This window comes from Streptomyces sp. SP18BB07, from assembly GCF_036322545.1.
GTDB classification, from domain to species: Bacteria; Actinomycetota; Actinomycetes; order Streptomycetales; family Streptomycetaceae; genus Streptomyces; species Streptomyces deccanensis.
Window position 1 is genome coordinate 287,032 of sequence record NZ_JAQYWT010000367.1, and the last position, 115,343, is coordinate 402,374.

Annotated in this window: 92 protein-coding genes and 4 tRNA genes (2 of these 96 only partly in view); 74 read left to right on the plus strand and 22 right to left on the minus strand. The window is 70.9% G+C overall.

What is annotated here, in order from left to right:
- Both PUR53_RS44815 and PUR53_RS44820 read left to right on the plus strand, forming a co-directional pair.
- Positions 1-1,024 carry the 3' portion of a PP2C family protein-serine/threonine phosphatase gene (locus PUR53_RS44815; RefSeq protein WP_329899523.1) on the plus strand. Its footprint begins 149 nt before the window's first position, so 1,024 of the gene's 1,173 nt are visible here — the last part of the coding sequence; its start codon lies off the left edge, out of view; its stop codon occupies positions 1,022-1,024.
- A gap of 220 nt (positions 1,025-1,244) precedes the next feature.
- On the plus strand, positions 1,245-1,721 hold the full coding sequence (locus PUR53_RS44820; protein ID WP_329912320.1) for an HD domain-containing protein: 477 nt from the start codon (positions 1,245-1,247) through the stop codon (positions 1,719-1,721).
- Positions 1,722-1,793: 72 nt separating this feature from the next.
- Here the strand turns inward: PUR53_RS44820 and PUR53_RS44825 are convergent, their stop codons facing one another.
- Positions 1,794-2,999 carry an acyltransferase family protein gene (locus tag PUR53_RS44825; RefSeq protein ID WP_329912321.1) on the minus strand — a complete coding sequence of 402 codons (1,206 nt, stop codon included), beginning with the start codon at positions 2,997-2,999 and terminating at the stop codon, positions 1,794-1,796.
- A gap of 579 nt (positions 3,000-3,578) precedes the next feature.
- Here PUR53_RS44825 and PUR53_RS44830 point away from each other — a divergent pair.
- Positions 3,579-3,773 (plus strand): hypothetical protein, encoded by a 195-nt coding sequence (locus tag PUR53_RS44830; RefSeq protein ID WP_033526477.1) that lies wholly within the window; start codon positions 3,579-3,581, stop codon positions 3,771-3,773.
- 100 nt (positions 3,774-3,873) lie between these two features.
- Here PUR53_RS44830 and PUR53_RS44835 read toward each other — a convergent pair.
- A tRNA-Gly gene (locus PUR53_RS44835) sits at positions 3,874-3,947 on the minus strand.
- 189 nt (positions 3,948-4,136) lie between these two features.
- Here PUR53_RS44835 and PUR53_RS44840 point away from each other — a divergent pair.
- The 5 genes from PUR53_RS44840 (at position 4,137) to clpX (ending at position 9,075) form a co-directional block, all read left to right on the plus strand.
- Positions 4,137-4,213, plus strand: a tRNA-Pro gene (locus PUR53_RS44840).
- 201 nt (positions 4,214-4,414) lie between these two features.
- Positions 4,415-5,806, plus strand: a complete 1,392-nt coding sequence (gene tig, locus PUR53_RS44845; protein ID WP_329912322.1) for a trigger factor — start codon at positions 4,415-4,417, stop codon at positions 5,804-5,806.
- A 404-nt stretch (positions 5,807-6,210) separates the two neighbouring features.
- Positions 6,211-6,825 carry an ATP-dependent Clp protease proteolytic subunit gene (locus PUR53_RS44850; RefSeq protein WP_086762708.1) on the plus strand — a complete coding sequence of 205 codons (615 nt, stop codon included), beginning with the start codon at positions 6,211-6,213 and terminating at the stop codon, positions 6,823-6,825.
- A gap of 79 nt (positions 6,826-6,904) precedes the next feature.
- A complete protein-coding gene (locus PUR53_RS44855; protein ID WP_086799069.1) occupies positions 6,905-7,585 on the plus strand; it encodes an ATP-dependent Clp protease proteolytic subunit in 681 nt (226 codons plus the stop codon).
- 203 nt (positions 7,586-7,788) lie between these two features.
- Positions 7,789-9,075 carry an ATP-dependent Clp protease ATP-binding subunit ClpX gene (gene clpX / locus PUR53_RS44860; protein ID WP_329899527.1) on the plus strand — a complete coding sequence of 429 codons (1,287 nt, stop codon included), beginning with the start codon at positions 7,789-7,791 and terminating at the stop codon, positions 9,073-9,075.
- A gap of 66 nt (positions 9,076-9,141) precedes the next feature.
- Here the strand turns inward: clpX and PUR53_RS44865 are convergent, their stop codons facing one another.
- Positions 9,142-10,092: a hypothetical protein gene (locus tag PUR53_RS44865; protein ID WP_329899528.1), complete on the minus strand. Its 951-nt coding sequence runs from the start codon at positions 10,090-10,092 to the stop codon at positions 9,142-9,144.
- A 137-nt stretch (positions 10,093-10,229) separates the two neighbouring features.
- Between PUR53_RS44865 and PUR53_RS44870 the strand changes: the two genes are divergently transcribed.
- The 11 genes from PUR53_RS44870 (at position 10,230) to PUR53_RS44920 (ending at position 26,197) form a co-directional block, all read left to right on the plus strand.
- Entirely contained in the window at positions 10,230-12,860 is a 2,631-nt protein-coding gene (locus PUR53_RS44870; protein ID WP_329912323.1) for a valine--tRNA ligase, read from the plus strand.
- 273 nt (positions 12,861-13,133) lie between these two features.
- Positions 13,134-14,651 (plus strand): bifunctional tetrahydrofolate synthase/dihydrofolate synthase, encoded by a 1,518-nt coding sequence (gene folC / locus PUR53_RS44875; protein ID WP_329912324.1) that lies wholly within the window; start codon positions 13,134-13,136, stop codon positions 14,649-14,651.
- Positions 14,652-14,661: 10 nt separating this feature from the next.
- A complete protein-coding gene (locus tag PUR53_RS44880; RefSeq protein ID WP_329912325.1) occupies positions 14,662-15,015 on the plus strand; it encodes a DUF4233 domain-containing protein in 354 nt (117 codons plus the stop codon).
- A gap of 76 nt (positions 15,016-15,091) precedes the next feature.
- Positions 15,092-15,505: a nucleoside-diphosphate kinase gene (gene ndk, locus PUR53_RS44885; RefSeq protein ID WP_045557536.1), complete on the plus strand. Its 414-nt coding sequence runs from the start codon at positions 15,092-15,094 to the stop codon at positions 15,503-15,505.
- Between the two features lie 416 nt (positions 15,506-15,921).
- On the plus strand, positions 15,922-16,941 hold the full coding sequence (locus tag PUR53_RS44890) for a rod shape-determining protein (RefSeq protein WP_005479350.1): 1,020 nt from the start codon (positions 15,922-15,924) through the stop codon (positions 16,939-16,941).
- Positions 16,942-17,115: 174 nt separating this feature from the next.
- Positions 17,116-18,069 carry a rod shape-determining protein MreC gene (gene mreC / locus PUR53_RS44895; RefSeq protein WP_239754280.1) on the plus strand — a complete coding sequence of 318 codons (954 nt, stop codon included), beginning with the start codon at positions 17,116-17,118 and terminating at the stop codon, positions 18,067-18,069.
- A gap of 28 nt (positions 18,070-18,097) precedes the next feature.
- Positions 18,098-18,769, plus strand: coding sequence for a rod shape-determining protein MreD (gene mreD, locus PUR53_RS44900; RefSeq protein ID WP_192333981.1), 672 nt, complete (start codon positions 18,098-18,100; stop codon positions 18,767-18,769).
- A 172-nt stretch (positions 18,770-18,941) separates the two neighbouring features.
- Entirely contained in the window at positions 18,942-21,320 is a 2,379-nt protein-coding gene (gene mrdA, locus PUR53_RS44905) for a penicillin-binding protein 2 (RefSeq protein ID WP_329912326.1), read from the plus strand.
- Entirely contained in the window at positions 21,317-22,513 is a 1,197-nt protein-coding gene (gene rodA, locus PUR53_RS44910) for a rod shape-determining protein RodA (RefSeq protein WP_329899533.1), read from the plus strand. Before mrdA ends, rodA begins: the two co-directional genes overlap by 4 nt.
- Positions 22,514-22,601: 88 nt before the next feature.
- Complete coding sequence (locus tag PUR53_RS44915; RefSeq protein WP_329899534.1) at positions 22,602-24,131, plus strand: CYTH and CHAD domain-containing protein; 1,530 nt, start codon at positions 22,602-22,604, stop codon at positions 24,129-24,131.
- A 107-nt stretch (positions 24,132-24,238) separates the two neighbouring features.
- Positions 24,239-26,197 (plus strand): TIGR03960 family B12-binding radical SAM protein, encoded by a 1,959-nt coding sequence (locus tag PUR53_RS44920; RefSeq protein WP_329899535.1) that lies wholly within the window; start codon positions 24,239-24,241, stop codon positions 26,195-26,197.
- Positions 26,198-26,273: 76 nt separating this feature from the next.
- Here PUR53_RS44920 and PUR53_RS44925 read toward each other — a convergent pair whose 3' ends face one another.
- Positions 26,274-27,842 (minus strand): collagen-like protein, encoded by a 1,569-nt coding sequence (locus PUR53_RS44925; RefSeq protein ID WP_329912327.1) that lies wholly within the window; start codon positions 27,840-27,842, stop codon positions 26,274-26,276.
- Positions 27,843-28,082: 240 nt separating this feature from the next.
- Here PUR53_RS44925 and PUR53_RS44930 point away from each other — a divergent pair, with 240 nt between their 5' ends.
- The 8 genes from PUR53_RS44930 to obgE all read left to right on the plus strand — a co-directional run bounded on the left by PUR53_RS44930 (position 28,083) and on the right by obgE (position 39,782).
- Positions 28,083-29,264, plus strand: coding sequence for a glycosyltransferase (locus PUR53_RS44930; protein WP_329899537.1), 1,182 nt, complete (start codon positions 28,083-28,085; stop codon positions 29,262-29,264).
- Positions 29,265-29,375: 111 nt separating this feature from the next.
- Positions 29,376-30,494: a hypothetical protein gene (locus PUR53_RS44935; RefSeq protein ID WP_329899586.1), complete on the plus strand. Its 1,119-nt coding sequence runs from the start codon at positions 29,376-29,378 to the stop codon at positions 30,492-30,494.
- A 48-nt stretch (positions 30,495-30,542) separates the two neighbouring features.
- Positions 30,543-31,400: a TIGR03936 family radical SAM-associated protein gene (locus PUR53_RS44940; protein WP_329912328.1), complete on the plus strand. Its 858-nt coding sequence runs from the start codon at positions 30,543-30,545 to the stop codon at positions 31,398-31,400.
- A gap of 245 nt (positions 31,401-31,645) precedes the next feature.
- Entirely contained in the window at positions 31,646-35,824 is a 4,179-nt protein-coding gene (locus PUR53_RS44945; protein ID WP_329912329.1) for an Rne/Rng family ribonuclease, read from the plus strand.
- A 276-nt stretch (positions 35,825-36,100) separates the two neighbouring features.
- A complete protein-coding gene (locus PUR53_RS44950; protein WP_329912330.1) occupies positions 36,101-37,402 on the plus strand; it encodes a phospholipase D-like domain-containing protein in 1,302 nt (433 codons plus the stop codon).
- Between the two features lie 218 nt (positions 37,403-37,620).
- Positions 37,621-37,941 (plus strand): 50S ribosomal protein L21, encoded by a 321-nt coding sequence (gene rplU, locus PUR53_RS44955; protein WP_033525816.1) that lies wholly within the window; start codon positions 37,621-37,623, stop codon positions 37,939-37,941.
- 14 nt (positions 37,942-37,955) lie between these two features.
- The gene (gene rpmA / locus PUR53_RS44960) at positions 37,956-38,210 is read left to right on the plus strand and encodes a 50S ribosomal protein L27 (RefSeq protein WP_045557526.1); all 255 of its coding nucleotides are present in this window, start codon (positions 37,956-37,958) and stop codon (positions 38,208-38,210) included.
- 135 nt (positions 38,211-38,345) lie between these two features.
- Positions 38,346-39,782 carry a GTPase ObgE gene (obgE, locus tag PUR53_RS44965; RefSeq protein WP_329899541.1) on the plus strand — a complete coding sequence of 479 codons (1,437 nt, stop codon included), beginning with the start codon at positions 38,346-38,348 and terminating at the stop codon, positions 39,780-39,782.
- A gap of 343 nt (positions 39,783-40,125) precedes the next feature.
- Here obgE and PUR53_RS44970 read toward each other — a convergent pair whose 3' ends face one another.
- On the minus strand, positions 40,126-42,195 hold the full coding sequence (locus PUR53_RS44970) for a hypothetical protein (protein WP_329899542.1): 2,070 nt from the start codon (positions 42,193-42,195) through the stop codon (positions 40,126-40,128).
- A gap of 345 nt (positions 42,196-42,540) precedes the next feature.
- Here PUR53_RS44970 and proB point away from each other — a divergent pair, with 345 nt between their 5' ends.
- The 5 genes from proB (at position 42,541) to PUR53_RS44995 (ending at position 47,656) form a co-directional block, all read left to right on the plus strand.
- Positions 42,541-43,647, plus strand: coding sequence for a glutamate 5-kinase (gene proB, locus PUR53_RS44975; RefSeq protein ID WP_329912375.1), 1,107 nt, complete (start codon positions 42,541-42,543; stop codon positions 43,645-43,647).
- A gap of 208 nt (positions 43,648-43,855) precedes the next feature.
- A complete protein-coding gene (locus tag PUR53_RS44980) occupies positions 43,856-44,323 on the plus strand; it encodes a hypothetical protein (RefSeq protein ID WP_329899588.1) in 468 nt (155 codons plus the stop codon).
- 111 nt (positions 44,324-44,434) lie between these two features.
- Positions 44,435-45,721 carry a glutamate-5-semialdehyde dehydrogenase gene (locus PUR53_RS44985; protein WP_329899543.1) on the plus strand — a complete coding sequence of 429 codons (1,287 nt, stop codon included), beginning with the start codon at positions 44,435-44,437 and terminating at the stop codon, positions 45,719-45,721.
- 121 nt (positions 45,722-45,842) lie between these two features.
- Positions 45,843-46,442, plus strand: coding sequence for an SCO2584 family spore wall biosynthesis protein (locus PUR53_RS44990; RefSeq protein ID WP_329899544.1), 600 nt, complete (start codon positions 45,843-45,845; stop codon positions 46,440-46,442).
- A 143-nt stretch (positions 46,443-46,585) separates the two neighbouring features.
- On the plus strand, positions 46,586-47,656 hold the full coding sequence (locus tag PUR53_RS44995; protein ID WP_329899545.1) for an SCO2583 family membrane protein: 1,071 nt from the start codon (positions 46,586-46,588) through the stop codon (positions 47,654-47,656).
- Positions 47,657-47,828: 172 nt separating this feature from the next.
- Here the strand turns inward: PUR53_RS44995 and PUR53_RS45000 are convergent, their stop codons facing one another.
- Positions 47,829-48,905 (minus strand): M48 family metallopeptidase, encoded by a 1,077-nt coding sequence (locus PUR53_RS45000; RefSeq protein WP_329899546.1) that lies wholly within the window; start codon positions 48,903-48,905, stop codon positions 47,829-47,831.
- Positions 48,906-49,003: 98 nt separating this feature from the next.
- Between PUR53_RS45000 and PUR53_RS45005 the strand changes: the two genes are divergently transcribed.
- The 10 genes from PUR53_RS45005 to PUR53_RS45050 all read left to right on the plus strand — a co-directional run bounded on the left by PUR53_RS45005 (position 49,004) and on the right by PUR53_RS45050 (position 54,551).
- Positions 49,004-49,174, plus strand: a complete 171-nt coding sequence (locus PUR53_RS45005; protein WP_184894148.1) for a hypothetical protein — start codon at positions 49,004-49,006, stop codon at positions 49,172-49,174.
- A 177-nt stretch (positions 49,175-49,351) separates the two neighbouring features.
- Positions 49,352-49,519 carry a hypothetical protein gene (locus PUR53_RS45010; RefSeq protein WP_045557516.1) on the plus strand — a complete coding sequence of 56 codons (168 nt, stop codon included), beginning with the start codon at positions 49,352-49,354 and terminating at the stop codon, positions 49,517-49,519.
- A 58-nt stretch (positions 49,520-49,577) separates the two neighbouring features.
- Positions 49,578-50,288: a nicotinate-nucleotide adenylyltransferase gene (gene nadD / locus PUR53_RS45015; RefSeq protein WP_329899547.1), complete on the plus strand. Its 711-nt coding sequence runs from the start codon at positions 49,578-49,580 to the stop codon at positions 50,286-50,288.
- A 16-nt stretch (positions 50,289-50,304) separates the two neighbouring features.
- Positions 50,305-52,119, plus strand: a complete 1,815-nt coding sequence (locus tag PUR53_RS45020) for an LCP family protein (protein ID WP_329912331.1) — start codon at positions 50,305-50,307, stop codon at positions 52,117-52,119.
- A gap of 163 nt (positions 52,120-52,282) precedes the next feature.
- Complete coding sequence (gene rsfS, locus PUR53_RS45025; protein ID WP_045557513.1) at positions 52,283-52,729, plus strand: ribosome silencing factor; 447 nt, start codon at positions 52,283-52,285, stop codon at positions 52,727-52,729.
- Positions 52,726-53,394 carry a histidine phosphatase family protein gene (locus PUR53_RS45030; RefSeq protein ID WP_329899549.1) on the plus strand — a complete coding sequence of 223 codons (669 nt, stop codon included), beginning with the start codon at positions 52,726-52,728 and terminating at the stop codon, positions 53,392-53,394. The genes rsfS and PUR53_RS45030 overlap by 4 nt, the downstream gene beginning before the upstream one ends.
- A gap of 132 nt (positions 53,395-53,526) precedes the next feature.
- Positions 53,527-53,599, plus strand: a tRNA-Ala gene (locus PUR53_RS45035).
- 225 nt (positions 53,600-53,824) lie between these two features.
- The gene (locus PUR53_RS45040; protein WP_329899550.1) at positions 53,825-53,995 is read left to right on the plus strand and encodes a hypothetical protein; all 171 of its coding nucleotides are present in this window, start codon (positions 53,825-53,827) and stop codon (positions 53,993-53,995) included.
- Positions 53,996-53,998: 3 nt separating this feature from the next.
- Positions 53,999-54,232 carry a hypothetical protein gene (locus PUR53_RS45045; protein WP_005479297.1) on the plus strand — a complete coding sequence of 78 codons (234 nt, stop codon included), beginning with the start codon at positions 53,999-54,001 and terminating at the stop codon, positions 54,230-54,232.
- Positions 54,233-54,478: 246 nt separating this feature from the next.
- Positions 54,479-54,551, plus strand: a tRNA-Ala gene (locus PUR53_RS45050).
- A 118-nt stretch (positions 54,552-54,669) separates the two neighbouring features.
- Here PUR53_RS45050 and PUR53_RS45055 read toward each other — a convergent pair.
- Together PUR53_RS45055 and PUR53_RS45060 are read right to left on the minus strand one after the other, a co-directional pair.
- On the minus strand, positions 54,670-56,286 hold the full coding sequence (locus PUR53_RS45055; protein ID WP_329912332.1) for an NADH-ubiquinone oxidoreductase-F iron-sulfur binding region domain-containing protein: 1,617 nt from the start codon (positions 56,284-56,286) through the stop codon (positions 54,670-54,672).
- Positions 56,283-57,695, minus strand: a complete 1,413-nt coding sequence (locus PUR53_RS45060; RefSeq protein ID WP_329912333.1) for a cytochrome b/b6 domain-containing protein — start codon at positions 57,693-57,695, stop codon at positions 56,283-56,285. The genes PUR53_RS45055 and PUR53_RS45060 overlap by 4 nt, the downstream gene beginning before the upstream one ends.
- A gap of 404 nt (positions 57,696-58,099) precedes the next feature.
- Between PUR53_RS45060 and leuS the strand changes: the two genes are divergently transcribed.
- The 8 genes from leuS to holA all read left to right on the plus strand — a co-directional run bounded on the left by leuS (position 58,100) and on the right by holA (position 69,142).
- The gene (gene leuS, locus PUR53_RS45065) at positions 58,100-60,961 is read left to right on the plus strand and encodes a leucine--tRNA ligase (protein WP_329912334.1); all 2,862 of its coding nucleotides are present in this window, start codon (positions 58,100-58,102) and stop codon (positions 60,959-60,961) included.
- A gap of 273 nt (positions 60,962-61,234) precedes the next feature.
- A complete protein-coding gene (locus PUR53_RS45070; protein WP_329899554.1) occupies positions 61,235-61,966 on the plus strand; it encodes a hypothetical protein in 732 nt (243 codons plus the stop codon).
- A gap of 90 nt (positions 61,967-62,056) precedes the next feature.
- A complete protein-coding gene (locus tag PUR53_RS45075) occupies positions 62,057-62,902 on the plus strand; it encodes a DegV family protein (RefSeq protein WP_329899555.1) in 846 nt (281 codons plus the stop codon).
- Positions 62,903-63,097: 195 nt separating this feature from the next.
- Positions 63,098-64,267: a ComEA family DNA-binding protein gene (locus PUR53_RS45080; protein WP_329912335.1), complete on the plus strand. Its 1,170-nt coding sequence runs from the start codon at positions 63,098-63,100 to the stop codon at positions 64,265-64,267.
- An 86-nt stretch (positions 64,268-64,353) separates the two neighbouring features.
- Positions 64,354-66,843, plus strand: a complete 2,490-nt coding sequence (locus tag PUR53_RS45085; protein WP_329912376.1) for a ComEC/Rec2 family competence protein — start codon at positions 64,354-64,356, stop codon at positions 66,841-66,843.
- Between the two features lie 4 nt (positions 66,844-66,847).
- A complete protein-coding gene (locus PUR53_RS45090; RefSeq protein ID WP_329899575.1) occupies positions 66,848-67,666 on the plus strand; it encodes an arylamine N-acetyltransferase family protein in 819 nt (272 codons plus the stop codon).
- 101 nt (positions 67,667-67,767) lie between these two features.
- Positions 67,768-68,013 carry a hypothetical protein gene (locus PUR53_RS45095; protein WP_329899576.1) on the plus strand — a complete coding sequence of 82 codons (246 nt, stop codon included), beginning with the start codon at positions 67,768-67,770 and terminating at the stop codon, positions 68,011-68,013.
- Positions 68,014-68,155: 142 nt separating this feature from the next.
- Positions 68,156-69,142, plus strand: coding sequence for a DNA polymerase III subunit delta (gene holA, locus PUR53_RS45100; RefSeq protein WP_329912336.1), 987 nt, complete (start codon positions 68,156-68,158; stop codon positions 69,140-69,142).
- A gap of 196 nt (positions 69,143-69,338) precedes the next feature.
- On the opposite strand, the gene rpsT is transcribed toward holA, so the two are convergent.
- A complete protein-coding gene (rpsT, locus tag PUR53_RS45105) occupies positions 69,339-69,605 on the minus strand; it encodes a 30S ribosomal protein S20 (RefSeq protein WP_129309226.1) in 267 nt (88 codons plus the stop codon).
- Between the two features lie 224 nt (positions 69,606-69,829).
- Between rpsT and lepA the strand changes: the two genes are divergently transcribed.
- Complete coding sequence (lepA, locus tag PUR53_RS45110; RefSeq protein ID WP_329912337.1) at positions 69,830-71,698, plus strand: translation elongation factor 4; 1,869 nt, start codon at positions 69,830-69,832, stop codon at positions 71,696-71,698.
- Between the two features lie 244 nt (positions 71,699-71,942).
- Complete coding sequence (locus PUR53_RS45115) at positions 71,943-73,820, plus strand: AMP-dependent synthetase/ligase (RefSeq protein ID WP_329899579.1); 1,878 nt, start codon at positions 71,943-71,945, stop codon at positions 73,818-73,820.
- A gap of 82 nt (positions 73,821-73,902) precedes the next feature.
- Here the strand turns inward: PUR53_RS45115 and PUR53_RS45120 are convergent, their stop codons facing one another.
- Both PUR53_RS45120 and PUR53_RS45125 read right to left on the minus strand, forming a co-directional pair.
- On the minus strand, positions 73,903-74,475 hold the full coding sequence (locus PUR53_RS45120) for a response regulator (protein ID WP_329899580.1): 573 nt from the start codon (positions 74,473-74,475) through the stop codon (positions 73,903-73,905).
- On the minus strand, positions 74,472-78,620 hold the full coding sequence (locus PUR53_RS45125) for a HAMP domain-containing protein (protein ID WP_329912377.1): 4,149 nt from the start codon (positions 78,618-78,620) through the stop codon (positions 74,472-74,474). The genes PUR53_RS45120 and PUR53_RS45125 overlap by 4 nt, the downstream gene beginning before the upstream one ends.
- A 128-nt stretch (positions 78,621-78,748) precedes the next feature.
- Between PUR53_RS45125 and PUR53_RS45130 the strand changes: the two genes are divergently transcribed.
- The 3 genes from PUR53_RS45130 (at position 78,749) to PUR53_RS45140 (ending at position 83,475) form a co-directional block, all read left to right on the plus strand.
- Positions 78,749-81,421, plus strand: a complete 2,673-nt coding sequence (locus PUR53_RS45130; RefSeq protein WP_329912338.1) for an ATP-binding SpoIIE family protein phosphatase — start codon at positions 78,749-78,751, stop codon at positions 81,419-81,421.
- A 143-nt stretch (positions 81,422-81,564) separates the two neighbouring features.
- Positions 81,565-82,797, plus strand: coding sequence for a radical SAM family heme chaperone HemW (gene hemW / locus PUR53_RS45135; RefSeq protein WP_329912339.1), 1,233 nt, complete (start codon positions 81,565-81,567; stop codon positions 82,795-82,797).
- A 99-nt stretch (positions 82,798-82,896) separates the two neighbouring features.
- Positions 82,897-83,475 (plus strand): Uma2 family endonuclease, encoded by a 579-nt coding sequence (locus tag PUR53_RS45140; RefSeq protein WP_329899431.1) that lies wholly within the window; start codon positions 82,897-82,899, stop codon positions 83,473-83,475.
- On the opposite strand, the gene PUR53_RS45145 is transcribed toward PUR53_RS45140, so the two are convergent.
- Complete coding sequence (locus PUR53_RS45145; protein WP_329899430.1) at positions 83,453-84,268, minus strand: DUF3097 domain-containing protein; 816 nt, start codon at positions 84,266-84,268, stop codon at positions 83,453-83,455. The genes PUR53_RS45140 and PUR53_RS45145 overlap by 23 nt on opposite strands.
- A 41-nt stretch (positions 84,269-84,309) precedes the next feature.
- Positions 84,310-85,065 (minus strand): MBL fold metallo-hydrolase, encoded by a 756-nt coding sequence (locus PUR53_RS45150; protein ID WP_329899429.1) that lies wholly within the window; start codon positions 85,063-85,065, stop codon positions 84,310-84,312.
- A 289-nt stretch (positions 85,066-85,354) separates the two neighbouring features.
- On the opposite strand from PUR53_RS45150, the gene hrcA reads away from it, so the two are divergent.
- The 10 genes from hrcA to PUR53_RS45200 all read left to right on the plus strand — a co-directional run bounded on the left by hrcA (position 85,355) and on the right by PUR53_RS45200 (position 96,553).
- Entirely contained in the window at positions 85,355-86,371 is a 1,017-nt protein-coding gene (hrcA, locus tag PUR53_RS45155; protein ID WP_045557495.1) for a heat-inducible transcriptional repressor HrcA, read from the plus strand.
- Positions 86,372-87,508: a molecular chaperone DnaJ gene (dnaJ, locus tag PUR53_RS45160; RefSeq protein WP_239754198.1), complete on the plus strand. Its 1,137-nt coding sequence runs from the start codon at positions 86,372-86,374 to the stop codon at positions 87,506-87,508.
- 288 nt (positions 87,509-87,796) lie between these two features.
- A complete protein-coding gene (locus PUR53_RS45165; protein WP_329899428.1) occupies positions 87,797-88,906 on the plus strand; it encodes a nitronate monooxygenase in 1,110 nt (369 codons plus the stop codon).
- Positions 88,903-89,643 (plus strand): 16S rRNA (uracil(1498)-N(3))-methyltransferase, encoded by a 741-nt coding sequence (locus PUR53_RS45170; RefSeq protein WP_329912340.1) that lies wholly within the window; start codon positions 88,903-88,905, stop codon positions 89,641-89,643. The genes PUR53_RS45165 and PUR53_RS45170 overlap by 4 nt, the downstream gene beginning before the upstream one ends.
- 46 nt (positions 89,644-89,689) lie before the next feature.
- Positions 89,690-90,082 (plus strand): VOC family protein, encoded by a 393-nt coding sequence (locus PUR53_RS45175; protein ID WP_329899426.1) that lies wholly within the window; start codon positions 89,690-89,692, stop codon positions 90,080-90,082.
- Between the two features lie 96 nt (positions 90,083-90,178).
- Positions 90,179-90,730 (plus strand): hypothetical protein, encoded by a 552-nt coding sequence (locus PUR53_RS45180; RefSeq protein ID WP_329912341.1) that lies wholly within the window; start codon positions 90,179-90,181, stop codon positions 90,728-90,730.
- 87 nt (positions 90,731-90,817) lie between these two features.
- Positions 90,818-94,045 carry a S41 family peptidase gene (locus PUR53_RS45185; RefSeq protein WP_329912342.1) on the plus strand — a complete coding sequence of 1,076 codons (3,228 nt, stop codon included), beginning with the start codon at positions 90,818-90,820 and terminating at the stop codon, positions 94,043-94,045.
- Positions 94,046-94,271: 226 nt separating this feature from the next.
- Positions 94,272-94,625: a histidine triad nucleotide-binding protein gene (locus PUR53_RS45190; RefSeq protein ID WP_329899423.1), complete on the plus strand. Its 354-nt coding sequence runs from the start codon at positions 94,272-94,274 to the stop codon at positions 94,623-94,625.
- A 6-nt stretch (positions 94,626-94,631) separates the two neighbouring features.
- The gene (locus tag PUR53_RS45195; protein ID WP_329899422.1) at positions 94,632-95,540 is read left to right on the plus strand and encodes a ribonuclease Z; all 909 of its coding nucleotides are present in this window, start codon (positions 94,632-94,634) and stop codon (positions 95,538-95,540) included.
- 20 nt (positions 95,541-95,560) lie between these two features.
- On the plus strand, positions 95,561-96,553 hold the full coding sequence (locus PUR53_RS45200; protein ID WP_329899421.1) for an adenosine deaminase: 993 nt from the start codon (positions 95,561-95,563) through the stop codon (positions 96,551-96,553).
- A 33-nt stretch (positions 96,554-96,586) separates the two neighbouring features.
- Here PUR53_RS45200 and PUR53_RS45205 read toward each other — a convergent pair whose 3' ends face one another.
- The 3 genes from PUR53_RS45205 to PUR53_RS45215 all read right to left on the minus strand — a co-directional run bounded on the left by PUR53_RS45205 (position 96,587) and on the right by PUR53_RS45215 (position 100,793).
- The gene (locus PUR53_RS45205; protein WP_329899420.1) at positions 96,587-97,780 is read right to left on the minus strand and encodes an MFS transporter; all 1,194 of its coding nucleotides are present in this window, start codon (positions 97,778-97,780) and stop codon (positions 96,587-96,589) included.
- Between the two features lie 408 nt (positions 97,781-98,188).
- Positions 98,189-99,298 (minus strand): carbohydrate kinase family protein, encoded by a 1,110-nt coding sequence (locus tag PUR53_RS45210; RefSeq protein WP_329912343.1) that lies wholly within the window; start codon positions 99,296-99,298, stop codon positions 98,189-98,191.
- 193 nt (positions 99,299-99,491) lie between these two features.
- Positions 99,492-100,793, minus strand: a complete 1,302-nt coding sequence (locus PUR53_RS45215; RefSeq protein ID WP_329912344.1) for a glucarate dehydratase family protein — start codon at positions 100,791-100,793, stop codon at positions 99,492-99,494.
- Positions 100,794-100,922: 129 nt separating this feature from the next.
- Between PUR53_RS45215 and PUR53_RS45220 the strand changes: the two genes are divergently transcribed.
- The 6 genes from PUR53_RS45220 to PUR53_RS45245 all read left to right on the plus strand — a co-directional run bounded on the left by PUR53_RS45220 (position 100,923) and on the right by PUR53_RS45245 (position 105,565).
- Positions 100,923-101,708 (plus strand): IclR family transcriptional regulator, encoded by a 786-nt coding sequence (locus tag PUR53_RS45220; RefSeq protein WP_329912345.1) that lies wholly within the window; start codon positions 100,923-100,925, stop codon positions 101,706-101,708.
- A 205-nt stretch (positions 101,709-101,913) separates the two neighbouring features.
- Positions 101,914-102,984, plus strand: a complete 1,071-nt coding sequence (locus tag PUR53_RS45225) for a PhoH family protein (RefSeq protein ID WP_215455375.1) — start codon at positions 101,914-101,916, stop codon at positions 102,982-102,984.
- Between the two features lie 14 nt (positions 102,985-102,998).
- Complete coding sequence (ybeY, locus tag PUR53_RS45230) at positions 102,999-103,496, plus strand: rRNA maturation RNase YbeY (RefSeq protein ID WP_086759164.1); 498 nt, start codon at positions 102,999-103,001, stop codon at positions 103,494-103,496.
- Positions 103,493-104,800 (plus strand): hemolysin family protein, encoded by a 1,308-nt coding sequence (locus PUR53_RS45235; RefSeq protein WP_329899416.1) that lies wholly within the window; start codon positions 103,493-103,495, stop codon positions 104,798-104,800. Before ybeY ends, PUR53_RS45235 begins: the two co-directional genes overlap by 4 nt.
- Complete coding sequence (locus tag PUR53_RS45240) at positions 104,797-105,156, plus strand: MmcQ/YjbR family DNA-binding protein (RefSeq protein ID WP_329912346.1); 360 nt, start codon at positions 104,797-104,799, stop codon at positions 105,154-105,156. Before PUR53_RS45235 ends, PUR53_RS45240 begins: the two co-directional genes overlap by 4 nt.
- 49 nt (positions 105,157-105,205) lie before the next feature.
- On the plus strand, positions 105,206-105,565 hold the full coding sequence (locus PUR53_RS45245) for a cytidine deaminase (protein ID WP_329899414.1): 360 nt from the start codon (positions 105,206-105,208) through the stop codon (positions 105,563-105,565).
- Between the two features lie 25 nt (positions 105,566-105,590).
- On the opposite strand, the gene PUR53_RS45250 is transcribed toward PUR53_RS45245, so the two are convergent.
- Positions 105,591-107,165 carry an oxidoreductase gene (locus PUR53_RS45250; protein WP_329912347.1) on the minus strand — a complete coding sequence of 525 codons (1,575 nt, stop codon included), beginning with the start codon at positions 107,163-107,165 and terminating at the stop codon, positions 105,591-105,593.
- 427 nt (positions 107,166-107,592) lie between these two features.
- Here PUR53_RS45250 and PUR53_RS45255 point away from each other — a divergent pair, with 427 nt between their 5' ends.
- A complete protein-coding gene (locus tag PUR53_RS45255; RefSeq protein WP_045557477.1) occupies positions 107,593-108,069 on the plus strand; it encodes a hypothetical protein in 477 nt (158 codons plus the stop codon).
- Between the two features lie 70 nt (positions 108,070-108,139).
- Here PUR53_RS45255 and PUR53_RS45260 read toward each other — a convergent pair whose 3' ends face one another.
- Together PUR53_RS45260 and PUR53_RS45265 are read right to left on the minus strand one after the other, a co-directional pair.
- Positions 108,140-108,478, minus strand: coding sequence for a P-II family nitrogen regulator (locus PUR53_RS45260; RefSeq protein ID WP_329912348.1), 339 nt, complete (start codon positions 108,476-108,478; stop codon positions 108,140-108,142).
- Between the two features lie 3 nt (positions 108,479-108,481).
- Positions 108,482-109,813, minus strand: coding sequence for an ammonium transporter (locus PUR53_RS45265; protein WP_329899411.1), 1,332 nt, complete (start codon positions 109,811-109,813; stop codon positions 108,482-108,484).
- A 154-nt stretch (positions 109,814-109,967) separates the two neighbouring features.
- Here PUR53_RS45265 and era point away from each other — a divergent pair, with 154 nt between their 5' ends.
- Together era and PUR53_RS45275 are read left to right on the plus strand one after the other, a co-directional pair.
- Positions 109,968-110,930: a GTPase Era gene (gene era / locus PUR53_RS45270; RefSeq protein WP_329899410.1), complete on the plus strand. Its 963-nt coding sequence runs from the start codon at positions 109,968-109,970 to the stop codon at positions 110,928-110,930.
- Between the two features lie 90 nt (positions 110,931-111,020).
- The gene (locus PUR53_RS45275) at positions 111,021-111,749 is read left to right on the plus strand and encodes a bleomycin resistance protein (RefSeq protein WP_329899409.1); all 729 of its coding nucleotides are present in this window, start codon (positions 111,021-111,023) and stop codon (positions 111,747-111,749) included.
- A 69-nt stretch (positions 111,750-111,818) separates the two neighbouring features.
- Here the strand turns inward: PUR53_RS45275 and PUR53_RS45280 are convergent, their stop codons facing one another.
- The 3 genes from PUR53_RS45280 to PUR53_RS45290 all read right to left on the minus strand — a co-directional run.
- The gene (locus PUR53_RS45280; protein ID WP_329912349.1) at positions 111,819-113,759 is read right to left on the minus strand and encodes a protein-arginine deiminase domain-containing protein; all 1,941 of its coding nucleotides are present in this window, start codon (positions 113,757-113,759) and stop codon (positions 111,819-111,821) included.
- Between the two features lie 214 nt (positions 113,760-113,973).
- Entirely contained in the window at positions 113,974-115,227 is a 1,254-nt protein-coding gene (locus tag PUR53_RS45285) for an MFS transporter (protein ID WP_329899407.1), read from the minus strand.
- Positions 115,224-115,343, minus strand: the final stretch of a protein-coding gene (locus PUR53_RS45290; protein WP_329899406.1) for a GH1 family beta-glucosidase. 1,215 nt of this gene lie beyond the right edge of the window; the window shows 120 of its 1,335 coding nt (coding positions 1,216-1,335); the start codon falls outside the window, past its right edge; its stop codon occupies positions 115,224-115,226. The genes PUR53_RS45285 and PUR53_RS45290 overlap by 4 nt, the downstream gene beginning before the upstream one ends.

The following is a 115,343-nucleotide window of genomic DNA, read 5'->3' on the forward strand; positions in this document are numbered from 1 at the left end:
GCTGATGATGATCCCGCTGATCGCCTGCTTCACGATGATCAACGAGGTCTGGTTCTCGCCCGCCGCGCTCGTCCTCCCCATCGTCGCGGGTGGTCTGCTGCTCCGGCCCGCCAGCCTCCTCGGCCTCTACGCGGCCGCCGCGACCGCGCTGATCGTGGAGTCCGTGCAGCTCGGCCCCTACACCGACGGTCCGGCCCGGGTCACGCCCGGCACCGTGCTGGTGGTCGCCGCCTGCGGTTTCTTCGGCCTCCTCATCGCCCAGTTCCGCAGCCGCGTCGGCGTCCCCTGGCGACGCGGCGGCACCATGCTCTTCGACCTGCGCGAACGTATCCGGGTGCAGAGCAAGTTGCCGCAGCTGCCGACCGGTTGGCATCGCGAGATGGCCCTGCGGCCGGCGGGCGGCCAGTCCTTCTCCGGTGACTTCGTCGTGGCCGCCCGGACGAACGGCGGCCGCACCCTCGAAGTCGTCCTCACCGACGTCTCCGGCAAGGGCATGGACGCCGGCTCCCGGGCCCTGCTCCTCTCCGGCGCCTTCGGCGGTCTGCTGGGATCGCTCCCACCGCACGCGTTCCTCCCGGCGGCCAACGGCTATCTCCTGCGCCAGGACTGGGACGAGGGCTTCGCGACCTCCATCCACCTCGTCCTCGACCTCGACTCCGGCGACTACGAACTGTTCTCCGCGGGCCATCCGCCGGGCCTCCAGCTCAGCGCGGGCACCGGCCGCTGGGAGGAGAAGGCCGCCGAGGGACCCCTCCTCGGTGTCTACGACGGCGCCCAGTTCGACCCCGTCAAGGGCTCGCTGCGCCCCGGCGACGTCCTGATGCTCTTCACCGACGGCCTCGTCGAGACCTCCGACCGCGACATCGTCGAAGGCATCGACCGCCTCACCGGCGAGGCCGACCGCTACGTCGCCGGCGGCTTCCACGGCGCCGCCTGGCACCTCATCGAAGCGGTGGCGAAAGACGTCAACGACGACCGAGCCCTCCTCCTCATCTGCCGAGAAGGCCCCACCACAACAAGGTGACTCCCTCCCCTGAAGCCACCGGGGACCCGCGCGCCCCGAAGGGGCGCGAGGAACTGCGCGAGCAACCACGACGCACCCGCACCCGCCCACGAACCCATCCCTCCCCTCCCATGAGGCGCCCAAGGGGGCCAAAGGGGCGCAGCCCCTTGAGGACGGGACGGGTAGGGGCGGCGGGGGCGACAACAAAAACCGCAACCACCCACACACAGGAGCCACCCCCATGCCCCCAACCCCCCTCTCCCTCCCCGAAGTGGAGACCCTCGCAAGAACCGCCCACGCCACCCAGACCGACAAGGCCGGCCACCCCTACACCGAACACCTCCAGGCCGTGGCGAACGGCGTCAGGGCAAGAGGCGGCGACGAGGACCAGATCGCCGCGGCCTGGCTGCACGACGCCATAGAGGACAACGCCCTCACCGAGGGATGGCTCACCGACGCCCCCCTCACCCCCCGCACGAAGGCCATCGTCCGGGCCCTCACCAAACACCCCGGCGAACCCCCGGAGACCTACGCCGCCCGCATCCTCGCCACCCCCGGCGCCCTCCTGGTCAAACAGTCCGACCTCGCGCACAACGCGAACCCCGCCCGCCTGGCCGCCCTCGACACCCCCACCCGCACCCGCCTGACCGCCAAGTACGCCCATATGCGAAACCTCCTCGGCCTGCCGGACGAACCGACGACCGAGGAGGCGACATGACGCACCCGGCGAGACAGCGGTGAAACGGCCCACGGCCCGCCCGCCCACGAGATGCGCGGGGAGGCCACGAGGCTAGGAGGCCTTGGCCCCGACCTTCCCCCGCTCCCGAGCCAATTCGGCGGCGTCCCTCTTGAACGCCCACTCCATCTTCGGCTCCATGGCGAACCGGAACATCCGCTGCACCGGCGGCGTGCACAACACGGTGATGACGGCCGCGGCGAACACCGTGACGAACAGCTCGCCCAGCGGCTGGTACACCCACGCGTTGGCGTCGTACCAGTCCCAGAAACGCGAGCCCTTCGCGAGGAACCCGTGCAGCAGGTAGCCGTACAGCGTGCCCGCGCCCAGCACGGTGAACCACATCTTCCGCCGGGGCACCCAGGCGAAGAAGCAGGTGGTGAGCACCATGGAGCAGCCGAAGAGCGCGAAGGTCATGACGACCCCGGCCCACCACGGCGCCCCCAGCTCCTGCGCGCTGTCACGGTGGTAGAACCACGCCGAGTTCATGTGCGGCCCCACCCAGTACGCCATCCCCAGCGCGGCGGCGGCCACCGGCACGGACAGCATCCGCACCTCACGACGCCGCATGAACTGGAAGTGCGAGGGCTTCATGAAGAGGCCGGCGACGAAGAACGGCAGGAACTGCAGGACGCGTTGCAGATCAAGGTCGTCGCCGATGTCGGGCGAGACGGAGGCGAGCGCCGCGATGCCGAGCGCCACCGGGATCGGCCAGCGCACCACCTTCCACAGCGGGGTCGTCAGCCGCCACACGAACAGCGCGATCAGGAACCAGGTGAGGTACCACGGGTCGAGCAGGCTGATCGGATGCGACGGATCGTCGTTGCCGTACCGCTTGAAGAAGGAGTACGCGATCTCGAAGAGGACGTACGGCACGGCGATACCGGTGATCAGCCGCCGGAGCCGGTCGGCGCGCATGTCGAAACTGCGCGAGAAGTAGCCGGAGATGATGATGAACGCCGGCATGTGGAAGGTGTACACGAACATGTACAGCGCCTCGGCGGCGCGGCTGTGGTCGGTCAGCGGCTCCCACGCGTGCCCCATCGCGACGAGCACGATGGCGAGGTACTTGGCGTTGTCGAAGAACGCGTCACGTTGTTTGGCCGGTCTGGCGTCCGGGGAGGCGCCACCTGGCGTCGGGTGGGGGGACGAGGACTTCAGCGAGCGCGGACTCGGCACTCCGTCGGCCGGCGACTGTGGTGACTGTGCCGGCGGGAGCGGCGCCCTGGACCGGTCGTGCGGTCGCAGCGAGTTCGTCACAGACCCTCCCGCCGGGGGCTCCGGGGGACGGTCCGAGCACTCGCTGCGCAAGCGGGGGACGAGGCAGCGGTGAACATCTGAGGCACCCTAGCGTTGTCTGTGCGATTTCGTAAAACCACTGACGTGAATCCTGTATTGAGGGGTACGTGTCACTCACGGGTACCCAGGATTCGGTGAAGCGTGCATCAGTCAGAACATCACCGTCCGTACACCTCACGGCGCTTGGCGTGCCTCGGTCTGTCCGCATTCATCCCGACTAAATGGTGCATAACGTGCGCAGGCGATTTCGGCGGAATGTCCGGTTAATTACCGCCCTGGGCACACCTCTTGGTGTGTCTGTGGCAACAATTCGAATTCCCTGCGCCCGGGTTGTGTGTGCACGGAAACGATCACCCCGAATTCACTTCCGAAGCCCTCCCGTTGGCCGGGGGCGGGGGTGGCGCGGGTGCGGTGCCGTGGCCGACGTTGTCTCAGCCGCTGCATAGGACGGCCTGGTTGGTGGCACGATGGTTCTGGCGGGGTGCGCGCGGGGTCGGCGCCCCGGGCCGGGAGTGCGGACCGACCGAGGGTGTGATCAGTGTGGCCATTTCGCTGTCAGTGGTGCTCTTGCTGGGGATCATCCTGGTGGTACTGATGCGAGGGGGGACGATCAAGGCCGGCCCGGCCGTCGTCGCCATCCTCTTCGGCTTCTTCCTCGCCTCGACGGGCATGGCCGACGACATCCAACGCTTCCTGAACTCGATAGCGGACACGATCAACTCGATCCAGTTCTAGCGACCGTGACCGCCCGACCACACACCGTGAGTCGACGAGCCGTCACGAAAAAACCTCCGGCCCGGTCCGAGGGATACCTCGAAACCGGGCCGGAGGCCGTTGGAGCGGGCGACGGGAATCGAACCCGCGTAGCTAGTTTGGAAGACTAGGGCTCTACCATTGAGCTACGCCCGCACAGCGCGCGCCGCAGGTCGGAGGACCGCGGCACTGAAGGCATCGTAGCGGGTCGGACGCCCCGGCCGCACACCCCTTCCGGTCGTGTCCCGTCGGCCGCTCCCGCGCCCGCCGTCGCACGCGCCCGCGCACTCGGTAAATCCGGCAACCGTATGGCCTGCGGGCATGTACCCTACGTGTCGCACCAGACGGGGTGTGGCGCAGCTTGGTAGCGCGTCCGCTTTGGGAGCGGAAGGCCGTGGGTTCAAATCCCGCCACCCCGACCACCGTGCCGGTACGGCGCGCCCGCCCACCGGCAAGATCACCTTTTGGGGCGTGTACCGCCTGCGGTTACTATGCAAGCTGCGCGCCCGTGTGTCTGCACTCTCACGTCTCTCAAGGGCCGCGAATCCGCTGAGGCCCTGCCGCATCCGGCAGGGGACCACCCAGCAGAACCCGAAGAAGTCAGCCCCCAAGGAGACCGAACCGTGAAGAGCGCCGTGGAGACCCTGAACCCGACCCGGGTTCGGCTCAGCATCGAGGTGCCCTTCGAGGAGCTCAAGGACAGCCTCGACGCGGCGTACAAGAAGATCAACCAGCAGGTCACGGTGAAGGGCTTCCGCAAGGGCAAGATCCCGGCCCGCGTCATCGACCAGCGGTTCGGCCGCGGTGCGGTCCTGGAGGAGGCGGTCAACGACGCGCTTCCGAAGTTCTACACCGACGCGGTCAACGAGGCCGAGCTCAACGTCCTGGGCCAGCCCGAGGTCGACATCACGGAGCTGAAGGACGGCGAGACGCTGAACTTCACCGCCGAGGTCGACGTCCGCCCGACCATCGAGATCCCGGACTACTCCGGCATCGAGGTCGAGGTCGACGCCGTCGAGGTCACCGAGGAGGACATCGAGAAGGCGGTCGAGCAGCTGCGCGAGCGCTTCGCCTCCACCTCCCCGGTCGAGCGGGCCGCCGAGGACGGCGACGTCGTGACGCTCGACCTGGAGGCCAAGGTCGACGGCGAGGTCCTGGAGGACGGCGTCGCCGAGGGCGTCTCCTACACCATCGGCTCTGGCGAGCTGCTGGACGGCATCGACGACGCCGTGAAGGGCCTGGAGGCCGGTGGCGAGGCCACCTTCACCTCCGAGCTGAAGGGCGGCTCGGCGGCCGGCAAGGAGGCCGAGGTGACCGTCAAGGTCTCCCAGGTCGCCGCCCGTGAACTCCCGGCCCTGGACGACGAGTTCGCCCAGCTCGCCTCCGAGTTCGACACCCTCGAGGAGCTGCGCGCCGACAGCCGCAAGCGCCTGGAGAACATGAAGCAGTACGACCAGGCCACGCAGGCCCAGGAGCGCGTCCTGGAGAAGCTGCTGGAGCTCGTCGAGGTGCCCGTCCCCGAGAAGCTCCTCGAGGACGAGATCAACACCCGCAAGCACAACCTGGAGCACCACCAGCTCGGCCAGATGGGTCTCGACCTCGAGAAGTACCTCGAGATCCAGGGCAAGACGGTCGAGGAGTTCGACGCCGAGACCGAGGAAGCGGCCGTCAAGGGCATCAAGACCCAGTTCGTCCTCGACGAGCTGGTCTCCAAGGAGAAGCTGAACGTCAACCAGGAGGAGCTCACCGAGCACCTCATGCGCCGCGCGGCTTCCTCCGGCATGTCCCCGGACCAGTTCGCCCAGGCCGTCGTCCAGAACAACCAGGTCCAGCTCCTCGTCGGCGAGGTCGCCCGCGGCAAGGCCCTGGCCCTGGTCGTCGAGTCCGCCACGGTGAAGGACACCAACGGCGAGATCGTCGACCTGGACGACGAGGAGGACGAGGACGCGTCCGCTGAAAGCACCGAGGAGGCCCCGGCTGCCGCCGAGGCCGAGGAGAAGGCCCCCGAGGCCTGATCGCTCCTTGTGATGCCGTGACCAGGGCCCCCGGGACACTTTGTGCCCCCGGGGGCCCTGGTGTTTTTCAGGGGCGCGGGGAACTGCGCGATCAGCCCACGACAAGCCGCACCCGCCGATGCACAGCACGTGGCAGACGCGTCCGCGGCTCTGTGGGGGCCGGTCACGCAGTTCCCCGCGCCCCTTTGGCGGCCGGGGGCCACCACGCACCCCGCTCAACCCAGCGGAGCACATGCGCTGACAGCGAACAGTTCCCTCTGCGGGATTCACCGGCGGAGCCACCGCGTTAGGGTCCATGAATACGAGGGCGGAGCCGTCGGGAAAACGGCTCGGCCCCCGGAAGGGAAACGTGAAGACGGCCCGGCGCCGTCGTAAGACGAGCAGGTGGATACGTGACGAATCTGATGCCCTCCGCCGCCGGCGAGCCTTCCATCGGCGGTGGCCTCGGCGACCAGGTCTACAACCGGCTGCTCAACGAGCGGATCATCTTCCTCGGCCAGCCGGTCGACGACGACATTGCCAACAAGATCACCGCACAGCTCTTGCTCCTTGCCGCAGACCCCGACAAGGACATCTACCTCTACATCAACAGCCCCGGCGGCTCGATCACGGCCGGTATGGCGATCTACGACACGATGCAGTTCATCAAGAACGACGTGGTGACCATCGCCATGGGCCTCGCGGCCTCGATGGGCCAGTTCCTGCTCAGCGCGGGCACCCCGGGCAAGCGCTTCGCGCTGCCGAACGCCGAGATCCTGATCCACCAGCCCTCCGCGGGCCTGGCGGGCTCCGCCTCGGACATCAAGATCCACGCCGAGCGGCTGCTGCACACCAAGAAGCGCATGGCGGAGCTCACCTCCCAGCACACGGGGCAGACCGTCGAGCAGGTCACCCGCGACTCGGACCGTGACCGCTGGTTCGACGCCTTCGAGGCCAAGGAGTACGGCCTCATCGACGACGTGATCCCCACGGCCGCCGGTATGCCGGGCGGCGGCGGCACCGGGGCCGGGCAGGAGTGACGGCACCCGCCGCCACCCACACCCCCGCAAAGCCCCCAGCCGACCGCCACAGCCCCTCTCAGGCTTCCAGGAGACACAAGTGAACGACTTCCCCGGCAGCGGCCTCCACGCCGGCGCACGCTCCCAGTACTCGGGCCCGACGGCCGAGTCCCGTTACGTCATCCCGCGCTTCGTCGAGCGCACCTCGCAGGGCATCCGTGAGTACGATCCGTACGCAAAGCTCTTCGAGGAGCGGGTGATCTTCCTCGGGGTGCAGATCGACGACGCCTCCGCCAACGACGTCATGGCGCAGCTGCTGTGCCTGGAGTCGATGGACCCCGACCGGGACATCTCGGTCTACATCAACAGCCCCGGCGGCTCCTTCACGGCGCTCACCGCGATCTACGACACGATGCAGTTCGTGAAGCCCGACATCCAGACGGTCTGCATGGGCCAGGCGGCCTCCGCCGCCGCGATCCTGCTGGCCGCCGGTACGCCGGGCAAGCGCATGGCGCTGCCGAACGCCCGCGTCCTGATCCACCAGCCGTACAGCGAGACGGGCCGCGGTCAGGTCTCCGACCTGGAGATCGCCGCCAACGAGATCCTCCGGATGCGTGGGCAGCTGGAGGACATGCTGGCCAAGCACTCGACCACGCCGATCGAGAAGATCCGCGAGGACATCGAGCGCGACAAGATCCTCACGGCCGAGGACGCGCTGTCGTACGGCCTGATCGACCAGATCATCTCCACGCGGAAGATGAACAACGACAGCGTCCGCTGACGGCGGAAAGGCTGTAATGTCTGCCGCCCCTTGGCATGGTTGGCACCGTTTGACCCAGTGCACGACAAGGTGCACGTCAAAGCGAACCGTGCCAAGGGGGGCCCGAACGGGGGGCCCGGCAAGGTACCGTCGACATAAGGCAGCACCAGGAGCCGCTGGATTGAAATCGTCCAGTCGTCTCCCAGGCGAAGGGGAAGCACACCGTGGCACGCATCGGTGACGGCGGCGATCTGCTCAAGTGCTCGTTCTGCGGCAAGAGCCAGAAGCAGGTCAAGAAGCTCATCGCAGGGCCCGGTGTGTACATCTGCGACGAGTGCATCGACCTCTGCAACGAGATCATCGAGGAGGAGCTCGCCGAGACCAGCGAGGTGCGCTGGGAGGAACTCCCCAAGCCCCGCGAGATCTACGAGTTCCTCGAGGGGTACGTGGTCGGCCAGGAGGCAGCCAAGAAGGCGCTCTCCGTAGCCGTCTACAACCACTACAAGCGGGTCCAGGCCGGTGAGAACGGCGGCGGTCAAAGCCGCGAGGACGCCATCGAGTTGGCGAAGTCCAACATCCTCCTGCTGGGCCCCACGGGCTCGGGCAAGACCCTCCTCGCCCAGACCCTCGCGCGCATGCTGAACGTCCCGTTCGCGATCGCGGACGCGACCGCGTTGACGGAGGCGGGGTACGTCGGCGAGGACGTCGAGAACATCCTGCTGAAGCTCATCCAGGCCGCCGACTACGACGTCAAGAAGGCCGAGACGGGCATCATCTACATCGACGAGATCGACAAGGTGGCCCGAAAGAGCGAAAACCCGTCCATCACCCGCGACGTATCGGGTGAGGGCGTGCAGCAAGCGCTCCTGAAGATCCTGGAAGGCACCACGGCGTCGGTCCCGCCCCAGGGCGGCCGCAAGCACCCGCACCAGGAGTTCATCCAGATCGACACGACGAACGTCCTGTTCATCGTGGGCGGCGCCTTCGCGGGCCTGGAGAAGATCATCGAGTCCCGGGCCGGCGCCAAGGGCATCGGCTTCGGCGCCACGATCCGCTCGAAGCGCGAACTCGAATCGAAGGACCAGTTCGAGGACATCATGCCGGAGGACCTGGTCAAGTTCGGCATGATCCCGGAGTTCATCGGCCGTCTCCCCGTCATCACCTCGGTCCACAACCTGGACCGCGAGGCCCTGCTCCAGATCCTCATCGAGCCGCGCAACGCGCTGGTGAAGCAGTACCAGCGCCTCTTCGAACTCGACGGTGTGGAGCTGGACTTCGAGCGCGAGGCCCTCGAAGCCATCGCCGACCAGGCCATCCTCCGCCAGACCGGCGCCCGCGGCCTGCGCGCCATCATGGAGGAAGTCCTCATGTCCGTGATGTACGAGGTCCCGTCCCGCAAGGACGTGGCCCGAGTAGTCATCACAGCGGACGTCGTCCACTCCAACGTCAACCCCACCCTGATCCCGCGCGACGCCCGCGGTCGGGGGCCGGGGGAGCAGAAGACGGCGTAAGCCGCCGACGACACGCCGACATCGAAAGGGGCCCCGGTCAACAGACCGGGGCCCCTTCGAGGTTGATCAGATCTTGACGCGCACGTCGTTGCGGAAGTTGGCCGCCTTGTCGGCAGCGCCGTCCAGGTCGGCGCTCTTGCCTGCCATGGCGGACGCCATGTCGGCGTAGATCACGACGCCGATGGTGCTGTGGTCACCCCAGATGCACACCGGCACACTCATCTTGCTGGGGCCACCTGACGAGGAGTCGCCCTCGAACTTGGTCTCCTGGCACTTGAGGACCGCGCCGTCCAGCGCGTCGGGCGTGAAGGCCTCAGGGCTGCCCACAAGTTCACCGGTCTCCGAGGAGTCCTTGGTCGCTTCCTTCTTCATGTCGGCGAACATGGCGTCGACGACCGCTTCCGGATCGTCGATCTCGCCGTAGACCCCCATGAAGTTGACCATCTGGGCGGACAGCGGGTTGCTCTCGTCGCCGGACTGGTACCCGGCGCTCACGTCCTTGGCGTTCTTCACGCCGTGGTCTTCGGCTTCCTTGACGTCGTCCTCGCTGAAGCCGCCACTGCCGGCGCTGTCCGACTTCTTGAACTCGCCGTTGAGCACCTTCGCCGGCGTAGTCAGCTTGTGCGGGCCGTCGTCCGCGATGTCCGCGCCGCCACCGCCGCCGAGGACGAAGTACGCGCCCACCGCCACCGCGGCCACCACGGCGACCGCGCCCAGGATGATGCCGACCTTCTTGCCGCCACCCCCGGAGGGAACCGGAGGCTGCGGCACCGTCGGATAGGGCTGCTGGCCGTAGGGGGCCTGCTGCTGACCGTAGGGCGGGGTCTGGGGCGGAACGCCCTGGGGAGCCTGCTGGGGGTACCCGTAACCCGGCTGCTGCGGCGGCGCCTGCTGCGGGTAGCCGTAGCCGGGCTGAGGGGCGGCCTGCGGCGGCTGCTGGCCGTAGGGGCCCGGCTGGCCGTACGGTCCGGGCTGCTGGGGCTGCCCGCCGTACGGGCCCGGCTGGTTGTGACTCATGTTCTGGGTTCCCCTCCAGATGCTTATGTGTTCCTGACATCCTGGCGCAAAGTCGATGGGTGCCGCGCACCGGGGGGCACACCGTTACGGAAGAATCCAGTTTCGGGACCACCCCGTGACACCCCTAAACTGAGCGGGTGACCGAGAACGCTCAGCAGCAGCCTCCAGCGCCCGCCACCGATCTGCCGACCCAGTACACGCCGGCCGATGTAGAGGGGACGCTGTACGAGCGCTGGGTAGAGCGTGGTTACTTCGCGGCCGACGCCAAGAGCGACAAGCCCGCGTACACCATCGTCATCCCCCCGCCGAACGTCACCGGCAGCCTGCACCTCGGGCACGCCTTCCAGCACACCCTCATGGACGCCCTGACCAGGCGTAAGCGCATGCAGGGGTACGAGTCGCTGTGGCTGCCCGGCATGGACCACGCCGGTATCGCCACCCAGAACAAGGTCGAGCAGCAGCTCGCCGAAGAGGGCAAGTCCCGCCACGACTTGGGGCGCGAGGAGTTCGTCGAGCGCGTCTGGCAGTGGAAGGAGGAGTACGGCGGCAAGATCCTCGGCCAGATGCGCCGCCTCGGCGACGGAGTCGACTGGGACCGCGAGCGGTTCACCATGGACGAGGGCCTGTCCAAGGCCGTCCAGACCATCTTCAAGCGGCTCTACGACGACGAGCTGATCTACCGCGCCGAGCGCATCATCAACTGGTGTCCCCGGTGTCTGACGGCCATCTCCGACATCGAGGTCGAACACCAGGAGGACGCCGGCGAGCTGGTCTCCATCCGGTACGGCGAGGGCGAGGACAGCCTCGTCGTCGCCACCACCCGCGCGGAGACGATGCTCGGTGACACCGCCGTCGCCGTCCACCCGGACGACGAGCGCTACCGGCACCTCATCGGCAAGCAGATCAAGCTGCCGCTCACCGACCGCACCATCCCGGTCGTCGCCGACACCCACGTCGACCCGGAGTTCGGCACCGGCGCGGTCAAGGTCACGCCGGCGCACGACCCGAACGACTTCGCGATCGGCCAGCGCCACGGCCTGCCGTCCATGACGATCATGGACGAGCACGGCATCATCACCGTCCACGGGCCCTTCCTCGGCCAGGACCGCTTCGAGGCCCGCTCGGCCGTCGTCGGCGCGCTGCGCTCGCAGGGCCGGATCGTCGCCGAGAAGCGTCCGTACGTCCACTCCGTCGGCCACTGCTCGCGCTGCAGGACCACCGTCGAGCCGCGTCTGTCCATGCAGTGGTGGGTCAAGGTCGGACCCTTGGCCAAGGCCGCCGGTGACGCGGTCCGTGACGGCCGGGTCAAGATCCACCCCGAGGACATGTCGAAGCGCTACTTCGACTGGGTCGACAACATGTACGACTGGTGCATCTCGCGCCAGCTCTGGTGGGGCCACCGCATCCCCGTCTGGTACGGCCCGAACGGCGAGACCGTCTGCGTCGGCCCGGACGAGCAGCCGCCCGGCACCGAGGCCGAGGGCTGGACCCAGGACACCGACGTCCTGGACACCTGGTTCTCCTCCGGCCTGTGGCCGTTCTCCACGCTCGGTTGGCCCGAACAGACCGAGGACCTGCGGAAGTTCTACTCCACCGACGTCCTGCTCACCGGCCACGACATCATCTTCTTCTGGGTCGCCCGGATGATGATGTTCGGCCTGTACGCCATGGACGGCGAGGTCCCCTTCAAGACGATCGCGCTGACCGGTCTGGTCCGTGACGAGCGCGGCAAGAAGATGTCGAAGTCCTTCGGCAACGTCGTCGACCCGCTCGACTGGATGGACAAGTACGGCTCCGACGCGCTCCGCTTCACCCTCGCGCGCGGCGCCAACCCGGGCACCGACGTCCCGATCGGCGAGGACTGGGTCCAGGCCTCCCGCAACTTCGCCAACAAGATCTGGAACGCGACCCGCTTCGCGCTGATGAACGGCGCGACGGTCCAGGGCCCGCTGCCGGAGGCGTCGAAGCTCTCGGCGACCGACCGCTGGATCCTCGCCCGTCTGAACGAGACGGTCGAGCAGGTCGACGCGTACTACGAGGACTACCAGTTCGCCAAGCTCAGTGACGCCTTGTTCCACTTCGCGTGGGACGAGGTCTTCGACTGGTACGTCGAGCTGTCCAAGACGACCTTCCAGGCGGGCGGCGAGTCGGCCGAGGTCAGCCAGCGCGTCCTGGGCGAGGTCCTGGACGTCACCCTGCGCCTCTTGCACCCGGTCATCCCGTTCGTCACGGACACCCTGTGGACGACGCTGACCGGCGGCGAGTCCCTCGTCGTCGCCGACTGGCCGAAGGACAGTGGCTTCCGCGACGACGCCGCCGAGCGGGAGATCGAGCTGGTCCAGCAGGTCGTCACCGAGGTCCGCCGGTTCCGCGCCGACCAGGGCCTCCAGCCCGGCCAGCGCGTCCCGGCCCGCCTGACCCTCGACGGTACGGCGCTGGCCCCGCACGAGGCCGCGATCCGCCAGCTGTTGCGCCTCCAGCCGGAGGGCGAGGGCTTCGCGGCCACGGCGACCCTGCCGGTGGCGGGTGCCGAGGTCGCCCTCGACCTCTCCGGTGTCATCGACGTCGCCGCCGAGCGCAAGCGCCTCGCGAAGGACCTCGCGGCGGCGGAGAAGGAGAAGGCCCAGGCCACGGCCAAGCTCGGCAACGAGGCGTTCCTCGCGAAGGCGCCGGACCAGGTCGTCGACAAGATCCGGGGCCGCCTGGCCAAGGCGGACGAGGACATCGCCCGCATCGCCGCCCAGCTGGAGCGACTGCCGCAGGCGTAGCCGTTCGTAGGTACGCGAAGGCCCCCGGTGCTTTTGAGGCACCGGGGGCCTCCGCACAGCCGGGGGATTGCGCAACTCGGCGCTTACGAGGCGCCGCCCGCGCCCACCCGTGCCGCCCCAGCGGCACGACTGCCCGCAGCGGGGCAGAGCGACTTGAGGCCGCCGGACACCAAAGGGGCGCGGGGAACTGCGCGACCAGCCACACACCACCCGCAGTCGCCCTACAGCGGGTACCCCCGAGCTCTCAGGCGCCCGATCCGTAGACTGGGCCCCGTGAGCGAACGCAGTGACCCGCAGCCCGACCCGATCGACCCGACCGACCCGTTCGAGGAGATCATCGCCGCCGAGACCGACCGGGATCCGGACCTCGCGGTGATCGAGGCCGGCAGCCGTACCCTGCGTGCCCAGGGCGGCACACCGCAGGCCGACGTGCCGACCAGGCCCACCGACCCGGCCGTCGACAAGGCCCTGCGCGAGGTCGAGGCCGACCTCGCGACCCGCTGGGGCGAGACCAAGCTGGACCCCTCGGTCACGAGGATCGCCGCGCTGATGGACGTCCTGGGCGAGCCCCAGCGCTCGTACCCCTCGATCCACATCACCGGCACCAACGGCAAGACCTCCACCGCCCGCATGATCGAGGCCCTCCTCGGCGCCTTCGAGCTGCGCACCGGCCGCTACACCTCCCCGCACGTCCAGTCGATCACCGAGCGCATCAGCCTCGACGGCGCCTCCATCTCCGCCGAGCGGTTCATCGAGACGTACGAGGACATCAAGCCGTACGTCGAGATGGTGGACGCGGCCCAGGAGTACCGGCTCTCCTTCTTCGAGGTGCTCACCGGCATGGCGTACGCCGCCTTCGCGGACGCGCCCGTGGACGTGGCCGTCGTCGAGGTCGGCATGGGCGGCACCTGGGACGCCACCAACGTCATCGACGGGGACGTCGCCGTCGTCACCCCCATCGACCTCGACCACACCGACCGGCTCGGCGAGACACACGCCGAGATCGCCGTCGAGAAGTCCGGCATCGTCAAGCAGGACGCGACGGTGATCCTTGCGCAGCAGTCCGTGGACGCGGCGCAGGTGCTGCTGAAGAAGGCCGTGGAGGTCGACGCGACCGTGGCCCGCGAGGGCCTGGAGTTCGGTGTCGTCTCGCGGCAGGTCGCCGTCGGCGGACAGATGCTCACCCTGCGCGGCCTGGGCGGCGAGTACCCCGAGGTCTACCTCCCGCTGCACGGCCCGTACCAGGCGCACAACGCGGCCGTCGCGCTCGCCGCCGTGGAGGCGTTCTTCGGCGTCGGCTCGCAGCGGCCGGAGCCGCTCGACATCGACACCGTCCGCAAGGCGTTCGCGGCCGTCTCCTCGCCGGGCCGGCTGGAGGTCGTACGGCGGTCCCCGACCGTCGTGCTGGACGCCGCGCACAATCCTGCGGGCGCCCGGGCCACGGCCGAGGCCGTCGGTGAGGCGTTCGACTTCAGCCGGCTGATCGGCGTGGTCGGGGCGAGCGGTGACAAGAACGTGCGGGGTGTCCTGGAGGCCTTCGAGCCGATCTTCGCCGAGGTCGTGATCACCCAGAACTCCAGCCACCGGGCGATGGACGCCGACGAACTGGCCGGCATCGCGGTGGAGGTGTTCGGCGAGGAGCGGGTGCAGGTCGAGCCCCGGCTGCCGGACGCCCTGGAGGCGGCGATCACGCTCGCCGAGGAGGAGGGCGAGTTCGCGGGCGGTGGCGTCCTCGTCACCGGTTCCGTCATCACCGTCGGCGAGGCCCGGCTGCTGCTGGGGAAGGGCTGAGTTCCACGACATGCGTACTCTCTGTGCTTCGACGCTGATCGGCGAGTTCTTCGTGATCGGCTTTGCCGGGCTGGTCGCCATGAAGGACCCGGAGCTGACCATGACCACGGTCTGGACGGTCAGCGGCATCGCGATGTTCCTCTGCGTCCTGCTCTGCGGCCTCGTCACCAGGCCCGGCGGGATCCAGCTCGGCTGGGCGCTCCAGATCGCGCTGATCCTCTCCGGGTTCTTCGTTCCGACGATGTTCTTCCTGGGCGCGGTCTTCGCCGCCCTGTGGTGGGCCTCGATCCACTACGGACGGAAGATCGACGAGGCCAAGGCCCGGTTCGCCGTCCAGGCCTCGGCAGAGGCGGGCGCATCCTGACGCTGCGTAATACGGTGCCGGACCCGCCCTGTAGCCTCTGTGCTCCGCACCCGCGTGAAACGAAGGAGTCACCACAGTGAGCCAGCGCACCCTCGTCCTGCTCAAGCCCGACGCCGTCCGGCGGGGCCTGACCGGCGAGATCATCAGCCGTATCGAGCGCAAGGCCGGCTGGCAGATCACCGCGCTGGAGCTGCGGACCCTGGACCAGGACACGCTGGAGCAGCACTACGGCGAGCACAAGGGCAAGCCGTTCTACGAGCCGCTCGTCGCGTTCATGGCGTCCGGTCCGGTCGTCGCGCTGATCGTCGAGGGTGAGCGCGTCATCGAGGGCGTGCGGGCGCTCGCCGGTCCGACCGACCCGATCGCCGCCGCGCCCGGCTCCATCCGCGGTGACTACGGCGTGATCGTGCGCGAGAACCTCATCCACGCCTCGGACTCCGAGGAGTCGGCCGAGCGCGAGGTCAAGATCTTCTTCCCCGGGCGCGCGTAGTAGCGTTCGCGACGGCGGGGGCCGGCGAGTCCGTTCGCCCCCGCCGCCTGAACACTTGTGGAACACCCGGAACAACCTCCGCGACATGCGGGGCACTTCCGGAACACCTGGCCATCACCCACACGGCCCACACCCCGGCTGACCAGCCAACCCCGCCGAAAATCCGGCCGTACAACGGCATATGCGCGGCGATCGGGGGAACGCGCACCCCCGATGGACCGTCTCCACAGGCGAGGCGGCGCATCGCATGCCCACAATGGCGAAGACCCTCGCGCAGTGTTCGTGCGGGCGAGACTACGATGTAAGCCTTCACGTCACAGCACCCACTTCGCCGACCCGAAAAAGCCCTGAAAAGCCCTCAAAAGCCGTCAGCGCTCCACTTTGGGAAGGCCACACGAATCCTGATGGGGAACTCAATGTCGTTCATCGGCCGTGACATGGCTGTCGACCTCGGGACCGCCAACACGCTGGTGTACGTCAGGGGTCGCGGGATCGTACTGAACGAGCCGTCCGTCGTCGCGATCAACACCAACACCGGTGGCATTCTCGCGGTCGGCGCGGAAGCGAAGAAGATGATCGGGCGGACCCCCGGCAACATCGTTGCCGTACGTCCGCTGAAGGACGGTGTCATCGCCGACTTCGAGATCACCGAGCGGATGCTCCGCTACTTCATCCTGAAGATCCACAAGCGGCGGTATCTCGCCCGTCCTCGGGTCGTCGTCTGCGTGCCGTCCGGCATCACCGGTGTCGAGCGTCGCGCCGTCATCGAGGCGTCCTCCCAGGCAGGCGCCCGCCAGGTGCACATCATCGAGGAGCCCATGGCCGCGGCCATCGGCTCCGGCCTGCCGGTCCACGAGGCCACGGGCAACATGGTGGTGGACATCGGCGGCGGCACCACGGAGGTCGCGGTCATCTCCCTCGGCGGCATCGTCACCGCCCAGTCCATCCGCGTCGCGGGCGACGAGTTGGACAACGCGATCATCCAGCACATCAAGAAGGAGTACTCGCTCCTCCTCGGTGAGCGGACGGCCGAACAGATCAAGATCACGATCGGTTCGGCGTACGACCTCGACGCTGACGAGCACACCGAAATCCGCGGCCGGGACCTGGTGTCCGGGCTGCCCAAGACCGTCGTCATCTCCGCCGGGGAAGTGCGGAAGGCGATCGAGGAACCCGTCAACGCCATCGTCGATGCCGTCAAGACGACCCTCGACAAGTGCCCCCCGGAACTGTCCGGCGACATCATGGACCGGGGCATCGTCCTCACCGGCGGTGGCGCCCTGCTGCGCGGTCTCGACGAACGGCTGCGCCGGGAGACCGGAATGCCGATCCATATCGCCGAGGACCCGCTCGACAGTGTGGCGCTCGGCTCGGGCAAGTGCGTCGAGGAGTTCGAGGCGTTGCAGCAGGTGCTCGACGCCCAGCCCCGCAGATGACGTAACGCTTCGATTCCGCCGTACGGGACGTTCTCTTCTCGTGCGGCGGATCGTTGATATCGAGGCATAAGCTCCCACAAAGCGCCCCTGTTGTTCCCGTCTCGGGATTCCCAGGGGCTACCCGAATTCCCCCGATCCTGTCGAATTCCTATGAGGAAGGCACGGCCGCCGCACGTGAGGGACACACGAGAGAGCCGGCTGCTCCTGGTGCTGCTGGTCGCCGTCGCGTTCGCGCTGATCACGGTGGACATCCGCGGCGGAGAGGACTCACCGGTCGACGGTGCCCGACGTGCCGCCGCCACCGTCTTCGGCCCGATCGAGGACGGCGTCTCGACCGCCGTCGACCCCATCGGCAACGCCATAAGCGCCGTCCGTGACTCCGGCACCCGCCACGACCGTCTCGCCGCGCTGGAGAAGGAGAACGCCGAACTGAAGGCGGCCCTCGGCAGCGACGACCGCAACGGCAGCCGGGTCGAACAGCTCGACAAGATGCTGAAGACCGCCGCGAACGGCCGGTACGGCATCAAGGGCGCCGAGGTCATCGCCATAGGAGCGGCCCAGGGCTTCTCCTGGACCGTCACCATCGACATCGGCACCAACGACGGCATCACCCGCGACATGACCGTCCTCAACGGCAACGGGCTGGTCGGCCGTGTCACCACCGTCGGACCGAACACCGCGACCGTTCTCCTCGCCAACGACCCCGACTTCACCGTCGGCACCCGTATGGAGGCCACCGACGAACTCGGCTTCGCCTCCGGCCAGGGCGACCGCCCGCTGCGCGTCGAACTGCTCAACGGCAAGGCCAAGGTGAAGGAGGGCGACCGTCTCGTCACCTTCGGCTCCCAGGCCGACAAGCCGTTCGTTCCGGGCGTCCCGGTCGGTGTCGTCTCCCGCGTCGACCCCTCCGGCGGCGACCTCACCCGCACGATCTACGTCAAGCCGTTCGTGGCCTTCACCCAGCTGGACATCGTCGGCGTCGTCGTCCAGCCGCCCCGCAAGGACCCGCGCGACACCGTCCTGCCGGCCAGGCCGAAGGCCACCCCCACGCCCACCGTGACCGTCACGGTCACCCCGGGCGCGGACGAACCCGGCGAAGGCACCGACGGACAGCCGCAAGAGCAGTAGACGTAGGACAGTAGGAGCTGACCCCCTGATGCGTTTCAACCGGATGCTGCTCTCCACCACCCTGGTGATCGTCGCCCTGGTGATCCAGGTGAGCGTCCTCGCCAGACTCCATCTCCCGGGCGCCGTACCGGACCTGGTGCTCCTCACCGTGCTCGGCCTCGCCCTGGTCTACGGCCATGTCGGCGGCGCCCTGATCGGCTTCGGCGCCGGACTGCTGTCCGACCTCGCGCCCCCCGCCGACCACGCGGCCGGACGGTACGCCCTCGTCCTCTGCGTCATCGGCTACCTCGCGGGACTGGCCAAGCCCGAGACGGGCCGCCTGAAGTCGGCGACCGGACCGATGGCCGTGGTCGTCGTCGCCGCCCTCGGCTCGACCCTGCTGTACTCCGGTGTCGGCGCCCTCGTCGGCGACGACGCGGCCCGCCATGTCGGCCTGCCCAGCCTGCTGTTCACGGCCGCGCTGTACGACCTGCTGCTCGCGCCGTTCGTCGTGCCCGGCGTCATCGCGCTGGCCCGGCGCGCCGACAACGACCCGCTCGCCGAGACGGGCAGCGCCGCCAAGGCGTCCGACGTCGCCTCCGGCTGGCTCTCCTCCGGCACCGGCCTGCGCATCGGCAACCAGCGCGGCGGACTCCGCATCAAGGCCGCACGCTCACGGATGGCCAGGGCGGGACGCATCAAGGGGGTCAAGCGGCTGTGACGGCACGGCACATGACACCGCGCATGACACCCAGGGCGGGCGCGGGAACGGATGTGGGAACCGATCACCGCCGGGCGGTGTACCCCATGTACCAGCACTCTGCGCACGGCCCGCACGCGCATTACCGGCACAGGCACCACCCGCACACGCTCTGAGAGGGGGGAGACAGGCAGTGACCAACATCCCGGAGACCGGGCGGACCCCACGGGTCCAGATCCGGCTCGTCATCATCCAGATCCTCGTCTTCTCCCTCCTCGGCACCCTCGGCGGCCGCCTCTGGTACCTCCAGATCCGCGAGGGCGACGCCTACGCCAAGGAGGCCTCCGGCAACCACGTCCAGCAGGTCGTCCAACCCGCCGTGCGCGGCTCGATCCTGGACGCGCGCGGAGTGCCGATCGCGGACAACGAGACCCGTCTCGTCGTCTCCGCCTCCCGCACCGACCTGCTGAAGATGGACGACGACGGAAAGGCCGTCCTCACCAAGCTCGCCGGCGTCCTGGACATGAAGCCCCGGGACGTCATGGACAAGGTCCGGCTCTGCGACTCCGAGACCCCCCAGCCCTGCTGGAACGGCTCGCCCTACCAGCCGATCCCCATCACCGACGAGGCCACCGCCAAGCAGGCCCTGCAGATCCGCGAGCGCTCCGAGGACTTCCCCGGCATCACCGCCGAACCCCAGGCCGTCCGCCGCTACGCGAGCCCCGGAGGCTCCAAGACCTCCCAGGTCCTCGGCTACCTCTCCCCGGTCACCGACGAGGAAATCACCAAGGCCCAGGACACCGACTCGCCGTACCTGCGCTCCGACCAGGTCGGCCGCTCCGGCCTGGAGCGCCAGTACGACAAGGAGCTGCGCGGCAAGGCCGGCGTCACCCGGTACGAGGTCGACAACCTCGGCCGCGTCATCGGCGAGGCCGAGGCCGACCCCGCCCAGCCCGGAGCCAACCTCGTCACCAGTATCGACGCCCGCGTACAGCGCATCGCCGAGTACGAACTCAACGAGGCGATGAAGGAAGCCCGCAAGCAGAACGACCGCAACACGGGGACCAACTACAAGGCGGACTCCGGCGCCGTCGTCGTGATGGAGGCCAAGACCGGCCGCGTCGTCGCGATGGCCTCCAACCCCGACTACGACCCGAACGCCTGGGTCGGCGGCATCTCCGCCAAGGACTACGCCAAGCTCACCGGCAAGAAGTCCAACTATCCGCTGCTGAACCGCGCGATCCAGGGCCAGTCGGCCCCCGGCTCCGTCTTCAAGGTGATCCCGACGGCCGCCGCGGTGAACGCCGGCTACTCCTTCAACGGCCCGTACCAATGCTCCAGTTCGTACTCGATCGGCGGCCAGGTCTTCAAGAACTTCGAGTCCCAGAGCCATGGCGCGATCAGCCTCGGCAAGGCGCTGGAGGTCTCCTGCGACACCGTCTTCTACCGCCTCTCGCACGAGGAGTGGAAGCGTGACGGGGGCATCAAGCCCAAGAAGGGCGCCAACGACTGGTTCTACAAGACCGCCCACCAGTTCGGCCTCGGCGCCGAGACCGGCATCGACCTGCCGAACGAGGTCACCGGCCGCATCCCGGACCGCCAGTGGAAGCAGAAGTACTGGGAGGACAACAAGGACGCCTGGTGCAAGTACGGCAAGAAGGGCGGCTCGTACGCCGAGCAGATCGCGTACGAGAACTGCCTGGAAGGCAACCGCCTGCGTGCCGGTGACTCCGTCAACTACTCCATCGGCCAGGGCGACACCCTCGTCACCCCCATCCAGATGGCCACCATCTACGCGGCCATCTCCAACGGCGGCACCCTCTACGACCCCACCGTCGGCAAGGCGATCATCAGCGCCGACGGCAAGAACGTGCAGGAGATCGCACCCAAGTCGCACGGCAAACTGCCGATGACGAAGAAGACCCTCGACGAGATAGACGAAGCCCTTGCGGGAGTCGCGACCCGAGGTACGGCAGCCTGGCGCTTCCAGGGCTGGCCGCAGGACGAGATCCCGATCCACGCCAAGACGGGTACGGCCGAGGTCTACGGCAAGCAGACGACCTCCTGGTTCACCACGTACACCAAGGACTACTCGATCGTCATGACGATCTCCCAGGGTGGTACGGGCTCCGGCGCCTCGGCGCCCGCCGTGCGCAAGCTCTACAACGCGCTCTACGGCGTCTCCGAGGACGGAAAGATCGACAAGAAGAAGGCGCTGCAGCCGACCCCGCAGAAGGGCCTGCCGAAGATCGAGTCCGACGGCTCGATCGACTCCCCGAAGCTGGAGTCCTACCCGCCGAAGAAGACGAAGAAGGAGACCGCCGAGGACACCCAGGCGGTCGCCGCGGGGCCGGGCGCCCAGCCGGTCTCCTTCGACACCCCGGCGGCGATCCTCGGCACGCGCGGCGGCGGCACCAACCGCGCCGCACGCCGACGCGACGACCGCGCTCGACGGCGTAGGAGCGGCGGCGGAGGCCGTCGCGGTGGGAGCGGCGGTAGCGGCGGCAGCGGCAGTGCCGGTGGCTGCGACGGGAGCAGCGGCACTGGCCGGGGACGGAGGAGGTCCGGATGACCGGCAACAGTTTCTCCGTCTCCGGGTACGGGCCCGAACGCACCGGCTGGACCCGGCTGTTCGCCCGCGACTCGCTCGCCCGCCGGCTCGACTGGCCGATACTGTTCTCGGCCATCGCGCTGTCCTTGATCGGCGCGGCCCTCGTCTACTCGGCGACCCGCAACCGCACCGAGCTCAACCAGGGCGACCCGTACTACTTCCTGCTCCGGCACCTGCTCAACACCGGCATCGGCTTCGCCCTGATGATCGGCACGGTCTGGCTGGGCCACCGCACCCTGCGCACGGCCGTGCCCATCCTCTACGGCATCTCGGTATTGCTGATCCTGCTGGTGCTCACCCCGATGGGCGCCACCATCAACGGCGCGCACGCCTGGATCGTCATCGGCGGCGGCTTCTCGCTCCAGCCCTCCGAGTTCGTGAAGGTCACGATCATCCTGGGGATGGCGATGCTGTTGGCGGCCCGGGTGGACGCCGGCGACAAACCCCACCCCGACCACCGCACGGTCGTCCAGGCCCTCGGCCTCGCCACCATCCCGATACTGATCGTGCTGCTCATGCCCGACCTCGGCTCGGTCATGGTCATGGTGGTCATCGTGCTCGGGGTCCTGCTCACCTCCGGCGCCTCCAACCGATGGGTCCTCGGTCTCATCGGCACGGGCGCTGTCGGCGCGATCGCGGTCTGGCAGCTCGGCGTGCTCGACGAGTACCAGATCAACCGCTTCGCGGCCTTCGCCAACCCCGAGCTCGACCCGGCCGGCGTCGGCTACAACACCAACCAGGCCCGGATCGCCATCGGCTCCGGCGGGCTGCTCGGCACCGGGCTGTTCAAGGGCTCGCAGACCACGGGACAGTTCGTGCCCGAGCAGCAGACCGACTTCGTCTTCACCGTGGCGGGGGAGGAACTCGGGTTCGTGGGCGCCGGGCTGATCATCCTGCTGCTCGGTGTCGTCCTGTGGCGGGCCTGCCGGATCGCCCGCGAGACCACCGAGCTGTACGGCACGATCGTCGCCGGCGGCATCATCGCCTGGTTCGCCTTCCAGTCCTTCGAGAACATCGGCATGACCCTCGGCATCATGCCAGTGGCGGGGCTGCCGCTGCCGTTCGTGTCGTACGGCGGTTCGTCGATGTTCGCGGTGTGGGTGGCGGTCGGACTGCTCCAGTCCATCAGAGTGCAGCGCCCCATGTCGGCATAGGGCCCGGCGCTCTTCGGGGCAGGCCTCCGCTCCCCTCCGGGGCCGCGGTGGTCTGCCCCTTTGTCGAATATGGGACTAGATTCATTACATGGCGGACACCAAGCGCGAGATCGAGCGGAAGTACGAGTCCGACGAGAGCGGCCTGCCGGATCTCACCGGCGTGGCCGGGGTCGCGACCGTCCTGGACAAGGGTGTGGCGGAGCTGGACGCCGTCTACTACGACACCCCCGACGAACGCCTCGCCGCCGCCTCCGTCACCCTGCGTCGCCGTACGGGCGGCAGTGACGCCGGCTGGCATCTGAAGCTCCCCGTCTCCTCGGGCGTACGCGACGAGATCCGGGCCCCGCTGTCCGACACGCTGCCCGACGAACTCGCCGCGCTGGTCCGCTCCCGGGTCCGGGAGGCCGAACTGGTCCCGCTGGTCCGCCTCCTCTCCACCCGCGACGTCAGCGAGCTGCTCGACGCGGACGGAACGCTCCTCGCCGAGGTCAGCGTGGACGCTGTGGTCGCCGAGCGCCTCACCGAGGACGGCCGGACCTCCCAGTGGTCCGAGATCGAGGTGGAACTCGCCGACGACGGCGACCCGGCCTTCCTAGACAAGGTCGAGAAGAAGCTGCGCAAGGCGGGCGTACGGCCGTCGGACTCGCCCTCCAAGCTGGCCAGGGCACTGCAGGAGACGGTACCCAGGAAGGGGAGGAAGAAGGACCGGAAGAAGATCGAGGCGGCGACTCCGGGCGAGCCCGTCACCCCCGGTGATCATGTCCTCGTCTATGTCCGCGCCCAGCGAGACGCGATCGTCGAGCTGGACCCCGCCGTCCGCCGGGACGTCTTCGACTCCGTCCACAGCATGCGGGTCGCCACGCGTCGGCTGCGCAGCACCTTCAAGTCGTTCGGGAAGGTGCTCGACCGGGCCGTCACGGACCCGATCGGCGAGGAACTGAAGTGGCTCGCGGGAGAGCTGGGCGTCGACCGTGACCAGGAGGTCCTGACGGAACGGCTCACCGAGGCCCTGGACGCCCTTCCCGAGGACCTGGTGACGGGCCCTGTCCACGCACGGCTGCGCGCCTGGTCCCGGAAGGACGGCGGCAGCGGCCCCCGGCGCGAACTGATCGAGGCGCTGGACGGACAGCGGTATCTGGAGCTGCTGGAGTCCCTCGACGCCGTGATCGTGGACCCGCCGCTGCTCAAGGCCGCCCACGGCGACCCCGAGAAGGTGATCACCAAGGCGGTCACGAAGGACTTCGCCAAGGTGGCGGCCCTGGTCGAGGAGGCCCTGGCGCAGCCGCCCGGCGCCGACCGCGACCTCGCCATGCACGAGGCACGCAAGAAGACCAAGCGCACCCGGTACGCCGCCGAGACGGCACGCCCCCTGCTGGGCAAGCCCGCCAAGGCGCTCGTCAAGGACATGAAGTCCCTGCAGAGCCTCCTCGGCGACCACCAGGACAGCGTGATGGCCCGCGAGGCCCTGCGCGACCTCGCCCACCAGGCCCACGCGGCACCGGGGGAGAGCGCCTTCACGTACGGACTGCTGTACGGCAGGGAGGAACGGCGGGCTGAGCGGGCGGAGGAGGCGCTGCCAGAGACGTGGGCGAAGATCAGCGCGGACATGCCCTTCTGATGCGGGCGTGCGAGGGGCGTCTCCGGGGGCGTTAGGCTAGATGGTCACCCTCCCCCCAGCCTCCGGCCGGGGGCGCCCCCAGTCAGCTCACGAAGGTAACCCCCGCGATGTCTGTCGAGTCGGTCTTCCCACAGCTAGAGGCCCTGCTCCCGCATGTGCAGAAGCCGATCCAGTACGTCGGCGGTGAGCTCAACTCCACCGTCAAGCCCTGGGAGTCCGCGGACGTCCGCTGGGCGCTCATGTACCCGGACGCGTACGAGGTCGGTCTGCCCAACCAGGGCGTCATGATCCTCTACGAGGTGCTGAACGAGCGCGAGCGGGTCCTCGCCGAGCGCACGTACAGCGTGTGGCCGGACCTGGAGGCGTTGATGCGGGAGCACGGCGTCCCGCAGTTCACCGTCGACAGCCACCGCCCGGTGAAGGCCTTCGACGTGTTCGGTCTGTCCTTCTCCACGGAGCTGGGCTACACCAACATGCTCACCGCCCTGGACCTGGCCGGGATCCCCCTGGAGTCCAAGGACCGCACGCTCGACGACCCGATCGTGCTGGCCGGCGGCCACGCGGCGTTCAACCCCGAGCCGATCGCCGACTTCATCGACGCGGCGATCATCGGCGACGGCGAGCAGGCCGTGCTGGACATGACCGAGATCATCCGTGCCTGGAAGGCCGAGGGCCGGCCGGGCGGCCGCGAGGAGGTCCTGTTCCGCCTCGCGAAGACGGGCTCGGTGTACATCCCGGCGTTCTACGACGTGGAGTACCTGCCCGACGGCCGTATCGGCCGCGTCGTACCGAACAGGTCCGGTGTCCCGTGGCGGGTCTCCAAGCACACCGTCATGGACCTGGACGAGTGGCCCTACCCCAAGCAGCCCCTCGTCCCGCTCGCCGAGACGGTGCACGAGCGGATGTCGGTGGAGATCTTCCGCGGCTGCACGCGCGGCTGCCGCTTCTGCCAGGCGGGCATGATCACCCGCCCGGTCCGCGAGCGTTCCATCACGGGCATCGGCGAGATGGTCGAGAAGGGGCTGAAGGCGACGGGCTTCGAGGAGGTCGGCCTCCTCTCCCTCTCCTCCGCCGACCACAGTGAGATCGGCGACATCGCCAAGGGCCTGGCGGACCGGTACGAGGAGGACAAGATCGGTCTGTCCCTCCCCTCGACCCGGGTGGACGCCTTCAACGTCGACCTCGCGAACGAGCTGACCCGCAACGGCCGGCGCTCGGGTCTGACCTTCGCGCCCGAGGGCGGCTCGGAGCGCATGCGCAAGGTCATCAACAAGATGGTCTCGGAGGAGGACCTGATCCGGACGGTCTCCACGGCGTACGGCAACGGCTGGCGCCAGGTGAAGCTGTACTTCATGTGCGGCCTGCCGACGGAGACCGACGAGGACGTCCTCCAGATCGCCGACATGGCGATGAACGTGATCGCCGAGGGCCGCAAGGTCTCCGGCCAGAACGACATCCGCTGCACGGTGTCGATCGGCGGCTTCGTCCCCAAGCCGCACACCCCCTTCCAGTGGGCCCCGCAGCTCTCCGCCGAGGAGACGGACGCGCGTCTCGAAAAGCTCCGCGACAAGATCCGCGGCGACAAGAAGTACGGCCGCTCCATCGGCTTCCGCTACCACGACGGCAAGCCGGGCATCGTCGAAGGCCTGCTCTCACGCGGCGACCGCCGCATCGGCGCCGTCATCCGCGCCGTCTACGAGGACGGCGGCCGCTTCGACGGCTGGCGCGAGCACTTCTCCTACGACCGCTGGATGAGCTGCGCGGACAAGGCCCTGGCCGACTTCGGCCTCGACGTCGACTGGTACACCACCCGCGAGCGCACCTACGAGGAGGTCCTCCCCTGGGATCACCTCGACTCCGGCCTCGACAAGGACTGGCTCTGGGAGGACTGGCAGGACGCCCTCGACGAGACCGAGGTGGAGGACTGCCGCTGGACGCCGTGCTTCGACTGCGGCGTGTGTCCGCAGATGGACACCCACATCCAGGTCGGTCCGACGGGCAAGAAGCTGCTGCCGTTGTCGGTGAAGCAGCCGGTGGGGAGTGCGCCGCACAGCCACAGTCACTGACCCGGCCGCGGCCGGCAGGTCGTGAGGGGTGTCCGGAGGGCCGTTCGGCCGTGCTCCGGGCACCCCTTCTCGTGTACTACCGGCCGGTCACGCGGGGCGTGACGGTCGAGCCGCCGTTGACGATGTTGCCCGACGGCTGGAGTTCGACCCGGTACCAGGGGCGCGGGTTGCCCTCGGCGTCGTCGCAGTTCAGGGTGGCGTGGGGCTGGGTGTCCACCGGTACGCAGGTCGTCTCCCAGACCTGGCCGACGGTGGTGACGACGTTGAACTTCACGAGGCCCTTCGAGGCGCTCGCGTGGTCGCCCTTGGGCTGGCCCTTGTTCTCGCCGTGGTCCGCGCCGGTGCTCCCGCCGTGGTCCCTGCCGGTGTCCTGGCCCGACCCCTGGTGCGACCCCTGGCTGTAGTCCTGGCCGGTGTCCTGGGTGTGGCCGCTGCTCGTGCCCTGGCTGTGGCTCTGGCCGGTCTGCTGGGCGTGACCGGTGCCCTGGCTCTGGCCCTGGCTCTGGCTCTGCCCCGTGTTCTGGCTGTGGTCTTGGCTCTGGCCGGTCTGCTGGCTGTGGCCCTGGTTCTGGCCGGTCTGCTCGGAGTGGCCTTGGCTCTGGCCGGTCTGCTGGCTGTGGCCCTGGTTCTGGCCGGTCTGCTCGGAGTGGCCCTGGCTTTGGCCCGTCTGCTGGCTGTGGCCCTGGCCCGTGCTCTGGCCGTGCTCCTTGCCGGTTTCCTGCTGGCCGTGGCCGTGGCCGTGGCCCTCGCCGTGGGCGTGCGTGTTGACGGAGACACCGCAGGCGTAGCCGACGTAGCGGCCCTGCGAATCACGGCCGCCAGCCGGGAAGTTGGGGTGGGTGCTCAGGTCGGTCCACAGGAACGGGTGGGCCAGCTCGCCCTGGAGGTCGCGGATGCCCGCGAAGACCCGTCCGTCGCTCAGTACGACCCGGAACTCGCGCTTCTTGGAGTCCTGCACCGCGTCGATGTCGGAGCAGGGGCCGGCGGGCCCCGTGGCACCCGTGGCACCGGTGGCTCCCGTCTGTCCGTCCGCTCCGGCCGGGCCGACGGGGCCCTCGGGTCCGACGGGGCCGTCCGCTCCAGTGGGTCCGGCAGGGCCGTCCGCTCCGGTGGCCCCAGTAGCTCCAGTGACTCCGGCGGGGCCCGTGGGTCCGGCCGGACCCACAGGGCCCTGCTCGCCGGTGTCGCCCTGGGGGCCGACCTCGCCCTGCGGACCCACGTCGCCCTGCGGACCCACCTCGCCCTGGGGGCCGACCTCGCCCTGGGGGCCGGTCGGGCCGGTCGGGCCCTGAGGCCCGGGCGGGCCGCTGGGACCTTCCTCGCAGTGGTCGCCGTTGCCACCGAGTGCCGCCGTGCGGTTCTGGTCATGGTCGTCGTACCAGTTCGACGATGATCCGTCCTGCTCGTCCTGGTGTTGTCCGTCGTCGGTGTGGTGCTGACCATCGTGCTCGTCGGCGGGCGGGCACTCGTCGTTGCCGGCCCTCGTCACGGTGGAGGGCTCGGACACGCTGCGTGCTGCCGCTGCGGCGGGGCCGGCCAGTCCGGCGGTCACCGCCAGTGCGAGCGAGGCATACGTGCTGACCTTGGTGATCCTGTGGCGTGCCAGCGGGCCTATCAGCGAGATCGTCCTGCGCTCAGGACTCATCTATGTGCTCCTTGTTTCAACCGGTTTGGGGCTTTTCCCCGCACTCGATCGTGAGCCTCGCCCCTGTCCACCGACTCGACCAGCGAGCTGGACCGGACGGGGATGGAGATCATCAAATCGGCCTAAACCGATCTCACGGCTGGGCTAATTCGGCGTCGTCGGCAGTGATTTGTGCGATATGAGGGGGTACGTCACGCAGCCGCTCGGGCAGCGTTCCAACGTCCCGGGACCGGTGAGGCCGTGAAGCCGCAGACCATCTGCCTCTGCATGATCGTCAAGAACGAGGCGCGGGTGATCGAACGCTGCCTCGCCTCCGTCCGTCCGCTGATCGACACCTGGGTCATCACCGACACCGGCTCGACGGACGGCACGCCGGACCTGATCCGCGCGGCGCTGGACGGCATCCCGGGCGAGCTGCGCGAGGAGCCCTGGGTCGACTTCGGCCACAACCGGACGCGGAACATCCAACACGCCCGGGGAAAAGCCGACTTCCTGCTCACCGTCGACGCCGACCACGTGCTGCGCCAGGACGCGCCGCTGCCCCGGCTCACGGCGACCTCGTACATGCTGCGCTACGACACACCGGGCACCCAGCACCGCTTCAAGCATCTGATGCGGGGGGACCTGCTCTGGCGCTACGAAGGGGTCACCCACGAGTACCCGTGCACCGACGGGCCCGACGTCCAGGAGAACCTGGACGCCCTCGTCATCGAGGACCACGCGGACGGCGGCTGCCGCGCCGACAAGTTCGAACGCGACGCGCAGCTGCTCAGGCGCGAACTGGAACGCGACCCCACCAACCCCCGCACCGTCTTCTACCTGGCCAACACCGAACGGGACCTCGGCCACGCGCGGGAGGCGATCGACCTGTACGAGCGACGTGCGGCGATGGGCGGCTGGGGCGAGGAGGTCTACTGCTCGCTGCTGGAGGCGGGAATCCTTCGGGCGGAGGCGGAAGAGGACTGGCCGGGAGCCATGGACACCTTCTCCCGCGCCTGGGAGTCGCGTCCCACCAGGCTCGAAGCCTGCTACGAGTTGGCCTCCCGGCTGCGGCTCCGGCGCCGTCATCACACCGCGCACGCCCTGCTCGTCGACGTCGTCGACCGGCCCGCGCCGGACGACCTGCTCTTCATCAAGCCCTGGGTCTACCGGTGGGGCCTGCTGTTCGAGTTCTCCATCACCGCCCACTGGGTGGGTGACCACGCCGCCGCGCTCCGGGCGTGCGACCGTCTGCTGGCCATGCGGGACCTGCCCGAACGCGTCCGCCGCCAGGTCGAGATCAACCGGGAGTTCTCCGCGCCGCACACCGACCGGCCGGACCTGTCCGCCGTGGTGCGCCGCCCCAAGGCCGCCCGGGCCGGCAAGGCCGCCGGGTCGGCGAAGTCCACGAGGTCCGGGAAGTCGTCAGGGCGCAAGCGATAGCACGCCGACGTGGCCCTGCCGGCGTGCGAACTCGGTGACGTGGGCCGCTGCCGTGCGAACTCGGTGACGTGGGATGGATCCGGAGGACACGCCGACTGCGTCTACGTCGTCATGGACCTGGAGAAAGGGCCCGCCCGGGAGCAGGAACCCGAGGCGCGCCGGACAGCCGCCGAGGCGCGGCAGGCACCCGAGGGGTGTCTTGTCGTCGCGGTACGGATTCCCGTGCGGATCGTGGTGCTCGTGCTGGTCGTGCCCGTGCGCATGGTGTGGGACGTGCTGGTGGTGGGCGGGCGGTTGCTGACGGACACCGTGTTGCGGCCTGCTGGCCGTGCGGTGCTGTGGGTCGGCCGGGCCGTCCTCGTGTGGCCGTGTGTGGCGCTGTGGCGGTACGTCGTCGTGCCGCTCGCGCGGCTGCTCGGGTGGCTCGGGTACCGGCTGCTGGTGGTGCCGGCGGTGTGGGCGTACCGGTATGTGCTGACGCCGGTCGGGCATGCGATCGCCTGGGCGGCGGCCGGTGTCGGGGCAGGGTGCGGCTGGGTCGCCCGAGGTGTCCTCGCCGGGCTCCTGTGGTCGTACCGGTGGACGGTCGTGCCGGTCGGGCGGGGCATCGCCTGGCTGGTCCGCCACCTTCTCGTCGTACCGGCCGCGTGGTTGTACCGGTACGTGCTGACGCCCGTGGGGCACGGGATCGCGTGGGTGGCCATGGGGTGCGTGTGGATCGTACGGATGATCTTCACCGGGCTCTGGCTCGGCGTCCACTGGACGCTGCGCGTGCTCCTGGTGCTGCCCGTGCTCGCCCTGTGGCGTTGGGTGCTCGCGCCCGTCGGGCGGTTCCTCGCCGTCGTGGGCAGGGAGATCGGGGAGGCCCTCGGGCACGCGTGGCGGGTGGCCGGGCGGGTCTCGCTCGCCGTCGGACGGTTCCTGGCGAATCTGTTCCGGTGGCTGCTGGTCGAGCCGACACGATGGGTGTACCGGACCGTCCTCACCCCCGCCGGTCACTTCGTCCGGGACGCGGTGTGGAAGCCGGTCGCGGAGGTCGGGCGTGCCGTGGGCCGCACCACGCGACAGGCCCTGGCCACCGCCCGCGAGACCGTGCGCCAGGCCCGCGCCGGCGTCCGCTCGGCCCTCCTCGGACCGCCGCCCGAACCGAAGCCCGTCCACCGGCGGGAACCGCGGGCCGCCGAGGCACGTACTCTTGGTAGCAGTACGACCGCTCTCACGAAGGACTGAACGACACTGGGCAAGCGACAGCCCGAAGGCCCGCCGCCCGCACCCGCGGTGCAGCGCATCCGACTGCGCTACACCAAGCGCGGCCGCCTCCGGTTCACCAGCCACCGTGACTTCCAGCGCGCCTTCGAGCGTGCGCTGCGCCGTGCCGAGGTGCCGATGGCGTACTCGGCGGGGTTCACGCCGCATCCGAAGGTGTCGTACGCCAATGCCGCACCCACCGGCACGGGCAGTGAGGCGGAGTACCTGGAGATCGCGCTCACCGAGGCGCGTGATCCGGAGAAGCTCAGGATCCTGCTCGACGAGTCGCTGCCCACCGGCCTCGACATCGTCGACGCGGTCGAGGCCCGGACCTCCGGGCTCGCCGACCGGCTCACGGCCTCCGAATGGGAACTGCGCCTGGACGGCGTGGACCCCCAGGAGGCCGCGCGCGCGGTCGAGGTCTTCAAGGCGGCGGAGCTCGTCGAGGTCCAGCGCAGGACCAAGAACGGCATGCGGACCTTCGACGCCCGCGCCGCCGTCGTCGACCTCGACAGCCGTGACGGACACGCACGTGATGACCATGACGCACGTGATGGACGTGACGGAAGCACCGGAGCGGCCGGTTCTGAGACGCCCCGTCCACGGGCTGATAGGCCGACGGACCAGCCCTGTGCGATACTGCGGCTGGTTGTTCGGCACGTGACGCCTGCCGTACGACCCGACGACGTCCTGTCCGGTCTCCGCGCCGTGGCCGACCTGGCGCCGCCGGTCCCCGCAGCGGTGACCAGGCTGGCGCAGGGGCTTTTCGATGATGAGACCGGCACGGTGACCGACCCGCTCGCGCCCGACCGCGAGGCAGTGCCGGCCCTCTCAACGGCCGAACCCGCTGCCGCCGCGGAGGCGTCGGCGCCGGTAGGCCCCGCGTAGGGACGGACGTCGTAGCGCCGCCCTTTGATCCGGGAGCCACCTGGGTCGGGCAGCGCACCGACCACAAGACTTTCGCCAGGCCGTACGCAACATGGCGTACGGAACCGGCGAGACAGGACACAGAGAGCTCCCGTGCGGCGCCCGCGCCCCGGACGGCGGCAGTCGCGTATCACGCGAGCCGCGGACGTCACCGGCCACGCCGGACCGGGTGCGGCGCCCGGGAGCCTGACGGGAGAAACGCCCGCATGCCCGAATCGATCGAACCCGCCGAGCCCACGCAGGGCTCCGAACACAACAACACGCCGAGCGACACCCTGCCGCCGCGCCGTCGGCGCCGTGCCGCGTCCCGCCCCGCGGGACCGCCGTCCGCCGGCTCCGAAGCGGCCGCGGAGACCACCGCGCCGGCCATACCGGCCGCCGAGTCCGAGGACCTCGCGGCCATCGAGCCGACCGAGGCGGACGACACCACCGACACCACAGAGACCGTCGACGACGGCGTGACCGGTGAGGACGCGCAGGTGCCCGAGGCCGAGGAGGCCGCGCCCGCCGGGCGTACGCGCCGTCGCGCGACCCGCCGCGCCTCCGCGCCCGCTGGTGCGCCCAAGGACGCCGAGGTCGTCGAGGTCGTCGAGACCGTGGCGCCGGCCGCCTCCGCCGAGGTCGCCGCTGAGCCCGCCGCCGTTGCCGAGGCGCCCGCCGCTGTCGAGGAGACCGCGCCCGCCGGGCGTACGCGCCGTCGCGCGACCCGCCGCGCCTCCGCCCCCGCGAGCGCGCCCCAGGCCGCCGAGGAGACCCCCGCCGAGACGGCCACGGTGGCCGAGCCCGAGGTCGCCGCTGTCGCCGAGGCCCCTGCCGCTGTCGAGGAGGCCGCGCCCGCCGGGCGTACGCGCCGTCGCGCCACGCGCCGGGCGTCCGCGCCCGCCGGTGAGCCGAAGGCCGCCGAGACCGTGGAGGCTCCGGCGGAGGCCGTGGAGACCGCGCCCACCGCGGTTCAGGAGAGTGCCCCGGTGGAGGCCGCGGCCGAGGAGGCCGCGCCCCGTCGTACCCGTCGACGTGCCACCCGCCGGGTCGCCGCGCCCGTCGGCGAGGCCGCCGACGAGCGCGCGAACGAGTCCGTGGCCGCCGAGGCCGCGCAGACCCCGGCTGACCAGGCGCCCGCCGAGGCCGCCCCGGCGACCGTCGTGGCCGAGCGCGAGCCGGTCGCGGCACCGCGGGCGGCTGCCGAGGCCGAGGTCGAGGACGACGGCCCGCGTCGCCCCCGTCGTCGGGCCACGCGCAAGGCCGCCGGAGGATTCTCCGCGCCTGCCGCGCCGAAGACGGAGGACGCGCCGTCGCGTCCGGCGCGGCCCGCCGTGGCCGTGTTCCAGGCCCCGGTGTTCACCGAGCCGATGTTCCAGACGCCGGAGCGGGCCGCCGCGCAGGCCGCCGCCGAGGCGGAGGCCGAGACCGTGACGGTCGAGCCGGCCGAACCCGCCGAGAGCGCCGAGACCACCGACCTCGGCGGGTTCGCCGAGGAGGAGCCCACCGGCGGGTCGCGGCGTCGCCGTCGCCGTCGGGGCGAGCCCGCCGAGGCCGAGCAGCCCGCGGCCGCCGCCGTGGTCGCCGACGAGCCGGAGGAGCCCGAGGACTCCGAGGACTCCGAGGAGACCGGCGAGGACTCCGCCGAGGGCGACGAGTACGGCGAGGAGGAGTCCACCGGGTCGCGGCGTCGCCGTCGCCGTGGTGGCCGCCGTCGTCGCCGGGGTGAGTCGGCCGACGCCGAGGACGCCGCCGAGGGCGACGAGCTCGCCGCCGAGCAGGCCGAGCAGGACGCCGAGGACACCGCCGAGCAGCTGGACGAGGACGCCGAGGACGAGGGCGACGAGCGCGAGGAGTCCGGGGGCTCCAGCAGCAGCCGTCGGCGCCGTCGCCGTCGTCGTCGGGCCGGTGACTCCGGCACCGAGGCCGAGACGGGCTCGGACGACCCCGAGCGCACGGTCGTCAAGGTCCGTGAGCCGCGCGAGCGGCGCGCCAAGGAGACGGAGTTCTCCGACGAGGTGCAGTCCATCAAGGGCTCGACCCGTCTGGAGGCCAAGAAGCAGCGCCGCCGCGAAGGCCGCGAGCAGGGCCGCCGTCGCGTCCCGATCATCACCGAGGCCGAGTTCCTCGCCCGCCGCGAGGCCGTCGAGCGCGTCATGGTCGTCCGCCAGAGCGGCGAGCGCACCCAGATCGGCGTCCTGGAAGACAACGTGCTCGTCGAGCACTACGTCAACAAGGAGCAGGCGACCTCGTACGTCGGCAACGTCTACCTCGGCAAGGTGCAGAACGTGCTGCCGTCGATGGAGGCCGCCTTCATCGACATCGGCAAGGGGCGCAACGCCGTCCTGTACGCCGGTGAGGTCAACTTCGAGGCGCTCGGTATGGCCAACGGGCCGCGCCGCATCGAGTCCGCCCTGAAGTCCGGTCAGTCCGTGCTCGTCCAGGTCACCAAGGACCCGATCGGGCACAAGGGCGCGCGTCTGACCAGCCAGGTGTCCCTGCCCGGCCGCTACCTGGTCTACGTCCCCGAGGGGTCGATGACCGGTATCAGCCGCAAGCTGCCCGACACCGAGCGGGCCCGGCTGAAGACCATCCTCAAGAAGATCGTCCCCGAGGACGCGGGCGTCATCGTGCGCACCGCCGCCGAGGGCGCGAGCGAGGACGAGCTGCGCCGCGACGTCGAGCGGCTGCAGGCGCAGTGGGAGGACATCCAGAAGAAGGCCAAGAACGGCAACGCGCCGACGCTGCTGTACGGCGAGCCGGACATGACCGTCCGGGTCGTCCGCGACATCTTCAACGAGGACTTCTCCAAGGTCATCGTCAGCGGCGAGGACGCCTGGCAGACCATCCACGGATACGTCTCCCACGTCGCCCCCGACCTGGCCGAGCGGCTCCAGAAGTGGACCTCCGAGGTCGACGTCTTCGCGACGTACCGCATCGACGAGCAGCTGATGAAGGCGCTGGACCGCAAGGTGTGGCTGCCCAGCGGTGGTTCGCTGGTGATCGACAAGACCGAGGCCATGATCGTGGTCGACGTCAACACCGGTAAGTTCACCGGCCAGGGCGGCAACCTGGAGGAGACGGTCACCAGGAACAACCTGGAGGCGGCCGAGGAGATCGTGCGCCAGCTGCGGCTGCGCGACCTCGGCGGCATCGTCGTCATCGACTTCATCGACATGGTCCTGGAGTCCAACAGGGACCTGGTGCTGCGGCGCCTGCTGGAGTGCCTGGGACGCGACCGTACGAAGCACCAGGTCGCCGAGGTCACCTCGCTGGGCCTGGTGCAGATGACCCGGAAGCGGGTCGGCCAGGGTCTGCTGGAGTCCTTCTCCGAGACCTGTGTCCACTGCAACGGGCGCGGCGTGATCGTGCACATGGACCAGCCGACGGCTCCGGGCAGTGGCGCCAAGCGCCGTAAGCGCGGACGTGGCGGTGCCGAGCACGACCACGAGCACGTGTCCGCTCCCGAGGCCGTCGAGCCGGCGGAGGTCGCCGAGCTGGTCGAGGCCGAGGTGGCTGCCGAGGTCGCCGAGCCCGTGGCGCTGCCCGCCCCGGAGTTCGAGCCGGACGAGGAGCTGTACAGCAGCGTCGCCGAGGCGGAGGCGGCGGTCGGGCGTGGCCGTTCGCGTCGTCGGGCGACCCGGCGGGCGTCGGCGCCCTCCGGTGCCCCGAAGTCCCGCGAGTCCCATGAGTCCCGCGAGGCCGCGGCTGTCACCACCGTCTCCGAGGACCGTGCCCCGAAGTCGCGGGAGGCCGCCGAGGCGGAGCCGGTCGCGGTGGAGGACCCGGTGGTCGAGATGCCGGCCGCCGCCGCGCCCAGCACGGAGGAGGCCGCGCCCAAGGGCCGTACGCGTCGTCGGGCGACCCGCAAGGTGTCCGCCCCCGCGGGCGCGCCGGCCGGTGCGGCGGCGGACGACGCCGTCGTCACGGTCGAGCCGGCCCCGGAGCCGGTGGCCCAGCCGGCCGCCGAGCCCGTGGCCGAGTCCGTGGCCGACGAGGCGGCGCAGCCCGAGGCGGCGGCCGTCGCCGAGAGCGCGGCTCCGGCCCGTCCGCGTCGGCGTGCCGTGCGCAAGGCGACGGCGCCCACCGCGTCCGAGGAGGCGGCCGTGGTCGTGGTCCCGTCGGCTCCGGCCGAGGACGCGGCCGAGACCCCGGTCGAGGAGTCCGCTCCGGCCGCCGAGGGGGCCGAGGCCGAGGCGCCGGCCAAGAAGACGGCGGCGCGCAAGACGGCCAAGAAGGCCACCGCGAAGAAGGCCGCCACCAAGAAGACGGCGGCTGCCAAGAAGACGGTCGCCAAGAAGGCCACGGCCAAGAAGGCGGCCACCAAGAAGTCGGCAGCGAAGAAGACCACGGTGGCCGCCGAGCAGTCCTCGGCCACGGTGACGGCTTCGACCGACGAGAGCTGAGCCCACGGGGCGGATGTCCGGTCCGCGCCAACTGATGCCCCCACCGGGTGGTTTGACCACCCGGTGGGGGCATCGGCGTGTGCGGGGAGAGTAACTTCACACGGGCTGGGGAGATTTGCAGAGGTTTGGTCATCTCTGTCGTCTCATCGGCATCCCCTCCCTCCAGGAAAATCCTCGAACGCCTGTAACACTCAGGTAGTCGAATTCGCAGTCGTATACGCAGTCGTGAGCGTTGCCGAGGGCGTCCGGGCAGGGCGGGGACGGGGAGGGGATCGCATGGCGCGCGTGCGTTCGCGTGGAGCGGTGGCGCTGGCCACCGTGCTGGCGGCGGCCGGTGTGCAGGTGGCGATGTCCGCGGGCATCGCGCAGGCCGCGCCGACCTGGACCGAAGGCCCCTTGTTCAACGACCCGTTGGGCGACGCGGGCGCGCAACTCGCGATACGCACCCGGCTCATCGAGCTGACGGACGCCGCGCTGCCCGGCTCCACCATCAAGGTCGCCGTCTACCACGTGTGGGAGGCGTCCGTCGTCGACGCGCTGGTCGCCGCCAAGAACCGGGGTGTGCGCGTCCAGGTCCTGCTGGACGAGTCGAGCGTCAGCGACCGGCCCACCAACACCGCGTACGGCAACCTGGTCGCGGCGCTCGGCACCGACCGGACGAAGGGGTCCTACATAGCGACCTGCGCGGTCGACCGGTCCTGCCTCGGCGATCCGAAGTACGGACAGTCGATCATGCACAACAAGTTCTGGCTGTTCTCGGCGGTCGAGGGCGCCACCAACGTGGTGGTGCAGACGACGTCGAACTCGACGCCCTCCGCGCACACCAAGTTCTTCAACGACGCGCTGCTGCTGCCGGACAACCCGACGATGTACGACGCGTACGCGGACTACTTCGACACGATGGTCGCCCGGGACTGGGCGGCCTGGGAGTACCGGACCGTCAGCAACGGCCTCTACAAGGCCTACTTCTTCCCCCGCGCCGGGAACACCCGGGCCACCGACACCGTGTACTCGGTGCTCAACAACGTGCAGTGCTCGTACAAGGACAGCGCCGGCGTGGCGAAGAAGACCTGGGTGCGGGTCGCGATCTTCAAGATCACCCGGTTGGCGATCGCCGAGAAACTGGTGGCCCTGAAGAAGGCCGGCTGCAACGTGAGCATCGTCTACGCCGAGTCCGACAGCGCCAAGAGCAGCGGCGGGACCCAGGGGACGTGGGAGAAGATGCACACGTCCGGCGGGCCGACCGTGCGGTGCTACAACGACGACCGGGATCCGCTGAACCCAGGGAACAAGCTGACCACGCCGTACATCATCCACACCAAGTACATCCTGGTGGACGGCCAGTACGACGGCGTGCGCAACAAGATCAGCTTCACCGGGTCGGGCAACTACACCGGGCCCGCGCTGCGCGAGAACGACGAGGCGATCGTCAAGGTCGACGACGACGCGGTCCACGACATGTACCGGACGCACTTCGACAAGGTGATCGGTGTCGCCCACCCGGGCAAGGCGGACACCACCGACCTGTGCAAGGGTGTCAAGCCGCTTCCGGCGGACGGCGAGAAGCCCGCCCCGTAGCGGGGGAGGGGCTCGGCCCCGTAGCGGGAAGGGGCTCGGTTTGACCCCTTCGGGCACCGCCCCGTAACCTTGACCGTCGGCGTGTCCGTAGGTAGTGACGCGTCACATCCCCGTAAACCTCATTCCTTCCGCGCGCCGGGCGCCGTGGGAGAGGCCGTTCGCTTGTCGGGCGGCTGGACTGCGGGGGTGCCGTTCCCGAGCGAGAGAGTGAGATCCGCGTGTACGCCATCGTGCGCAGCGGTGGTCGCCAGCACAAGGTTGCTGTCGGCGACATCGTTGAGGTTGACAAGATTTCCACCGCCAATGTCGGCGACACGGTCGAGCTCTCGACCCTGCTCGTCGTCGACGGTGACGCCGTGACCAGTGACCCGTGGGTCCTTGCCGGCATCAAGGTCCAGGCCGAGGTCGTGGACCACCACAAGGGGCAGAAGATCGACATTCTGCGCTACAAGAACAAGACCGGCTACCGCCGTCGTCAGGGCCACCGCCAGCAGTACACGGCGATCAAGGTCACTGAGATCCCCGCGGCTGCGAAGTAAGGGACTGAGGAGAGATGGCACACAAGAAGGGCGCATCGTCCACCCGGAACGGTCGCGACTCCAACGCTCAGCGGCTCGGCGTGAAGCGCTTCGGCGGTCAGGTCGTCAACGCCGGTGAGATCCTGGTCCGCCAGCGCGGCACGCACTTCCACCCGGGCGCGGGTGTCGGCCGCGGCAAGGACGACACGCTGTTCGCGCTGTCCGCCGGTGCGGTCGAGTTCGGCACCGCCCGTGGCCGTAAGGTCGTGAACATCGTTCCGGTCGGCTGATCGGACAAGTCTTCGGACAGTCTTTCGCGAGGCGGACCTCACTTCCCGTTCGGGAAGGCGGGTCCGCCTTTCGCGTGTTAACCCCATATCAGTTAGTCGATAACTGAACCCGTACGTCTCTGGAGGCACCCCACCATGACCACCTTCGTGGACCGCGTCGAACTGCATGTCGCCGCGGGTAACGGAGGTCACGGCTGTGCCTCCGTCCACCGGGAGAAGTTCAAGCCGCTCGGCGGCCCCGACGGCGGCAACGGCGGACGGGGCGGCGACGTCATCCTGACCGTCGACCAGTCCGTGACGACCCTCCTGGACTACCACCACTCCCCGCACCGCAAGGCCACCAACGGCAAGCCGGGCGAGGGCGGTAACCGCTCCGGCAAGGACGGACAGGACCTCGTCCTGCCGGTCCCGGACGGCACGGTGGTGCTCGACAGGCAGGGGAACGTCCTCGCCGACCTCGTCGGCCACGGCACCTCCTTCGTCGCCGCTCAGGGCGGCCGGGGCGGCCTCGGCAACGCGGCCCTCGCCTCCGCCCGCCGCAAGGCGCCCGGCTTCGCGCTGCTCGGCGTACCCGGGGACACGGGCGACATCGTCCTGGAGCTCAAGACCGTCGCCGACGTGGCGCTCGTCGGCTATCCCAGCGCCGGCAAGTCCTCGCTGATCTCGGTCCTCTCCGCCGCCAAGCCGAAGATCGCGGACTACCCGTTCACGACCCTCGTCCCCAACCTGGGCGTGGTCACGGCCGGCGAGACGGTCTACACGATCGCCGACGTGCCGGGCCTGATCCCGGGCGCCAGCCAGGGCAAGGGCCTCGGCCTCGAGTTCCTCCGCCACGTCGAGCGGTGCAGCGTCCTGGTCCACGTCCTCGACACCGCGACGCTGGAGTCGGACCGCGACCCCGTCTCCGACCTCGACATCATCGAGGAGGAGCTGACGCAGTACGGCGGGCTCGGCGACCGGCCCCGCATCGTCGTCCTCAACAAGATCGACGTGCCCGACGGCAAGGATCTCGCCGAGATGGTGCGGCCGGACCTGGAGGCCCGCGGCTACCGGGTGTTCGAGGTGTCCGCGGTCGCCCACATCGGGCTGAAGGAGCTGTCGTTCGCGCTGGCCGACCTCGTCGGCAGGGCGCGTGCCGCCAAGCCGAAGGAGGAGGCGACCCGGATCGTCATCCGGCCCAAGGCCGTCGACGACGCGGGCTTCACGGTCGTGCGGGAGGAGGACGGGCTCTTCCGGGTGCGCGGTGAGAAGCCGGAGCGCTGGGTGCGTCAGACCGACTTCAGCAACGACGAGGCCGTGGGCTACCTCGCCGACCGGCTCAACCGGCTCGGGGTCGAGGAGGAGCTGATGAAGGCGGGCGCCCGCTCCGGTGACGGCGTCGCCATCGGGCCCGAGGACAACGCGGTCGTCTTCGACTGGGAGCCGACCGTCATGGCCGGTGCGGAGATGCTGGGCCGCCGGGGCGAGGACCACCGCTTCGAGGCGCCCCGTCCGGCCGTCCAGCGGCGCCGCGACCGGGAGGCCGAGCGGGACGAGCTCCAGAAGGAGTACGACGACTTCGAGCCGTTCTAGGGGCCCCTAGGCCCTCGGCTCCCGCCGCTGGGGCTGAGCGGGGGCGGGTTTCGCTCACCGGCGCTTGCCGGGTGCCGCTGCGCCCACCCTCCCCCACTCTCGGCTTCGCTCGAGCGGGAGGTGCCCCCATCGCCCCAGCGGCACGACTACCCGCAGCTATGACGGCGAGTAGACCCGCCAGGGGCGCGGGGAACTGCGCGGGCAACCACATACGGGCCGCAGTCGCCCTACCGGCTCAGCCCCCGAGCTGTCGGGCGGCCTTCCACGCGGCCGCCGAACAACCCGCACACGACGAAGGGCCCCGGTCACGAACCGGGGCCCTTCGGCTGCTGACGGACGGGCGTCAGGCCAGTGCCTCCGTGGTTTCGCCCTCGGCGAGCTCGTCGCTCGCCTCGCCCGACTTGCGGGGCGACGGCACCTCGTCGGCGAGGCGGGACTCCATGCGGGCGCGACGGTCGTCGGCCTTGGCGCAGAGCGCCTTCACCGCGAGGTCGAAGCGGACCAGGGACGGCGGGTCCGAGGGGCCGAGCAACTGCTCCTTGAGCTCGGCGCGGGCCTGCGCGAAACGGTCCTTCTCGGGGTTGCGGACCGACTCCAGCAGCGCCGGCACACCGTCAGCCTTGGGCGTCAGCACGACACCCGCCGAGACCGTCGGGAACGCCGCCCGGAACGCCACCTCCGGCAGCCCGGACGTGTTGGCGACCGAGTACGGCTTCTCGCTCGACAGCCAGTCCGAGACCACCGACGAGACATCGCTGATCAGCAGGTCCGACGCGTTGAAGCAGGCGAAGATCGCGGGCCGCGCCTCGGTGATGATCCGGTGCTCCCACTCCGGGAACGACGCCCAGTACGCCCTCTCCCAGGCCAGCGTCGCCTCGGCGATGGCCGCCTCACGGTTCCCGCTCGGCGTGCCCTGCAGCAGCATCCGCTCCATCTCGTCCGCGCTGGTCCGGAACGACGTCGAGGTCAGCTTGTCCAACTCGGCCGAACGGCGGGCGAGTTCGGCGGCGGCCTCGGGACCGGGGCGGGCCCCGGACCGCTTGGTGTTCGCCTCCCGGATCATCGCCTTGATCCGCTCGTTCGCGGCACCCGCGCGCGGGTCGACCGAGCCGGTCATCGGGTGCGGCTTGTACAGCAGCCGGACCTTGTCGTCGGCGAGGAGCTGCCGGACGATGTTCTCGCCGGCCAGGACCACGGACGTGTTGCCGGGGTTGCCGTCCCAGCCCTCCCAGGTGGGGGCGTAGAGGACGGTGGTGTACGTGCCGGTCGGCGGGCCCGCGTACGGGCGGATCGGCGCCAGCTGCGGGCGGCCGACCTCGACGATGTCCTTGTCCTCCACGCCGACCTCGGCGAGCGCGTACCGCTCGCGCGCCGCGGGACCGGCGACCCACACCTCGTCGTACGCCTTGGCGTACGGGTTGCAGGAGGACAGCTTGTCGCTCTCGCCGTGGTTGATGAAGGCGTGCTTGATCGTGGGGATCCGCAGCACCTGGGAGGTCTTCGCGGCGTTGGCCGGGTGCAGCATCATCTTCAGCGTCGAGTTCTCCAGGGAGAACATCGTCGACACCTTCGGGAAGCAGATGACCGGGACGTCCGTGGCGTCGATCTTCTGCACCATGAAGCGCTCACGCAGCACGATCAGCGGCTTCTCCAGCTGGGAGAGCGTGGAGAGCCACATGTTCGCCTGGTAGGCCGACGTCGTGCCGCCGGAGAAGTACATCGCGGTGGTCGGCCGGTAGTCGGCGAGCCACTTGTCCAGCCACTCCATGACCTGCTGCTCGTTCTTCGCGCGCTTCTTCGGCAGCAGCCAGGTCGCGAGGTACGCGGTGCCCAGGACGAGCAGGGCGAGCCCGGCACCCACGCCGGCGAAGCCCCAGACGGCGTCCTTCGTGGCCGCCGTGAGCAGCAGGCCGGCCGTGACCGGCAGGGAGAAGGTCAGCAGCCGGTGGGCCTGCCGGCGGGCCAGGATGCGCGGCGGGGAGACGGTCAGGCGCAGTTCGGAGGCGTCGATGTTGCGGGTGACGATCGGCAGGGTCCGGGTGCGGCGGACCAGCACCGAGACGGCCTGGCAGGTGAAGTGCACCGCGTAGAACGCGATCAGGGCGACCAGGAGCGGGGCCTGCTCGCGCAGCGGGTCGATGCCGTCGATGCGCAGCAGGCCCACCAGGATCAGCATGTCGCGGAACAGCTGGCGCACCAGCGCGTCGAAGCGGACCTTGCCCAGCAGGGCGAGCAGTCCGGGATCCCGGTACTGGAGGAACGCGTCCAGGACGAGGCCCGCCGCGCCGGCGGCGACGAACAGAGGAATGTTCGGCAGCAGTGCGGCGACGATCTGGGCCGTGAAGAGCGCGAACATCGCGAGCAGCGCTGACAGCTGCGCGATGCGGCGGGGTGCGAGGCCTGCGGAGGGCACGGGCTGGGCTCCTGCGGAAGGTGCGACGGACGAAGGGGGAGGGCGAGTCTGGGGGTGGCCTGAGGAGGCCGATCCCTGACCGTATGACCTAGGGAGGCCGAGGAGCAATCTCCCGACGGGGCGATAGGCCGTGAGTCGGACATAACGCCTGGAACCTTGAGGGACGTCACAGCATCTCCTCATGAAGGGCTGCGTGCCGGAGCGCCCCCTTCCGCGCGGGGACCCGCGCCGTCCGCCCCTCGAAATGAGAACGCGTCCGGACCGCGCGCTCCCGTAGATTGCGCAGTGCACACACCGGGCTGGTTCGGAACATTGGGGATACAGGTGTCAGCGGCAAGGCAGGGCGTGCGGGACGCGCACCGGATCGTCGTCAAGGTGGGCTCCTCGTCGTTGACGACGGCCTCCGGGGGCCTCGACGCGGACCGGGTGGACGCCCTCGTGGACGTCCTCGCCAAGGCCCGCAGCGGTGGCGAGCGGGAGGTCGTGCTCGTCTCGTCCGGCGCCATCGCCGCAGGTCTCGCGCCCCTGGGCCTGCGCCGCCGCCCCAAGGACCTCGCCCGGCAGCAGGCGGCCGCCAGTGTCGGCCAGGGCCTGCTGGTGGCCCGCTACACCGCCTCCTGCGCCCGCTACGGCATCCGGGTCGGCCAGGTGCTCCTCACCTCCGACGACATGAGCCGCCGGGCCCACCACCGCAACGCCTCCCGCACCCTCGACAAGCTCCTCGCGATGGGCGCGCTGCCGGTCGTCAACGAGAACGACACCGTCGCCACGGACGAGATCCGCTTCGGCGACAACGACCGCCTCGCCGCCCTCGTCGCACACCTCGTCCGGGCGGACCTGCTGGTCCTGCTGTCGGACGTGGACGGCGTGTACGACGGCGACCCCAGCAGGCCCGGCACGTCGCGGATAGCGGAGGTACGGGGCCCCGAGGACCTCGCGCACGTGGAGATCGGCAGCGCCGGCAAGGCGGGCGTCGGCACCGGCGGCATGGTCACCAAGGTCGAGGCGGCCGGCATCGCCACCGGTGCGGGCATCCCCGTGGTCCTGACCAGCGCGGTTCACGCGGCGGACGCACTCTCCGGCGGCGACACCGGCACGTACTTCCACCCCACCGGCAAGCGGTCCGCCGACCGCCTGCTGTGGCTCCAGCACGCCTCCACCCCGCAGGGCGCGCTCGTCCTCGACGAGGGCGCCGTCCGCGCGGTCGTCGAGCGACGTACGTCACTGCTGCCGGCCGGCATCGCGGCCGTCGAGGGCGACTTCACCGCCGGCGACCCCGTGGAACTGCGCGACGGAGCGGGCCGTGCCGTCGCACGCGGACTGGTGAACTTCGACGCCAAGGAGATCCCCCAGCTGATCGGCCGCTCGACCCGGGAACTGGCGCGCGAGCTGGGTCCCGCGTACGAACGAGAGGTCGTACACAGGGACGACCTCGTCCTCCTGCGTCCCTGACCAGCGGCCCGCCGGAGGGGCCGCGGCACCGGCCCCGGCGGTGCACGTTCCGTAAAACCGCCACGCGAAGCCCTTGAGCCTGCTCAACTTTGTCTCAGGGAGATTCCGCACGACCTGTCGCAGGCCCGTCGCACGATCTGTTGCGCGACCTGTTGCACGTCCTGTTGTGAGGCACTACATCGTTGCGAAGGAGGCCGTCGTGAGACGAGTGCGCCCCGGGGCCGCGGCGTCCCGTGGTGGGGGTACCTCCCGTGCGGCCGGCGAGGAGCGGACGCTCACCAGCGTCGCCGCCTCGGACACGTACGAGGGCGACCACGTCGAGGAGCCGCAGGACCTGCCCCGGCTGTGGCACGTCACGCTGAGCCTCTCCGGGCCCGAGGCACCCCTCAAGGAGGTGCGGCGCGGCCTCGAACAGCTCGCCCACGACCACCCCTTTCTGCTGACCAGCCGCTACGCCCACGACCACGCCGAGATCCGCTACTGGGAGGAGGCCCGCGACCTCCACGACGCGGCCGCCGTCGCCCTGCGCCTGTGGGGCGAGCACCGCCGGACGGCCGGGCTGCCGCCCTGGGAGATCGTCGGCCTGGAGGTCATCGACCGCCAGACGTACCACCAGCGCATCGCCGAGGGCTACGGACCCGCCCCGGCCGCGCCCGTGGGGGTCCACCCGTACTGACCCGCCCGCCGCCGAGTGGCCCCGAGAACGTCCCTCCGCAGGCGTGAGCGCGGGTGTCTCGCGCTGTGGAACACGCGGGGGGCCCTCCGCGGGGCGGACTACCCTTCGGGTATGACCTCGCTCTCGCCGTACGACTCCATGACGCCGGTCACCCGCGCCGCCTACCGTGCCAAGGCCGCCGCCGCCGACCTCGCGCCGCTCCCGCGCGCCGACAAGGACGACGCGCTGCTCGCCGTCGCCGACGCGCTGGAAGTCCGTACGAGTGACGTCGTCGAGGCCAACGCCAAGGACATCGAGCGGGCCCGCGAGGCCGGCACCAGCGAGGCGATCGTCGACCGGCTGACGCTCACCCCGGAGCGGATCCGCGCGATCGCCGCCGACGTCCGCGACGTCGCCGCGTTGCCCGACCCGGTGGGCGAGGTCGTCCGCGGCTCCACTCTCCCCAACGGCATCGACCTGCGCCAGGTCCGCGTCCCGCTCGGCGTCGTCGGCATCATCTACGAGGCCCGCCCGAACGTGACCGTGGACGCCGCCGCGCTCTGCCTGAAGTCCGGCAACGCGGTCCTGCTGCGCGGCTCCTCCTCCGCCGTCGAGTCCAACACCGCTCTCGTACGGGTCCTGCGGGACGCCGTCGGCGGCGCGGGGCTGCCCGCCGACGCCGTCCAGCTCGTCCCCGGGGAGAGCCGCGAGTCGGTGCGCGAGCTGATGCGCGCCCGCGGACTGGTCGACGTGCTCATCCCGCGCGGCGGCGCCTCCCTGATCCGCACGGTCGTCGAGGAGTCCACCGTCCCGGTGATCGAGACCGGCACCGGCAACTGCCACGTCTACGTCGACGCGAACGCCGACCTCGACACGGCGGTCGAGATCCTGATCAACTCCAAGGCCCACCGCGTCAGCGTCTGCAACGCTGCCGAGACCCTCCTCGTCCACCAGGACATCGCCCCCGAGTTCCTGCCCCGCGCCCTCGACGCGCTCGCCGACGCCGGGGTCACGGTCCACGCCGACGAACGCGTCATGGCCTACGCCAAGGACTCCAAGGCCACGGTCGTCGAGGCCACCACGGAGGACTGGGAGACCGAGTACCTGTCGTACGACATCGCCGCCGCCGTGGTCGACTCCCTCGACCGGGCCGTGGAGCACATCCGGCTGTGGAGCTCCGGCCACACCGAGGCGATCGTGACGACCTCCCAGCAGGCCGCCCGCCGCTTCACCCAGCTGGTCGACTCCACCACGGTCGCCGTCAACGCCTCGACCCGCTTCACCGACGGCGGTCAGTTCGGATTCGGCGCCGAGATCGGCATCTCCACGCAGAAGCTGCACGCCCGCGGCCCGATGGGTCTGCCCGAGCTGACCAGCACGAAGTACATCGTCACCGGCGACGGACACGTCCGCCGCTAGCCGCCGACGGGTCCGGTGGGGCGCCGGCTCGTTCCTGTGAACAGCCTGGCGCCCAGCTGGCACAACCGATGAATTTCCTTACCGTCTGCCCAAATTGACCACCCCGGTCTACTCTGGATCCGTGCCGGAGGACGTGGGGGGCACGCCGTTCCCGGACGGCTGGGAGCCCGACGACGACCGCGACCGCGGGGGTATGGACGAAGAGTTCGCCTCCGTGGTCTTCGACGAGGACTTCGTCCGGGCGGCCGTGGTCCACGAGCCGACCGCCGTCGAACGTCTGCTCGCGGCGGCGGAGGCGCGTGCCGCCGCCCAGGAGGCCGAAGCCCGCCGGGCACACGCCAGAGGCGTCCGCGACGACGACCGTTACGACGACGGCTTCGGCCCCGACGGCCCCGATTTCGGCCACCGCCGCGACGACGACCTGGACGACTACGACGACACCGAGATCCTGGAAGGCCGCTACGGCGTCGACGGGCCCTACGGCAGGCCGTACGGCAAGCAGACCCGCTGGCACCGGCCCGTCGCCTGGATCCTCGCCCTCGTGATGGGCATCGGCATGGTCGCGCTGGCCTTCACCGCGGTCTACCGGGGCGCCTCGTCCAGCCGTGGCGAGACCCCGCCGCCCGCCACCAGCGGCGTCGAACAGAACCCCCCGACCGGGCCCTCCGCCTCCGCGGACTACTCCCAGCCGGCGGTCTCCGCGGACCCCCGCACGCCCTGACCACGCCCCGTACGGCCTCGTACGGTCCCGTACGGCCCCCTGCCGGGCCGTACGGCGACGCCGCGTGAACCTGGTGAGGACCTGTCAGAACTTGTCGTGTACCGCAGCGTTTACCGAGGCCCTCGAAGACCTACTCTCCAAGTATGGGCGGGCCAGGAAACCCACCTGAGGGGGCTCCCGAGGGCGCCCCCGGCGGTGGAGAGGACGAATACCGATCCGTCGTCTTCGACGAATCGTTCGTCCGCGCTGCCCGTCTCCAGGAGTTCTCCGCCCACGAGCGCCTCTCCGACCACGCCCCGGCCGTGCGCCGCCGCCCGCCCGTGCGCCGCGGCCTCTCCCGGCAGGCCCTGGTCCTCGTCCTGCTGATCGCCCTCGCCTTCGGCACCGCGATCTACATGGGCGTCCGCCACCCGTCCGGCACCCCGGCCGCCAAGCCCACCGAGCCGCTCAGGATGACGGTGATCCCGCTGTCCCCGCAGTCCGCGGTGCCGGGCGCGCAGGACGCGGAGACGCTGTACGCGCACAGTCCCGCCGCCCAGTTCCGGACCGGCGCGGAGGGCATCACGATGCCGGCCACCCGGCGCACCGCGCACTTCACCGACAGCCAGGTCGTGTCCGCGCTGACCATCGCCAAGGAGTACCTGGTCGCCTCCGCGCTCGACCCGGAGGTCCTCGGCGGCACCACCGTGCAGCCCGTGCGGCGGCTGATCGACTCCGAGCAGCTCGACCAGTTCGAGCAGAGTTTCGATCAACCGGCGGCGGACGGGCGGCACGCCCCCACCGGCTGGCTCATCCGCTTCGACCCGTCCCGCGCGGAACTCGCCGACCGCAGGATCCGCGTCCAGGGCACCCTGCAGGCCGCCGAGTTCGACTCCGGCACGCTGGAGGTCGTCGCCGCGCACACCCTCGTGTACGCGCTGCGGCCGGTCGGCGGCCGGGCCGACGCCGAGGCCTCGCTGTTCACGGTCCGGCGCGAGCTGCACTTCCGCTTCGACCAGGACGACCTGCGCACCCACCAGGCCGAGGTCGTCGTCTCCTACGTCCAGGCCGGGCCGCTGGCCTGCGCCGACGACGCCACGAACCATCTGCGACCGCTGCTGGCGGGGCAGACCGCGAAGGCGGGCGGGCCGTCGGCCGGCACGGACCCGTACGGCACGGGGGCGGCGACGGCGTTGTGCGGGACCCTGGCGGAGAGTGCGCAGCCGAAGGTGTGAGCCGAGCCGGGGGTGCGTTGTCGGGTGCGGCCCGGTGGGGCTTCTCGCGCAGTTCCCCGCGCCCCAGAAAAGCAGGGGCTGCGCCCCGTGCTTTTCGGCCCGAAAGGGCCGTAGGCCCTTAAGGGGCGCGGGGAACTGCGCGACCAGCCCCCACTCACCCGCACCCGACCACCTACTCGTCGTCGCGGGGCCGGTCCTCCTGGGCGGTGGACGCGCCGCCGCCGAAGCCTCGGCGGACCCGGCCGCCGAGGTCGCCCGCGCCGCCCGCGATGTCGGTGACCAGCTTCATCAGCGGGTCCTTCGAGTTCTTCACGCTGCTCGTGTAGTGCGTGGCGGACTCGCGGAAGGAGTCGGTCACCGAGGTGTCCTTGTCCTCGCTGCGCCGCGGGTAGTGCCCGTCCATGATCCGCTGGAAGTCACGGGACTCGGCCCACTTCTTCAGCTCGGCCGCGCGCACCGTGGTGAAGGGGTGCGAGCGGGGCAGCACATTGAGGATCTTGAGGACGGAGTCGCGCAGGTCGCCCCCGGCCTCGTACTCCTCGGCCTGCGCGAGGAACGCGTCCACGTTCATCTCGTGCAGGTGGTTGCCGCCCGCGATCTTCATCAGACCGCGCATCGACGCCGTGACGTCCTGCCCGACCAGCAGACCCGCCCGGTCGGCGGACAGCTCCGACTTGCGGAACCACTCGCGCAGCGCGGTCACGATCGCCATGATCGCGAGGTTCCCCAGCGGGATCCACGCGATCTTCAGGGCGAGGCTCGTCAGGAAGAGCAGTATCGTCCGGTACACCGAGTGGCCGGACAGCGCGTGGCCCACCTCGTGACCGACGACGGCCCGCATCTCCTCCTCGTCGAGCAGCTCGACGAGCCCGGTGGTCACGACGATGATCGGCTCGTCCAGACCGATGCACATCGCGTTCGGCTGCGGGTCCTGGTTCACGTACATCGGCGGGACCTTCTCCAGGTCCAGGATGTAGCACGCGTCCCGCAGCATGTCGTTGAGGTGGGCGAACTGCTGGTCCGAGACCCGTACGGAGTCGGACAGGAACAGCAGCCTCAGGCTGCGCTCCGGCAGCAGACCGCTGAGCGCCTTGAACACCGTGTCGAAGCCGCTGAGCTTGCGCAGCGCCACCAGCGCCGAGCGGTCCGCGGGGTGTTCGTACGCCCGGGAGGAGATCCCCTCGAAGCGCCTGCGCTGCCTGCTCGGCACGTGCTCGTGCCCGTTCTGCTCGTGGCTGTCGTCCGGCATGTTTCCCCCATGCTCTGTTTGCCCATGTTGCCCCCGAAGCGGGGTCCAGCCTAGGCGGAGTTACCGTGGCAGGGCATCAACCGTAAGGAGCGATCTCCATGGGACATCTCCCGCACCCGCCCGCGTCCGCCTGGCTCACCGAGGCCGCGGACGTCGCCGCGAAGGAACAGGGAGCGGGCAATCTGCTGCGCGTGGTGCTGATCGTGATGGTCCTGGGCTCCGTCCTGATGGCGTGGTTCCTGCTGCGTGGCTACAAGCGGGACGACTGACTCCCGCCGACGACAAGGACACCGACGGCGCGCGAACGGTTGTCTCGAACGGGAAGTACGCGCTCCGCGGCGCCCCCGTTCACTCCTGGGCGGAGTCGGCGTGATCGCCGACGCACCCCCCGCTTACGATGGGCGGGTCTTTATCCCGATCCCACACCCGGATAGGTCACGCCGACGATGAGCTTCCACAGCACCGCTGCCGACTTGGTCACTCTCGCCGCCGAGGGCGGCGGGGAGCACGGCGGCAACCACGAGAGCCTCAGCCCCTACCTGACCGGCGGCGGAGCCTTCGTCGCCCTGATGCTGCTGCTGTGGATCACCACCCGCTTCAACCGCGATCGCTAATCCGCGCAAAAGGACGTTCGAACGGTGCGCGTCGGCCGGGCCGGTAGGCTCTCCACGCATGGGAGAGCAGGAAATGCCTACCGGTCCGGGGCTCGACAAGGCGGCGGACCAGGCGAACGACACCACGGACGGCCGGGCCGACAGCGGCTCCGGCGCACCGGGAAACCCCCCGTCGGAGCACGGTAGGCGCCGTCTCGGCGTCATGGGCGGCACGTTCGACCCGATCCACCACGGGCACCTCGTGGCGGCCCAGGAGGTCGCCGCGCAGTTCGGTCTCGACGAGGTCGTGTTCGTGCCGACCGGCCAGCCCTGGCAGAAGTCCCACCGCTCGGTCTCGGCGGCCGAGGACCGCTATCTGATGACGGTCATCGCCACGGCCGAGAACCCCCACTTCTCGGTGAGCCGTATCGACATCGACCGCAAGGGTCTCACCTACACCATCGACACCCTGCGCGAACTGCACGAGCTCAACCCCGAGTCCGACCTCTTCTTCATCACCGGCGCCGACGCGCTCGCCCAGATCCTCACCTGGCGCGACGCCGAGGAACTGTTCTCCCTGGCACACTTCATCGGGGTCACCCGTCCGGGTCACACCCTGGCCGACCCGGGCCTGCCCGCGGGCGGGGTCTCCCTGGTCGAGGTCCCGGCGCTCGCCATCTCCTCCACGGACTGCCGTGCGAGAGTCGCCAAGGGCGATCCCGTCTGGTACCTGGTGCCGGACGGCGTCGTGCGCTACATCGACAAGCGGCAGCTGTACCGCGGCGAGTGAGCCGAGAGGGGCACCGGTGAACGACCGTTACGACGCCGGCTACGGGGGCGGCGACCAGAGTTACGAACTCGTCGGCTACGACGAGTACGGGCAGCCGGTGTACCGACAGGCGCCCGCCCAGCAGGTGCCTCAGCAACAGGCGTACGACCCCTACGGGACCCAGCAGCACGGGACCCAGCAGACCCAGGGGCAGCAGCAGGGATACGGCCAGGGCTACGGCTACGACCCGTACGCGACCCAGCAGCAGTACCCGCAGGGCTACGGCACGGGCGGCGCGGGCTACGACCCGGGCCACCAGGCGCAGGGGACCGGCTACGACCCGTACGACCCCTACGGGCAGACGGCCGCCACCGGCCTGCAGGCGCCCGTCACGGAGCAGACCGCCTACATCCCGCAGCAGTCGGTACCCCAGACGGCCGCAGGGGAGAGAGGGCCCGTCGCCGACGACGTCTCCCCGGAGGGCGACCCCGGGGAACGGGATTACCGCACCGAGCAGTTCGCCTTCGTCGAGGAGCCCGACGGCGACTCCGAGGACGTCATCGACTGGCTGAACTTCACCGAGAACCGCACCGAACGCCGCGAGGAGGCCAAGCGGCGGGCCAAAAGCCGAATGGTCGCCCTCGTGGTGGTCCTCGCCCTGGTCGCGGTCGGCGGCGTCGGCTACCTGTGGTGGGCGGGCATGCTGCCCGGGGCGTCCTCCGACGAGCAGACCGGCACCACCACCTCGGCGGCCGCCCAGAAACGGGACGTGATCGTCGTCCACCTGCACGACACCAAGGGGGGCGGCACCTCCACGGCGCTGCTGGTGAACAACACCACCACCGAGCGGGGCGCCACCGTCCTCATCCCCAACGCCCTCGCCCTCACCGGCGACGACGGCACCACGACCACCCTCGCCAAGTCCGTCGACGACGACGGCTCCTCCGGCACCCGTGACGCCCTCGACACCGTCCTCGGCACCGACATCGAGGGCACATGGCGGCTCGACACCCCCTACCTGAACAACCTCGTCGGCCTCGTCGGCAACATCGACGTCGACACCAACACCGACGTGCCCGACCCCGAGGCGAAGAAGAAGGGCGCGGCCCCCCTCGTCACCCAGGGCAAGGCACAGACCCTCAGCGGCAAGATGGCCGTCGCCTACGCCACCTACCGGGCCTCCGGCGAGCCGCAGGACGCGCAGCTGAAGCGGTTCGGGCAGGTCATGCAGGGCGTGCTGCGCAAGCTGTCCTCCGACTCCCAGGCCGCCACGGTCACCGTGCAGACGCTGGCCCAGATCCTCGACCCCTCGCTCAGCGACAAGGACCTCGGCACCTTCCTCGCCAAGCTGGCCGACCACGCCAAGGGCGGCGACTACAAGACCGAGCTGCTGCCCGTCCAGCAGGACGGCACGCTCAGCGCCGAGGACTCCGACAGCGTGGTCAAGGACCTGCTCGGCGGCGCCGCGAAGAGCCCCGACGCCGGGGACGCCGTCCGCGTCGGCATCCGCAACGCCACCGGCGAGAAGGACGCCACCGAACAGGCCCGCGTCGTCGTCCTCAACGGCGGCTACACGTTCCTCGACGCCGGCACCACCGCCACCGCCCAGGCGACCTCACAGGTCACCTACTCCGACGCGGCCCGCAAGCAGGACGCCATCGAGGTCGCCAAGACCCTCGGCCTGCCGACCAGCGCCGTCAAGAAGGGCCAGACCACGTCCAACGCCGACGTCTCCGTCGTCCTCGGCCAGAACTACGAGACGACGGACACCACCGGGGCCACGGGGACGACCGGCACGACCGGCACGACCGGCACCACCGGCACCACCGGCACCACGGGGACCACGGGCTGACCGGGCCGGGCGATCGAGCAGGGTGATCGACAGCAGGCCCCGGAGCCGCCGTATCGGCGCCGCTCCGGGGCCTGATCCGTTAACCCGTGGGGCGGTGCCGGTGGGCCGTGAGATCCTTGCAGTAACCCGCGAGGGTCCCTGACCGACGACCGAAAGCCGTGTAGTGACCGCCACAGACCGCTCCCTCGAGCTCATCCACACCGCCGCGCAGGCGGCCGCCGACAAGCTCGCGCACGACGTCATCGCGTACGACGTCAGCGATGTGCTGTCCATCACGGACGCCTTCCTGCTCGCCTCCGCGCCCAACGACCGCCAGGTCAAGTCGATCGTCGACGAGATCGAGGAGCGGCTGAACAAGGAGCTCGGCGCCAAGCCGGTCCGCCGCGAGGGCGACCGCGAGGCCCGCTGGGTGCTGCTCGACTACGTCGACATCGTCGTGCACGTCCAGCACAGCGAGGAGCGGGTCTTCTACGCCCTGGAGCGGCTCTGGAAGGACTGCCCCGAGCTGGAACTGCCCGCCGACGCCAAGGCCACCCGCGGCAAGGGCGAGGAGCACGCCAAGCTGCGGGCCGCCGAGGAGGAGGCCGAGCTGGGCGGGGAGCTGCGGTGACGGGCGGCATCGACTCCGCGGATCGCAGGGGCCGGGGCCGCCGCCTCATCCTGTGGCGGCACGGCCAGACCTCGTGGAACGTGGAACGCCGCTTCCAGGGCACCACGGACGTCGAGCTGACCGAGACCGGCCTCGGCCAGGCCCGTCGCGCGGCCCGGCTGCTGGCCTCCCTCAAGCCCGACGCGATCGTCGCCTCCGACCTCGCGCGCGCCGCGAACACGGCCGCCGAGCTGGCCGCGCTCACCGGCCTGGAGGTCAGCCACGACGAGGGCCTGCGCGAGACCTACGCCGGCGTCTGGCAGGGCCTCACGCACGACGAGATCATCGCCAGGCACGGCGACGAGTACGCCGCGTGGAAGCGGGGCGAGCCGATCCGCAGGGGCGGCGGCGAGCTGGAGACCGAGGTCGCCGACCGCGCGGCCCCCGTGGTGCTCCGGCACGCCGACAAGCTCCCGGAGAGCGGCACCCTCGTGGTCGTCAGCCACGGCGGCACCATCCGCACCACCATCGGACGCCTCCTCGGCCTGGAGCCCCACCACTGGGAGAGCCTCGGCGGCCTCTCCAACTGCTGCTGGTCCGTCCTCGGCGAGGGCGCCCGCGGCTGGCGGCTCCTGGAGCACAACGCCGGCACACTCCCGGAGCCGGTCCTCGGCGACGACGACTGAGCCCCGTAAGAGGCCTGGTCACACGGCTCGGGGCCCGGATTTCACTTTCCGGCTGGTCGCAGGCTAAAGTTCTTCTTGTTCGCCCCGCCGAGCGGGGCGAAACACCGAGTGGCCACCGTTCGTGTGGCACGAGGGGCTATAGCTCAGTTGGTAGAGCGCCTGCATGGCATGCAGGAGGTCAGGAGTTCAATTCTCCTTAGCTCCACAGATCGGTACAGAAGATCCCGTTCCCGTGAGGGAGCGGGATTTTTCGTGTGTGACCTGCGTCCCTTCTTGAGCAGGTGCGGCCCCGGAGGCGTATACCTCTGCGGACGGCCTTCTTTCCCGCTCCGTGCGGGGTCTGGTACGAAGGCGTCGCTGACCGTATTGGCCCGGCCGTGGCAGAATCAAACGGCCGGAAGGGGGCGCGGCCCGACGGGAGGGAGAAGCGATGCCTGCGAGCATCCGCGGGAGGGTCCACGACCTTCCCGCCGCGGTGGTGATGCGGAGCAAGACCACCCTCCTCTGCCCTTCCTGCGGCTCGCTCCACGTTGCCCAAGTCCTCGGTGACAACGGAGGGATCTCCTACGTGTGCACGGCCTGCGGCCGCAGCTGGAGCTGATCGATGGGTGCACACAGGAGGAAGTGCGACTGGTGCGGCAGCGGCACCCCCATCGTCCGCGACATGGAGCCCGTCAACGCCGACTACCAGTACTGGTGCGAGGAATGCGCCCGGGCGCTGATCATAAAAGGCGACCCGATCGAGACGTACCGTGAGCTGGAGGGCGAGCCGATCTACGGCCGGCTCCTCGAAGAGCACTGCACGCTCAAACGCTTCTACTCGTTCGTGACGGCCTGAGCGTCAACTCGGCGCCCGTCCCCGGCAGTCGCCCGTCCCCGGCCTGTCACGGGCGCCCCAGCGGCCGCGTGACGGCCGTCGGGGGGCGGGACGGTGAACGGAGGCTGAGCGGGGGGCCTGCAAAATCCGGCAAAAGTGCCCTGATCCGCCCATAGTTCGCTCCCGACGGAAACGATTTGGTGGTGCGCGCGGGGGACCGGTAATGTTGGCGTCGTCGCCAGGGAAACCGGGCGGACAACACCGCAAGGGGCTATAGCTCAGTTGGTAGAGCGCCTGCATGGCATGCAGGAGGTCAGGAGTTCAATTCTCCTTAGCTCCACAGAAAAGACCCCGTCCAAGTGGACGGGGTCTTCGCGTTGTTGGCGACGACGACGGCGCGGACGGAGAAAAGGGCGGGCCACCCCGAGTGGGATGGCCCGCCCTTACGCGTACGTGCGTCAGCGACCGCTGCCCAGGGCCCGGCGGCCGCGGCCCTGGGAGAGGACCGGGAGGTTGCGGGACGGGGCGGAGGGGCGGTTGTCCTCCTCGATGCGCAGGGCGAGCGCGGGGCAGCGGCGCACCGCGCGCAGGGCCTTCGCCTCGGCGTACTGCGGGACCTTCGCCTGGGCGACGGTGGGGAAGCCGTCGGCGCCGAGCTGGAAGACCTCGGGGAGGATGTCGGCGCACAGGCCGTGGCCGCGGCAGAGCGTCCAGTCGACGAAGATCTTCTGACGGCTCGCGCCGCTCTCCTCCTCGCCCGCGCCGCCCGGAATGCCGGTCGGCATGCGGCCGCCCTCGAAGAGCGGCAGCACGCCCTCCACGGGCCGGCCGCAGCCGTTGCCCAGGACGTGTGCCGCGAGGTCGTCCGTGAACGCCTTGATGGTCGATTCCAGGAACATCGCGGAGCCGTCGGGGTGCGAGCAGGCGCCGCGTCGCTTGACGTTCTTCGCGACCTGCTTGAGGGCTTCCAGGGCGGCCGGGCCGCCGCCGTTGAGGATGTCCTCCATACCGCGTGCGGCGGCGGGCAGCCCGAGGTAGCAGGGGCCGCACTGGCCCGCGCTCTCCTCGGCGAGCCACTTGGCGACCTGCAGCGACTCGCCGAGCGGGCAGGTGTCCTGGCTGATGGGCAGGATGGCGCCCGCACCGAGCGCGCCGCCCACCGCGTCCAGCGAGTTGCGGGAGACGACCGCCTCGTTGACCGTCGCCGCGTCGATCCACTTGCCGTGGTAGCCGCCGGTCAGGACGCCCTGCGGGACCGGCGGCGCGCCGGCGAGCTGGAGGATGTAGCGCAGCGGCACGCCGGTGGGCGCCTCGATCACCATGGGGCGGGCGACCGCGCCGGAGACGGTGAGCATGACGGTGCCCGGCTCGTCGTACAGGCCGGTGTTGCCGTACCGCTCGGAGCCGATGCGGGCGCCGATGGCGAGCTGGGCGAACGTCTCGGCGTTGGAGAGCAGCGTCGGCGCGCCGCCGACACCGCTCTTGGAGGCGCTGGTCTTGCGGCCGGGCGGGATCGGCGGCCCGCCGTCGATGGAGCGGATCAGCGAGCCGGCGGCGCCGGTGACCATACGGACCGGGTTGCGCTGCACGCTCGCGCGGATGGCGGCGCCGCGCCGGTTGCTCAGGCCGCGCTCGGCGAGGGCGGCTTCCATCGAGCGCTGGGTGGATTCACGTGTCACCCCGATGACCAGTTGGCGGGCGCCCAGGGCCTCCGCGACCAGCAGGGCGCCGTCCAGGATGAGGTGCGGGGCACGGTTGATCAGCACCGTGTCCTTGCGGCAGGCGGGTTCGTCCTCGCTGCCGTTGACGACCACGACGGGTCGGATGCCGCGCTTGATCGCCGACTCGGCGACCGAGCGCAGTTTCTTGTGGAACGGGAAGCCCGCGCCCCCCCTGCCCTTGAGGTTGATCCGCTCGGACAGCTGGGCGAGTTGCTCGCCGCCCATCGGTTCGAGCGGACCGTGCACCTTCAGGTGCATGGGGAGGTCGAGTCTCTCGACGAGGTCGAAGCCCGAGGTGAGTTGGGGAAGACCCACCACTCGGACTTCGGGGACGTCGGGAAGGGCCTCGTTCACTTAAATCCTCCGGAAGGCGCGTTCCAGGGTTCGCCTGAGCCCGGCTGGTTGTAGTCCTCGTAGCCGGACAGCGTTTCAGTGGCGGGACCGCTGTTGTACGTGTCGTTCGGGTTGTACGTGCCGTAGGGGGCGTTCGTCTCAGCGGTTCCGTAGGAAGTTTCGGAAACCACGGGGTTGGCCCCGGTGTTGTACGTCTCACCCTGGTACGCCTGGCCCGGATACGCCTGGCCTCCCTGGTACGACTGTCCGCCCAACGGCTGCCCGACGAAGGTGTCCTGCATCGGGTCGTACGCCGACGGGGGCGCCTCGCCGACCGGCGGCGGGGAGGGCGCCGGCCAGCGGGTGCTGCCCGTGGTCGAACCGTCGTCCATACGGGGCATGGCCTGCGTCGGCTGCATGTCCAACGGCGGCTGCTGCTGGGTCAGATAGGGCGCCGTGGGCTCCTGGGCGCGCGGGGTCATCGACACGGCGCGGTACGCGGCCGCGAAACCGGGGCCGCTGTCGGCCGAGGCGCCCGCGCGCTGCGGCGGCACCAGCGGGTCGCCCAGCGGGGGGTTGCCCTGTCCGCCGCCGAAACCGGGCAGCGGGAACTGGCCGGTGTCCCGCATCCCGTCACGCTGTCCGCCCTCGCGCCGGCCGCCTTCACGGCGCCCGCCGGTCTCGTCCAGGCCCTGCAGGGCCGAACGGGACTTCACGAGTTCGTCGACCTCGGGGGGCCGCTGGCCGTCGGTGCCCAGGATGGCGGCGACGCGCTCGACCACCCCGCGCTTGACCTCGCGCGGCGCGGCCCGCAGCAGCAGGGCGGCGGCGACGGCGACCAGGCCTGCGGAGTAGAGGATCACGAAGATCGGCTTGGCTTCGCGACCCGCGTAGAGTCCGTGCACGAGCGCGAAACACCAGGCTGGGTAGGCCATCATGTGCATCGCGCGCCAGCGTGCCGCGACCGGCGCCGGGGAGGCGAAGTTGCTGCGCAGGGCGCCGGTGATGGCGACGAAGATCATCAGGGAGCCGGCGGTCGCGCCGAAGCCGATGAGCGCGCCCGACCCCGTCACGCCGAGGGCGAAGGGGAACAGGGCGAGCGCGGAGACGTGGTTCAGCGCCAGCTTGACCGAGACATGCAGCACGAGGAACGCCACCGAGGCGATGGCGGTCGTCCGGTGGACGGCCTGGCCGATGATCCGCTGGCGCACGGTGAGCAGCGTCCGGTCCTGGGCGACGAGCCCCCAGAGCACCGAGAGCGTCAGCGAGACGAGGGAGAGAACGCCAGCTCCGAAGTCGAGGAACTCCCGGTATGCGTCACCTCCGACCAGCACACTTACGGGTATCAGCAGCAGAGCGGCAGCCGTGGCTATCCCATAGGCCGAACGGCCGGTCTGGGGCAGCGAGCTGTTACTGCGAGGACGGTTCATGGGGGCAACTCCGAACAGTTCGGGAAAGCGGTCCCGTCGTCGAACTGTAAGTGGTGCCAATACCGGGCGGTACGAGGTTTGAGTTATTGCGTTGTTATCAAGGGGCAATCTCACATCTGTGATGTCCCTTAGCGACTGTTACGCGAAGTAAGATTTGAATAAAGTTCAACTTTTTTGGCCGGATTCCGTGGCTGACACGCTGCGGGTCCGTGTCCATCTGGGCTGCGGTACCCTGACCGCATGCGTGCCGTACGCCTTCTGCTTAGCGGGCCGCGCTGATCAGTCCCGACCGCCTCTGACGGCGTGGTCGGCATCAGCGCGGCGTCCCCTCCTGTGCGAGGGGATTTTTCGTTTCCTGGACGAACAGCCCGCTGGCAGAGACGATCGATGGAGCTTTGAGGATCATGAGCGAGACGAACCCCGCTGCCGCCGAAGTGGCCGCGCACCGCTACACGGCCGCCGTCGCGGCCGACATCGAGGCACGCTGGCAGGACTTCTGGGACGCCGACGGCACGTACGCGGCGCCGAACCCCACGGGCGACCTGGCGGGCGACGCGGAGCTGGCCGCCCGGCCCAAGAAGTTCATCATGGACATGTTCCCGTACCCGTCCGGTGCGGGCCTGCACGTCGGCCACCCCCTGGGTTACATCGCCACCGACGTCTTCGCCCGCTACCAGCGGATGACCGGCCACAACGTCCTGCACACCCTGGGCTTCGACGCCTTCGGCCTGCCCGCCGAGCAGCACGCCGTGGCCACCGGCGAGCACCCCCGGGTCACCACCGAGGCCGCCATCACCAACATGAAGTCCCAGCTGCGCCGGCTGGGCCTGGGCCACGACAAGCGCCGGTCGTTCGCCACGATCGACCCGGACTACTACAAGTGGACCCAGTGGATCTTCCTGCAGATCTTCAACTCCTGGTACGACGACGAGGCGAGGAAGGCCCGCCCGATCGCCGACCTGGTCGCCCAGTTCGAGTCCGGGGAGCGCGCGCTGCCCGGCGGCGGCTCCTGGAGCGCGCTGAGCGCCGGTGAACGCGCCGACGTCCTGGGCGAGTACCGCCTGGCCTACGCCTCCGACGCGCCCGTCAACTGGTGCCCCGGGCTGGGCACCGTGCTGGCCAACGAGGAGGTCACCGCCGACGGCCGCTCCGAGCGCGGCAACTTCCCCGTCTTCAAGGCCAAGCTGCGCCAGTGGAACATGCGGATCACCGCGTACGCCGACCGTCTGCTGGAGGACCTGAACGAGCTGGACTGGCCCGAGGCCATCAAGCTGCAGCAGCGCAACTGGATCGGCCGCTCCGAGGGCGCCCGCGTCGACTTCCCCATCGACGGCGAGAACATCACGGTCTTCACCACCCGCCCCGACACCCTGTTCGGCGCGACCTACATGGTGCTGGCCCCCGAGCACCCGCTGGTCGACAAGTTCACCCCGGCCGCCTGGCCCGAGGGCACCCACGACGTGTGGACCGGCGGGCACGCGACCCCCGCCGAGGCCGTCGCCGCCTACCGCGCGCAGGCCGCCTCCAAGTCCGACGTCGAGCGGCAGGCCGAGGCCAAGGACAAGACCGGCGTCTTCACCGGCTCGTACGCCACCAACCCGGTCAACGGCGAGCGGATCCCGGTCTTCATCGCCGACTACGTCCTGATGGGCTACGGCACCGGCGCGATCATGGCCGTCCCGGCGCACGACACGCGCGACTTCGCCTTCGCCCGCGCCTTCGAACTGCCGATCGTCTGCGTGGTCGAGCCCACGGACGGCCGCGGCACCGACACCTCGACGTGGGACGAGGCCTTCGTGTCGTACGACGCGAAGATCGTCAACTCCACCGGTGCGGGCGTGTCCCTGGACGGCCTGGGCGTCGTCGAGGCCAAGGCGCGCATCACCGAGTGGCTGGAGCGGTCCGGCATCGGTGAGGGCACCGTCAACTTCCGGCTGCGCGACTGGCTGTTCAGCCGCCAGCGGTACTGGGGCGAGCCCTTCCCCATCGTCTACGACGAGGACGGCGTCGCCCACTCGCTGCCCGAGTCGATGCTGCCGCTGGAGCTGCCCGAGGTCGAGGACTACAGCCCGCGCACCTTCGACCCGGACGACGCCGACACCCAGCCCGAGACCCCGCTGTCACGCAACGCCGACTGGGTGAACGTCACGCTGGACCTGGGCGACGGTCCCAAGCGCTATCGGCGTGAGACCAACACGATGCCCAACTGGGCCGGTTCCTGCTGGTACGAGCTGCGCTACCTGGACCCGCACAACTCCGAGAAGCTGGTCGACCCGGAGATCGAGCGGTACTGGATGGGCCCCCGCGAGGGCCAGCCGCACGGCGGTGTCGACCTGTACGTCGGCGGCGCCGAGCACGCCGTGCTGCACCTGCTGTACGCGCGCTTCTGGTCCAAGGTCCTGTTCGACCTGGGTCACGTCTCGTCGGCCGAGCCGTTCCACAAGCTGTTCAACCAGGGCATGATCCAGGCCTTCGTCTACCGCGACAGCCGTGGTTTCGCGGTGCCGGCCGCCGAGGTGGAGGAGCGCGACGGCGCCTACTACTACCAGGGCGAGAAGGTCAGCCGCCTGCTGGGCAAGATGGGCAAGTCCCTGAAGAACGCGGTCACCCCGGAGTCGATCTGCGAGGAGTACGGCGCCGACACGCTGCGCCTGTACGAGATGGCGATGGGACCGCTGGACGTCTCCCGGCCGTGGGACACGCGCGCGGTGGTGGGCCAGTTCCGGCTGCTGCAGCGGCTGTGGCGCAACGTCGTCGACGAGGCCACCGGTGAGGTGACGGTCGTCGACACTGAGCCCGGCGAGGACACCCTGCGGGTGCTGCACAAGGCCATCGACGGGGTCCGCCAGGACCTGGAGGGCCTGCGGTTCAACACCGCGATCGCCAAGGTCACCGAGCTGAACAACCATCTGACCAAGGTGGGCGGCCCGGTCTCCCGCTCCGTCGCCGAGGCCCTGGTCCTGTTGGTCGCGCCGCTGGCCCCGCACATCGCCGAGGAGCTGTGGCGCAAGCTGGGGCACACGGACTCCGTCGTGCACCAGGACTTCCCCGTCGCCGACCCCGCGTACGTCGTCGACGAGGCAGTCACCTGTGTCGTCCAGATCAAGGGCAAGGTCAAGGCCCGGCTGGAGGTGCCGCCGACCATCTCCGAGGAGGAGCTGGAGAAGGCGGCCCTGGGCGACGAGAAGGTGGTCGCGGCGCTGGCCGGGGCGCCGATCCGGAAGGTGATCGTGCGGGCGCCGAAGCTGGTGAACATCGTCACGTGAGTGCGGTGGGGGCGACGCCGCCGGGAGGCTGTGTGGCCGCGTGGCTTGTGTGGCCGTGTGGCCGTGTGGTGACCTCGGGTAGCCGCCGGTGGACCTGCCGTGGACCTGCCGCTGTCGCGGTGGGTGGTGGTCCGGGGTAACGGCCGACGGTGGTTCGGGGTCGTCCCCTACGGGCAGGTTCCGGGTTCCGATGGAACCTGGGGCCTGCCTGTTGCGTTTACCGTGGAAGAGCGCCGCTGCACATGCCCGTGCCGGTCGGAGGAGGAGCGCGTCGTGGAAGCCGTCATCGCAGTCGTCGCCCTGATCTTCGTGCTGCTCGTGGTGCTGGGCGCGTACGCCACCGTGAAGGCGGTCGGCGCGGCCAAGCGCGGCGTGGACCGTACGATCACGCAGGCCAAGCGGACCGTCGAGGACACCACCCTGCGCGCCAGAAGCCTGGCCCAGCCGGGCCCCGTCGGGCAACTGGCCGATCTGCGGCTGAAGTTGCGCACCTCGATGCGGGCCACGCAGGAGGCTCTGCATGCGGGCGTGGGCGAGGACGAGTCGCTCAAGGAGTCCCTGGCCCTGTTCGAGCAGCTCAGCAAGCACGGCCGTGAGCTGGACGACGAGCTGCGGCGCCTGGAGCCCGAGCCCGACCGCGCCAAGCTGGCCCAGCGACTGCCCGCGCTGCGCGAGCGCACGGAGCGGATCATCAAGTCCGCCGACTCGCTGCGCTGGGCGGCGCACGACCGGGCCCGCAAGTTCGCGGAGGACGACCTCGACACGCTCAGCGCGCAGATCGACGTCGAGGCGGGCGCGTTGCGGCACTGGACGACGGAACCGGCCGCGGTGTGGCCCGAGGCGCCCAAGCCGGAGCCGACCGCCACCACCGGGCAGACCTGGCAGGAGACGCCCGGTGGGGAGGCCTCTGGCGGCCAGGAGCCGCCCAGGCCCGCGATCACGCCGCCGAGCGCCCGGCCGACCTACCCGTGGCAGAAGAAGTCCCACCCGGAGAGCACCACTTGAGGCACTCGACCCGGGCGGGCCGCTCCGCGCGGTCGCGGGTGACAGGGGCCGAGCTGCCGTCGGCGCGGCTCGGCGGGTAACCTCCAGCTCATGTCCCGCCATGTCGCGATCGTCACCGATTCAACGGCCTACCTGCCGCCGCCGGCGATGGAGCGTCACAGCATCACCGCGGTGCCGTTGACCGTGGTCCTCGGCGACCAGGCGCTCGAAGAGGGGACCGAGATCTCGGCCCGCTCCCTGGCCCAGGCACTGCAGAAACGACGGTCCGTCACCACCTCCCGTCCCAGCCCCGAGCTGTTCGCCGAGACCTACCGCAGGGTCGCGGAGTCGGGCGCCACGGGCATCGTCTCCCTCCACCTCTCCGCCGAGTTCTCGGGCACGTACGACGCGGCCGTGCTCGCGGCACGCGAGGCACCCGTGCCGGTGCGCGTCGTGGACACCGGGATGGTCGCGATGGCCCTCGGCTTCTGCGCCCTGGCCGCCGCCGAGTCCGCGGAGGCGGGCGGCACGGTGGACGAAGCCGTCACGGCCGCCGAGAAGCGGGCCGCCGGGACGTCCGCGTTCTTCTACGTCGACACCCTGGACTACCTCCGCCGGGGCGGACGGATCGGTGCTGCCCAGGCGCTGTTCGGGTCCGCGCTGGCGGTCAAGCCGCTGCTGCAGCTGGACGGCGGCCGTATCGAGATGCTGGAGAAGGTCCGTACGGCGTCCAGGGCGATCGCCCGCCTGGAGGAGATCGTCGCCGAGCGGGCGGGCGGGGCGCCGGTCGACATCGCCGTCCACCATCTCGCGGCGCCGGAGCGGGCGTCCGCGCTCGCGGAGCGGTTGCGGGGCCGGGTGCCCGGGCTGGCCGATCTGCATGTGAGCGAGGTCGGGGCGGTGATCGGGGCCCACACCGGGCCCGGGTTGCTGGGGGTAGTCGTCTCGCCTCGATGAGGCGGGCGAGGTCGCTCGGGTGGGGTCCGTTCGTTCGGGTCGACGTGTGTGGGGTCCGTTCGCTGGGGTCGCTCGTGTCGGGACGGTTCGCTCGTGTCGCTCGTGTGGGTGACGGAGTTATCCACAACTGGGTAGTAATCCACGGGAATTGAGCAAGATCATCGCGAGTGGTCGGGGGTGCCCGATCCTCGTCGCATGGCACTTCGATCACGTTCACGTACGGCGACGGTCACCAGCGGCCCCGGCCGGGGCCCCTCCTCCGACGGGCGCGCCCGGCATCACCACCCTCGGCGGCCGAGGGGCAGGGCCGGCCGCCGCCACCAGGCATCGGCGGAGACGCTCCGTCTGCGCGCGGAGGCGTTGTTTCCCGAAACGGCCAGGGAGCCTCGGGAGTTGGGGCACGGACCGCCGCCGGAGGTGCCCCGAGGGAGGACGGGGGGTGAGGTCACGGATGCCGGTGACGGGGCTGTGTCCGGTCGCGGGGCCGGAGGCCGGGCCGCGTCCGGTTCTGATGGCGGTGACTGCGCTGCGTCTGTCTCCGAGGCCGACGAGGGGACCGCCGGCCGTGCCCCTGGGAGTGCCTGGCGGGAGCGGGTGGGGCCTGCCGTGCGGGAGCGATTGCCGTTGTGGTTGCAGGTGCGGTGCGGCATCGAGCGGAAGAGCGTGGTCGCGCTGAGCGTGGTGCTGGTCGTCGCGGCGGTCTTCGCGGCACAGCACTTCTGGACGGGCCGGACCCAGCCGGTGAGCGCGCCCGAGGTGGTGCGGGCGGGAGCTCCGGGTGCCTCGGTGGCACCGGGGGGCGCGGAGGCACCGTTCGGTGCGCCCGGAGGCGGCGGCGCGGGGGCGGTGTCGGGCGCCCCGCCCGGGTCGGTGGCATCCTCGGCCGGTCCCCTGATCGTGGTGGACGTCGGCGGCAAGGTGCGCAGACCGGGCATCCAACGGCTGCCGGCCGGTTCGAGGGTCGCCGACGCGCTGCGGGCGGCGGGCGGGGTCCGGCCGGGAACGAACACCGACGGGCTCAACCGCGCCCGGCTCCTCGTGGACGGCGAACAGGTCCTGGTCGGCACCCCGGCGCCGGCGGCCGGACCGGGCGCGGTGCCGGGGGCCGGATCGGGCGGGGGCGGCGGTGCGGCGGCCGGGGCGGGCGGAGCCGCCGCAGGCTCGGCGCCCACGACCCCCGTATCGCTCAACACCGCCACCGCCGACCAACTGGACACACTGCCCGGCGTGGGCCCCGTCCTCGCCCAGCACATCATCGACTACCGCACACAGCACGGCGGCTTCCGCTCGGTGGACGAGCTGCGTGAGGTCAACGGCATCGGCGACGCCCGCTTCGCCGACCTACGGAATCTCGTACGGCCATGAGGGCGGCGGGAGAGGAGGAGAGGGTGTCGGCGGTGGCCGGGGCGCGTGAGTCGCCCGGGGCGCCCGGTGTTCCGCCGCGATCCGCGGTGCACGCGGCTTCGGGGAGCCGGCTCGGCGACGCGCACCCCCGGCAGGAGGGGCCCACGGATCTGCGCCTCGTCCCCCCGGCGCTGGCCGCGTGGGCGACGGCGGCGCTGACGGTGCACGCCTCGCCGGGGTGGATCACGGGAGTGGTCGTGGTGTGCGTCGCGGCGGGTGTGGCTCTGCTCGTCGCCCGGCAGGGGCAGGGGCAGGGGCAGGGGCGTGGGCGTGGGGGCCTGCGCCGGGGTGGGGCCTGGACGAAGGTTTCCGTCGCAGCGGTGCTGCTCTGTGCGGGCGCGGCTGCCCTCTCCGCCGGGCTGCACGGGGCGGATCTGCGACGGGGGCCGGTCCCCGGGCTGGCCGAGCGGTATGCCCGTGTGACTGCGGATGTGGAGCTCACCTCCGACCCGCGCCTCACCCGCCCCCGGGTCCAGGGCAACCGCGCGGCCCCGGCAGCGGTGCTCCTCCAGGCCGAGGTACGGCGTGTGCGGAGCCCGGACGGTGCGGTCGTCGACACGCGGACTCCGGTGCTGGTCATCGTCGACGTGGAGGCGGGGGCCGGCCGGGCGGCCTGGCTCTCGCTGCTGCCGTCCACGCGGGTGCGGGTGGCCGCGCAGGCCGTGCCGGCCATGGTCGGGGGAGACCGGGTGGCCGCCGTGCTGAGGGTGCGGGGCGGTGGGGCTCCGGTCGTGGTGGAGGGGGCGAGCGAGGTGCAGCGGGTCGCGGGGCGGTTGCGCGCGGGGCTGCGGGAGGCGACTGACGGGCTGGACGCGGACGCGCGGGCCCTGTTGCCCGGGTTCGTCGTCGGGGACACCTCGCGGGTTCCGGCGGAGTTGGACGAGGCGTTCAAGGCGACCGACCTCACTCATCTCCTGGCCGTCAGCGGCGCGAACTTCACGATCCTGCTGGCCCTGTTCATCGGTCCGCCGGGGCTGGCTCAGCGGGCCGAGCGGAAGGGGCTGGCGCCCCGGCTCGGGATCCCGTTGCGGGCGACCGCGTTGGCCGGTGGGGCGCTGACACTCGGGTTCGTGATCGTGTGCCGGCCCGACCCGAGCGTGGTGCGGGCCGCGGCGTGCGGTTCGATCGCGCTGCTGGCCATCGCGACGGGGCGCCGCCGGTCCCTCATCCCGGCACTGGCGACGGCGGTGCTGCTGCTGGTGCTGTACGACCCGTGGCTGGCCCGTAGTTACGGCTTCCTGCTTTCGGTCCTCGCGACCGGCGCCCTGCTCACTCTCGCTCCCCGCTGGAGTGCGGCGCTCCAGCGGCGCCGGGTGCCGCCGCGTCCGGCCGAGGCGCTGGCGGCGGCGGGAGCCGCGCAGGCGGTGTGCGCGCCGGTCGTGGCCGTGCTGTCGGCCAAGGTGAGCCTGGTGGCGGTGCCGTGCAATCTGCTGGCGGAGTTCGCGGTGGCCCCGGCGACGGTGCTGGGGTTCGCCACCCTGGCGACGGCACCGGTGGCGATGCCCGTGGCCGAGTGCCTTGCCTGGTGCGCGAGCTGGCCGGCGGGCTGGATCGCCGACATCGCCCGCACCGGGGCCTCGTTGCCCGGCGCGGGCGTGGACTGGCCGGGCAGCTGGGCCGGTGCGCTGTTGCTCGGCCTGGTCACCGTGGTCGTCGTCCTCGTCGGACGGCGGCTGGTGAGCCATCCGTGGCTGGTGGGGGCCTGTCTGATGGCGTTCCTGCTGGTCGTGGTGCAGCCACCGCCGCTGACCAGGGTGATCACGGGGTGGCCGCCGCCCGGATGGCGCTTCGTGATGTGCGACGTGGGCCAGGGGGACGCGACCGTCCTCGCGGCGGGCGACGGGGCGGGGGTGGTCGTGGACGCGGGTCCCGATCCGGTGCTGGTCGACCGCTGTCTGACCTCGCTCGGCATCACCGAGATTCCGCTGGTGGTGCTCACCCACTTCCACGCCGACCATGTGGTGGGGCTGCCGGGCGTGCTGCGGGGGCGCTCGGTGGGGGCGATCGCGACGACGGGGTTCGAGGAGCCCGTGGAGCAGGCGGCCTTCGTGCGCAGGGAGGCGGCGGCCCGCCGGATCCCGCTGACGCGGGCCGTGGCCGGGGAGGAGCGGCGCACGGGCAGCCTCGCCTGGCGGGTGCTGTGGCCGCCGGGCGACGCGGTCACGCCGGACGGGCCGAACGACGCCAGCGTGACCATGCTCGTCCGCTCGGCCGGGCTGACCCTGCTGCTCCTCGGCGACCTGGAACCGCCCGGTCAGCGAGAGCTGGCGAGGTCCGCGGAGGCCGCCGCGCTCGGGGCCGTGGACGTGGTGAAGGTCGCCCACCATGGTTCGGCCTACCAGGATCCGGGGCTGATACGGGCCATGGCCCCCGACCTGGCGCTCATCTCCGTGGGCGCGGACAACCCGTACGGCCATCCGGCGCCCAGTACGGTCGCGGCGCTGCGGGCCGGGGGTGCCACGGTGCTGCGTACGGACGAGGACGGCGCGGTCGCCGTCGCGGGTACGGCGAAGGAGTTGCTCGTGGCGCGAGACTGAGGGCATGGACACCGCAGAACTTGATGCCTACCTTCGCCGTCTCGGGGCCGAGCAGCAGGCCTGGCCCACCGTCGACGCACTGCGCGAACTGCACCTGCGCCATCTGCGGGCGGTGCCGTTCGAGAACCTGTCGATCCACCTCGGAGAGGAGATCGTGCTGGAGGAGAAGCGGCTGCTGGACAAGGTGGTCGGGGAGCGCAGGGGCGGGTTCTGCTTCGAACTGAACGGATTGTTCGGGGCGTTGCTCTCGAAGCTCGGGTTCGACGTGACGCTGCTCGCGGCGCGGGTGTACGGCGAGGAGGGGCGGCTCGGGATCCCGTACGACCATCTCGCGCTGCGGGTGCGGACGGTGGACGGGGGTGACTGGCTGGCCGATGTCGGGTTCGGGGCGAACAGCCACTGGCCGCTGGAGTTCGGGAACCGGGCGGAGCAGGAGGATCCGGGAGGCATGTTCCGCGTGGCCGAGGCGGACCGGGAGAGCGGGGGCCGGGAGTTCGGGGACCTGGACGTGTTCCGGAACGGCAAGCCGCAGTACCGGCTGGAGACGCGGCCGAGGGTGCTCGGGGACTTCGTGGCCGGGGTCTGGTGGCACAGCACCTCACCGGCCTCCCACTTCACCCAGTCCCTCGTCTGCTCCCGGCTCACGGACGACGGCGGCCGTATCACCCTCAGCGGCCGCGCGTTCACCACCACCTCGGCGGACGGCGCCCGCGAGGTGACCGAGCTGGTCTCGGACGAGGAGGTACTGGCGGTGTACCGGGACCACTTCGGGATGGAGCTGGACAGGGTGCCGGAGGTGGGGAAGGGGCGCGGGGTGGGGTAGCGGGGTGGGGCGGGGTGGGGGAGGGCTCCCGGGAGGGAGGGAGGGGAGGGTGGGGGGAGGGGGAGGGAGGGCCCCCAGGGGGGGTGGCGGAAGATGGGGGCGTGAGTGATGTGAGGCATGTGCTGGTGTTGCCGGACCGGGATGCGGCTGAGGAGGTTGTCCAGGCGCTGGGGGAGCGGTTCGGGCTGGATGAGGAGCCGCAGGTGGTGCGGGACGCGTTGGCGGGGGAGGACGACGCCGAGGACGCGCAGTGGTTGGTGGTGCTGCGGGACGAGCGGGAGCGGTTCGATCCGGTGGCGTTGGACGAGTTCGTGGGGGAGTGGGAGGGGTGGCGGGAGGAGCCGTGACGCTCCGCTGGGGGCGCCGGGTGACTGGTCGGTCGTTCGTCGGGTGCGGGTTTGCGGGGGGGTGCTCGCGCGGTTCCCCGCGCCCCTGGCGGGGCGTGGTTGCCTCGGGTGGTTGTCAGTGGGGCGTGCGATGCTGTCCGGGATGGCCAAGAAGACTGTGAATGATGATCCTCTCGCCCCCGTGACGTTGGCCGTGGGGCAGGAGGAGTTGCTGCTCGACCGGGCTGTGCAGGTGGTGGTGGCCGCCGCGAAGGCAGCGGATGCCGACACGGATGTGCGTGATCTGGCCTCGGACCAGGTGCAGCCCGGCACGCTCGCCGAGTTGACGAGTCCGTCGCTCTTCGCGGAGCGCAAGGTCGTGGTCGTGCGGAACGCGCAGGACCTGTCGGCCGACACGGTCAAGGACGTGAAGGCGTATCTGGGGGCTCCCGCCGAGGAGATCACCCTGGTGCTGGTGCACGCGGGCGGCGCGAAGGGCAAGGCACTGCTGGACGCGGCGCGCAAGGCGGGGGCGCGGGAGGTGGCGTGCCCCAAGATGACGAAGCCGGGGGATCGGCTGGCGTTCGTGCGGGGGGAGTTCCGGACGCTCGGGCGGTCGGCGACGCCGGAGGCGTGCCAGGCGCTGGTCGACGCGATCGGGAGTGATCTGCGGGAGTTGGCGTCGGCGGCGTCGCAGTTGGTGGCGGACGTCGAGGGGACGATCGACGAGGCGGTGGTCGGGCGGTACTACACCGGGCGGGCCGAGGCGTCGAGCTTCGAGGTGGCCGATCGGGCCGTCGAGGGGCGGGCGGCGGAGGCGCTGGAGGCGCTGCGGTGGTCGTTGTCGACGGGGGTGGCGCCGGTGTTGATCACCAGTGCGTTGGCTCAGGGGGTGCGGGCGATCGGGAAGTTGTCGTCGGCGCGGGGTGGGCGGCCGGCGGATCTCGCGCGGGAGCTGGGGATGCCGCCGTGGAAGATCGACCGGGTGCGGCAGCAGATGCGGGGGTGGACGCCTGAGGGGGTGTCCGTGGCGTTGCGGGCGGTCGCCGAGGCCGATGCCGGGGTCAAGGGCGGGGGGGACGATCCCGGGTACGCGTTGGAGAAGGCAGTCGTGGTGATCGCGCGGGCGGCCCGGTCGCGCCGGGGTTGAGTGGGTAGCTGCGCGGACATGCCGAAGGCCCCGCTGTTCGTCCCGGGGAAGGGGCGGCGGCGGGGCCTTCGGTTCGAGATGGGGGATCCGCACCCGCGTGGCGAACGCAGGCCGCGTGCGGATCCGGGGTGTCGGGTGGGAGCGGAGAGAGAGGGCCCGCTCTGGGTCCAGCCGACGGTCAGATCAAAGGTGAGGCTCAGCCCTTGAGGGTGGCGACCTTGGAAGCAAGCGCCGACTTCTTGTTGGCGGCCTGGTTCTTGTGGATGACGCCCTTCGAGACGGCCTTGTCGAGCTGACGCGCGGCAGCGCGCTGGTACTCGGTGGCCTTCTCGACGTCACCCGCGGCAGCGGCCTCGCGGGCCTTGCGGATCGCGGTCTTGAGCGACGACTTGACGGCCTTGTTGCGAAGGCGCGCCTTCTCGTTGGTCTTGTTCCGCTTGATCTGGGACTTGATGTTCGCCACGAAGGAGCCTTTTCAGCTTGGATTGCGCTTGGTTTTCTCTGGCTGTGCCTCCTGCAGAGAGGGCATGAGACACAGCGGCCCACGTTACCAGCAGCTCTCGCGTCGGCCCAAACCGGTCGCAGCCCTCCACCCGTGGGACCATGGTGCCTACGTACCGACCCGCCAGACCCGATCCGACCCGAGACCGCAGACGGCTGCGGACGCCTCAAGAATCAGGACCCTGCGTGCCCGCGATCCCTAGCCATGTGCCCGAGCCGAGCCGTACCGACCCGGCTCTGATCCGCAATTTCTGCATCATCGCGCACATCGACCACGGCAAGTCCACGCTCGCCGACCGGATGCTTCAGCTGACCGGTGTCGTCGAGCAGCGGCAGATGCGTGCTCAGTACCTCGACCGCATGGACATCGAGCGTGAGCGCGGAATCACGATCAAGTCCCAGGCGGTGCGTCTGCCCTGGGCGCCGACCGACGATCCGGGCAACACGCACATCCTCAACATGATCGACACCCCCGGGCACGTCGACTTCACGTACGAGGTGTCGCGGTCGCTGGCGGCCTGTGAGGGGACCGTCCTCCTGGTCGACGCCGCCCAGGGGATCGAGGCGCAGACCATCGCCAACCTGTACCTGGCGATGGAGAACGACCTCAAGATCATCCCCGTACTGAACAAGATCGACCTGCCGGCCGCCCAGCCGGAGAAGTTCTCCGAGGAACTGGCGAACCTCATCGGCTGCGATCCCGCGGACGTGCTGAGGGTCAGCGCCAAGACGGGTGTGGGGGTCGACGCGCTGCTCGACCGGGTCGTGGCGGAGGTTCCGGCGCCGGTCGGCGTCAAGGACGCGCCCGCCCGCGCGATGATCTTCGACTCGGTGTACGACTCCTACCGGGGCGTGGTCACGTACGTCCGTGTGATCGACGGGCAGCTCAACAAGCGCGAGCGGATCCGGATGATGTCCACCAATGCCACGCACGAGCTGCTGGAGATCGGGACCAACTCGCCCGAGATGCTCCCCGCGGACGGGCTCGGCGTCGGCGAGGTGGGCTACCTCATCACCGGTGTGAAGGACGTCCGGCAGTCCAAGGTCGGTGACACGATCACCAGCCAGGCGAAGGGGGCGACCGAGGCGCTCGGGGGGTACAAGGACCCCAAGCCGATGGTCTTCTCCGGGCTGTATCCGCTGGACGGGTCGGACTACCCCGAGCTGCGTGACGCGCTCGACAAGCTCCAGCTCAACGACGCCGCGCTCGTGTACGAGCCGGAGACGTCTGCCGCGCTGGGCTTCGGTTTCCGCGTCGGCTTCCTCGGGCTGCTGCACCTCGACGTGATCCGGGAGCGGCTGGAGCGCGAGTTCGGGCTCGACCTGATCGCCACGGCGCCCAACGTGGTCTACCGGGTCGTGATGGAGGACGGTACCGAGCACACGGTCACCAACCCGAGCGAGTTCCCCGAGGGCAAGATCAGCGAGGTGTACGAGCCCGTCGTACGTGCCACGATCCTCGCCCCGACCGAGTTCATCGGCTCGATCATGGAGCTGTGCCAGACCCGACGCGGCACCCTGCTCGGCATGGACTACCTGTCGGAGGACCGGGTCGAGATCCGCTACACGCTGCCGCTCGCGGAGATCGTCTTCGACTTCTTCGACCAGCTGAAGTCGAAGACGCGCGGGTACGCGTCGCTGGACTACGAGCCCACCGGCGAGCAGACCTCCAGCCTGGTCAAGGTCGACATCCTGCTGCACGGCGACAAGGTGGACGCCTTCTCGGCGATCACCCACAAGGACGCGGCGTACGCGTACGGGGTGCGGCTCGTCGCCAAGCTGCGCGAGCTGATCCCGCGGCAGGCCTTCGAGGTGCCCATCCAGGCGGCCATCGGCTCGCGGGTCATCGCCCGCGAGACCATCCGCGCCATCCGCAAGGACGTCCTCGCCAAGTGCTACGGCGGTGACATCTCCCGGAAGCGGAAGCTGCTGGAGAAGCAGAAGGAAGGCAAGAAGCGGATGAAGATGGTGGGCTCTGTGGAGGTTCCGCAGGAGGCCTTCATCGCCGTTCTGTCCAGCGATGACAGCGCCGGCAGCGGCAAGGGCAAGAAGTAGCCACCGGTTACCCCGGGAAACTTGAGTGGAGCGTGGGCTCGTCGCGTGTCGCCGCGACGGGCCCGCGTGTGTTCGTAGGGTCGTTCTCGGTGGAAAGTGACCTGCCGCCGCCCCTTACCAACCGGCGGACCGCGCTCTACCCTGATCACCACTCGATGGTTACTCGCGAGTTAAACAACAGCCGCTTTGAGCCAGCCGCACAGTCCGTGAGCCAGCTGTACTGTCGCGTGCCCCGGAGGATGTCGTGAGCGACACACAGACCCTGATCGAGAACCGTCCGCCCTCGGTGGCGGCCCTCTTCCTCGAGCGCGTGGCGGCCACGCCCGACGGCGAGGCCTACCGCTACCCGGTGCCACCGGCCTCCGGGGAGGGGCCCTCCGACTGGAAGTCGCTGAGCTGGGCGCAGTCGGCCGAACGGGTCTACGCCGTCGCGGCCGGACTGATCGAGTTGGGGGTGCAGCCCGAGCAGCGGGTGGCCCTCGCCTCGTCGACGCGCATCGAGTGGATCCTCGCCGACCTCGGCATCATGTGCGCGGGCGCCGCCACCACGACCGTCTATCCGCAGACCAACGCCGAGGAGTCCGCGTACATCCTCTCGGACTCGTCCAGTCGGGTGCTCATCGCCGAGGACGCGGCGCAGCTCGCCAAGGCCCGGGAGAAGAAGGCCGAGCTGCCCGAGCTGACGCACGTCGTGGTCATCGACACCGAGGGCGCGGACCTCTCCGAGGACTGGGTGCTCTCCCTGGCCGAGCTGGAGAAGCGCGGCGCGGCGTACCTGGAGAAGAAGCCCGACCTGATCAAGGAGAAGGTCGGCGCGATCACCAAGGACCAGCTGGCCACCCTCATCTACACCTCGGGCACCACGGGCCGCCCCAAGGGTGTCCGGCTGCCGCACGACAACTGGTCGTACATGGCGAAGGCGATCGCCGCGACCGGCCTGGTCAGCGCCGAGGACGTGCAGTACCTGTGGCTGCCGCTCGCGCACGTGTTCGGCAAGGTGCTCACCAGCGGGCAGATCGAGGTCGGGCACGTCACCGCGGTCGACGGCCGGATCGACAAGATCATCGAGAACCTGCCGGTGGTGCAGCCGACGTACATGGCGGCCGTGCCCCGCATCTTCGAGAAGGTCTACAACGGCGTCGTCGCCAAGGCCCGCGCGGGCGGCCCGGCCAAGTACAAGATCTTCCAGTGGGCGGCCGGCGTCTCCCGCGAGTACGCCAAGACCAGCCAGGACAACTTCCGCCGCACCGGCACGGCCTCGGTGCCGTTCGCGCTGGGCGCGAAGCACGCGGTCGCCGACAAGCTGGTGTACGCCAAGCTCCGCGAGGCGTTCGGCGGCCGGCTGCGGGCCTGTGTCTCCGGCTCGGTCGCGCTGGCGCCCGAGATCGGGTTCTTCTTCGCCGGCGCCGGTATCCACATCCTGGAGGGCTACGGCCTGACCGAGACCTCGGCGGCGTCCTTCGTGAACCCGGGCGAGGCGTACCGCACCGGTACGGTCGGCAAGCCGCTGCCCGGCTGCGAGGTGCGGATCGCGGACGACGGCGAGATCCTGCTGCGCGGTCCCGGTGTGATGGAGGGCTACCACGGGCTGCCGGAGAAGACGGCGGAGGTGCTGGAGGCCGACGGGTGGTTCCACACCGGTGACATCGGGGAGCTGTCGCCCGACGGGTATCTGCGGATCACCGACCGGAAGAAGGACCTGTTCAAGACGTCCGGCGGCAAGTACATCGCGCCGACGGAGATCGAGGGGCAGTTCAAGTCGCTGTGCCCCTTCACCTCCAACGTCATGGTGATCGGCGCGGACCGGAACTTCTGCACGGCGCTCATCGCGCTCGACGAGCCGTCCCTCCAGGGCTGGGCCGCGGAGAACGGGCTGGGTGGGAAGTCGTACGAGGAGATCATCGCGGCGCCGGCGACGGTGGAGATGATCGACGGATACGTCAAGCAGCTCAACGAGGGGTTGCAGCGGTGGCAGACGGTCAAGAAGTTCCGTCTTCTGCCGCGGGATCTCGATGTCGAGCACGGTGAGCTGACGCCGAGCCTGAAGTTGAAGCGGCCGGTGGTGGAGAAGGAGTACCAGCACCTGATCGAGGACATGTACGCCGGGGCGCGGGAAGCGTAGCGCCGTTCGCAGGGGGTGGCGGGGACTGCTTGGCGGCTGCGGGTTCGTCGTGGCTGGTCGCGCAGTTCCCCGCGCCCCTGCGTTACGTGCGGTCCTCCCCTGTCACCAGTTGGCGTAGGTCTCGGATCTGTATTCGGACCTCCGGCAGGTCCGGGGCCGCCTCGGACAGCTGCTTCTCCAGGGCCGCCAGGCGGGCGTCCACCTGGTCCGTGTGTTCACGATGGCTCGTCAGCAGGGTTTCCAGTTGGCGGGTCTTGCGGTGCAGGTCCAGGAAGACGCTGACCTTCGCCCGTAACACCCAGGGGTCGAAGGGCTTGGTGAGGTAGTCGGCGGCGCCGGTGGCGTAGCCACGGAAGGCGTAACCGGCGTCGGCGTCCGTGCCGGTGAGGAAGATGATCGGGACGTCCTTGGTCTGGTCGAGGCGCTTGATGTGGGCGGCGGTCTCGAAGCCGTCCATGCCGGGCATCCGGACGTCGAGCAGGACGACGGCGAAGCGGTGCCGCAGGAGGGCCTTCATCGCCTCCTCGCCCGAACGGGCGCGGACGAGCGGCTCGTTGAGGGATGCCAGGACGGCCTCCAGGGCTAGCAGGTTGTCCTCCATGTCGTCGACGAGGAGGATGCCCGCGCCCGCGTCGGTCCGGTCCTGAGTGGTCATGGTGAAGGTGCCTCGTTCTCTTCGGTGCGTTTCTCGGGGGACGGCTCGGCGCTCTCCGGGCCCTGCGGGGCTTCCGGGTCGAGGACCGCGCAGACGACCGTGAGCAGCTGGTCGACGTCCACCGGCTTCGGTACGTAGTCGTTGGCGCCGCGCGCGATGGACTTCTCGCGGTCGCCGGGCATCGCCTTGGCGGTGAGGGCGACGATGGGCAGGCCCGCCCAGCGAGGGGTGCGGCGGATCGCGGAGATCGTCTCGTAGCCGTCCATCTCCGGCATCATGATGTCCATCAGGACGAGTTCGACGTCCGGGTTGCGCTCCAGGGTCTCGATGCCCTCGCGGCCGTTCTCCGCGTACAGGACGGGCATGCCGACACGGCCCAGGACATGGGTGAGCGCGAAGACGTTGCGGATGTCGTCGTCGACGATCAACACCCGGCGGCCGGGCAGGACCTGGCCCGCGCGGCCCACCTTCCACGCCTCCAGCTTGGTGGGCGCCGGCCAGGAGTCGTCGCTGTCGTGCGCGTCGCCGTCGTACGCGGCCGGGTACGGCTCGGCGGTCAGTTGTTCGGGGACGAGGGTGCCGTGCTCCTCGACCACCGGGCCCGTCACCCCGTGGCCCGGGCTGAAGACCGGGACGTACAGGGTGAAGGTCGAGCCCTTGCCGGGGACGCTCTCCGCGATGATGCGGCCGCCGAGCAGGCCGGCGATCTCGCGGCTGATGGACAGGCCGAGGCCGGTGCCGCCGTACTTGCGGTTGGTGGTGCCGTCGGCCTGCTGGAACGCCTCGAAGATCACCGGGAGTTTCTCGGCGGCGATACCGATGCCGGTGTCCGAGACGGCGAAGGCGATCACCTCGTCGTGGTCCTCGCGCGTGTACCGGTGCTCGGGGTCCTTGATACGGCTGACGGTCAGCTCGACCCGGCCGGACGCGGTGAACTTGATCGCGTTGGAGAGGAGGTTGCGCAGGATCTGCTGGAGGCGCTGCTCGTCCGAGTACATCTCGCGGGGGACGTCCTCGCCGACCGTCACCTCGAAGGACAGGCCCCGGTCGAGGGTGAGCGGCCGGAACGTGGCGTGGACGTAGTCCAGGAGCTTGATCAGCGGGAGGCGCTTCGGGCGTACGTCCATCCGGCCCGCCTCGATCTTCGAGAGGTCGAGGATGTCGTTGATCAGCTGGAGGAGGTCCGAGCCCGAGCGGTGGATCGTCGTCGCGAACTGCACCTCCTGGTCGGTGAGATGGCCGTCCGGGTTGTCGGAGAGCAGTCGCGCCAGGATCAGCAGGGAGTTCAGCGGGGTGCGCAGCTCGTGGGACATGTTCGCCAGGAACTCCGACTTGTACTGGGAGGACGTGGCCAACAGTGCCGCCTTCTCCTCCAGTTCGGCGTTGGAGCGCTGCAACTCCGCCTGCTGCATCTGTAGTTCGTCGGAGCGCTCCTGGAGCTGCATGGCGAGGCGCTGGGACTCGCCGAGGAGGGACTCCGTACGGGAGTTGGCGATGATGGTGTTGATGGCGACGCCGATGGTGTTCACGAACTGGTCGAAGAAGGCCAGGTGCACATCGGAGAAGCGCGAGAAGGAAGCAAGCTCGATCACGCCGAGGAGCTTGTCCTCGAAGAGGATCGGGATGATCACGACACTGGAGGGGGAGGCCTCGCCGAGGCCGCTGTTGATCTTGATGTAGCCCGGTGGGGCCTCCTCCACCAGGATCCGCTTCTTCTCCCGGGCCGCCTGCGCCACCAGGCCGTGCACGGGCAGGCCGCCGGTCTCCACGGTCGCGCCCTGCGCCGCGCCGTAGCCCGCGATGAACGCGAGGCCCTTGGTGGGCGCCACCGGGAGCGGGGCCGCGCCGTCCTCGTCGGGGTCGGCCAGGTAGAAGGCGCCGTACTGGGCGTTCACCAGCGGGGTCAGCTCGCGCAGGATCAGGTCGGCGACCTCCATCAGGTCGCGGTGGCCCTGCATCAGGGCGGCGAGGCGGGCGAGGTTGGACTCCAGCCAGTCCTTCGCCCGGGTGGTCTCGCGGAGGTTGGCCACCATCAGGTTGATGTTGTCCTTCAGCTCGGCGACCTCGCCCTGCGTCTCCACCGTGATCGAGCGGGACATGTCGCCCTGGGCCACGGCGGAGGCGACCTCGGCGATCGCGCGGACCTGCGTGGTCAGGTTCGACGCGAGCTCGTTCACGTTCGTCGTCAGGCGCTTCCAGGTGCCGTAGACGCCCTCGACCCGTGCCTGACCGCCGAGCCGGCCCTCGGAGCCGACCTCGCGGGCGACCCGGGTGACCTCGGAGGAGAAGGAGGAGAGGGTGTCGACCATCGTGTTGATGGCGGTCTTCAGCTCCAGGATCTCGCCGCGCGCGTCCACGTCGATCTTCTTGGAGAGGTCGCCGTTGGCCACGGCCGTGGTCACCTGGGCGATGTTCCTGACCTGTGAAGTCAGGTTGTCCGCCATGTAGTTGACGTTGTCGGTGAGGTCCCGCCACACACCGGACACGCCCAGCACCTGGGCGCGGCCGCCGAGCGCGCCGTCGGTGCCGACCTCGCGGGCCACCCTCGTCACCTCGTCGGCGAAGGCGCGCAGCTGCTCCACCATCGTGTTGACGGTGTCCTTCAGTTCCAGGATCTCGCCGCGCGCGTCGACGGTGATCTTCTTGGAGAGGTCGCCGTTGGCGACGGCGGTGGTGACCTGGGCGATGTTGCGGACCTGCGACGTCAGGTTCAGGGCCATGAAGTTGACGTTGTCGGTGAGGTCCTTCCAGACGCCGCTGACGCCCCTGACCTGCGCCTGGCCGCCGAGGTTGCCCTCGGTTCCGACCTCGCGGGCGACGCGGGTGACCTCGTCGGCGAAGGCGGAGAGCTGGTCGACCATCGTGTTGATCGTCGACTTGAGTTCGAGGATCTCGCCCTTCGCCTCGACCGTGATCTTCTTGCCGAGGTCGCCCTGTGCGACGGCGGTGGAGACGAGGGCGATGTTGCGGACCTGCGAGGTCAGGTTGTCCGCCATGAAGTTGACGTTGTCCGTGAGGTCTTTCCACACTCCGGAGACGCCCCGGACCTGGGCGCGGCCGCCGAGGTTGCCTTCCGTGCCGACTTCGCGGGCGACGCGGGTGACTTCGTCGGCGAAGGCGGAGAGCTGGTCGACCATCGTGTTGATGGTGGACTTCAGCTCCAGGATCTCGCCCTGCGCATCGACGGTGATCTTCTGGCTGAGGTCGCCGTTCGCCACCGCCGTGGTCACCTGGGCGATGTTGCGGACCTGCGAGGTCAGGTTCGACGCCATGAAGTTGACGTTGTCGGTGAGGTCCTTCCAGACCCCGGAGACGCCCCGGACCTGGGCGCGGCCGCCGAGCTGGCCCTCGGTGCCGACTTCGCGGGCGACGCGGGTGACTTCGTCGGCGAAGGCGGACAACTGGTCGACCATCGTGTTCACGGTGAGCTTCAGTTCGAGCAACTCACCGGTCGCCTCGACGGTCACCGTACGGGTGAGGTCGCCGCGCGCCACCGACGTGGTCACCAGGGCGATGTCCCGCACCTGCGCGGTCAGCCGGGCGGCCATGGTGTTGACCGCCTCGGTCACGTCCCGCCAACTCCCCGACAGGCCACGGACCTTGGCCCGGCCGCCGAGCCGACCCTCGGTGCCGACCTCGCGGGCGACCCGGGTGACCTCGCCGGTGAACAGGGACAACTGGTCGACCATCTTGTTCACGGCGCTGCCCAACCGCCTGAGGTCGCCCCGGAGTTGACGGTTGCCGTCGTGCAGGTCGACCCGCTGGGTGAGGTCGCCGCCGGCCACCGCGTCCAGGACCCGGGTGGCGTTGGCGGCGGGGGCGACCAGGGCGTCCAGCGTCTGGTTCACGTCGTCGACCCGGGTCGCCCAGGCGCCCTGGCCCGGGCTGGCCGACAGTCGCTCGTCGAGACGGCCGTGCCGGACCAACTCCCGCCGCACCCGCTGCACTTCGGTGCCGAAGTGGGTGCTGCGGTCGATGATCTGGTTGAAGAGGGCGCACAGCTCCGCCACCGGGGCGGGGCCCGCCTCCGGGACCTTCGTGAAGCTGCCGTCGCGGGCGGCGGTCATGGCCGCGGTCAGCGCGCGGAGATCGGATGCCCGGATCAGAACGTCCGTTTGGCTGTCTTTTTGACCGTCTCGGAGCATCCGCGTAGCACTGTTCTCACTCATGGTGGCCCACTTCGGTAACTCGGCGCTTATGGGCGTGGTCAGTCTGTCACTCTGTCCGTGCCGCCTGAGGCCTATTCGTCCGAACTTTCTCAGGGAGCCGTTCAGTGGGGGCCATTCCGACGCAACGGGAGACCGTGTCGTGTGCGCCCGATGCGCCCGCGCGCGTCGGGGCGGACGCGCTGGCTGCCGAATCCGCGTACGCGGGCGCGGACCGGCGCGCGGTGGTGCATGTGTCGCTGCCCGGCGGGCCGCTCGCGCCGGGGGCCGCCCGGCGCTTCGTCGGTACCGCGCTCGCGGAGTGGGCCGAACTCGATCTGCCGGGCGCCACGGCCCTCTCCGCGCGCCTCGTCGAGGACGCCCTCGTGGTGGTCAGTGAGCTGGTCACCAACGCCGTCGTCCACGCGGGCACGGACGTGGAGCTGCTGTGCCGTGTGGGGCGCGACGACCCGGCCTCCGCCGGATGGCTGCTCGTCGAGGTCTCGGACCACCATCCCTCCAGGGCGGTACGGGACGAGGGCGCCGAACGCCCCTACCTCGTCGAACGGCCTTACGGGGCCGCCGAGTACGGACGCGGCCTGCGCCTGGTCGCCGCGCTCGCCGAAGCCTGGGGGATCACCTACCGGACCGGCGTGAAGACCGTCTGGGCCCGGCTGTCGGTCGACGGGGCGATGGCGGTGGAGGACGCGTTCGGGGCGTACGGCGGTGAGGTCTCGGGGCCGGAGGCCGGGAGGGCGGAGAGGGCCGAGGGGGTCGAGGGAACCGGAGGAGCCGAGGCGGCCGAGAGGGCCGTCGAGGGGACTGCGGGGGGTGCGGACTGGCGTGCGCTGGCGTACGCCGGCGAGGAGGAGCTGCGGGGCGTCGACAGCGCGCTGGCGTACGCCGGTGCGGAAGAGGCGCGGGGACCCGATGGTGCGCGGGCGTACGCCGGTCGCGTCGGATACGGCGCCGAGGGCGTCCGTGAGCAGGGCTCGGACCCGGTCGATCTGGTCGCTCCCCTGCCCCGGCACGGTGTGGAGCGCGACCGGGAGTGGTTGAACCGGGGCGCGCTGTCCTTCCTGGCCGAGGCGTCCGATCTGCTCGCCGGGCAGCTGGACGAGGACCTGGTCGCCGCGCTCGCCGGGCAGCTGCTGGTGCCGAGGCTGGCCGACTGGTGCGCGGTGTGGCTGGAGGACGAGGGGCTCGGCTGGCGTGGTGGCGACGGCTCGTTCGGTCCCGCACCACGGCTCGCCCGCGTCTGGCACGGCAGCGAGAACCGCATCGAGGAACTGCGCCGCGCCCTGGAGAAGAACCCACCCCGACTGCCCGACTCCGTACGGTCGCGGGCGGTGCCCGTACCGTGGCCGGAACCGGCCGACGAGAACGGGCCGCCCGGAACGGACGGCTGCGGGCCGACGGAGTGCGGCGGGGGCGCGTCTGCGGGGCAAGGCGGAGGCGCGTCTGCGGGGCCGGGCGTGGGCGGGTCTGCAGGGTCGGGCGAGGGCGGCGCGGTGGAGGCGGGTGCCGGCGGGCCGGGGCTGACGGGTGTCGACGGGCGGGGGGAGACGGACGGCGTCCGGCCGGAGGGGGCGATCGACGCCCGACCGGCGGAGACGGACGAGGACTCGCCGACGGGGCACCGCCGAAGAGGCCCGGGAGATACCGGCAGCGGCCCACCGCCGGGGAGCTGTGGCAGCGGGCTTGCGGGGACGGGTGACGGCGGGGCGGTGCAGGCGGAGGGCGACCGTTCGGCGGGGACGCGGGGCGGTGGATCTGCGGGGCCGCGTGACGGCGGGGCGGTGTGGGAGTGTGACGGCCTGTCGGCCGGGGAGCGCGGTGGCGGGGCCGCGCTGGCCTATCGGCTGATCGCCGGAGGGCGGCCGCTCGGGACGCTCGTCATCGGGCGGGCCGGGGTGCTGCGGTTCCCGGACGAGGTGACCGGGCTGGTGGAGGACCTGAGCCGGCGTATCGCGCTGTCGATCGGGGCGGCCCGCCAGTACGCACGCCAGGCGACCATCAGCCGCGTGCTCCAGCGCGGCCTGCTGCCGGGCGCGGTCGCCGAGATCCCCGGAGTGTCGAGCGCCCTGGTGTACGAGCCGTGCGACAAGGGCGGACCCAGCGGCGACTTTTACGACCTGTTCCCCGCCGGCCGGGGCCGCTGGTGCTTCGCCATCGGCGACGTCCAGGGCAAGGGCCCCGAGGCGGCCGTGGTCATCGGTCTCGCCCGCCCCTGGCTGCGGCTGCTCGCCCGCGAGGGCTACGGCGTCGCGGACGTGCTCGACCGCCTCAACCAGCTCCTCCTCGACGACGCGACCGAGGCCGCCGACGCCGCCGCCCGCGCCCTCGTCACGGCCGGCGACCCCGCCCTCGTCGACCCCGACGGCCCCCAGACCCGCTTCCTCTCCCTCCTCTACGGCGAACTCGTCCCCGTCCCCGGCGGCGTCCGCTGCACCCTCGCCTCCGCAGGCCACCCCCTGCCCCTGCTCCTGAGCCCCGACGGCGACGTCCGGACCGTCGCCGAGCCGCAGACGCTGCTCGGGGTGATCGAGGACACCGAGTACGTCTCCGAGACGTTCGAGCTGCGCTGCGGCGACACGCTGCTCTGCGTGACCGACGGGGTCACCGAGCGGCGCAGCGGCCCGCACATGTTCGACGACGGGGACGGCCTCGCCACCGCGCTCTCCGGCTGCGCCGGCCTCGACGCCCAGCTGATCGCCGAACGCATCCGCCGACTCGTCCACGAGTTCGGGCAACGGCCACCCGACGACGATCTCGCGCTGCTGGTGCTGCGGGCGGAGTAGCGGCCGGAGCAGGAGTCGGAGCAGGGCCGGGGCAGGGCCGGAGCAGGGCCGAAGCCGGGCCGAAGCCGGGCCGGAGCACGGGCACGACGACGGTGGATCAAGGGCGGACCGAGGACCGGCGGGGTTGCTGGACAATGGAGGACATGCCTTCCGCACTCCCCGACGGCGAGCCCGTCCCCGACGACGGGGCGTTGCCCGCGCACGCCCTGGCCGACGCGGCCGAGCGTCCCCTCGGGTTCTACCTCCACGTCCCGTACTGCGCGACCCGCTGCGGCTACTGCGACTTCAACACCTACACCGCCACCGAGCTGCGCGGCACCGGCGGCGTCCTCGCCTCCCGCGACAACTACGCCGACACGGTCGTCGACGAGATCCGCCTCGCCCGCAAGGTCATGGGCGACGATCCGCGCCCCGTCCGTACGGTCTTCGTCGGCGGCGGCACGCCGACCCTGCTCGCCGCCGACGACCTCGTACGGATGCTGGGGGCGATCCGGGAGGAGTTCGGTCTCGCGGACGACGCGGAGGTGACGACCGAGGCGAACCCGGAGTCGGTCGACCCCGCGTATCTGGAGACCCTGCGCGCGGGCGGCTTCAACCGGCTCTCGTTCGGTATGCAGAGCGCGCGGCAGCATGTGCTGAAGATCCTCGACCGTACGCACACGCCGGGGCGCCCCGAGGCGTGCGTGGCGGAGGCGCACGCCGCCGGCTTCGACCACGTCAACCTCGACCTGATCTACGGCACGCCCGGCGAGTCCGACGACGACTGGCGGGCCTCCCTGGACGCCGCGCTCGGCGCCGGGCCGGACCATGTCTCCGCGTACGCGCTGATCGTCGAGGAGGGCACGCAGCTGGCGCGGCGCATCCGCCGTGGCGAGGTCCCGATGACCGACGACGACGTGCACGCCGACCGCTATCTCATCGCCGAGGAGATGCTCTCGGCCGCCGGGTTCGACTGGTACGAGGTCTCCAACTGGGCCACGTCCGACGCCGGGCGCTGCCTCCACAACGAGCTGTACTGGCGCGGCGCCGACTGGTGGGGCGCGGGGCCGGGTGCCCACAGCCACGTCGGCGGGGTGCGCTGGTGGAACCTCAAGCACCCCGGGGCGTACGCGGGCGCGCTGGCGGCGGGGAAGTCGCCGGGCGCCGGGCGTGAGCTGCTGGCGGACGAGGACCGCCGCGTCGAGCGCATCCTGCTGGAGCTGCGGCTGCGGGAGGGGTGCCCGTTGTCGCTGCTGCGGGAGGAGGGCCTCGCGGCGGCCGGCCGTGCCCTGTCCGACGGCCTCCTGGAGCCGGGCCCGTACGAGGAGGGGCGCGCGGTGCTCACCCTGCGGGGGCGGTTGCTGGCGGACGCGGTGGTGCGGGATCTGGTGGACTGATCACTCGGGTGGGTGAATCACCCCGAAACGGAGGTTCGGTCCCTAACCTGATTCGTAGTCTGCCGCCGACAGTACGCGGCGGATATGGAGGCCATGGAGATGACCGCTGTGGACGAACGCGACATGACCAGGTACTTCGAGGAGCTTGAGCCTCCCGAGGGCGTCAAGGTGGAGCTTCTCCGGGGAGTCATCGTGATGATGGCCAGCCCTGACATCGTGCACAACTTGATCGTCGCCGATGTGCAGGACCAGATTCCGCGATCGCGCTGGTCTCGTCTTCAGACGCAGGACGTCGACATCCCGACTGAGCCCAGTGAACCGGTGCCGGATCTCGTGATCGTCGCCCGGGACCTTTTGCCTGACTCGGGCCGACTGCTGCCGTCCGCATTGGTCACCATGGTGGTGGAGGTCGTCTCCAAGTCCAGTGTTCACCAGGACTACGAGGTGAAGAGGTCGATCTATGCGGCGGGCAAGGTGCCCGCATATCTCATCGTCGATCCGATCATGGCGCAGTGTGTCCTGCTGACGAAGCCTGAGGGCGTGGGTGAAGACGCCAACTACCTGACGCAGCAGGTCGTCAAGTTCGGTGACCCGGTGGCGTTGGAGAGCGTGGGAGTCGAGCTGGATACGAGCGACTTCGGCACACTGCCCGGCATCAGGCCTCACCGCTATCCGTGACGAAGTCGATCAACTCCTCCACCCTCCCCAGCAACTCCGGCTCCAGATCCCTGTAGGAGCCGACCCGCGCCAGAATCGCCTGCCACACCGCCCCCGTGTTCTCCGCGGGCCACCCCAGCGCCCGGCAGACCCCCGTCTTCCAGTCCTGCCCGCGCGGCACGCGCGGCCACGCCGCGATGCCCACCGACGACGGCTTCACCGCCTCCCAGATGTCGATGTACGGGTGCCCCACGACCAGCGCGTGTTCGCTCGTCACCGACCGCGCGATACGGGACTCCTTGCTGCCCGGGACCAGATGGTCGACCAGGACCCCGAGGCGCGCGTCCGGCCCCGGTGCGAACTCCGCGACGATCGCGGGCAGGTCGTCCACGCCCTCCAGGTACTCCACCACCACGCCCTCGACGCGCAGATCGTCGCCCCAGACCTTCTCGACGAGTTCCGCGTCGTGGCGGCCCTCGACGTAGATGCGGCCGGCCCGGGCCACGCGCGCGCGGGCGCCCGGGACGGCCACCGAGCCGGAAGCCGTGCGGGACGGGCGGGCGGGGGCCGACGACGCGGGGCGGACCAGCGTCACCACCCGGCCCTCCAGCAGGAAGCCCCGGGGTTCCAGCGGGAACACGCGGTGCTTGCCGAAGCGGTCCTCCAGCGTCACCGTGCCCGCCTCGCAGCGGATGACCGCGCCGCAGAAGCCGGTGGTGGGCTCCTCGACGACCAGCCCGGGGTCGGCCGGGACCTCGGGGGCCGGCTGGGGCTTCTTCCAGGGAGGGGTCAGGTCGGGTGAGTACTGGCGCATTCGGATGACGATAGGAGAAGCGGCGCCCGGATACGCCGTACTCAGTCCGACACGCCGAAGCGCCGTGCCAGGGCGTCGCGTTGGGCCCGGACGAACGCCGCGTCCACCACCGCCCCGTGACCGGGGACGTACAGGGCGTCCTCGCCGCCGAGGGCCAGCAGACGGTCCAGCGCGTCCGGCCAGCGGGACGGGACGGCGTCGGGGCCGGCCTGGGGTTCGCCGGACTCCTCGACCAGGTCCCCGCAGAAGACGACCTCCGGAGAACCCACGGACCCCCCGGTGGCCGGTGTGCCCGGGACCAGGACCACCAGGTCGTGTGCGGTGTGCCCCGGCCCCACGTTCGCCAGCAGCACCTGGTGACCGCCGCCCAGGTCGAGCGTCCACTCGCCGGAGACCCGGTGGCGGGGCAGGACGAGGAGGTCGGCGGCCTCGGTGGCGTCCGCCGGGGGCAGACCGTGGTGCACGGCGTCCGCGCGGAGGGCGTCGCGGTCACGGGCCAGGACACCGTCGACGCCCACCGCGCCGAAGACCTCCACCCCGGCGAACGCGGCCGCCCCGAAGACATGGTCGAAGTGGGGGTGGGTCAGCGCGAGATGTGTCACACGCGCGCCACCGAGCAGTCGGCACGCCTCGGTGCGCAACCGCGCGCCCTCCCGCAGGCTGGAACCCGCGTCGATCATCAGGGCCGCGCCGTCCCCGGCCACCAGCCCGACCGTGCAGTCCCAGCCGGGAAGACGGCACCGTCCGACCCGTGGCGTCAATCCCTGCCACCCGCACTCTTCCCAAGTCACCGTCATGCACCGACGCTAGCTGTAGCCCGGCGCCCGCCGGTGAAGGAGGGCGCGGGGAGGGCGCGAGGAGGGCGCGGGGAGGGTGTGAGGGAGGTCGCGCGACCTGCCGCCCGGCGGTGGTCGCGAGGTGGCCCGACATCGGCGGACAGGTCGGTACACGTCGACATGACATGGCTGGACCGGCCTTGCCGGGGGCGTACCCCACCGCCGTACACTGGGCGGGGAGTGTTGGCACTCGCCCGGGGTGAGTGCCAAGGGGGAGTCACACGAGAGCGAGCTGGAGGTGTGCGCGACGATGCTCAGTGAACGCAGGCTCCAGGTGCTGCGCGCCATCGTCCAGGACTACGTGGGCACCGAGGAGCCGGTCGGCTCCAAGGCGCTCACGGAGCGGCACAACCTGGGGGTCTCCCCGGCGACCGTCCGCAACGACATGGCGGCGCTGGAGGACGAGGGCTTCATCGCCCAGCCCCACACCAGCGCGGGCCGCATCCCCACCGACAAGGGGTACCGGCTCTTCGTCGACAAGCTGGCGGGCGTCAAGCCGATGACCCCGCCCGAGCGGCGCGCCATCCAGAACTTCCTGGACGGCGCGGTCGACCTCGACGACGTGGTGGCGCGGACCGTGCGGCTGCTGGCGCAGCTGACGCGGCAGGTCGCCGTCGTGCAGTACCCGTCGCTCACCCGCTCGACCGTGCGGCACGTGGAGCTGCTGTCGCTGGCCCCGGCCCGGCTGATGCTCGTGCTGATCACGGACACCGGACGGGTGGAACAGCGGCTGGTGGACTGCCCGGCGCCCTTCGGAGAAACGTCACTCGCGGACCTTCGCGCCCGGCTGAACAGCAAGGTCGCGGGCCGCCGGTTCACCGACGTGCCCCGGCTGGTCGAGGACCTGCCGGAGGCGTTCGACGTCGAGGACCGGGGCACGGTCTCGACGGTGCTCTCCACCCTGCTGGAGGCACTGGTCGAGGAGAGCGAGGAGCGGCTGATGATCGGCGGTACCGCCAATCTCACCCGCTTCGGACATGACTTCCCCCTCACCATCCGGCCCGTTCTGGAAGCCTTGGAGGAGCAGGTCGTCCTCCTCAAGTTGCTTGGTGAGGCCGGGGATTCGGGCATGACCGTACGCATCGGTCATGAGAACGCGTATGAGGGACTCAACTCCACGTCCGTCGTCTCCGTCGGCTACGGTTCGGGCGGCGAGGCAGTAGCGAAGCTGGGCGTGGTCGGACCTACGCGCATGGACTATCCGGGAACGATGGGAGCGGTACGAGCGGTGGCACGGTACGTCGGACAGATCCTGGCGGAGTCTTAAGTGGCCACGGACTACTACGCCGTGCTCGGCGTGCGCCGCGACGCGTCCCAGGACGAGATCAAGAAGGCGTTCCGGAGGCTCGCTCGCGAGCTGCACCCGGACGTCAATCCCGATCCGAAGACACAGGAGCGGTTCAAGGAGATCAACGCCGCCTACGAGGTGTTGTCGGACCCGCAGAAGAAGCAGGTCTACGACCTCGGCGGCGACCCGCTGTCCCAGGCCGGCGGCGGAGGCGCGGGCGGCTTCGGCGCGGGTGGCTTCGGCAACTTCTCGGACATCATGGACGCGTTCTTCGGTACGGCGTCCCAGCGCGGCCCCCGGTCGCGCACGCGCCGGGGCCAGGACGCGATGATCCGGCTGGAGATCGACCTCGACGAGGCGGCCTTCGGCACGACGAAGGACATCCAGGTCGACACGGCCGTCGTCTGTACGACGTGCAGTGGCGAGGGGGCCGCTCCCGGCACCACCGCGCAGACCTGTGACATGTGCCGGGGCCGTGGTGAGGTCTCGCAGGTCACGCGGTCCTTCCTCGGTCAGGTCATGACCTCCCGGCCCTGCCCGCAGTGCCAGGGCTTCGGCACGATCGTCCCGAACCCGTGCCCCGAGTGCGCGGGCGACGGGCGGGTGCGGTCGCGGCGGACGCTGACGGTCAAGATCCCGGCCGGTGTCGACAACGGCACGCGGATCCAGCTGGCCGGTGAGGGCGAGGTCGGGCCCGGTGGCGGTCCCGCCGGTGACCTGTACGTCGAGATCCACGAGCTGCCGCACCCGATGTTCCAGCGGCGCGGCGACGATCTGCACTGCACGGTGACGATCCCGATGACGGCGGCGGCGCTCGGCACGAAGGTGCCGCTGGAGACGCTGGACGGGCTGGAGGAGGTCGACATCCGGCCCGGCACGCAGTCCGGGCAGTCGATCCCGCTGCACGGGCGCGGTGTCACTCATCTGCGGGGTGGCGGGCGTGGGGATCTGATCGTCCACGTCGAGGTGCAGACGCCGTCGAAGCTGGACCCCGAGCAGGAGGGGTTGCTGCGGCAGCTGGCCGCGCTGCGGGGGGAGGAGCGGCCGACGGGGCAGTTCCAGCCCGGTCAGCAGGGGCTGTTCTCTCGGCTGAAGGACGCGTTCAACGGGCGCTGAGTGGGTGTGTTGGCGGGCGCGCTGAGTGGGTGCGTCGTCGGGTGCGGCTGCGTGGGGCTTCTCGCGCAGTTCCCCGCGCCCCTGAAGGACCAGGCCCGCGGGCCTGGAAGACCATGGTCCTGCGGGCTCTGGAAAGCGACGGGGCTGCGGGGGTGAAAAGCACGGGGCGCAGCCCCTGCTTTTCAGGGGCGCGGGGAACTGCGCGACCAGCCCCCACCCGCCCGCACCCGACGAACAACCCCCCGTCCCCGATTCGGCTCCACCCGGAGGGCGTGGCACCATGCCGTCATGTCCTCCGCACTGACCGATCTCGTCCCGCTCCCGATCGTGCAGGCCCCGATGGCGGGCGGCGTGTCCGTGCCGCGGTTGGCCGCCGCCGTGTCCGAGGCCGGCGGGCTGGGGTTCCTCGCCGCCGGGTACAAGACGGCCGACGGGATGTACCAGGAGATCAAGGCGCTCCGGGCGCTCACCTCCCGCCCCTTCGGCGTGAACCTCTTCATGCCGCAGCCGGAGTACGCCGAGCCCGCCGCCGTCGAGGTCTACGCGGAGCAGCTCGCCGGTGAGGCCACCTGGTACGACGCCGAGCTGGGCGACCCGGACAGCGGACGCGACGACGGCTATGAGGCCAAGCTCGCCGTGCTGCTCGACAACCCGGTGCCGGTGGTGTCGTTCCACTTCGGCTGCCCGACGCCCGAGGTCATCGACTCCCTCGCCCGCAAGGGCACCCTCACCCTGGTCAGCGCGACCTCGGCGGAGGAGGCGCAGGCCGTGGAGCGGTCCGGGGCCCACGCCGTGATCGTGCAGGGCGTGGAGGCCGGCGGCCACCAGGGCACCCACCGCGACGACCCCGAGCGGGACCGCGCCGGCATCGGGCTGCTCTCGCTCGTCGCCCAGGTCCGCGAGGCCGTGGCGCTGCCGATGGTCGCGGCCGGCGGCATCATGCGCGGCGGCCAGATCGCCGCCCTCCTCACGGCGGGCGTGAGCGCGGCCCAGCTCGGTACGGCGTTCCTCGCCACCGCCGAGTCCGGCGCGCATGCCGTGCACAAGCAGGCCCTGACCGACCCTCTCTTCGTCCGCACCGAGCTGACCCGCGCCTTCTCCGGCCGCCCGGCCCGGGGCCTGGTCAACCGGTTCCTGCGCGAGCACGGCCCGTACGCGCCCGCCGCCTACCCGGAGGTCCACCACCTCACCTCGCCGCTGCGCAAGGCCGCCGCCCAGGCCAGGGACGCGCAGGGCATGGCACTGTGGGCCGGGCAGGGCCACCGGATGGCCCGCGCGCTGCCCGCCGGGGAACTGGTCGAGGTACTGGCCGCCGAGATCGCCGCCGCACAGGCCGAGCGGGCCTCCGCCCAGGTCGGCAGCGGCCAGGGCGGTCAGGCCGGGAGTGAGGGGCGATGACCGCACCCGTGTTCGTGGTCGACCGGTTCGACGGCTGGGGCTCGGAGATCGTGCTCGACGGCCCCGAAGGGCGACACGCGGTCTCCGTGAAGCGGCTGCGGCCCGGTGAGGACGTGGTCCTCACCGACGGGCGGGGCCGGTGGGTGGAAGGCGTGGTGAAGGCAGCCGAGGGCAAGGACCGGCTGGTCGTCATGGATGTGGGGGAGCTGCGGGAGGAGCCGCCCGCGCAGCCCCGGATCACCGTCGTCCAGGCGCTGCCCAAGGGCGACCGGGGCGAACTGGCCGTCGAGACCATGACCGAGGTCGGTGTGGACGCGATCGTGCCCTGGGCCGCCGCCCGCTGCATCACCCAGTGGAAGGGCGACCGAGGGCTGAAGGCCCTCGCCAAGTGGCGGGCCACCGCCCGGGAGGCGGGCAAGCAGTCCCGCCGGACGCGGTTCCCCGAGGTCGCGAACGCGGCCACGGGCAAGCAGGTCGCGGAACTGCTGGCGAAGGCCGACTTCGCCGCGGTCCTGCACGAGAGCGGCGACGAGACACTGGCCACGGCGGAACTGCCGACGGCCGGGGAGATCGTGCTCGTCGTGGGGCCCGAGGGGGGCGTGTCGCCGGAGGAGCTGGCGCTCTTCGGCGAGGCGGGCGCGGGGGCGTACCGACTCGGGCCCAGTGTGCTGCGCACGTCGACCGCCGGAACGGCGGCCGGGGCGTTGCTGCTGGGCCGAACCGGACGCTGGTCCTGACCGCCACCCGGTCCCGACCGGTGTCCCCGACCCCTCAGGGAGCATCGTGGAACTCGCCCAGGTAAGACTGCTCGTCTCCGACTTCGCCGTGTGCTACCGCTTCTACGCCGATGTGCTCGGGCTGAAGCCGCAGTCCGGGGCGGTCGACGGGCCGTACGAGAAGTTCAGCCCCGCCGTCGGGTCCGCGGGGATCGCCCTGCAGGACCGGGCGATGATGGCCGAGGTGCTCGGGGAGCTGGCCGACGCGGCGAACGGACACCGGTCGCTGGTCGTCCTGCGCGTCGACGACCTCGACGCGTACTGCGAGCGCATCACCTCGTTCCGCGTACGGCTTCTGCACGGACCCGCACAGATGACCGACCGGATGCGGGTGGCCCATCTCAAGGACCCCGAGGGGAACTTGGTCGAGCTGCAGGAATGGCTGCTGATGAGCGGCTGACGCCCCCCGCCGGTGTCCCCCGCCCGGTCCCCCGTCCCGGTGGCACGGCCGCACGCGGTCTTCCGTGCCGCCGCGGGCGGTGGCAGGCTGCCGGGCATGGGGGCATGGAAGCGTCTCAGGGCGTACCGGACGGGCGGGCGTCGGCTCCTGCTGGGAGCCGGGCTCGGGGTCTGCGCGGTCGCGGGGCTGGTGGCCTGCGAGGGCGGCGGACTCAACACCGGCGCGGTCGCGTTCACCACGGACCAGCTCGCCACCAAGGAGCTGGAGCGGGAGGGCCTCGACGTCCAGTGGCTCACCTGCACGGCGTCGTACGACGGCGACGGCGAGGGCGGCGGGAGATCCGCGTCGCCGTCCTCCTCGGTCGCCACCGTCGCGAAGGTCGACTGCCAGGGCGAGGACAAGGAAGGCCGGGACATCACCGTCACCGGGAAGGTGACCAAAGAGGTCAACGGCAGGTGCGTACGCGGGGACCTGACCGCGAAGGTCGACGGCAAGGAGTGGTTCCACGTCGAGGGGCTCGGTGACTGCGACGCCCCCGAGTCCGAGCAGCCGGGCGCACCGGGGCAGCCGGGCCCGACCGCGACGGTCACCGTCACCCAGACCATCTGGTGCCAGAAGGACCCGGCGTGCGTGCCCGAGGGCAAGTGAGGCATGGCCCGGGGCGACTCGGGCCCGGTGCGAGGGACATGATCCAAACCCCTCCCCATCAGACCGAACGCTGCTTACAGTGACCGGGTGACTCAGCTCGCGTATTTCCGGTATCCGCATCTGCACGGCGACCTGGTCGCCTTCACCGCCGAGGACGACGTGTGGGTCGCGCCTCTGGACGGCGGCCGTGCCTGGCGGGTCAGCGCGGACAACGTACCCGTGAACCATCCCCGGATCTCGCCGGACGGCACCACCGTCGCGTGGACCTCCACCCGGGACGGCGCGCCCGAGGTGCATATCGCGCCCGTCGACGGCGGATCGGCCAAGCGCCTGACGTACTGGGGGAGTTGGCGCACCCAGGTGCGCGGCTGGACCCCCGACGGCCAGGTCCTCGCACTCAGCACCCACGGCCAGGCCAGCCTCCGGCGGAGCTGGGCGCGCGCCGTGCCGCTCGACGGCGGTCCGGCCACCACCCTGCCGTACGGGCCGGTCGGCGATGTCGCCCACGGGCCCGCCACGGTGCTGCTGTCCGCGCCGATGGGCCGCGAGGCCGCCTGGTGGAAGCGGTACCGGGGCGGCACGGCGGGCAAGCTGTGGATCGACCGGGCCGACGAGGGAGCCGAGGGCGCCGGGGAATTCGTGCGCCTGCACGCCGAGTTGGACGGCAATCTCGAATACCCGATGTGGGTCGGGGACCGGATCGCGTTCCTCTCCGACCACGAGGGCGTCGGGGCGCTCTACTCCTCCCTCTCCGACGGCGCCGATCTGCGCCGGCACACCCCGATCGACGGCTTCTACGCCCGGCACGCGGCCACCGACGGCACCCGGGTCGTGTACGCGTCCGCCGGGGAGCTGTGGCTGCTGGACGACCTGGACAGCGCCGAGCCGCGCAGGCTCGACATCCGGCTGGGCGGGCAGCGCGTGGACCTGCAGCCGTTCCCGGTGAACGCCTCCCGCTGGTTCGGCTCCGCCTCGCCCGACCACACCGCCCGGGGCAGCGCCGTCTCCGTGCGCGGCTCGATCCACTGGATCACCCACCGCTCCGGCCCCGCCCGCGCGCTCGTGGCCGAGGACGGCGTACGGGCCCGGCTGCCCCGCACCTTCCGGGTGGAGGGCGAGGAGTGGGTGGTGTGGGTGACGGACGCGGAGGGCGACGACGCGCTGGAGTTCGCGCCGTCCACCGGCGTCGGACCGGGCGCCACCCCGCGCCGGCTCGCCGCCGGGCAGCTGGGCCGCGTCCTCGGGCTCGCCGTGGCCCCCGACGGCAGCCGGGTCGCCGTCGCCGCCGACGACGGCCGGGTACTGCTCGTCGAGCGGGAGAGCGGCGAGGTACGGGAGGTGGACCGCAGCGAGGACGGCGAGGTGACCGGGCTCGTCTTCTCGCCCGACTCGGCCTGGCTCGCCTGGTCGCACCCCGGCCCGCGCCCGCTGCGTCAGCTCAAGCTCGCCAACACCGCGGACCTGTCCGTCACCGAGGCGACCCCGCTGCGCTTCCAGGACTTCTCGCCGACGTTCACGCTCGACGGCAAACACCTCGCGTTCCTCTCCGCACGCGCCTTCGACCCGGTCTACGACGAACACGTCTTCGACCTGCACTTCGTCAGCGGCGCCCGCCCGCACCTCATCACGCTCGCCGCGACCACCCCGTCCCCCTTCGGACCGCAGCGCCACGGCCGGGCGTTCGAGGCGCCCGACAAGGACGAGACCCCCGACAGCGAGGGCACCCCGACCACCCGCATCGACCTCGAAGGGCTCGCCGACCGGATCGTCCCCTTCCCGGTCGAGGCCGCCCGCTACTCCACGCTCCGCGCCGCCAAGGACGGCGTGCTGTGGCTGCGCCACCCCGTCACGGGCGTCCTCGGCCACCTGCGGGCCACGCCCGACGACCCGGACCCGAAGACCTCCCTGGAGCGGTACGACCTCGCCCAGCGGCGCCTGGAGTACCTGGCGTCCGACGCCGACCACTTCGCCGTCAGCGGCGACGGCAAACGGGTCCTGCTGTGGACCGACGGCAAGCTCAAGGTCGTCCCCAGCGACCGGCGCGCCTCGGGCGACGACGACAGCGACTCCAACATCACCGTCGACCTCTCGCGCGTCCGGCGGACCGTCGACCCGGCCGCCGAGTGGCGCCAGATGTTCGACGAGACCGGCCGGCTGATGCGGGACAACTTCTGGCGGCCCGACCTGGGCGGAGTCGACTGGTCCGGCGTCCTGGACCGCTACCGCCCCGTCCTTCAGCGGGTGGCCACCCACGACGACCTCGTGGACCTGCTCTGGGAAGTACAGGGCGAGTTGGGCACCTCCCACGCGTACGTCACCCCGCGCGGCCGGGGCGGCTCCGGCGACCGGCGGCAGGGGCTGCTCGGCGCGGACATCTCCCGGCACGAGGACGGTCCCCAGGGCACCCCGCTGTGGCGCATCGACCGGGTGCTGCCGTCGGAGACCTCTGACCCGGACGCGCACTCGCCGCTCGCCGCGCCCGGGGTGGCCGTACGGGCCGGGGACGCGATCATCGCCGTCGGCGGGCAGCCGGTGGATCCGCTGGCCGGGCCCGGACCGCTGCTGGTCGGCACGGCGGGCAAGGCGGTCGAGCTGACCGTGCTGCCGTCGGGCGGCGGGGATCTGCGGCACCCCGTCGTCGTGCCCATCTCCGACGAGGAGCCCCTGCGGTACCACGCGTGGGTGGCGGACCGGCGGGCGTACGTCCACGAGAAGTCGGGCGGCCGTCTCGGGTATCTGCACGTCCCCGACATGGTCGGCTCCGGCTGGGCCCAGCTCCACCGCGACCTGCGGATCGAGGTCGCGCGGGAGGGGCTGGTCGTGGACGTCCGGGAGAACCGGGGCGGGCACACCTCCCAGCTCGTGGTGGAGAAGCTGGCCCGGCGGATCGTCGGATGGGACCTGCCGCGCGGGATGCGGGCGAGCAGCTACCCCGACGACGCGCCCCGGGGGCCCGTCGTCGCCGTCGCCAACGAGTTCTCCGGGTCCGACGGGGACATCGTCAACGCGGCGATCAAGGCGCTCGGGATCGGGCCGGTGGTCGGGACGCGGACGTGGGGCGGGGTCGTCGGGATCGACAGCCGGTACCGGCTGGTCGACGGGACGCTCGTGACACAGCCGAAGTACGCGTTCTGGCTGGAGGGGTACGGGTGGGGCGTCGAGAACCACGGGGTGGACCCCGACGTCGAGGTCGTCCAGGCGCCTCAGGACTACGCGGCCGGGCGTGATCCCCAGCTCGACGAGGCGATCAGGATCGCGCTGGAGGGGTTGGAGACGACACCGGCGAAGACGGCGCCTTCGTTGCCGGAGTCGTAGCGGCCGGGGGGTGCGTTGTCGGGTGCGGGTCCGGTGGGGCTTCTCGCGCAGTTCCCCGCGTCCCTCAAGGGCCTACGGCCCTTTCGGGCCGAAAAGCACGGGGCCAGCCCCGGCTTTTCAGGGGCGCGGGGAACTGCGCGACCAGCCCCCACCGGACCCGCACCCGAGACGCCCCCTGGCGATAGCATGCCCCGGTAGGCGATCACCGGTGGCTGGGAGGCAACGTATGGCTGGGGAGCCGCAGGACGACTGTCTGTTCTGCAAGATCGTGGCGGGACACGTACCCGCGACGATCGTCAGGGAGACGGACACGACGGTCGCGTTCCGGGACATCAACCCCCAGGCGCCCACCCACGTACTCGTCATCCCCAAGGCGCACTACGCGGACGCCGCCACACTCGCCACCGCCGCCCCCGACCTCGCCGCGGACGTCCTCCGCGAGACCCGGGCCGTCGCGGAGGAGGACAAGCTGGAGAGCTACCGCATCGTCTTCAACACCGGCACCGGCGCCGGCCAGACCGTCTTCCACGCGCACGCCCACGTCGTCGGCGGTCGCGGCCTGCAGTGGCCCCCCGGGTGACGAGCCGTGTCCGTACGTGAACTGGTGGTCCTCGGCACCGCCAGCCAGGTCCCGACCCGGCACCGCAACCACAACGGCTACCTGCTCCGCTGGGGCGCCGAAGGGCTGCTCTTCGACCCCGGCGAGGGCACCCAGCGGCAGATGCTGCGCGCCGGGGTCGCCGCACACGACCTGAACCGCATCTGCGTCACCCACTTCCACGGCGACCACTCGCTGGGGCTGGCCGGCGTCATCCAGCGGATCAACCTCGACCGGGTCCCGCACGACGTCACGGCGCACTACCCGCGCTCCGGCCAGCGGTTCTTCGACCGGCTGCGGTACGCCACCGCCTACCGGGAGACGGTCCAGCTGATCGAGGCGCCGGTCGAGGGCGAGGGCGGAGTGCTGGCCGCCACCCCCGCCTACACGCTCGACGCGCACAAGCTCTCGCACCCCGTCGAGTCGTACGGGTACCGCCTCGTCGAGCCCGACGGACGCCGCATGCTGCCCGAGCGGCTCGCCGCGCACGGGATCAAGGGGCCGGACATCGGGCGGATCCAGCGGGAGGGCGCGGTCGGCGGCGTCCGCCTCGACGGCGTCAGCGAACTGCGGCGCGGACAGCGGTTCGCGTTCGTCATGGACACCCGGTTGTGCGACGGGGTCTACGCCCTCGCCGACGCGGCCGACATGCTCGTCATCGAGTCCACCTTCCTGAACGAGGACATCGAACTCGCCGTCGACCACGGCCATCTGACGGCCGGTCAGGCTGCTTCCGTCGCCCGCGACTGCGGGGTGCGGCATCTCGTGCTCACCCACTTCAGCCAGCGGTACACCGAGCCCGAGGAGTTCGAACGGCAGGCGCGCGCCGCCGGGTTCGAGGGGGAGCTGACCGTGGCGCACGACCTGCTGAGGGTGGCGCTTCCGAAACGGCGCTAGAGCGGTCGTACGATGCTTTGATGTCCCTCCCCAAAGCTGAACTGCACCTGCACATCGAAGGCACCCTGGAGCCGGAGCTGGCCTTCGCCCTGGCCGCCCGGAACGGGGTCGCGCTGCCGTACGCGGACACGGAAGCGCTCCGCAAGGCCTACGAGTTCGAGGATCTCCAGTCCTTTCTGAACCTGTACTACGAGCTGATGGCGGTCCTGCGCACCGAGCAGGATTTCGCGGACCTGGCCGACGCCTATCTCGCCCGCGCCGCCGCCCAGGGCGTACGCCACGCCGAGATCTTCTTCGACCCGCAGGCCCACCTCGCGCGGGGCGTGGGGATGGGGACGGTCGTCGAGGGGCTGTGGCGGGCGCTGGGGAGGAGCGAGGAGCGGCACGGGATCTCCACGCAGCTGATCCTCTGCTTCCTGCGGGACGAGTCCGCCGAGTCGGCCCTCGACACGCTGGAGGCCGCGAAGCCGTATCTCGACCGGATCGTCGGGATCGGACTGGACTCGGCCGAGGTCGGGCATCCGCCGGTCAAGTTCCGTGAGGTGTACGCGGCGGCCGCCGCGCTCGGACTGCGACGGGTCGCGCACGCGGGGGAGGAGGGCCCGCCGGAGTACATCACCGAGGCCCTCGACATCCTCGGGGTCGAACGCGTCGACCACGGGCTGCGCTGCATGGAGGACCCGGCCCTCGTCGAACGGCTCGTGCGCGAGCGGATCCCGCTGACGCTCTGCCCGCTCTCCAACGTCCGGCTGCGCGCCGTCGACACCCTCGCCGACCACCCCCTGCCCGCCATGCTCGACGCGGGCCTGCTCTGCACGGTCAACTCCGACGACCCGGCCTACTTCGGCGGATACGTCGGCGACAACTTCGACGCCGTACGCCGGACCCTCGGCCTGAGCGAGGACCGGCTGCGGGAGCTGGCCCGCAACTCCTTCACCGCGTCCTTCCTGGAGCACGACGAGGAGCGGCGGGCCCGGTATCTCGCCGAGGTGGACGCGTACGAGTTCGGGTGACCGGGGCGGGCGGCACGGGGGCCCCGGGTCCCCCTAGGCCGCCGGGCGGTACTCCGGTTGCCCGGCGGTCGACTGCTCCTGGTAGCGGGCGTGTTCCGTGGTGGGCGTGGCGGTGCGCAGGGCCACCCAGGTCATGGGGGCCGTGATGAGCAGCAGGCCCACCGCAAGGATCGCGCCCATCGCCGGGTAGCCGGCGTGGGCGGAGAGCAGGCTGCCGACGAGCGGTCCGGCGGCCGTGCCGAGCGAGGACGCGGAGCCGATCAGGACCGCCCAGCGGCCACGCGGGTCGAGGGAGGCGGCGAGGCCGATGAGGTACGACAGGACGACCGGGTAGAGCGCGTTCCAGGCGATCTCACCCGTGGCGAAGGTCGGCAGGTCGGTCGCGGTGGCGCTGAGCGCGATACAGCCGGCGATGAGCGCCGTGCCGCCACCGATGGGGAGCGCGCGGCCGAAGCGCACGCCCAGCGCGCTCGCCCCGATGACCCCGAGCAGGCCCGCGCCGAGCGCTGTCGCGAAGACCGCGCCCACGGTGACCTCGGAGAGCCCGGCCTGGGTGGTGCCGATCCGGCCGCTGACGCCCCAGAGGGAGTTCTGCGCCAGGGACCACAGCAGGAGCGTGACGGCGAGGGTGAGGCCGTGGCGCAGGTGGGGGAGCGGGCCCCGCTCCCGGGCGGCCTGGGCGGTGGCCACGGGGCCGGCGAGCCGGGAGGTCGCCGGGAGGGTGAGCAGGGCTGTGAGCGCGAGGGCGGCGAGCGGGAGGCCGTGGCCGGGGCCCAGACGGGGGATCGTGAGATAGAGCGCGCCGGCCAGCGCCGAGACGCTCAACAGGCCTGTCGTGGACACCCGGTGGGGGTCGCGCTGCGCGGCGATGCCGGTCGCGGCCACGGCGGTCGCCGTACCGGAGCCGAACCCGCCGAGGACCGCGCCCGCGACCACGGCGGGCAGGGCGGTGGTGAGCGCGGCGGTGCCGTAGCCGGCGGCGGCCAGCAGCAGGCCCGCGCGGGCGAGGCGGCGGGGGCCGAGGCGTTCCACGTGGGCGGCGAGTGTGAAGCCGGCCGTGGCGGAGCCCAGCAGCAGCGCGCTGCCGACGGCGCCGGCCTCGGTGGTGGTGAGGGGGAGCGCCGCGTCGAGTCTGCCCACGGTGGTGGGCAGGAGGTACGCGGCGAGATACCCGGCCGTGAAAAGGGCGACGAGGGGCCAGGGTGGGGTGGTGGTGCGGGGGGACACGGGCGTTCCTGGACGTGCGAAGGTGCGGCCTGATGAAGGGGGGTTGGGCGGCTGGCTGTCGACGGACAGGGACGCGCGGGAGAATTTGTATCACGGCGCGTTTGGGGTGGGGATTGGTGGGTAGGCGCGTGGGTTTTTGGGGTGCGCCTAGTAGCTCGGGGGGCCTGTTGCGTCGGCGGGTGCGGGTGCGTGGGGCTTCTCGCGCAGTTCCCCGCGCCCCTGAAAGACCAGGCCCCTGCGGGCCTGGAAGACCATGGTCCTGCGGGCCTGGAAAGTGGCGGGGCTGCGGGGTGAAAAGCACGGGGCGCAGCCCCTGCTTTTCAGGGGCGCGGGGAACTGCGCGAGCGACCACGAACTACCCGCGCCCGCCTACGAACAGGCACCCCCCGAGCTATGACGCGCCCGGTCTCAAGCCGAGCGGCGGAAGCCGATCGTGGGGACCGCCCGCCGCAGCGGCCACGGGCTGACGTGGTCCTTCGGGAGGAAGTCCTCCAGGAAGGCATAGCGGCGCAGCGCCGCGGGGTCCTGCCCGTCCAGCGACTGCACCCGCCGCCACCACGCGGCGATCTCGGACCAGCCGGGCGCGGACAGCGACCCGCCGAACTCCTGCACCGACAGCGCCGCCGTCAGCCCCGCGAAGGCCAGCCGGTCCGAGAGCGGCCAGTCCGCCAGCGTGCCGGTGACGAAACCGGCCACGAACACATCCCCCGCACCCGTCGGGTCCAGGGCCTCCACCGCGATGGCCGGCACCTCCGCCGTCTCACCGGTCCGCCCGTCCACGGCGTACGCCCCCTCCGCGCCCAGCGTCACCACGGCCACCGGGACGTGCTCGGTGAGGGCGCGGGCGGCGGCCCGGGGGCACTCCGCGCCGGTGTACCGCATCGCCTCCGCCGCGTTGGGCAGGAACGCCTCGCAGTGGGCGAGATCGGCGAGCCCCGCCAGGTCCCAGGCTCCGGTCTCGTCCCAGCCGACGTCCGCGAAGATCTTGGTGCCCTTGGCCGCGGCCTGGGCGATCCAGGGGGCGCGCACGCCCGGCGTGAGGGAGGCGACGGCGGCGCGGGCGTGGGGCGGGCACTCCGGCGCGGACTCCTCCGGGGGCGCCTCGTGGCCGTGGGAGACCATCGTGCGCTCGCCCTCGTACGCCATGGAGACCGTGACCGGGGAGTGCCAGCCGAGGACCGTACGGGAGGCGGAGAGGTCGATGCCCTCGCCCTGTTCCAGGGCGTCCCAGCAGTACTCGCCGTAGTGGTCGTCGCCGAAGGCCGCCGCGAGGGAGGTTTTCAGGCCGAGCCGGGCCAGGGCGGTGGCCATGTTCGCCACGCCGCCGGGGCTCGACCCCATGCCGCGCGCCCAGGACTCCGTCCCGCGCACCGGGGCGGAGTCGAGCCCGGTGAAGATGATGTCGAGGAAGACGGTGCCGGTCAGATAGACGTCCCAGGGCGGGTCATCCGGTGCGCGCAGGGCCCTCAGCGGGTCGACCTGGGGCCGGTGCGGTCGCTCTCCCTTGAACGCGGTCACGATGTGCTCCCTGGCGTGGTGCGGATCCAGCCAGTCTGCCGCACCGCTCCGCTGGGTGGGGCGAGTGCGGTGGTGGGAGCTTCGGTGTGTTGTCGGGTGCGGGCCCGGTGGGGCTTCTCGCGCAGTTCCCCGCGCCCCTCAAGGGCCTACGGCCCTTCCGGGCCGAAAAGCACGGGGCGCAGCCCCTGCTTTTTCACCAGCGAGGCACCGTCGGCGTCACCCACCCCGGCTCCGCCACCCGCATCGCCGCCGCGTCGTCCCGCTCCCGCAGGGAACCGTCGTCGGACAGCCACCGCTGGTGCAGGAACTCCAGCTTGGCCCGGTCGAGTTCGACCCCGAGTCCCGGCGCGTCGGACACCCGTACCGCCCCGTCCTCGAACGTGAGCCGCGAGGTGAGGACGTCCTCCGACTGCCACGGGTAGTGGGAGTCGCAGGCGTGGTGCAGATTCGGCACGGTCGACGCCACATGCGTCATCGCCGCGAGGCTGATCCCCAGGTGGGTGTTGGAGTGCATGGACACCCCGACCCCGAACGTCCGGCAGATCGCGGCCAGTTCACGCGTGTTGCGCAGCCCGCCCCAGTAGTGGTGGTCGGAGAGGACGACCTGCACGGCCCCCTTGGTGAACGCCTCCTCGATCTCCGCGAAGGTCGTCACACACATGTTGGTGGCCAGCGGTACCGACGTCCGCGACGCGACCTCGGCCATCGCGGGTGTCCCGAGCGCCGGGTCCTCCAGGTACTCGAGCACGTCGCCCAACGCGTCCGCGACCTTCAGTGAAGTCTCCACGGACCAGGCCCCGTTCGGGTCCAGCCGCAGCGGATGCCCCGGGAACGCCTCGGCCAGCGCACGGATCGCCGCGATCTCCTCGTCCGGCGGGAAGACACCCCCCTTGAGCTTGAACGACGTGAACCCGTACCGCTCCTTGAACCTCCGGGCCTGCTCCACGACCCCGGCCGGGTCCACGGCCGCGCCCCAGTCGTCCTTCTCGGCGGCGACGCCCTCGGGATGGTCGGCCCACTTGTAGAAGAGGTACGCGCTGTACTCCACGCTGTCCCGCAGCTTCCCGCCGAGCAGCGCGTGCACGGGCAGCCCCAGCGCCTTGCCGAGCGCGTCGAGACAGGCGACCTCGAACCCCGATACGACCGACAGCCGCAGCTTGTCGGCCGTCTGGACACCGCGCAGCCCGCCCACGTCGACCTGCCCGGAGACCCGCGACCCGTCGACGGTCACCTCGTCGGCGAGCGTGAACAGCGCGTTCAGATCGCTGACCCGACGACCCACGAGCTTCTCCGCGAACGGCCGGGCCAGCTCCAGGTACTTGGTGTCGCCGTACGTCTCGCCCACCCCCGTGGTCCCGTCGGCGGTCACCACCTCCACGATCAGCCGGGGGGTGTACGGCTGGTGCACCCCCTGCGTGTTCAGCAGCGGCGGGTCGGCCACCAGGATCGGGGTCAGCCGGACCTCGGCGATGGTCAGGTCACGGGTCGCGGTCACGGGGCGGCTCCTACGGGAGGTCATCTACGCGTGCACAGCTCATCCATGGCTCATCTACGTATAGAGATGGAGGTTAGATAGATGAACCAGCGGGGTCAATGGCGCCGCGTCGTCTCCTACGATCGGCGCATGTCGGAAACAGAGGGCGGCGTCCGTGAGGTGAAGTCGGCGGCGCGCACGGTCGATCTGCTGGAGCTGCTGGCCGCGCGCGGTGACCGGCCCGCCCGCCTCCAGGAGCTGGCGGACGAGCTCCGGGTCCCGCGCAGCTCGATGTACGCCCTGCTCCAGACCCTGGTCGGCCGGGGCTGGGTGCGCACTGACACCACCGGCTCCCTCTACGGCATCGGCATCCGCGCCCTGCTCACCGGCACCAGCTATCTGGACTCCGACCCGCGCGTACGCGCCGTACGGCCCTACCTCGACGAGGCCTCCGAGGCGCTCGGCGAGACGATCCACCTGGCCCGCCTCGACGGCATGGACGTCGCGTACCTGGCGACCCGCGAGTCCCACGAGTACCTGCGCACCATCAGCCGTGTGGGCCGCCGCCTCCCCGCCCACGCCGGCGCCCTCGGCAAGGCACTCCTCGCCGAACGCCCCGACACGGACCTTCCCGAGGGCCCCTACGAGGCGCTCACCCCCCGCACCCACACCACCCGCGCCGCCCTCGCCGCGGACCTCGTCGCCGTCCGCGCCCGCGGCTACGCCGTCGACCGCGAGGAGGGCGTCCCCGGCATCGTCGGCTTCGGCTTCGCCCTGCGCACCGACACCCCCGCCACCGACGCCATCAGCTGCTCGACCCCGGTTGCCCGCCTCACCCCCGAGCACGAGGAACGGATCGTGACGGTGATGAGAGAGATCCGAACGAAGATCGAGGCGACGACCCCGGGAGCGGCCGGCTCCGCTGTGTGGCGCTGAAAGGCAGGGGGCGCAGCCCCCGCCTTTCAGGGGCGCGGGGAACTGCGCGAGAAGCCCCACCGGGCCGCGGACCGCAACGCACAAGTGGACCCGAGCTCCCCCCGGTAAAAGCCCTACGGCACTGTCACCGCCGCGTCGTACCCTGGGAAAGGGCAACACGAGCCCCACGGTCAAGAGGAGGACCCGCGGCCTACAGAGCCGGCCCATGACTCAGACACGCACAGCTCACACCCCCGCGCAGGGCAAGGCGAGAGCGCAGTTCACCGTCCCCGCGGCGCACCCCATGGTGACCGTGCTGGGCTCCGGCGACTCCCTCCTGCGCGTGATCGAGAAGGCCTTCCCGGCGGTCGACATCCATGTCCGGGGCAATGAGATCAGCGCGGTCGGCGACGCCCCCGAAGTCGCTCTCGTCCAGCGCCTGTTCGACGAGATGATGCTGGTGCTCCGCACCGGACAGCCGATGACGGAGGATGCGGTGGAACGCTCGATCGCCATGCTGAGGGCGAGCGAGAACGGGAAGAGCGAAGGCCAGGAGACCCCGGCCGAGGTGCTGACACAGAACATCCTGTCCTCGCGTGGCCGCACGATCCGCCCCAAGACGCTCAACCAGAAGCGGTACGTCGACGCCATCGACAAGCACACCATCGTCTTCGGCATCGGCCCCGCCGGTACCGGCAAGACGTACCTCGCCATGGCCAAGGCGGTCCAGGCCCTGCAGTCCAAGCAGGTCAACCGCATCATCCTGACCCGTCCGGCGGTCGAGGCCGGCGAACGCCTGGGCTTCCTCCCCGGCACCCTCTACGAGAAGATCGACCCCTATCTGCGTCCGCTGTACGACGCGCTGCACGACATGCTCGACCCCGACTCGATCCCGAGGCTCATGGCCGCCGGGACCATCGAGGTCGCGCCGCTGGCGTACATGCGCGGCCGTACGCTCAACGACGCCTTCATCATCCTCGACGAGGCGCAGAACACCTCGCCCGAGCAGATGAAGATGTTCCTCACCCGCCTCGGCTTCGACTCGAAGATCGTGATCACGGGTGACGTGACGCAGGTCGACCTGCCGAACGGCACGAAGTCCGGTCTGCGCCAGGTGCAGGACATCCTGGAGGGCCTGGACGACGTGCACTTCTCCCGGCTGTCGTCCCAGGATGTCGTCCGGCACAAGCTCGTCGGCCGTATCGTCGACGCGTACGAGAAGTACGACACCACGCACGGTACGGAGAACGGCACGCACAAGGGCGGCCGGGGCAAGGCCGGGCACAAGGGGAAGTAGACAAGCACCGCACCATGTCGATCGACGTCAACAACGAGTCCGGAACCGAGGTCGACGAGCAGGCGATCCTCGACATCGCCCGCTACGCGCTGACACGGATGCGCATCCACCCCCTCTCCGAGCTCTCGGTGATCGTGGTGGACGCCGACGCCATGGAGCAGCTGCACATCCAGTGGATGGACCTGCCCGGTCCGACGGACGTCATGTCCTTCCCGATGGACGAGCTGCGGCCGCCGTCGAAGGACGACGACGAGCCGCCGCAGGGCCTGCTCGGGGACATCGTGCTGTGCCCCGAGGTCGCCGAGAAGCAGGGCAAGGAAGCCGAGACGCAGCACTCCATGGACGAGGAGCTCCAGCTCCTCACCGTCCATGGGGTGCTGCACCTGCTGGGCTACGACCACGAGGAGCCGGACGAGAAGGCCGAGATGTTCGGCCTCCAGGCCGCCATCGTGGACGGCTGGCGCGCGGAGAAGGGCTTCACCGGCCCCTCCCCGGCACCGACCGTGTCATGAGCGCGACTCTCATCGGTGGTGCCGTCGCGCTGGTCGTCGTCGCCTGGCTCGCCGCCTGCGCGGAGGCGGGCCTCGCGCGCGTCTCCAGCTTCCGTGCCGAGGAGGCCGTACGGGCCGGGCGGCGCGGCAGCGCGGGCCTCGCCCAGATCTCGGCCGACCCCACCCGCTATCTGAACGTCGCGCTGCTGGTGCGCGTGGCCTGCGAGATGGCCGCCGCCGCGCTCGTGACCTACGCGTGCCTGAAGGAGTTCGACGCGACCTGGGAGGCCCTGGTCGTCGCCATCGGGGTGATGGTCCTCGTGTCGTACGTGGCCGTCGGCGTCTCCCCGCGCACCATCGGCCGCCAGCACCCCCTGAACACGGCCACGGCGGCGGCGTACGTCCTGCTGCCGCTGGCCCGGATCATGGGCCCGATCCCGAACCTGCTGATCCTCATCGGTAACGCGCTCACGCCCGGCAAGGGCTTCCGCCGGGGCCCGTTCGCCTCCGAGGCGGAGCTGCGGGCGATGGTCGACCTCGCGGAGAAGGAGTCCCTGATCGAGGCCGAGGAGCGCCGCATGGTGCACTCCGTCTTCGAGCTCGGCGACACCCTCGTCCGCGAGGTGATGGTCCCGCGCACCGACCTGGTGGCCATCGAGCGGTACAAGACGATCCGTCAGGCCCTCACCCTCGCCCTGCGCTCCGGTTTCTCGCGCATACCGGTCACCGGGGAGAACGAGGACGACATCGTCGGGATCGTGTACCTGAAGGACCTGGCCCGCAAGACGCACATCAGCCGGGACGCCGAGAGCGAACTGGTGTCCACCGCCATGCGCCCGGCCGTCTTCGTCCCCGACACCAAGAACGCCGGTGACCTGCTGCGCGAGATGCAGCAGGAGCGCAACCACGTCGCCGTCGTCATCGACGAGTACGGCGGCACCGCCGGCATCGTCACCATCGAGGACATCCTGGAGGAGATCGTCGGCGAGATCACCGACGAGTACGACCGTGAGCTGCCGCCGGTGGAGGAGCTGGGCGACGACCGCTACCGCGTCACCGCCCGCCTCGACATCACCGACCTCGGCGAGCTGTACGGGCTCGACGCCTACGACGACGAGGACGTGGAGACCGTGGGCGGCCTCCTCGCCAAGGCCCTCGGCCGGGTCCCCATCGCCGGTGCCTCGTCGGTCGTGGCCCTCCCGGACGAGCGCGAACTGCGGCTCACGGCGGAGGCCGCCGCCGGCCGCCGGAACAAGATCGTCACGGTGCTGGTGGAGCCGATCGGCCCCGCCGGGCCGCCGGAGGAGGAGAAGAAGTCCGAGTGACACCACAGGAGTTGAGAGCCCTCTGCCTCTCCTTCAACGAGGCCGTCGAGGACTTCCCCTTCCGCCCCGAGATCTCCGTCTTCAAGGTCCTCGGCAAGATGTTCGCCCTGAGCTGGATCGACCAGCGGCCCCTGAAGGTCAACCTCAAGTGCGACCCCGAGGACGCGGTCCGGCTGCGCACCGAACACCCCGGCCTCATCACCCCCGGTTACCACATGAACAAACGCCACTGGAACACCGTCGCCCTCGAAGCGGGCCTCCCGGACCGTCTCGTCGAGGAGCTGATCGAGGACTCGTACGACCTGGTGGTGGCGGGTCTGCCCCGCGCGGAGCGCCTGCGTCTGGACCGGGGATGACCGGACCCCGGCGCGCGGCGGACCGGCCGGGTCTCCGTATGCTCGGCTCATGACCGACAGCAGCGCGCACGACCTCGACCCCGAGGACCGGAAGATCGTCACCCTGGCCCGTTCCGCGCGGGCCCGCAACGGGGTGCCCGAGGGGGCGGCCGTACGCGACGAGACGGGCCGTACGTACGTCGCCGGGACCGTGGCCCTCGACTCCCTGCGACTCAGCGCGCTGCGCACGGCCGTCGCCATGGCGGTGGCCTCCGGCGCGAAGTCCCTGGAGGCGGCGGCCGTGGTGACCGCCGAGGAGACCGTCTCCGACGAGGACCGGGCCGCCGTACGTGACCTCGGCGGGCCCGGGACCCCGGTCCTGCTGGCCGGGCCGGACGGGTCGGTGCGCGCGACGGTGACGGCGGGCTGAGCGCCGCGCCCGCCGGAAAGTCCCGCTAGTTCTTCTGCAGGGTGCGGGTCACTCCCGCGATGACGGCCGTGGTGAGGATCCAGCCGAGGGCGATCAGGGCGTAGGCCAGCCACTGGAGGGTGGCGTCCGTCCAGTACCAGGCCGTGCGCTGGCCCAGGCCGCCGATGGGGACCAGCAGGTCGAGGGTGTAGACGAGCGGCTGGAAGGGCGCGCTCTCGCCCCGTTTCACCGGGGTGGGCGTGTCGGTGTCGAACGCCGTCGTCCCCAGCAGGACCAGCGCGAGCAGCCAGACACCGGCCAGCCAGGGGCGGTAGCCGTAGCCGACGGTCGCGTCGAGGAGGTGGCCCCAGACGCGGGCAACCGGGGAGAGCGTGCTCCGCCGGTGCCGTTGTTTGGCCAGCAGCACCCGGCGGGCGTCGTCGTCGTGCCCGACCTTGCGGTACCAGGCCGCGAGTTGCTCGTACGGCTGCGGGCTGTAGCCCGGGCTCCGGCGTATCCACTCCACGCGGCGCTTCACGGCCGTCGGACCGCTCACCGCCTCCCGCCGCTCGCCGTCCGGCTCCGCGGTCTTGATCGAGCCGTAGACGAAGCCGTCCAGCTCCACGACCTCCGGCCAGCTGTGCGCGCTCTCGTGGAGGTACGAGACCTGGGCGCCCCGCAGATCCACCGCACCCGTCGGCCGCCTGGCCAGGGCGAAGTCGAAGTCGGCGGCCTGCATGAGCATGGCCATCAGGGCCGGGCCGGTGCCCGCGCCGTCGCCGGGTGAGCCGTTCAGGACGGCGCCCTCGAAGGTCAGGTTGTCCGTGATCTGGGCGCCCCGCAGGCGGATGGTGCCGTTGGAGACGAATCCGTCGGAGCAGTCGACCGTCTGGGCGACGGCGTTGTCCAGGGCGAGGGTCACCCCGTGCGGGCCGGGCCGTTCCAGTCGGGCCCCCTGGAAGAACAGTCCGCCGGGCAACTGGGCGCCCAGCAGCCGGATCTCGCCGTCCGCGACGAAGCCGCGCCGGCAGAAGAGGCCGCCTTCGACGACCAGGCCACCGGCGGCCATCGCCCAGCCGCCGGGTGCGATCAGCCGGGCCTTGTTCAGCATGATGCCGCCGGCCACATGGGCGTTGACGAGCGACAGGGCGGTGCTCGCGCGGTGGAAGGGGGAGGAGGGCGGCCCAGCCTCCACCTGGGTGCTGTGCAGGTCGAGCCGTCCGCCGATCCGGCTCGCCCCGGCCTCCAGCCGGGGCACCCGGCTGCTCATGATCGCGACCGTCCGCGTCTCCGCCCCGTAGAGGTTCACCTCCTGCTCGAACCAGCACCCTTCCAGCCACAGGGGATGCTCGATCCGGGCACCGGCCAGGTCGACATGGCCGGAGATCCGTGCGCCGGCGAGGGAGAGCGAGCCGACCGCGCCGGGCCGCTGGGCTGCGTTGGCGCCCAGCAGCAGCGCCACGATCACCGCCGCCCGCACCGTGCGCTCGGGCCCCCAGCCCGCGCCCCCGGCGACCCGGTCCTCCTCGGGCACCCCGGTCCGCAGATCGACCCGCCGTCCTTCCGGAAACGCGTCCCACAGCTCACGTTCCGGCCCCGTCAACTCCTCGTAGGTGAGCACCGATACAGGGTAGTGATCTTCGGGTCCCGGGGGGATGGGCGGGCGCTCGCGATATAGTGTTACGGCCGGTAACAGCCCTCCGAGCTGCGTGAAAATCTTGCGCGGGCGAGTGGACACCCGGCCCGCGCTACCGGCGAAACCGTGCGGCGCGGGACAGATCGGCGCCCGCCGCCACCTCGGCGCTCAGCCGGCCGACACCGTCGGCGAACGGGTTCGGCCACTTTCGCCGACCCTTGCCGCAACCACCAGAGCATGTCTTGCAATCTCGGCCCGCGCACGTCTCAATGGAGCCGTTCTCTTGGCGGACCGTCACATTCCGCCGCGCGGCCGCGCATTGCACGCCCCCACATGGCAACGCCCGTACCGGGACGTACGGGGCTTCCCCAGGCCCCGTGCACCTCCCGTACCAGGGAAGGGAATTCGCTCGATGACACGCATACGACTCGGAGTCGGCGCGGCGCTCGCGGCAGGGACGCTGGCCGTCACCGGACTCGCGTTCGCGCCGACCGCCCTCGCGGTCACCCCCGAGACCGCGACCATCAACGCCAGCTGCACCATCGGCGGCGCCGGCGCGGCCACGCTCACGGCCACGCAGAGCGGTACGACCGCCACGGTCACCCTGACCTCCGAGGAGATCACCGCACCGATCGCCCTCGCCGAGGACTCCATCCAGTCAACGCTCACCTTCGTCAAGGCGAGCGGCGGCACGACGGCCTTCACCGGCACCGAGAACCCGGCCCTGGCCGCCGGTGACGGCATGGTGGTGGGCCCGCTCACCGGCACCGTCGCGCCCGGTGACAGCCTGGAGGCGTTCGGCGGCTCCCTGCAGATGGTGGTCTTCGGCATCACCGTGACCTGCACGGCGAGCGGACCGCAGTCGCCGGGGCCGTTCGTCTTCGACTGAGCCGAGCGCCCATGAGTGAGGGGTGGTGCCGCCCGCCGGCCGCACCACCCCTCATGTCGGTTCCCTCGCCTCAGAGCGCGTCGGGACCCCGCTCGCCGGTCCGGACCCGTACCACCGTCTCCACCGGCAGGGCCCACACCTTGCCGTCGCCGATCTTGCCGGTCTGGGCGGCCTTGACGACGGTGTCGATGACGTCGTCGCACACCGCGTCCTCGACGACGATCTCGATCCGCACCTTGGGGACGAGGTCGACCTGGTACTCGGCACCCCGGTACACCTCGGTGTGGCCGCGCTGCCGGCCGTAGCCGCTGGCCTCGCTGACGGTCAGACCGTCCACACCCATCTCCTGGAGTGCGGTCTTGACCGCGTCGAGGCGGTACGGCTTGACGATCGCGGTGATGAGCTTCATGCCTTAAGCCTTGGCCTTCTGCGTGGGGGACGTGGACGGAACGGACGCGCCGACCGGGGCGCCGTGGCCCAGGACGCCGTGATCGTATGCCGTCTCGGCGTGCACCGTAAGGTCGAGACCCGTGTGCTCGTGCTCCTCCTCCGCGCGGAAGCCCAGCACCTTGTCGATCAGCTTCCCGATGCCGTACGTCACGAGGAACGCGTACGCCCCGACCGCGACCACGGCCACCAGCTGCTTGCCCAGCTGGCCGAACCCGCCGCCGTACAGCAGCCCCTCGGCCCCGCCGGTCAGCTGCCGGTCGGCGAAGACGCCGATCAGGACCGTGCCGATGACTCCGCCGACGAGGTGGACACCGACCACGTCGAGCGAGTCGTCGTAGTTCAGCCGGAACTTCCAGCCCACGGCGTAGGAGCAGACGACACCGGCGGCCAGGCCGATGACCAGCGCGCCGAGCAGCGAGACCGAGCCGCAGGACGGGGTGATGGCGACCAGGCCCGCGACCGCGCCGGAGGCCGCGCCCAGCGTCGTCGGGTGGCCGTCGCGCCGCTGCTCGACGAAGAGCCAGCCGAGCAGACCGGTGCAGCCGGCGGCGAGGGTGTTGAGGAACGCGGTGGCGGCCAGACCGTTGGCGCCGAGTGCGGAGCCGGCGTTGAAGCCGAACCAGCCGAACCAGAGCAGACCCGCGCCAAGCACCACCATCGGCAGGTTGTGCGGGCGCATCGCGTCCTTCTTGAAGCCCAGGCGGGGGCCGAGAACCAGGCAGAGGGCCAGGCCGGAGGCGCCCGAGGTCACCTCCACCGGCAGACCGCCCGCGAAGTCCAGGGCGCCGAGGTCGTCGAGGATCCAGCCGCCCGGCCCCCACACCCAGTGGGCGACCGGAACGTATACGAGCAGCGCCCACACCGGTACGAAGACCAGCCACGCCCCGAACTTCGCGCGGTCGGCGATCGCACCGCTGATCAGCGCGGCCGTGATGATCGCGAAGGTCAGCTGGAAGGTGGCGAACAGGACGGTCGGGACGGTGCCGTGGACGCTCGCCGGACCGACCCCGCTCATCCCGAGGTGGTCGAGGCCGCCGATGAGCCCGCCGAAGGCGTCGTCGCCGAAGGCGAGCGAGTATCCGGCGGCCAGCCACACCACGGTGACCAGCGCGATCGAGACGAAGCTCATCATCAGCATGTTGAGGACGCTCTTCGTGCGGACCATGCCGCCGTAGAAGAGGGCGAGGCCCGGGGTCATCAGCAGGACCAGGGCGGTGGCGGCGAGCAGCCAGGCGGTGTCGCCGGTGTCGACGGCCGCTGCGGCGAGGGGCGCGGCCAGGGGCACGGTGGGCACGGTGGACTCCAACGGGTGCGGGGGCTCGTCAGAGGGTGATCGGCGTGCGTTTCCGGACGCCTACGGGTGTGTTTCCGTGACGTTTCGTTGCGTGAGGGTTTCGGAAAGCTCACGGTCCGTGGTGGGTGCGGCGGGGCTCCGGGGATCAGGGAGAATGGGCGCCATGAGCGTCCGTACCCAGTCATCCGAGCAGCCGGCCGAGGCCGCCCACCGCGCCGGCTTCGCCTGCTTCGTGGGCCGCCCCAACGCGGGCAAGTCCACCCTCACGAACGCTCTGGTCGGCCAGAAGGTGGCGATCACGGCGAACCAGCCGCAGACCACGCGGCACACCGTCCGGGGCATCGTGCACCGGCCCGACGCGCAGCTGATCCTGGTCGACACCCCGGGGCTGCACAAGCCGCGCACCCTGCTGGGCGAGCGCCTGAACGACGTGGTCCGCACGACGTGGGCCGAGGTCGACGTCATCGGCTTCTGTCTGCCCGCGAACGAGAAGCTCGGCCCGGGTGACCGGTTCATCGCGAAGGAACTGGCGTCCATCAAGAAGACGCCGAAGATCGCGATCGTCACCAAGACCGACCTGGTGGACAGCAAGGCCCTCGCCGAGCAGCTCATCGCCATCGACCAGCTGGGCAAGGAGCTGGGCTTCGAGTGGGCCGAGATCGTGCCCGTCTCGGCGGTCGCCGACAAGCAGGTGGACCTCCTGGCCGACCTGCTCGTCCCCCTCCTCCCGGAGGGCCCGGCCCTCTACCCCGAGGGCGATCTCACCGACGAGCCCGAGCAGGTCATGATCGCCGAGCTGATCCGCGAGGCGGCCCTGGAGGGTGTCCGCGACGAGCTGCCGCACTCCATCGCCGTCGTCGTCGAGGAGATGCTCCCCCGCGAGGACCGCCCCGCCGACCGGCCGCTGCTCGACATCCACGCCTTCGTCTACATCGAGCGCCCGAGCCAGAAGGGCATCATCATCGGCCCCAAGGGCAAGCGCCTGAAGGAGGTCGGCATCAAGTCCCGCAAGCAGATCGAGGCGCTGCTGGGCACGCCGGTCTTCCTCGACCTCCATGTGAAGGTGGCGAAGGACTGGCAGCGCGATCCGCGACAGCTGCGGAAGCTGGGGTTCTAGGGGCCGCGAGACTCCGTGCGAAGGGCGACCGTCCACGCGGTCGCCCTTAAAGCGGTCGCCTCTCTGGTCAAGTTTGACTAGCGTAGGGGCATGGGCGAGAAGACGATTCCGATCCTTCCGTGTCAGAGCCTCAAGCCGCTCCTCGACTTCTACACGGCCCTCGGCTTCGAGGTCACCTTCGAGCAGCGCAGCCCCAACCCGTACGCCGTGGTGGAACGCGGCGGCATCGAGCTGCAGTTCTTCGGGCTGAAGACCTACGAGCCGACCGCGTCGGTCAGTACCTGCTACGTGGTCACCGACGACGTCGACGGCCTGTACGCCGCGTTCCGGGCCGGGCTCAAGCGGGCGTACGGGCGGGTACCGACGCGGGGGCTGCCCCGCATCGGGCCGCTGAAGGACATGTCGTACGGCATGCGCCAGTTCCTGATGACCGATCCGGGCGGCAACTGCGTCCGGGTGGGGCAGCCGACGAGCGAGGACCAGCACCACCGGCCCGCCCCACGGGAGACCTACGCGCGGGCCCTGCACCACGCCTCCCTGCTGGCGGACTCCCGGGACGACCCGGCGGCCGCGGCGAAGGTCATCGACCGGGTGCTCGGGCCGAAGGCGGACGGACCGGACGGACCGGCTCCCACGGCGTCACAGCTGGTGCGGCTGCTCGTGCTGCGCGCCGATGTCGCCGCCCGCACGGGCGACGAGGAGACGGCGGCGGGTGCGCTGGCGCGGGCGGCGGCCGTCGAACTCACCGACGAGGACCGGCGCACGGCGCACGACGCGTTGGTGCGGCTGGAGGACCTGCGGGGCCGGGAGCGGGCATGAGAAAAGCCGCCGCCCCGGTGCTCCGGGGCGGCGGCCGTCAGGTCGTGCGGGGGCGGGCGGTCGCCGGGGTCAGCGCGTCCACCAGGCCGCGGAGGTGTTCCGCAGGGTGTTCGTGCCGCAGTGGATCTCGCCCATGCCGAGGTGGTACGTCTCCCAGTCGTCCAGGTACGACACCTTCATGCCGGCGCTCGTGTACGCCGCCGTCACCGCCTCGCCGAAGATGTCCTTGCCGCCGATGACCGGGCCCCACTGGCGCGGCGCCAGGTAGTGCGTGCGGCTGAGCACGATGCCGTTGACCGCGCCGGGGACGTACGCGCTGGTCATCACCGAGGGCGCGGGGGCCGCGGGGGAGGCGGCACCGAAGCCCTCCCGGCCCTTCGAGCCCTGGTCCGCCGTCGTGTCGTCGAGGCGGCGCTGCTGGCCGTAGTCCCGTGCCACGTCAGGGAGTTCGGCGCCGGCGCCGAGGCGGGTCAGACGGGGGAGACGGGTCTTGTCGTCGCCGCCCGACTGGGTCTCGCCGACCATCTCCGTGCCCTGGGTGTAGAGGGCCGGGACCCGGACGACCTCGGCGTCGGTGACGCCCGTCTCGCGCTTGAGCACCGCGAGGTTGGCCTCGATCCGGCGGGTGGCGAGGTTGTTGTCGGAGACCAGGGTCTTGGAGGCGAGGGCCTTGTTGATGGTCTCTGTCGGGCCGAGCTTCAGGGAGAACATCTTCGTCGAGCCGTGACCGGCGGCCTTCGCGTCACGCAGCAGCTTGAGCCCCGCCTCGGGGTCCGCGATCGCGATCTTCCAGCCGCGCGGGGTGTCGGCGGGCAGGAACTGCACGAACTCGTCGACGTGGCCCACGTGCAGCCAGGACGTGTCGAGGAACAGCGGGTCCTGCATGCCCTGCGACTTCAGGAACGTCCGCATCACCTTGGCCGGCTTGGAGCCGACGTCCGGGCGCTGCCCCATGATGATCCGGCCGGCGGGGAAGGAGCGGTCACCGTGGGCGTACGGCGGAATGGTCTCCAGGTTGCCCATGGAGTTGAGCGTCCACTCCTCCGAGTCCTTCGCGCCCGTCACCTGCACGGCACCGATGTTCGGGCCGCGCATCTTCTCGAACAGTTCCCGGCCGGAATCCCGGTCCAGCTGGGCGGAGCGCAGCATCACCCGCATGGCCTGCCGCTTGCCGTTCGCGCCGGTCATGCTGACGTACGCGGGCTCGACGAAGTCCTGCGCCCAGATGTCCCCGTACTTGGTGAAGTTCACCGTCGGCTGGGTGATGCCGGCGTCCTTGGCGGCCTTGTCCAGGCCCTTGCGGAAGGCGGCGTTGAGCTTGCCGTAGTTGCCGCCGGAGATCTTGGTGACCAGCAACTGCTGGGCGTTCTGCAGGTGGTGGTGGGTGAGGAGCGGGGCCACGCGCAGGGTGACGGAGTCGGCGGTGGTGCCCTTGGAGGACTTCACGGTCAGCCGGACCCGGGCCGTCCCGTCCCACTTCGCGGTGTCCCGGATGACGTCGCGGGCCTCGACGCCGAACTCCACGCCCGCCTTCAACTCGGCCCGTGACAGGCGGGTCTTGCTGGTGACGGGCTCCCACTTCTTGCCCCGCTTGACGAACACGCGGCTCTGCGCGGCGCCCGCCGTGACCTTCACGGTGCCCTGCGCCCCGGCGGGGACGCTCGCCATCGGCACGGACCGGACGCGGGCCAGGTCGGCGGCGTCGGCGGTGCCGTTCACCTTGGTGTCGGAGGCGTCGTTGCAGGCGGCCAGCTTGGCGTCCGACAGGGGCTTGCCCTTGGGGCCGGTGGCCGGGCAACGGCGGGTGTCGTCGTCGATGTTGGGCAGCATCAGGGCGCCGCGGGCGACGGTCCAGCCGTTCTCGCCGGAGGTGTCGGTGGTGCCGGTGACGTCGACCTTGCCGTCGCGGTTCGTGTCCACGCGCAGATCGGTCGGGGGCGCCCCGGCGGCGAACGCCGAGGGCACCGCCAGCGAGGGCGTCGCGAGGAGCGTGCCGGACACCGCCAGCACGGCTATCGCCTGCCGTGCGGGGCGGGTTCGGGTGGGTCTGGTTGAACGCGTAGGCACAGAGCGTCCCTTCGGCGGCGAGCGTGGTCAGCACTGAAGACGGAGAAAAGCGCGAATCCGTTGTCTGTGCGCCCGCTGTGAAACACGTGATCTGCCGCACGCCAGGTGTGAACGGCGCCGGACGGGTGCCTCCTCCACGCCGCGGTCGGTGCGCGAGCTACTCCACGCCCCGGATCCGCCCCACCAACACCGCCCCCGCCAGCCCGATCACCGCCGCCACCAGGTACAGCGCCCGGTAGCCGCCGGCGTACGTCACGATCGGGGCCGCCAGGACCGGAGCGGCCACCTGGGGCAGGGCGTTGGCCACGTTGATGACACCCAGGTCCTTGCCCCGGTCGAGGGCCGTCGGCAGGACATCGGTCATCAGGGCGAAGTCGACCGAGGTGAACACACCGAAGCCCAGGCCGAGCAGGGCGGCGGCGACGATCGTGCCGGGCCAGGTCGGCCAGAGGGCGATGAGGCCGGTCGCGGCCGCCATCAGCAGCCCCGACCAGTACACGAACGGCTTGCGCCGCCCCACCCGGTCCGACCACACCCCGGAGACCACCACCGTCGCCAGCAGCGTCGATGCGTTCACCACGGTGAGGATCAGCACGCCCTCCTCCGGGTCGGGGTACCCGACCCGGTCCCGCAGGTAGAACAGCAGGTAGAGCAGCCCGATGCTGTTGGCGAGATTGATCAGGAAGCGCGTCAGCCAGGCCCACGCGAAGTCCGGATGCCGCCGCGGGCTCAGCCAGAAGCCCGCCAGGAACCTCCGCCACGACCACGGCGGCCGGGCCTGACGGGGCAACCGCGGTTCCCGGTGGCCCAGCACATACGGCAACACGCCCACCAGCGTGAACACCGCGCACGCCGCGTACCCCGCGCCGACGCCCCCGCCGAGCGTCGCCAGCCCGGTGCCGCCGACCACGCCCAGGATCTGCGCCGCCCCCAACCAGCCGCCCACCGAGCCCCGTTGGAGCCGGGGCACCCGGTCAGGGACCGCCGCGGTGACCGCCGCCCAGGACGCGTTCAAGGTGAGCTGCACCAGACACCAGCCGGCCGCCATGGTCCACAACCCGCCCGCGCCCGCGAGCAGCAGCAGCGACACCGCCCCGCCCGCCGACCCCACCACGATCCACGGTGTACGGCGGCCCCAGCGGGACGTCGTCCGGTCCGACAGCGCCCCGAACAGCGGCGTGGCCAGCAGCGAGACTACCGCCCCGGCGCCGGTCACCCACGCCAGCACCGACTCCTTCGACATGCCCGCGCCGGGCGCGAAGTCCTCCGCCTGCGAGGCCAGCAGGATCTGCAGCGGGCCGTACCAGCCCACCCAGATCGCCCCGTTGGCCAGCGCCAGGGCGGAGGTCCAGCCACCGTTGACCCGCTCGACGGGCTCGGCGAGGGCGTCCGTCGGCCGTGTCGTCGTCATCCTCTGCTCTGCGCCCGCAGCAGCTCCCGATACCAGGCGTACGACGCCTTCGGGGTCCGCTCCAGCGTCTCGTAGTCCACGTGGACCAGGCCGAACCGTCGCGCGTACCCCTCGGC

Bases quoted from the DNA above. Each gene is read 5' to 3' on its own strand.
- PUR53_RS44820 (WP_329912320.1), top strand. From the start codon at position 1,245: ATGCCCCCAACCCCCCTCTCCCTCCCCGAAGTGGAGACCCTCGCAAGA.
- PUR53_RS44850 (WP_086762708.1), top strand. From the start codon at position 6,211: ATGCCCTCCGCCGCCGGCGAGCCTTCCATCGGCGGTGGCCTCGGCGAC.
- PUR53_RS44865 (WP_329899528.1), bottom strand. From the start codon at position 10,092: ATGAGTCACAACCAGCCGGGCCCGTACGGCGGGCAGCCCCAGCAGCCC.
- PUR53_RS44880 (WP_329912325.1), top strand. From the start codon at position 14,662: ATGCGTACTCTCTGTGCTTCGACGCTGATCGGCGAGTTCTTCGTGATC.
- PUR53_RS44890 (WP_005479350.1), top strand. From the start codon at position 15,922: ATGTCGTTCATCGGCCGTGACATGGCTGTCGACCTCGGGACCGCCAAC.
- mreD (WP_192333981.1), top strand. From the start codon at position 18,098: ATGCGTTTCAACCGGATGCTGCTCTCCACCACCCTGGTGATCGTCGCC.
- rodA (WP_329899533.1), top strand. From the start codon at position 21,317: ATGACCGGCAACAGTTTCTCCGTCTCCGGGTACGGGCCCGAACGCACC.
- PUR53_RS44915 (WP_329899534.1), top strand. From the start codon at position 22,602: ATGGCGGACACCAAGCGCGAGATCGAGCGGAAGTACGAGTCCGACGAG.
- PUR53_RS44920 (WP_329899535.1), top strand. From the start codon at position 24,239: ATGTCTGTCGAGTCGGTCTTCCCACAGCTAGAGGCCCTGCTCCCGCAT.
- PUR53_RS44925 (WP_329912327.1), bottom strand. From the start codon at position 27,842: ATGAGTCCTGAGCGCAGGACGATCTCGCTGATAGGCCCGCTGGCACGC.
- PUR53_RS44935 (WP_329899586.1), top strand. From the start codon at position 29,376: ATGGACCTGGAGAAAGGGCCCGCCCGGGAGCAGGAACCCGAGGCGCGC.
- PUR53_RS44945 (WP_329912329.1), top strand. From the start codon at position 31,646: ATGCCCGAATCGATCGAACCCGCCGAGCCCACGCAGGGCTCCGAACAC.
- PUR53_RS44950 (WP_329912330.1), top strand. From the start codon at position 36,101: ATGGCGCGCGTGCGTTCGCGTGGAGCGGTGGCGCTGGCCACCGTGCTG.
- rpmA (WP_045557526.1), top strand. From the start codon at position 37,956: ATGGCACACAAGAAGGGCGCATCGTCCACCCGGAACGGTCGCGACTCC.
- obgE (WP_329899541.1), top strand. From the start codon at position 38,346: ATGACCACCTTCGTGGACCGCGTCGAACTGCATGTCGCCGCGGGTAAC.
- PUR53_RS44985 (WP_329899543.1), top strand. From the start codon at position 44,435: ATGACCTCGCTCTCGCCGTACGACTCCATGACGCCGGTCACCCGCGCC.
- PUR53_RS44995 (WP_329899545.1), top strand. From the start codon at position 46,586: ATGGGCGGGCCAGGAAACCCACCTGAGGGGGCTCCCGAGGGCGCCCCC.
- PUR53_RS45000 (WP_329899546.1), bottom strand. From the start codon at position 48,905: ATGCCGGACGACAGCCACGAGCAGAACGGGCACGAGCACGTGCCGAGC.
- PUR53_RS45005 (WP_184894148.1), top strand. From the start codon at position 49,004: ATGGGACATCTCCCGCACCCGCCCGCGTCCGCCTGGCTCACCGAGGCC.
- PUR53_RS45010 (WP_045557516.1), top strand. From the start codon at position 49,352: ATGAGCTTCCACAGCACCGCTGCCGACTTGGTCACTCTCGCCGCCGAG.
- nadD (WP_329899547.1), top strand. From the start codon at position 49,578: ATGGGAGAGCAGGAAATGCCTACCGGTCCGGGGCTCGACAAGGCGGCG.
- PUR53_RS45040 (WP_329899550.1), top strand. From the start codon at position 53,825: ATGCCTGCGAGCATCCGCGGGAGGGTCCACGACCTTCCCGCCGCGGTG.
- PUR53_RS45045 (WP_005479297.1), top strand. From the start codon at position 53,999: ATGGGTGCACACAGGAGGAAGTGCGACTGGTGCGGCAGCGGCACCCCC.
- PUR53_RS45060 (WP_329912333.1), bottom strand. From the start codon at position 57,695: ATGAACCGTCCTCGCAGTAACAGCTCGCTGCCCCAGACCGGCCGTTCG.
- leuS (WP_329912334.1), top strand. From the start codon at position 58,100: ATGAGCGAGACGAACCCCGCTGCCGCCGAAGTGGCCGCGCACCGCTAC.
- PUR53_RS45075 (WP_329899555.1), top strand. From the start codon at position 62,057: ATGTCCCGCCATGTCGCGATCGTCACCGATTCAACGGCCTACCTGCCG.
- PUR53_RS45080 (WP_329912335.1), top strand. From the start codon at position 63,098: ATGGCACTTCGATCACGTTCACGTACGGCGACGGTCACCAGCGGCCCC.
- PUR53_RS45090 (WP_329899575.1), top strand. From the start codon at position 66,848: ATGGACACCGCAGAACTTGATGCCTACCTTCGCCGTCTCGGGGCCGAG.
- holA (WP_329912336.1), top strand. From the start codon at position 68,156: ATGGCCAAGAAGACTGTGAATGATGATCCTCTCGCCCCCGTGACGTTG.
- PUR53_RS45120 (WP_329899580.1), bottom strand. From the start codon at position 74,475: ATGACCACTCAGGACCGGACCGACGCGGGCGCGGGCATCCTCCTCGTC.
- PUR53_RS45125 (WP_329912377.1), bottom strand. From the start codon at position 78,620: ATGCTCCGAGACGGTCAAAAAGACAGCCAAACGGACGTTCTGATCCGG.
- hemW (WP_329912339.1), top strand. From the start codon at position 81,565: ATGCCTTCCGCACTCCCCGACGGCGAGCCCGTCCCCGACGACGGGGCG.
- PUR53_RS45140 (WP_329899431.1), top strand. From the start codon at position 82,897: ATGACCGCTGTGGACGAACGCGACATGACCAGGTACTTCGAGGAGCTT.
- PUR53_RS45145 (WP_329899430.1), bottom strand. From the start codon at position 84,268: ATGCGCCAGTACTCACCCGACCTGACCCCTCCCTGGAAGAAGCCCCAG.
- PUR53_RS45150 (WP_329899429.1), bottom strand. From the start codon at position 85,065: ATGACGGTGACTTGGGAAGAGTGCGGGTGGCAGGGATTGACGCCACGG.
- hrcA (WP_045557495.1), top strand. From the start codon at position 85,355: ATGCTCAGTGAACGCAGGCTCCAGGTGCTGCGCGCCATCGTCCAGGAC.
- PUR53_RS45165 (WP_329899428.1), top strand. From the start codon at position 87,797: ATGTCCTCCGCACTGACCGATCTCGTCCCGCTCCCGATCGTGCAGGCC.
- PUR53_RS45170 (WP_329912340.1), top strand. From the start codon at position 88,903: ATGACCGCACCCGTGTTCGTGGTCGACCGGTTCGACGGCTGGGGCTCG.
- PUR53_RS45180 (WP_329912341.1), top strand. From the start codon at position 90,179: ATGGGGGCATGGAAGCGTCTCAGGGCGTACCGGACGGGCGGGCGTCGG.
- PUR53_RS45190 (WP_329899423.1), top strand. From the start codon at position 94,272: ATGGCTGGGGAGCCGCAGGACGACTGTCTGTTCTGCAAGATCGTGGCG.
- PUR53_RS45200 (WP_329899421.1), top strand. From the start codon at position 95,561: ATGTCCCTCCCCAAAGCTGAACTGCACCTGCACATCGAAGGCACCCTG.
- PUR53_RS45220 (WP_329912345.1), top strand. From the start codon at position 100,923: ATGTCGGAAACAGAGGGCGGCGTCCGTGAGGTGAAGTCGGCGGCGCGC.
- PUR53_RS45225 (WP_215455375.1), top strand. From the start codon at position 101,914: ATGACTCAGACACGCACAGCTCACACCCCCGCGCAGGGCAAGGCGAGA.
- ybeY (WP_086759164.1), top strand. From the start codon at position 102,999: ATGTCGATCGACGTCAACAACGAGTCCGGAACCGAGGTCGACGAGCAG.
- PUR53_RS45235 (WP_329899416.1), top strand. From the start codon at position 103,493: ATGAGCGCGACTCTCATCGGTGGTGCCGTCGCGCTGGTCGTCGTCGCC.
- PUR53_RS45245 (WP_329899414.1), top strand. From the start codon at position 105,206: ATGACCGACAGCAGCGCGCACGACCTCGACCCCGAGGACCGGAAGATC.
- PUR53_RS45255 (WP_045557477.1), top strand. From the start codon at position 107,593: ATGACACGCATACGACTCGGAGTCGGCGCGGCGCTCGCGGCAGGGACG.
- PUR53_RS45260 (WP_329912348.1), bottom strand. From the start codon at position 108,478: ATGAAGCTCATCACCGCGATCGTCAAGCCGTACCGCCTCGACGCGGTC.
- era (WP_329899410.1), top strand. From the start codon at position 109,968: ATGGGCGCCATGAGCGTCCGTACCCAGTCATCCGAGCAGCCGGCCGAG.
- PUR53_RS45275 (WP_329899409.1), top strand. From the start codon at position 111,021: ATGGGCGAGAAGACGATTCCGATCCTTCCGTGTCAGAGCCTCAAGCCG.
- PUR53_RS45285 (WP_329899407.1), bottom strand. From the start codon at position 115,227: ATGACGACGACACGGCCGACGGACGCCCTCGCCGAGCCCGTCGAGCGG.